Here is a 115,343-nt window from a genome sequence, read left to right as displayed (position 1 = left end):
TTGACACGTATTATGTCGGCTTCACCGGTTACGCCTCGAAGACTCCAACCCCCCATGCGTCAAACGGCGTCACGCCGTTCGGCTTTTCCATCACGACCCGGGGTTATGCGATCGTCTCCGAGGCCGGATCTGGTTCGGTTTCCTCATATGAGGTCGAGGGACAGCAAACATCTGACTTCCATCAGTGCAGCAATTCCCTTGGGCCAGAGCGCCCCTTGCTGGCTTGTCACCACGGGCGATGGACGTTTTGCCTACACGGCCAATGCCGGTAGCGGCTCGATCAGCAGTCTGCGGATCGCGGCGGACGGCACAGTACGCTTGCTCAATCCGACTGCAGGCACACTCAGCGCTCCCCTTGACATGGCGCTCAGTGGTCACAGCAAATTCCTCTACGTTCGTGAAGGTAACGGCGCTGTAAGTGGCTTTCGCGTGATGCCAGACGGAACACTCGAGCCACTTGGCTCAGTCACCGGCGTACCGCCGGGGGCACAAGGGATCGCGGCGCGCTAGACACATCTCCCCCGCGCTGGGAGATGTGCACGCGGGATCATGCTTTCGTATCCCTGTATCGGCAGCCTTCGCGCAAGAACGTTGCCGGTACCGCTGAGCACCCGCCGTCCACCTTGATCCGATTGAAATCGAGGCTCCCGGTCAAGCAGGTGTTAGGTGAGTCCAAACGGGCGACGGTGAGCGAGTCGAATCCCATCACTTTCTTCAAGGCTTCCTGGAGTCACATTGACTCCCGGCCCTCCCATGGCCGATCCGGCCGGTTGGCACGGGTCCGGCCAAGAGGCCGCTCTTGAGTGCCCAACCGACACTCGAACGCCATTGACCCGCTTTCGATCACGTTCATACGGGTAGCGACACGCTGCGTCTATCTGGCGGTCATCCTCCAGCCAGATCAGTACCATCCGATTCGGCGAGCGGCGCAACGCATCCTACACTTAAGTTCAACCGCGCAGGCTTGCACGTGGCGGCGCCACAAATTGGGCCGAACGCATATTGCGCTGATGGCCATCGATAGCGAGCATGGCGCGGTCGCGTTCGGCGGCGACCGAGGGATTCGTATCGTCTCCGGATATGTCTCAGATGCTAACCACCAAGGAGGCGGTTTATGAACAGTAAGTTAGCCAACCCGGCGCCGCTCGGGCTCGCTGGATTCGCATTCACCACATGGATGCTCAGCATGGTGAACGCCGGCTGGTTCGACAAGGATGCCTTGGGGCTCGTGCTGGCGCTAGCGTTCGCTTTCGGCGGCACGGCGCAGATGATCGCGGGCGTGCTCGAATTTCCACGCGGCAATACGCTAGGCACGGTGGCGTTCCTCAGTTACGGCTCCTTCTGGTGGTCCTTTGCGCTGTTTGTCGCGTTCCTGGGCACCAAGGTGCCTGAGGCCTTCATCGGCTGGTATCTGTTTGTGTGGGGGGTCTTCACGTTCTACATGTGGATCGGCTCGCTGCACACGAGTACGTCTGTGCAACTGGTGTTTCTCTCGCTGTGGGTCACTTTTCTGCTGTTGGCGATCGGCGCATGGACAGGTATGGGCGTTGCCACGCGGGCCGGCGGCTATGTAGGCTTGATTACCGCTCTACTGGCGTTCTATGCGTCGGCGGCGATGGTGATCAACGAAAGCTTCGGACACACCGTGCTTCCGACACACGACTGGGCACAAGCCCATCCGCGAGCGGCCTAGCCACTCGGCGCGGGTCGGCCGGCGTGCAGCAAGCGCGCCGGCCAGTCAGGCCTGCGGTGCTCCACGGAGACGGAGACCAAGTCTGAGTATCGAGTCTTTCCGGTATCAGCTAAGTGGGTCGAGAAATGTGGACCGACTGGACTCGTTACGAGGCGATGGATCGCCGTTCGATGAGGAACTCTGATGTTCGAACGAATACCCCCTGACAATTCGCGCTATCGGCGGGTGTGATCACTGGCCGGCTTTACGACGTCATAAACGTGTCAGGGCGTTGCTGCGATGGCGTCCCACGGCCGGCGCGGCACGCAAGCACTCCTTTTGGTCGCGGCGGCGCAACGTCCTACGCCTGCTGCAAAATCTCCATTGCACGAATCGTGTCACACAGCGCGTCCATTGCCAGGTAGGCAACGAACTGTGTGCCGATAGCGGCAGCCGAAACGCCGCGAAGGTTGATTCCCCCGGTAGCCAACTTTTGGGTCAACTCTGCAATGATGCCCGGCCGGTCGGGGCCCATCACCCGCACCGGGTGAAGACTCGGGAGGACGTTGAACCCCACCTGCGAGGCGGCACGAATTTCTCGGTCGTTCTGAAGCGGCGCGAGAAACACGACCGCCTTCCCGGGTGCTTCCGCAGTTCGACGGGAGATGATGAATTGCAGGTTCGCTCCGGCATCTCGCAGGACACTTAACACTTCGGCGAGACCGCCGGGCCTGTCCTCGATTGTGGCCGCCCATACATCGACACGTTCAACGAGCAGATCCATGGCGCCTCTCCCGTTTGATGAACCCCAATGAAAATTGAGTTCAGGGTTGAGCGACCGGCAAGTCAACGCTCGTCGTCGCGCTAACACCATTGGCCCTCGGGATGCAGCTCTTTGACAGGGAATACGTTGCTTGGCATTGCATCCGCCCTGGCCTTAAATTCGTTATGCAGCGCACGGACTGTCGCGCCTGGTGTCCAGACCCATGAGACAGGTCGAAAGACGCGCTGCCGCGGGTAGCGTGGGACACCTCGTGTCGCTGGGCACCTAGAAGCAAGGAGGAACTGTCATGTCACGAGACAAGTCATCGCGCCGCGCTTCCGCAGAGCAACAAGCGGCCGAGGTTTCCGAGGCGCAAATCGCCGTGCACTGGCCTGAAGAGGAATATTTCCCGCCGCCCGCCTCGTTCATCGCCCAAGCCAATCTGACAGACGCGGGAGTGTTCGCACGTTTCTCTCTCGACAAATTCCCCGAGTGCTTCAAGGAATTCGCGGACCTTCTCGACTGGTACAGGTACTGGGACACGATGTTCGACGCGAGCAATCCTCCGTTCTGGCGCTGGTTCGTCGGTGGCCGGATCAATGCCTGCTACAACTGCGTGGATCGTCACCTCGCCGCCTACCGGAACAAGGCCGCGATCCATTTCGTGCCAGAGCCCGAGGACGAGACGGTCCAGCATGTCACCTACCAGGAACTTTATGTCCGCGTAAGCGAGTTCGCGGCCATGCTACGCGACTTCTGCGGTCTAAAAGCCGGTGACCGGGTTACTCTCCATATGCCTATGGTGGCGGAGCTGCCCATCACGATGCTCGCCTGCGCCCGGCTCGGAGTGATTCACTCGCAGGTATTTAGCGGCTTCAGCGGCGCGGCCTGCGCCGACCGCATCCTGGATTCCGAGAGCCGTCTGCTGATTACGATGGACGCTTACTGGCGTGGCGGCAAGCTGATCGATCACAAGGAAAAAGCCGACACCGCGTTCGCCGAAGCTGCCGGGAAGGGTCATCAGGCCGAGAAGGTTCTGATCTGGCAGCGGTATCCGGGCAAGTATTCGAGTCCGACGCAGCTCGTGGAAGAACGCGATGTCATCGTCAACGACGCCCTCAAGGCGTTCCGCGGCAAACGTGTCGAGCCCGTGCAGATGCCCGCTGAGGCACCGCTATTCCTCATGTATTCGAGCGGTACCACGGGCCGCCCCAAGGGGTGCCAGCATTCCATTGGAGGCTACCTCGCCTACGTCGCCTGGACATCGAAATACATCCAGGACATCCACCCCGAGGACGTGTATTGGTGCATGGCCGACATCGGCTGGATTACCGGTCACTCCTACATTGTCTACGGCCCGCTCGCGCTCGCGGCCTCGTCGGTCGTGTACGAAGGCGTGCCCGTCTACCCCGATGCCGGGCGCCCTTGGCGAATTGCCGAAAACCTCGGCGTCAATATCTTCCACACGTCGCCGACTGCGATCCGCGCACTGCGGCGCAGCGGACCGGACGAACCCGCGAAGTACAGCTATCACTTCAAGCACATGACGACCGTGGGCGAACCCATCGAGCCCGAAGTCTGGAAGTGGTATCACCGGTCTGTCGGGAAGGGGGAGGCCGTCATCGTCGACACGTGGTGGCAAACTGAAACGGGCGGGTTCCTTTGCAGCACGGTGCCGGCGTTGCACAAGATGAAGCCCGGCAGTGCCGGTCCGGGAATACCTGGTATTCATCCGGTGATTTACGACGACGCCGGTAATGAACTTGCAAGCGGTTCCGGCAAGGCGGGCAACATCTGTATTCTCAATCCGTGGCCCGGCGCGTTTCAGACCATCTGGAGGGCCCCGGAGCGCTACGTGAAAACGTACTATGCCCGCTACTGCCGGGATCCCAAGAGCAAGGACTGGCGCGACTGGCCCTACATGGCGGGAGACGGTGCTGTCGACGCTGCGGACGGCTACTTCCGGATTCTCGGTCGCATCGACGACGTGATCAACGTCGCCGGCCATCGCCTCGGTACCAAAGAAATCGAGTCAGCCGCCCTGCTTGTCCCCGAAGTCGTCGAAGCGGCTGTCGTGCCGGTCGCCGACGAGATCAAGGGCAGAGTGCCCGAACTGTATGTTTCGTTAAAGCCCGGGGTGGAAGCTTCGGAGGAGCTTGCAAAGCGGGTCACAGACTCGGTGGTCGATCGGATCGGAGCCATCGCGAAGCCGCACCGGGTGGTCATTGTTCCGGACATGCCCAAGACCCGGTCGGGCAAGATCATGCGGCGCGTGCTCGCAGCACTTTCAAACCATCAAGACCCCGGAGACGTATCCACGCTGGCTAACCCGGAGGTCGTTGACAGTCTGCGGGAGCTCGTGAAGTAATGGGGGCTACGTCCATGATCATCACGCGGCGCGCGCGGCGGGCGGGCGGCCATCGGGCGCCGCAGCCTTCGTCACCCATGTGACTCGACTCATAGGGAAAACTGGCCGGTCACCGCGGCCATTATCGATTGGTCCTGCGCAAACTCCCGCGTCAATCCTTTTCCGCCACCCGCCCCGGCTGCACAGCCGGCATCCTGCGATAGATCGTGTTCCGCGAGACCCCGAGCGCACGCGCCGCGGCAGACACGTTTCCGCCGTGGCGCGCCAGCGTCATCGCAACCACAGAGGTGGCAACATCCTGCAGCCGAGCACCGTCGGGCAGCGACGCATCGCCAGCAGCAGGGGCATCCGCAGCCGAACCGGCCGAAATGGCTGAAGAGCTCGAAGCGGCCGACGCAGCAGAGCCCCCCTGTCCAACCTCGCCATCGCCGCAACCCGCGCCCCCCACATCATCCAAAAAATCATCCGGCAAATGCTCCCACCGAATCACCCCATCCTCCTCCACCATCGCCGCCGCAGTGCGCAGCAGATTAGCCAGTTGCCGACAGTTACCCCGCCACGCATGTCGCCCGAACACCGCCATCACATCAGCCGCAACGCTGAGCGCCTGCCGCCCCCCGCTTTCGACTGATTCCCACTGCAACATCTTTTGAACGACGACCGCGAGATCGCTCCGCTCACGCAACGCCGGCAACCGAACCGCAAGCCCGTTGATCCGATAGTAAAGATCCTCGCGAAACTGGTTCTGCGCGATCATCTCGCGCAAGTTGCGGTGGGTCGCGCAAATAATGGAGACATCGACAGGGACCGCCCGCGTCGCCCCAAGCGGCGTCACAACCCGCTCCTGCAAAACACGCAGCAACCGCACCTGCAACGAATACGGCATATCCCCGATCTCATCGAGAAACAGCGTGCCTCCATTCGCCTGCATCAGCTTGCCGATCGCCCCTTTACGCCGCGCGCCGGTAAACGCACCCTCTTCATACCCGAATAGCTCAGATTCGATCAGCGACTCCGGAATCGAAGCACAATTAACCGCAACGAACGGCCCATCACCTCGCGGCGAATCGTTATGAATCGCCTGCGCGAGCAACTCCTTGCCGGTACCGGTCTCGCCGGTGATCAGAATCGGAATATCCTTGCCGAGCACCTTGCGAACCTTCGCGATCAGTGCGGACACACGAGCATCGCCGGTATCGAGATCGCCGAGCCGCGACAGTCCCGCAGCCGGTTGACGCGCATTCGCACACACCGGTCGCGGTGCGACTGCACCCTGCACATCGACGGCTCCACGCCCCAGCCCAAACGACGCCCGCCTGAACTGCCCGCGCGCGCAAACCACCGCACCGTTGTGCAAATTCAGCATCAGATGCGGCGCGACGCCATGCGTCAAACGATCGATCAATTGCGCATACGAGATCTGAAATAGCGACGATAGCGTATGCGCGCGCAACGCAGCGAGCGACAAGCCCAACTGAAACTGCGCACTTCGATTCGCGGACAGAAAGCGCCCATCATCGGTAAACGCAATGATCCCTTCCATCAGCGTGCCGAGAAATTCCGGCCGGCCGTGGAAAGATACTTGCAGCACGTCGCGAAACGCAGTCGAGAACAGATGGTTTTCGATCATCTGCACCGACATCTTCGCGAGTGCCGTCGTGTGCTGGTGATAGCTGCGGTGGTCGCCCGTCACGTCGAGCACGCCGATCAGATCGCCGTACGGATCGAGAATCGGCACACTCGAACAGGTCAGGAAGCGGTTCGCCGCCAGATAGTGCTGGTCCCCATGAACGACCATCGCACACCTCTCGGCCAGCGAGGTACCGATCGCGTTGGTCCCCTGACGATCCTCGGCCCAGTTCGCGCCAGGCCGCAGCGCCACTTTTTCCGCGCGATGCAGAAAATCGTCGTCGCCGATCGAATGCAGGATCAACCCTTCGGCGTTGGTCAGCACGATCATGCTTTGCGTGTTGACGATCTGCTCGCGCAGCGTCTCCATGACCGGCATCGCATGCGCGCACAGCACCTGGTTCTGTTCGCGCTTCAGCGCGAGGCCCCTGTCGGACAGGATGTCGTAATCCGGCCGGATCGATGCGCGCAGGCCGAACGTCTCGGAGCGTTCGTGGGCTTTCTGGATCGCCGGTGCGGGCCAACCTTTGGAGCGGTTAGCCGCCGCCACGCCGAGCGGATGAACGTCGTCGCGCATTGTCTCCTCCTGAATGCGCCCGGGTCGTGCCGGACGCTTTGATGCGTGTCAACAGAATACTCCCTTTGCCAGTCCGCCCGACGCCTGCGGCAACCCCGCGCGGGCCCGCATCCTTGATCTGCGTCAGCGTCGGCCGAATCTGCGGCGTTTCTGAACACCCGCTGCCCGCGCAACTGTTCCGAAACGGAACACCTCCGCCATGCAGCTCACCGCAATCCCTGAAATAGCCCACTTCGATGCATTGGTACGGTTCGTGCTTGATGTGGTCCCGCGCAGTCACCCGATCACCATCACAAAACGGAGACAAGTGATGAATCCATTTGACCTGAAAGCCCTCGGCATCGACATCGAGTATCCCTATCGCCAGCGTTACGAAAACTACATCGGCGGCAAGTGGGTACCGCCGGTCGGCGGCGACTATTTCGACAACGTGTCGCCGATCAACGCGCAGCCGTTTTGTCGCGTGCCTCGCTCGAGCGCCGCCGATATCGACCTCGCCATCGACGCCGCGCACGCAGCGCGCCGCAAATGGGCGAAGACGTCGGTGACAGAGCGCGCGAACCAGTTGCTGGCGGTGGCCGAGCGCATGGAGAAGAACCTGAAGCTGCTAGCGGTCGCCGAGACGATCGACAACGGCAAGCCGCTGCGCGAAACGATGGCCGCGGACCTGCCGCTCGCCGTCGATCATTTCCGCTATTTCGCGGGCTGCATCCGCGCGCAGGAAGGCGGCATCTCGGAGATCGACGACAACACGGTCGCTTATCACTTTCACGAGCCGGCTGGGGTGGTCGGTCAGATCATCCCGTGGAATTTTCCGCTGCTGATGGCCGCATGGAAGCTCGCGCCCGCGCTCGCGGCCGGCTGCTGCGTCGTGATGAAGCCGGCCGAGCAGACGCCGGCTTCGATACTCGTGCTGATCGAACTGATCGGCGACCTGTTCCCCGCCGGGGTCATCAACATCGTCAACGGCTTCGGCAAGGAAGCGGGCGAAGCGCTCGCCACCAGCAAGCGCATCGCGAAGATCGCGTTCACCGGCTCGACGCCGGTCGGCAAGCGCATCCTGCACGCAGCCGCGGACAACCTGATCCCGTCGACGGTCGAACTCGGCGGCAAGAGCCCGAACATCTTCTTCGCCGACGTGCTCGATCGCGACGACGCGTTCCTCGACAAGGCGCTCGAAGGTCTCGCGATGTTCGCGCTGAATCAGGGCGAAGTGTGCACGTGCCCGTCGCGCGTGCTGGTTCAGGAGTCGATTTACGAGCGCTTCATCGAGAAGGCGATCGCCCGGGTGGAACGCATCAAGGCTGGCCATCCGCTGAACCTCGAAACGATGATCGGTGCGCAGGCATCGCAGCAGCAGCTCGACAAGATTCTGTCGTATATCGACATCGGCCGGGACGAAGGGGCGCAGTGCCTCGTCGGCGGCGAGCGCGCAACCCCTGGCGCCGGCCTCGGCGAGGGTTTCTACGTGAAGCCGACGATGCTGTTCGGCAACAACGATATGCGTGTGTTCCAGGAGGAGATCTTCGGGCCGGTCGCCTCGGTGATGACGTTCAAGGACGAACAGCAAGCGATCGAACTCGCGAACGACACGTACTATGGCCTGGGCGCGGGCGTGTGGACTCGCGACGGTACCCGCGCTTACAAGATGGGGACGCGAGATCGAGGCGGGACGCGTGTGGACCAACTGCTATCACCTGTATCCGGCGCATGCTGCCTTCGGTGGCTACAAGCAGTCGGGGATCGGGCGCGAAACACACAAGATGGCGTTGTCGAACTATCAGCAGACGAAGTGTCTGCTGGTCAGCTATCAGGCGGAGGCGCTGGGGTTCTTCTAAGCGAAGGGCGCGTCGTCTATGGACGGCGCGTGCCGAAGAATGTCACTGTGCAGCCGGCTGACAAACGCCCGCAGGAACGATTCCCGTAAGCCGTGATCTCGAACAGACCAGGCGCCGCCGCAGTGACGATCGCGGCGAGCGCGCTGTTGGCAGGTTCATCCGGGGCCTCGGCGCATGGGGGATGCTTCTTCTGGAAGCTGTGAGATCCCGTTCGCCCGACAAATCAAACAAATTGCCTACATAGGCTAAAAATTCATCCAATTCCGAATGCTCCTGGTTGCCCCGCTCCCGATACTGTCGTTCGCACATAACAGGGGATGACCGATGAAGAACGGCAACGGCCAGCCGATGATCCGGCTCGCAGACAAGACGACGCACGACGGCACGGTCATCGAGGCCGCGACAGACCTCATGCACATGGGCATCCCGGTTGCACTCGATGGACACGGCGTCGAGTGTCCGAAGTGTGGCGGTGTCTATCCGATCATCGCGACCGGCCAGCGAACCCACAATGGCAAGCGGGTCAGCCATGCCGGCGACAGGACGGGCTGCGGCGCGATCCTGATCGCTTCATGATCGCTTCCCGATTGCCACGAAACACCGAGCTCCTTGCACGCATGGTCGAACCCGCACAGGACCGCACGCTAGGTCTTTCCAGTGACGCACTACCCACGTGGGGCAATGAGCCTTTGCTGGCTCCGCTCCGCCTGCGCGGCACCGAATCCCTGGGCAAGCTCTATCGATACACGCTCGATGTGGCGACGATCGAAAGTCCGACGCTCGGATTGTGGCAAGCACAGGAACTGGTCGTACCCGACAACCTGATTGGCAAAGTCATCGACATTTCGATCGCGTTCGACGGGAACGGATTGTTCGGTCAACAGGAGTTGGAACCCGGTGACGTGGCACACGCGGGCGCGGGCCGCCGCATGATTTCGGGCCTCGTCACAGGCATGAAACAGACCGGCACCGACGACCGGCGCGCCCATTACCGCTTCGTCGTGCGGCCCTGGCTGTGGCTGGCCACGAAGAACCGCGAAAGCAGGATCTTTCAGGACGCGAGCGTGGTGGACATCACCGACCGGATACTCAAGGAGCGTTATCACTTTCCGGTCGTGATGGAGTTGGGCGCGACCGGTCTGTGCGAAGGCTACCCAAAGCGGGACCATGTCCGGCAGATGTGGGAATCCGATTTCGAATTCCTCACGCGGATCTGGAGAGAATGGGGAATCTACTATCTGTTCGACGGAATGACGCTGGTACTGTGCGATTCGCCCGGCTCGCACAAACAGCACGACAACGGCTACGACACTATCCGCTATCACGCGCCTGACAGCCGGCACGTCGACGAAGAACACATTCACAGGCTCGAGGTCTCGCGTCAGATCACGACGGGCAAGGTCAGTCTGATCGACTACGACTACACGCGCCCCGGCATGCACTTCGAGGGCGAGTATGAGAGCTTCAGCGAACGGGCCTTCGACAACATCGAGCAACACGGCTGGGGCGACTACTCGCAACCGCTCGCCGGCGAGATGGGATTGTCGGGTAGGCGAAACAACTTCCGCAATGAAGCTGAACACCTCGCGAACGTGCGCGTCGACGCAATGCGCTGCCACCGGCTACGTCTGAAGGGCCGAGGGAATCTGCGCGGCCTGACAACCGGGAAAACATTCTGGCTCGACAACCATCCGCAATGCGACATCAACGCCGAGTACCTGGCGGTATCGACCACACTCGACATTCGCAACGCGCCGCAGAACACACAGCCGTCCGGTAACGACACGAACGACGCGTTGCGCCGGTGCGTGACCAGCTTCGTGCTTCAGCCTGCCAATACATTCTTCAGAAACCGCCCGAAGAAAAAGCCGCGCTGCGCGGCGGAAACGGCGATCGTGGTTGGGCCCGAGCATCAGCCGATCTGGGTCGATGGATACGCGCGCGCCAAGGTGCGTTTCGTGTGGGACCGGCGTGGCCCGAAAAACGAGAGCGCCAGTTGCTGGGTGCGCGTGTCGTCGCCGTGGCAAGGCAATGGCTTCGGCGCGATCTATCCGCCGCGTGTCGGTCAGGAGGTCATGGTCAGCTACCACGAAGAGGACCCGGACAAGCCGTACGTATCGGGCCGGATGATCAATGGCTGGAACCAGCCGCCCTGGAAACTACCGGATAACCAGGCACTTTCAGGCGTCTTGAGCAGTGAGCTCAAAGGTGGCTGCGACGGCCAGACCAATCACGTCGTACTGGATGACACGCCGGGCCAACTCCAGGCACAACTCGCCAGCGATCACGCACGCTCGCGCCTCGTGCTGGGCTACAACACGCAGGTCGTGCGCGAGGCCGGCCGACAGCAGGCGCGCGGTGAAGGCTGGGAACTGGCCACCGACGCCTGGGGTGTCGCGCGCGCCAATAGAGGCATGCTGATCACCACGGAGGCGCGTCGCGGCGCGACCGCGCCGGCAAAGGATCTCGGCGAGACCGTGGCGCGCCTCACGCAGGCGCGCGATATCCACGAGAACCTCGCGGGTCTCGCGCGGCAGTATGAGGCACAGGAGCAACAGACCAGTCAAAGCGACGTATCGCGGGCCATCAAGGCGCAGAACGAGGGGATACGCGGCGTCGCGGCGCGTGCGGACCTTCCCTTCCCGCAACTGAGCGCACCCGACATGGTGCTGGCCAGCGCGGCGGGGGTCGGTCTCACCGCAGCGCAAAGCACGCACGTGGCGAGTATCGAACACATCGCGCTCACAGCGGGCGGACACGTCAGCATGGCGGCGGCGAAATCGCTGCTGGCGTCGGCAATCAACGGCGTGCGGGTGTTCACGCAGAATCTCGGCATCAGGCTCAAGGCCGCGTCAGGCAAGGTGCGAATCGACGCGCAGAGCGATGATGTCGAGGTCATCGCGCAGCGGGTCGTCAGCATCATCAGTAGAACCGATTCGATCCATCTGATGGCCAGCAAAGAGATCGTGCTCCATGCGGGAAGCACGAAGGTGGTCATCAATTCGGAAGGGTACAGGGTCTATACGGATGGAGAGCATCGGGTCCATGCGCGTGGTCATCAAACCGACAGGCCAGCGGCGCGGCCTGTCAGTGTGCCGGTCACGCCCGGAAAGCCGGGCAAGCTGGCCGCGCATCACGTTCTGATCGAACACGATACGGGCTTTGCACTGCCGAACCAGCCGTACCGGATCACGCTCGACGATGGTCAGGTGATTCAGGGCGTGACCAATGCGCTTGGAGAAACGAGTCTCGTCACGAGCAATCTTCTTGCATTCGCGACGGTTGAACTGTTCGCCGCGAGTGAACCGGACAAGGTTATTGCGGTGAGCAGAGGCGCGGTGATCAGGGAGACGAACGAGCCGTTTGCGGGCGCAGTGCCCAACGCCGAGAAGCGCACCGCCAGGGTCGCGGGAAAGGCCGTGGCCTCTCCCGATCAAAGCGCGACGACGGAAGACAAGCCGCCGGAATTCGTTTCATGCGATCCGATGAACTTCGGTCTGCGCTTTTATCACTTCATCAACGGTGCGACCGAGGCTGATGCGCCGGCCGGTATGTCGATGCGCAAGGATGTTGAATATCCGGTGACCAAGGCTTATACGGCTGCGATCAAGACGGCGTTGCAGGGAATCGATTGGGCCGGGGTGACGTGGCCGTTGACTTCCGATTCGATAAAGACCATTCAAAACGCGGTCACGCCGCAATTGGAAATCGCGCTTGGTGCCGGGCCCTTTGGATTGCCACGAGGCTATGCCGCTAGCCCCGAAAATAACGGTTGCATGCCACAGGTTGTGATTGTCAATCCACTGCGGGCAACGGAGTTTAACCTGCGACACGATGTCAGCGCCGCATTCATCGGGAAGTACTGGCTTATCGCCGTCAACGAGAGCGAGATCGCGCACATCGTCGAACTCAGAGACCAGCGGCCCTCGCTGGACAACCGTCTCAGCGCATTTGCCGACACGCTGTATCACGAGTGTCGCCACTGCCAGCAGTACTTCTGGATGTTTTCTTTGCTTCAGCACTTTCCAGACGACTATAGGGACCTGCCGAATATCCAGACGTTGTATCGGTCGACGATGCTGAGCGAAGCCTATGAAGTGGCTAGAAATTCGCCGCTACCCGACGATCATCGCGTTCACATCGGTCTGCACAGGATGCTTGTATTCCACTACTACTGGCTGATTTCCTACATGCAGGACAAACGGGGTTGGGAGTACGTCAGGCGAGATCTCCCGAGTGCTGAAAGGAAGGTATGTGAACTGCTGAACGTCTCTGCTGAAACAGCACAAAAAATGGCGCAATTCGAAACCGGCTATAGGAGCCAACTTCATGAAGAAGATGCCTACGCCTGCGCGGAAGTGGTTCAGGCCTACTGGCGCAATCCTGGTGATCCTCTCGTTCGCAATCCCGGTACATGCACGGCTCAGTACACCGACGCTCTCAGGACCGTCGGGGCCAGGAACTGAGATGAGACCGACTGTGACCGACGCCCAGCGCGACATGGCCTTCAGGATATTGACCACGGCAATGGCGATCCTGCGGGACGACCAGCCCTTCGATCCCGCACATACGATATTCGGCCGCATTCTTGCGGCTGATCCCCTGCGCGGTAAAGTTGGTGGTACCGAGTATTCCTTCGTGAATCCGGCTTTCCCGCGGACGGACATCATCGTATTTGTGATACCCGATCCGCTCGACCCCTCCGCCGACCGCACGAAAGTCAAGCGAGTCGCGACGCACTTCACGATCCGTTTCAATCCACTATTGACAGACATTAGCCGCTCGACGCTGGAAGATCTCCTCCATGTCGATATCGGCTACTGGGTCGACGGCAACGGCGAGCGGTGGCCCGGCAACGATATGGGAACGACGCCACCGCAGATTCGGCTGCATGGCTATCGTTATCGTGCTTCGAATCTGCCGACGAGCCGATTTCCGGTGGATGTCGAATTGGCTTTCGGCGACCCCGACCCGAACGATCCGGCGCCGGACGAACCCAAAACGCCGGTCCTGATGGACGTTCTCCTCAAGCGTGGCTATTCCGCATTGAAACGGCAACACCGTGATTAGAGCCCGTCTTGAACAGCAGGTGGCAAAGCGCCACGGCGCGCGGAAGTGGTTCAGGCCTACTGGCGCAATCCTGGTGATCCTCTCGTTCTCAACCCCGATACATGCACGGCTCAGTACGCCGACGCCCTCAGGACCGTCGGGGCCAGGAGCTGAGATGAGACCGACTGTGACCGATGCCCAGCGCGACATGGCCTTCAGGATATTGGCCACGGCGATGGCGATCCTGCGGGACGACCAGCCCTTCGATCCCGCGCATACGATATTCGGCAGCATTCTTGCGGCGCGACGAGATCGCGGCGTGGTAGGCGTTACGGAGTATTCCTTCGTGAATCCGGTGTTGCCGGACACGCAAATCATCGTAGTTGTGGTACCCGATCCGCTCGACCCCTCGGCCGACCGCACGAAAATCAAGCAGGTCGCGAGGCGCTTCACGATCCGCTTCAATCCACTATTGACGGACATCAACCGCTCGACGCTGGAAGATCTCCTCCAGGTCGATATCGGCTACTGGATCGACGGCAACGGCGAGCGGCGGCCCGGCAATGATATGGGAACCGTGCCTCCACAGATTCGTCTGCATCACTATCGCTATCGTGCTTCGAATCTGTCAACGAGCCGATTTCCGGTGGATGTCGAATTTGCTTTCGGCGACCCCGGCCCAAAGAATCCAGCTCCGGACGAACCCAAAACGCCGGTCCTGATGGACGTTCGCCTCAGTCGTGACTATTCCGCATTGAAACGGCAACACCGTGAATAGAGCCCGTCGTGAACAGCAGGTGGCAAAGCGCCGCATGTACAGAGACGACATCCGCATTTTCAGCTTTGCATGGACTCGCTTGCCACCACCCTGTTTCGCCCACTCGCCTTCGCGGCGTACAGTCGCTGGTCCGCGATCGCAATCAATCCCTCGAGGTCAAAGCAGTTATCCGAGACACTCTCCGCCACCCCGATCGATATCGTGAACCATATCTCACGGCCCGGCGCGGTGCGGGCTAATTGCGTCTCCTGAAGGACGCAGGCGTTGCGGGCGACGGCCTCGCGCACGCGCTCCGCAATTCGGGCCGCGTCGTCCGCGGTCGTATCGGGCAGCAGCACACAGAACTCCTCGCCACCCAGACGTGCCATCAGATCCCCCGGGCGCACGGCAATCCTGACCACGTTGGTCAGGTGCTTCAGGGCCTCGTCTCCGCCAGCGTGCCCCCAGTTGTCGTTGACCACCTTGAAATGGTCGACATCGATCATCAGCAGCGCGATGCGGCGCTCGTCGTTGCGCCGTGAAAGTGCGTCGAATTCCTCATTCAAACGGCGGCGGTTCGCGAGACCGGTCAGGGGGTCCGCGAGCGACAATTCCCGCAGCCGCCCGTTGAGTGCCATCTGCGTGGAAAGAAGCTGGTCGACGACAAAAAGAGTGGCCCAGAGAAGCAATGCCATCAGTATCCACACCCCGGCAAACAGCGCGCTGCTCAAGCGAACGACCGAGAAGAATACGGTCGCAGCGGATACGTAATCGGTCAATACGAGATCCGCCGTATCCAGCTTTCTGAAGAGCAGGAAGTCCTGTCCCGCACTCAACGTTCCGCTGGGTGTCCGAAACAACGTGGAAGCAGAGAGCGTGTTCCACTGCGCCGGCAGAGTCTTCAGCCAATTCTCATCATTGACCGAGAAAGTACTTCCGCTCGTTGCAATTGGCATCCCGCTCGGGTCTATCAGAGCGTGAGTTTCATCCGCTGTGGTGTTGTTCCACAGATAGTCCTGAACGATGCGTTGCGGGACCACAAAGAATATGAGGCCGCGAACCACGTCGTTACTCATCACCGCTGTCCCAAACAGCAGGCGAGGTCCTGCCGGGTTCTTGCGCCCGCGAACCGGATCGAACGTGACGTCATAGTCGAGCGGGTTCTGGTTGGCCAGCTGTAACAGGCGCGAGCTGCCGTACATTTGCAACAGCCGGACTACCTCGTCGTCGTCAATGGTTGGGTGAGCGACCACGATACCGGTCGGCGAGACATATACCGCGCGTTCGAGACCCGTGCCCATCTGGAATTGCACGGCAAACAGCCGGCTCATCATTTGGGCGAGCCGCAGGTCCTCGACAAATGTGGGCTCGTCACGGTGCAAACCAGGAGTCACCGCGAGCTGCTGTGTGCCGATACCCCGAATGGGGGCGTCGATATCGCGGACTTGAAGAGTCCAGACGCGCTCGTCCTGCGCCCGCAGTACCGCCTGGAGTGAGGCATCCGGTGTTCGATCGAGCTGTGCTGTCCGGTCCGCAAGGAGCCGCTCGGCACTCTCGCGAAGAAACTGCAAGTGCTGCCTGTTATTGCGGATCGCGACATCGAGAACCCTGGCCTGAATCTCGAGCTGATGCGAACGGTTATCGAGCTCCCGGGCACGCACGAGAAAATATTGGTGTACAGCAAGAATCAACGTGACAACGAATACCACGGCGAAACACAGGATCACGGTATGCCGCGGACGTGAACTGGCGCGGTCCCAAACCGTTTTCGCAGGCGTTTTAGAAGCGGACGGCAGGCGCATGCCGGCTCTCCGGTGATCCAGCTCCAGGTCCAGGTTCAAATACTATTCCTTCCCAACCCCCTCGACATAGCTATCAACCGCACTGCTCACCGTCGGATGAAAGCACGCATCGCCAATCAGATCGGTCAACTCGAAGCGTCTGAGCTTGTCGCGAACCGGATCCTTCATCTCTGCAAAGTGCAGCGCAATCCCGCGCTCGTCGAGCGTGCGCGTCAGTTCCCGCAGCATGTCGGCGGAGGTGACGTCCACGCTCGTCACCGGTTCGGCCGCCACCACCACACGCCGCACCGGTGCCGGCGATTCGGCGACGGCTTCCAGCAGGCGCTCCTGAAACTGCTCGGCATTCGCAAAGAACAGCGGTGCATCCCAGCGAAACAGCACGAGTCCGGGGATTCGCTGGGCATGCGGGTAGCGCTGCAAGTCGTGATAGCCGCGCAAACCTTCAACGCTTCCCAGCACCGCGTAGTGCGGTCGCCAGCCGTCCCACAGAAATTCGATGACCGCGATCACCACCGCGAAGCAGATGCCGGGAATCGCACCGAACACCGCGACGCCGGCAAAGCAGGCCATCGACAGCCAGAACTCCCATTGCTGGATGCGGAAAATCCGCTTCAGGTCCGTGATCTCGAACAGACCGATCGCCGCCGCGATGACGACCGCGGCGAGCGCACTGTTGGGCAGGTAGCGCATCAGATTGGGCGCGGCCATCAGCAGCGCCGCGACCGCCAGCGCGCCGACGACGCCCGTCAGTTGCGTCTTCGCACCCGCCGCCTCGGCGACCGGCGTGCGCGACGAACTGCTGCTGATCGGGAAGCCGTGGAACAGGCCGGCCGCAAGATTGGCCGCGCCGAGCCCGACCATCTCCTGATTGGGGTCGACGCGGCTGCGAAAACGTGCCGCGAACGTTCGCGACAGCACGCTGGTATCCGCGAACGAGATCAGCGCGACCGCGCAGCCGCCGAGCAGTATCTTGACCAGATCGGCATCGGTGACCCACGGCAGCGCAAAGGTCGGCAGGCCTTGAGGAATCTTGCCGAGCACTTTCACACCAATGCTATCGAGGTGCAATACGGTTACGCACAACGTCGCAACGATCACGGCGATCAGGATGCCCGGCAGCTTTTCGAAGCGCTTGAGAAACAGGATCAGCACGAGGCTTCCAGCGCCCACCGCGAAGCTATACCAGTTGGATTTGCCATCGGCGATGGCCTGCACGAGGCTCACGATGTCCCGCAATGGCCCGCGCTCTTCGATTGAGATGGCAAACAGTTTGGGCAGCTGACTGATCAGCACGGCGAGCGCAATGCCGTTCATATAGCCGTATCGAATGGGTTTCGACAACAATTCAGTGATGAATCCCAGCCGCAGCAAGCCCATCACGATACAGAACAGGCCGGACACGATCGCCATCATGCTGGCCACCGCAATCGCGCGCGACGGGTCGCCCGCAGCGATTTGCACCACGACCGCCAGAATCGGAGCGGCGAGCGCGGAGTCGGGACCGAGCACGAGAATCCGGCTCGGACCGAACAGCGCATACGCCAATAGCGGAACGATCGTCGCGTAGAGGCCGTACACGCCAGGGACGCCGGATGCCTCCGCGTAAGCGATCCCAACCGGCACCAGCATCGTGGTCAGCACCAGTCCCGCCGTCAGATCGTTCGGCAACCAGCTCAGCCGGTACGTCTTGAGCACCGTCAGTCCCGGCAGCCAGCGCATCCAGCGGCGCGCCCTGCTTACAGCAGTCTGTTCTTTGTGAGGAACTGGCCTGTCCGCTTCCATTTTTGGAATGTTCGTAGTCGAGGACGCCGCACCACGGTTTGTGGGCGGTACCGTCATTCGAAGGATAGTCCAGACATTCCGTCGGCGACAGGGATGAGGCCCACCGGCCGCGCATCAGGGCCGCTCGCGCCTCAGCAGCCACGCGACGCCCCCCGCCAGCGCCATCACTGCCGCGCCGTACACCGCATTGCGATGCCGATCGGTGAACATCTGCCAGCAGTACGCATGCGCTTCATCATCGAAGCGACCATGCGAAGCGTAGTGGCCCGGCACCGGCTCGTAGAGATTCGCGGGCGCATCGGCGGGCAACGGTTCATCGGTCAATTGCCCGTCGTAACCCGCCCGCGCGAGATAGCGGTCGAGCAGCGTCGGCGCGATCCGGTTCGCGAGGATCGCCTTGACCGTCGACCACCCGACCCACACCTGCCGCCGTCGATGGGTGGCCGCAAAGTAGATCGCCCGTGCCGCCACTTCCGGCTGAAACACCGGCGCCACCGGCCGCGCCCTGCGCCCCGTGCGATTGAGCGCCCAGTCGAATTGCGGCGTATTGACCGCGGGCAGATCGACCATCGTCAGATGGATATCGACTCCGTCGTGCAGCAACTCGGAACGCAACGAATCGGTGAAGCCGCGCACGGCAAACTTCGCGCCGCAATAGATCGCCTGCAACGGCACCGACCGGTACCCGAGCGCCGAGCCGACATTGACGATCGTCCCGTGCCCGCACGCGCGCATCACGGGGAGCGCCGCCAGCATGCCGTTGACCTGCCCCAGATAGGTCACCTGCGTGCCGCGTTCGACATCGCGCGCGCTGAGCGCCGACACCGGCGCAAACGCGGTCGCCATCGCGACGTTGACCCAGACGTCGATGCCGCCCCACTCGCGCTTCACGCGCTGCGCCGCGCGCTCGATCGCGTCGGCATCGGCGACATCGGCCGCAATGGCGAGTGCGCGCACGCCATAGGTCGCGGCGATCTCCTCGGCGGCACGAGCGAGCCGTCGCGGCTCGCGCGCGATGAGCCCAACGTCGTAGCCCTGCCGCGCAAATTCGGACGCGCTCGCGCGCCCCACGCCGGCACTTGCCCCTGTAATGACGACGACGCCCTTGCGCTCGACGTTGCCGCTGCGGGTCTCGGTTTGCACCGTCACAGCGTCGCTGGCCACTTTGAACACCTCCGAGGTTGCGCATCAAGTGAGGTGGTGAAGCAAAGCGCAGTCCCGACGATTCGAGCTGGGGATCTGCGAATTGCGCGCGAGTCCAGCGCACGCCCGGCCGCCGGGACGCCGGCCGCCGGAAGCCGGAACGCCGGCCGCCGGAAAAACAAATGGCCGCAGCGCGGGGCTGCGGCCATCAGGTAGCGGTTTCCGAGGCTTGCGCGCTTCAGCGCATGGCCGAAAACGCCGAACTCACGTCACGTTCATCGCCAACGCACTCTCGCGATAGTGCTGGCTCGCCTTGTCGGTATCGCCCAGCTGCTCGTGCAGACGCGCGAGCGCGCGATGCGAGCGGATCTTCAGCGTCTCGTTGTCGGCAAGCTTCAGCGCGCGTTCGAGGAACGACTGCGCCTTGCCCCACAACTGCTGATGCAGGCACAGGCGCCCCAGCGCGAACATCAGGTCCGCGTCTTCCGGCCGATCCTTCTGCCACGCCTCGGCCTTCTGGATCAGCGGCAACGCGTCGCCGCCGGCCGTGTCCGGATAGCGGCGCAACAGGCGCGCATCCCAGTTCTGCGCGAGCGCCTCCTCGACGATCTTGCGCGCCTCCTGCGGACGGTTCAGCGCGACCAGCAGTTCGGCGGCGGTGTCGGCGAGGCGCGGCGAATGACGCTCGGTCGCCGACAGCGAGTTCCACAGTTCGAGCAGCGCGTCCGCATTGTGGCGACGATCGCGCAGCAGATTTTCCGCCGCCAGTTGACGCAGCCGCACCGCGACCGCCGGATGGATCGCCTCGCGCTTCTCCAGCGTCTTCACGAGCTTCAGCACTTCGCCCCAGTTCTTGAGTTGCTGCTGCGCACGCAGCATGATTTGCTGCGCATGAATGCGCCGCGCGCCCTGCGATTGCATCTCGGTCAGCGCATTGAGCGCGCCGTCGGCGTCGCGGCCGTCGGCGCGCATGTCGGCGGTGGCCATCAGGCGCGCGTCCTGCCAGTCGGCTTCGTCGATCTGCGCGAGCCATTCGTCGCGCCGCGCGTACTCATGCATGCGATGCGCGGCGGTCGCCGCGATCAAACCGGCCGCGCCCTTGTTGTCGCCATTCGTGAGCGCGTCCTTGGCGGCCTTTTCCGCGCGCGAGAAACGCCCCGCGTACAGGTTGCCGATCGCATCGCGCAACGCCGCGTGCGCCTTCGCGACACGCGCGCGCGCGCGGTACGCGGCGACGCGCTGCGGCATGCGCCAGATATTGCGGATGATGCGCAACAGCGCATAGAGCAGGACGAACAGCACCACCAGCCCGACGACGAACAGGTTCAGCGACATGTCGACGCGGTACGGCGGATAGATCAGCAGCACTTGCCCAGCGTCGAAGCGCCCGCCCACCGCGAGCACGACCGCGACGGCGAACAGCGCCGCGAGCCACAGGAGTCCCCGGATCGCCATGATTAACCCCGGTTCCGGTATTGATTGACGGCCTGCAGGCTCGTATCGAGGTTCGGCAGCTCGACCGCGGCCGAATCGGCGTCCACCTGCTTGACCAGATCGATGACCGTCTGCGTGTCTTTCGACGACGCGTCGAAGTAGCGCGTCAACGCGGACTGCGCCGCCTGCAGGTCGGACTTCAGCGTGGTCTGGTTGCGCGACAGCAGCGCGAGACGCGCCGACAGCAGACGCAGCTTCAGGTTCTCGCGCACGAAGTAGCCTTGATCCGGCGTGACCAGCATCGCGTCGGCGTTGTCGATACGGCGCACCTGCACGAGACTCGTCAGCTGTTCGCCGATGCCGTGCGTGACCTCGTCGATCCACACTTCCCAGCGCGGCTTGCCGGTGGCCGCGGCCACCTTCGCGGTGTCGGCCCACGTGGCCGCATGCGGCGTGGCACGCGGAATCGGTGCTTCACCCGACAGCGGCAGGCCGTTCACGTGATCGATCGCGTTGTCGAGCTTGATCGCGAGGCCGGTCAGATCGGTGGACGGCGCGGCCTTCAGCTTGTCGATGTCCTGCGCGATCGCCTTGCGCACCGCGACCGCCTGCGGACTGTCCGACGCCGCGAGGCGCGTATCGGCGCTTTGCAACGCGAACAGCGCGAGCTGCGTATTGCCGGTCAGCTGCAACTGCTGGCTCGCCGCTGACAACATCTGCCCGACTTCGGCGAGCGTCCAGTCGTCGCGATTGCGCGCGAGATCCGCGTATTGCTGTTGCAGCGCCTGCTGCGCGGCCTGCGCATCGGCGAGCTTGCCTTCGAGCTGCGCGACCTGCGAGTCCGATTGATGCACGGTGGCGAGCGCCTGGTCGATCTTGATGCGCAGCTCGTTGGTCTGGGTGTCGTTGGCCTGCTGACGCTGCGCGAGTTCCTGCTCGGTGCGCACCAGCTTGCGGTTCATCGCGAAGCCGCCCACGCCCGCCGCGCACGCGATGACCACGATGACCAACCACAGCAGCGGTCCGCTCGTGCTGCGGCGCTTTTGCGCTTCGTACGGCGTGAAGGGTGGGTTCGGCGGCAAGGCGGCGCTTGCGGGCGGCTGAGGTGAGGCGTTCGTGGATGCGTTCGTTTCAGTCATGCGTGGTTGAGCCGGGTTGGACGATACCGGTTGGACGACGGGAGGCACGGCGGCCGCGGCAACGAGGGCTCGGACTATGCGCTCGTCGCCCGCGCCGGACACCGTAATCCTATCAAAACCCAATGCCCGCGCGGTCTGCGCGATGCGCGGATGCGGCGTGACGAGCGGCGCGTGTTTGAGCTGCTCGATCTCGCCGGCGGTCAGATGCTCGTGCGCGAGTTCGTGCAGATTGCGTACGCCTTCGGAGCTGGTCAGAAGCCATGCGTGCGGCGTGCCCGCGAGCAGTTCGTGCACGCGCGCCCATGCGCCGATCGACGGCTCCGGCACGATGCGCCGGTAAGCGGCCACCGCGTCGACTTCGGCGCCGGCTTCACGCAGGCGCTCGCTCAGCCATTCGCGGCCGCCGTCGCCGCGCACGATCAGCACGCGCTTGCCTTCGAGGCCCGCGGCACCGAGTTGCGCCTCGAGCGCGGCAAACAGGCTCTCGGAGTCGAAGCTCGTCGATTCGTCGTCGGCGCCCGCCGCGGGGCTGATCACGCGATGCTCGGGCGCGCTGACGCCGTGGCGCGCGAGCGCTTGCACGCTGCCCGGGCCGACCACGCCGATCGGCAGCGCATGCGGCCAGATATCGTTATGGCGCGCGAACGCGTGATCGACTGCGTTCGGCGACACGAACACGACGAGCGCGTAGCGTTCGAGCGACGCGAGCGCGGCGCACAACGGCGCGTCGTCGATGACGGGCGCGATGTCGATCAGCGGGAAGTCGAGCGACGCGAGTCCGGCTGCTTCGAGCTGTTCGACGAGTTCGCTCGACTGGCCGGCCGGCCGCGTGATCACGACCGTGAAGGGCGCCTTCTCGGGCGAGACGGCGGCCATCACTCGCTGGCCGCCGCGCTGGGCGCGGCCGCGGGACCGCTCGCCGTACTGAGCGCGCGGACGATGTCGAGGGCGCCCTGCTGCACGAGCGAGTGCGCCACTTCCTCGCCGAGCGCGAGCGCGCGCTCGACGGTGGGCGCCGGCGCCGACGCCTGCGCGCTCAGCACGCGCTGGCCGTCCGGCGTCGCGACGATGCCGCGCAGATGCAGCGCGCCATCGCCCCAGGTTGCGTAGGCCGCGAGCGGCACCTCGCAGCTGCCGCCGAGCGCGCGCGATACCATGCGCTCCGCTTCGACGGCCGCCGCCGTGTGCGGATGATGCAGCGGCGCGAGCCATGCGGCGAGGTCCGCGCGATCGGCGCGAATCTCGATGCCGAGCGCGCCCTGGCCCGCCGCGGGCAGACTGTCCTCGGGATCGAGCAGCGCGCGGATGCGATCGGCGAGACCCAGCCGCTTCAGCCCGGCCGCGGCCAGAATGATCGCCGCGTAATCGCCGCGATCGAGCTTGGCGAGTCGGGTATCGAGATTGCCGCGCAACGGCCGCACGTCGAGATGCGCATAGCGCATGCGCAGCATCGCCTCACGCCGCAGACTCGAGGTGCCGACCACGGCACCGGCCGGCAGCGCGGCGAGCGAGTCGTACTGATTGGATACGAACGCGTCGCGCGGGTCCTCGCGCTCCATGATGGTGGACAGCGCGAAACCGGCGGGCAACTCCATCGGCACGTCTTTCAGCGAATGCACCGCGAGGTCGGCGCGGCCATCGGCGAGCGCGGCTTCGAGCTCCTTCACGAAGAGCCCCTTGCCACCCACCTTCGACAGCGTGCGATCGAGCATCTGATCACCGCGTGTCGTCATTCCGAGGATTTTTACGTCACAAGATGGATATAATTTGTGCAGCGCACATCGCACATGCTCGGCTTGCCACATGGCAAGGCGGCTCTCTCGCGACGCAATCACAAGCGTGTGGGGTGGCGTGGAAAACGTCTCGGTGTTCATTAGCTTGCTGCTGGATGTCGGGATGGAATAACAATCAATGTTAGCACGCGCCCTCGTTCGCGCCCTTTGGTTCCAAGGCACGGCGAAGCGCCGTGCGCAAGCGGCATCGACGGAGGAGACGGGCTTCGCGCCATGCGCGAAGGCCCCCATTGCGCGTTGTCACGTACGGTCGTTCGCGCACTGCGCGGCGGCATGCGGGATGATGCAATGCGGCGAACATGCTGAGGCAATGTCTGCCGCGTGTTCGGTCCCAGCGCGGGCTGGCAGCCCGTGGCTCCTCTCTCCCTCGTCGGCGTCGCGCGATTCGGCAGCGCTCGTGTCGTTCCGCGTACGCGGTGCGGCACGCGCGGGCCCCGCTTCCAGTGGGTCGAGCAATCGCCGTGTACAGTCGCCGTTTCAAGTCTACGTTGCAGTTGCACTAGCAGTCCGTCTTGTAGTCCGTTGCGTAGTCCCTGTTGCACGCAGTTCACGTTGCACTTGCTGGTGGCAGTTCCGCAGTCGCAGTTCATCAATCAACAGACCCTGGCTTCCCCGAGGAAACTCATCGTGACGTCTTCCGGATCGGCGCGCCCCGCCCGCCGCAACACTGCCTCGCCCACCGCTCGCCCGGCCGACGCCGCGGCGCCTGACGCCCTGTCCGACGTTGCCGCGCACGCCATATCGTCGAGCGTTGGTCAACATGGCGACACGCGCGCCGACCAGCGCGCCAGGCGCCGCGCCCTCGCCGCTCGCGCCACCAAAGCCCCGAAGGCCGCGCAGACCTCGGTGCCCGTCAAGCAGGACAAGGCGCAAAAGGCGTCGAAAGCCGACAAGGCCAGCAAGGCTGAACAGGCCGCGACGTCGGCCACCGCGCGCAAGCCGGCCAAGGCCAAGGTCGATGGCGACGCAACACCCCCGCGCGCCGCGAAACCGTCGAAACCGAAGGACCTGCCGCCGGCTGAGTCCGCCGCCGCGACCACCGCGAAGAGCGGCGGCCGCACGCGCGAGGACAAGGACCACCCGCTGTTCCAGGACATCCGCTATCTCGGGCGTCTGCTCGGCGACGTGCTGCGCGAGCAGGAAGGCGAGGCGGTGTTCGACATCGTCGAGACGATCCGGCAGACGGCAGTGCGTTTCCGTCGCGAGGACGACAGCGCCGCCGCGCAGACTCTCGACAAGAAGCTGCGCACGCTGACGCCCGAGCAGACCGTCAGCGTCGTGCGCGCGTTCAGCTACTTTTCGCATCTCGCGAACATCGCCGAGGACCGTCACCGCAACCGCCGTCACCGAATTCACGCGCTCGCGGGCTCGGCCTCGCAGCCGGGCACGATCGCCCATGCGCTCGAGCGGCTCGCCGCGGCTGGTGCCGCCGCGACACCGGTGCTGCAGCGGTTTTTCGACGACGCGCTGATCATGCCGGTGCTGACCGCGCACCCGACCGAAGTGCAGCGCAAGAGCATTCTCGACGCGCAGCACGACATCGCGCGTCTGCTCGCCGAGCGCGACCAGCCGCTGACGAACCGCGAGCGCGCGCACAACGAAGCGATGCTGCGCGCGCGCGTCACGTCGCTGTGGCAAACGCGCATGCTGCGCGACTCGCGTCTGACGGTCGCCGACGAAATCGAAAACGCGCTGTCGTACTACCGCAGCACCTTCCTCGAAGAACTGCCGGCGCTGTACGCCGACATCGAGGAGGCGCTGAAGGAGCATGGCCTCGAAGCGCGCCTGCCGCCGTTCTTCCAGATGGGCAGCTGGATCGGCGGCGATCGCGACGGCAATCCGAACGTCACCGCCGAAACGCTCGAAAATGCGATCACGCGTCAGGCCGCGGTGATCTTCGAGCACTACCTGGAGCAGGTGCACAAGCTCGGCGAGGAGCTATCGATGTCGAATGTGCTGGTCGGCGCGAGCGATGCGCTGAATGAGCTCGCGGCCATCTCGCCCGACCATTCGCCGCATCGCACCGACGAGCCGTATCGTCGTGCGCTGATCGGCATCTACACGCGGCTCGCGGCAAGCGCGCGCGTGCGCCTCGGCGAAGGCAGCGTGCCGCTGCGCAGCGCCGGCCGCGGCGTCGCGCCGGTCCGCGCGATCCCCTACGACGACGCCGCCGACTTCGTGCGCGACCTCCACGTGCTGATGGATTCGCTCGCCGAGCATCACGGCGCGCCGCTCGCCGCGCCGCGTCTCGCGCCGCTCGCGCGCGCGGCCGAAGTGTTCGGCTTCCATCTCGCGAGCATCGATCTGCGGCAAAGCTCCGATATCCACGAAGCGGTGATCGCCGAGCTGCTCAAGCGCGCCGGTGTCGAGGACGATTACGCGGCGTTGCCGGAAGCCGACAAGCTGACCGTGCTGCTCGCCGAGCTCGCGCAGCCGCGCGCGCTGCGCGTGCCCTCCGCCGACTACTCCGAGCTCGTGAAAAGCGAACTCGCGGTGCTCGAGGAAGCGCGCATGACGCGCGAGAAGTTCGGCGCGCGCGCGGTGCGCAACTACATCATTTCGCACACGGAGACCGTTACCGATCTGGTCGAGGTGATGCTGCTGCAGAAGGAAACCGGCCTGTTGCGCGGACGCCTCGGCGACGAGCACGACCCCGCGCGCGCCGGCCTGATGGTGATCCCGCTGTTCGAGACGATCCCCGACCTGCGCAACGCGCCGCACATCATGCGCGATCTGATCGCGCTGCCGGGCATTAGCGCGCTGATCGAACATCAGGGCAACGAGCAGGAAGTGATGCTCGGCTACTCGGACAGCAACAAGGACGGCGGCTTCCTGACGTCGAACTGGGAGCTGTATCGCGCGGAGCTTGCGCTCGTGTCGCTGTTCAACGAACGCGGCGTGACGCTGCGTCTGTTCCATGGGCGCGGCGGCACCGTCGGGCGCGGCGGCGGCCCGACCTACCAGGCGATCCTGTCGCAGCCGCCGGGCACCGTCGACGGTCAGATCCGTTTGACCGAGCAGGGCGAAGTGATCGCGAGCAAGTTCGCAAATCCGGAAATCGGCCGGCGCAATCTGGAAACCGTCGTGGCCGCGACGCTCGAAGCGTCGCTGCTGCCGCACGACCACACGTTGGCCGAGTTGCCGGTGTACGAGGAAACGATGCAGCAGCTGTCCGATACGGCGATGGCCGCGTATCGCGCGCTCGTCTACGAAACGCCGGGCTTCAAGGAGTATTTCTTCGAGTCGACGCCGATCGCGGAGATCGCCGAGCTGAACATCGGCAGCCGCCCCGCGTCGCGCAAGCTGCAGGATCCGAAGCAACGCAAGATCGAGGATCTGCGCGCGATTCCGTGGGGCTTCTCGTGGGGTCAATGCCGGCTGCTGCTGACCGGCTGGTACGGCTTCGGCAGCGCGGTCGCCGAGCACCTCGACAGCGCGCCGTCCGACGCCGAACGCGCGCGCCGTCTCGCGCTGCTGCAGAAGATGCACAAGAGCTGGCCGTTCTTTTCGAACCTGATGTCGAACATGGACATGGTCATCGCGAAGACCGACCTCGCGGTCGCGTCGCGTTATGCCGCGCTCGTGACCGACAAGAAGCTGCGCAAGCATGTGTTCGAGCGCATCGTCGCCGAGTGGGAGCGCACGTCGAAGGTGTTGTCGGAGATCACCGGCAAGAGCGAGCGGCTCGCCGAGAATCCGCTGCTCGCGCGCTCGATCAAGAATCGCTTCCCGTACCTCGATCCGCTCAATCACCTGCAGGTCGAACTGCTCAAACGCTATCGCGCGGGCGACACGAATGCGCGCGTGCGGCGCGGCATTCATTTGAGCATCAACGGGATCGCGGCGGGGTTGCGCAATACCGGTTGAGGTTGCCGCATTGGCGGACAAAAAGCCGGGTGTGACCGACGCAGGTCACACCCGGCTTTTCTCATTGCGCGAATCCAGCCGCTACAATAGAGCCCGCCATGTACCAGTACAAGTTCGACAATTATTCTGGTATCTCTATTACCCCCTCCACGTTACCCCTCCACGCGCAGCCGATAGCATGACGACGCCGTCCTCCGCCGATCACCCGCCGCCGCTCGACGCCACCCCGGCCCGCGCGCTCGGCGACTTCATCCGCGCCCATCGCGAGCGGCTGTCGCCGCAGGCGGTCGGGCTGCCGCCGGGGCCGCGTCGCCGCACGCCCGGTCTGCGGCGCGAGGAAGTCGCGCAGCTGTGCGGCGTGAGTCCGACCTGGTACACGTGGATCGAGCAGGGCCGGCCAGTGTCCGCTTCCGCCGATGCGCTCGCGCGCATCGCGGTCGCGTTGCAGCTGTCGCGCGCCGAGCGCGCGTATCTGTTCGAGCTGGCCGCGCAACGCGATCCGGCCGAGCCCGACCCGGCCGCCGCCGATGCGCCCGCCACGCTGCTGCAAACCGTGCAGCTGATCGACACGCCCGCCTACGTGCTCGACCGGCAGTGGAATGCGCTTGCGTGGAACGAGCGCGCGGCCGATCTGTTCGTCGGCTGGCTCGATGGCGCGCACGACCGCAACCTGCTGCGCTACACGTTCACCGAGCCGGCCGCGCGCGCGTTGATCGTCGATTGGGAAACGCGCGCGCGGCGGCTCGCCGCCGAATTCCGCGCCGACTCGATCCGCCATCTCAACGATGCGCCCACACGTGGGCTGATCGATTCGCTGTCGGCCGCGAGCGACGAGTTCGCACGCTACTGGGCCTCCCAGGACGTCGGCGGGCGCGAAGGCGGCAGGCGCGAGTTCAACCATCCGCGCGACGGGCGCATCGTTTATGACCAGATCACGTTCAAGCCCGCGCATCGCGAGGATCTGAAGCTCGTGGTGCTGGTGCGCGAATAGGCCCGCGATGGGCGGCAGCGCTTTGGCCGCCCTCACCCGGTGTTAAAATCTTCGTCTTTCTTCGCTGCGGCGGCGCTCTTGCACGATTCGCGCACTCGCGTTGCCAGCCTCTTCACCGCTCGTTTTTACCGCCCAACACCATGACGTCCCAACTGCACAAAAAAGGCGAAGCCTGGTCGGCTCGCTTCTCGGAGCCGATGTCGGAACTCGTCAAACGCTACACGTCGTCGGTTTTCTTCGACAAGCGTCTGGCGTTCGTCGACATCGAAGGGTCGCTCGCGCACGCGTCGATGCTCGCCGCGCAGAAGATCATTTCCGCCGACGACCTCGCCGCGATCCAGCGCGGCATGGCGCAGATCAAAGGTGAAATCGAGCGCGGCGAGTTCGAATGGCAGCTCGATCTCGAAGACGTGCACCTGAACATCGAAGCGCGCCTGACCGCGCTGATCGGCGACGCCGGCAAGCGCCTGCACACCGGCCGCTCACGCAACGACCAGGTTGCGACCGACATTCGCCTGTGGCTGCGCGGCGAGATCGACCGCATCGGCGAGCTGCTCACCGAACTGCGCGTGGCGCTGCTCGAGATCGCGGAGAAGAACGCCGCGACCATCATGCCGGGCTTCACGCACCTGCAGGTCGCGCAGCCCGTCACGTTCGGCCACCATCTGCTCGCGTACGTCGAAATGTTCTCGCGCGACGCCGAGCGCATGATCGACTGCCGCAGGCGCGTGAACCGTCTGCCGCTCGGCGCGGCCGCGCTCGCCGGCACCAGCTATCCGATCGACCGTCACGCCGTGGCGAAGACGCTCGGCTTCGACGGCATCTGCGCGAACTCGCTCGACGCAGTCTCCGACCGCGACTTCGCGATCGAATTCACGGCCGCCTCCGCGCTCGTGATGACGCACGTGTCGCGCTTCTCCGAAGAACTGGTGCTGTGGATGAGCCCGCGCGTCGGCTTCATCGATCTGGCCGACCGTTTCTGCACCGGCTCGTCGATCATGCCGCAGAAGAAGAACCCGGACGTGCCCGAACTCGCGCGCGGCAAGACCGGCCGCGTGAACGGCCATCTGATGGCGCTGCTCACGCTGATGAAGGGCCAGCCGCTCGCGTACAACAAGGACAACCAGGAAGACAAGGAGCCGCTGTTCGACACCGTCGATACGGTCGCCGACACGCTGCGCATCTTCGCCGAAATGGTCGCCGGCATCACGGTCAAGCCGCAGGCGATGCGCGACGCCGCGCTGCAAGGCTTCTCGACCGCGACGGACCTCGCCGACTATCTCGTCAAGCGCGGCCTGCCGTTCCGCGACGCGCACGAAGCAGTCGCGCTCGCGGTGCGCGTGTGCGCCGATCGCGGCTGCGATCTCGCGGACCTGACGCTCGACGAAATGCGCGGCGAACTGCCGAACGTCGCGCATCTGATCGGCGACGACGTGTTCTCGTATCTGACGCTCGAGGGCTCGGTGGCGAGCCGCAATCATCCGGGCGGCACCGCGCCCGAGCAGGTGCTGGCCGCGGTGAAAGCGGCGCGTGCGATGTTGAAGTAATCGACGCCTGGGCAGCGCCGTGAGCCTAAGCTTGCGGCGTGGCTGGTTGAACCGGGATCGAAAAGGCGGACCCGCTTGGCGGGTTCGCCTTTTTTATTGCCGCGTGTGAATGGCGAATCGAAGGCAAAAGAAAGCCCGCCAGAAGCGGGCTGAAAAGACTTCCACCGATGCCTCAGCAAGAGGCCATCAGAGTGTAGGCGGGTTTCGCTCGCCGACCAATGCTCGCACATTTCCGGCCATTACAGCGGAAAGCAAAGCGCCTCAGCGGGGCACGCACGATGAGATCCGGCGGGCGAACGCCAATTGAATCCCGGCGCTTTTTGACTACCATTCAATCAGGTTCTCCTCGCGGTTCGTCGACGATGCTCTCTCGCACTTCTCCCCCTCCTGTTTCTCACCGTGTGGCTCTGCGCTCCTTCACGGCCGCTCGCATGCATCGGCTATCGCTCGCCGCGCTCGGTGTTGTCGCCGTGGCCGGTTGCACGATCACACCGCTGACGCCGCACGAAACCGTCAGCACACCGGTGGCCGCGATCAACAGCGCGACGCTCGATCAATATCGCGACGCGGTCGCACGACGGATCGTCGAGCGCAATCCGTCGTATGTGCTCCAGGGCAGGCCTCAGCCGATGCTGCGCTCGCTGGTGGTGGTGTCGTTCACGGTCGATCGTTATGGACACATCGTCGAGTCATCGGTGTATCGCACGAACGGTGACGACGAAGCCGAAAGCACCGCGCTCGCGACGCTGCGCCGCTCGGCGCCGCTGCCGCTACCGCCCGGCAAGCTGCTGAACGGCCGCGGCCAGCTCGAGCTATTCGAAGACTGGCTGTTCAACGACAACGGCAAATTCCAGCTGCGCGAACTCGCCTCGCCGCAAGCGGAAACGTACGACTGAGCGCGGTTGGCGCGTGCGCTGACACGCACCGCCCGCGCAGCCGCGCATGGGTCGGCCACGCGCGAGCTACTCGAGTCATCGCGCATAACTCATAAAGCCCCCTCGTTGCCGCGCAAACTTACGCCGCCATTGCTGCGCGACGAGCGCGCTCGCTATAATTTTCCGATTCCCCGCGCCGGAGCCTTCCGGCATGGCTCACGCCGTCCGCACACCCGCCGGCGCGGCGCATGAGCCGACTGCAGTGCCGCGCCGCCACCCCGCGTGCGGCGCCCAAACCTATACCTCAACGAGGATGCCGCCGTTGCGCGCCGCCTGTCTGCGAAACACGGCTCAGCGCGCCGCGGCCTCATACAATTGGAGACCCTGCATGTCCACTTCGCCGATTTCCGCCGCTCAGCCCGCAAGCGGGCAAAACAATACCGCGCGGATCATCTTCGCGAGCTTCATCGGCACCGCGATCGAGTTCTACGATTTCTATGTCTACGCGACCGCCGCGGCGCTCGTGATCGGACCGGTATTCTTCCCGCATGGCTCGGCCACCGCGCAGGCGCTGTCGGCGTTCGTCACGTTTGGCATCGCGTTCGTCGCGCGACCGATCGGCTCGTTCCTGTTCGGCCACTTCGGCGACCGCATCGGCCGCAAATCGACTCTGGTTGCGTCGCTGCTCGTGATGGGCCTGTCGACCACGCTGATCGGCTTCGTGCCGGGCTACGACGCGATCGGCAGCCTCGCGCCGATCCTGCTGTGCGTGCTGCGTTTCGGCCAGGGTATCGGCCTCGGCGGCGAATGGGGCGGCGCCGCGCTGCTCGCCACCGAAAACGCGCCGGCCGGCAAACGCGGCTGGTTCGGCATGTTCCCGCAGCTCGGGCCCTCGATCGGCTTTCTCGCGTCCAACGGCCTGTTCTTCGCGCTCGCAATGTCGCTCTCCGACGAGCAGTTCCGCAGCTGGGGCTGGCGCGTGCCGTTCATCGTCAGCTCGGTGCTCGTCGCGCTCGGCCTGTACGTGCGGCTGAAGATTGCCGAAACGCCCGCGTTCCAGGTAGCGATCGAGCGCAAGGAGCGCGTGCGCGTGCCGATCGCGACGCTGTTCTCGCAGCACTGGCGGCCGACCGTGCTCGGCGCGCTCGCGATGGTGGTCTGCTACACGCTGTTCTACAACGCAACGACGTTCTCGCTGTCGTACGGCGTCGGGTCGCTGCATATTCCGCGGCAGACGTTCCTCGGCCTGCTGTGCATCGCGGTCGTGTTCATGGCAATCGCGACGCCGCTGTCGGCCCGTGCGAGCGATCGCTTCGGGCGTAAGCCGGTGCTGATCGTCGGCATCATCGCGGCGATCCTGTCGGGCTTCACGATGGCACCGCTGCTCGGCAGCGGCGAGCCGTTGCTCGTGCTGCTGTTTCTCGTGATCCAGCTGTTCCTGATGGGCGTGACCTTCGCGCCGATGGGCGCGCTGCTGCCGGAACTGTTTCCGACCAACGTGCGCTATACGGGCGCCGGCGTCGCGTACAACCTCGGCGGGATTCTCGGCGCGTCGGTCGCACCGTATATCGCGCAGGTGCTCGCCGCGCACGGTGGCTTGGCGTGGGTCGGCGCGTACGTGTCGGTCGCCGCGGCCGTGAGCCTTGTCGGCGTGCTGTGCATGCGCGAGACGCGTGATGAGAGTTTGATGAAATGATGCAACGCGCATCGACGGAACAACGCTTTCGTCGATGCGCGTTTGCCGAGGTTCGATCGATGCTGCACCCGCGCAGTTTTTACGCGTCTGCGGCAGCATGCAGAGAGCATTATTTCCTCGCTGTTTCCGCGGCCCGGCCCGGGTAAAACCCCCGCCTTGCGCGTCCTTTTGACTTGCCTATACTCCCTGACATAACCCTATAAAAAACGGGGAGATCAGCATGAACGTCCATCTTCACAATGCCGATATCGTGACGATCATCGCGCTGGCCTTGCTCGGCTCGCTGCTGCTCGCGCTGCGCTTCCGTCCGACGACATGGAAATCCATCGTCGTCGAGGCGCTGGCCGCGAACGCCGCGGCCATTGCCGCGGTGGTCGCGTTCGAAATGCTGGTCGCCTGAGGCTGGTGCTCCGGGCCTGAGCACGGCGCGCGGCTTAGCGGTAGTAGTAGCCGTGACGGTAGTAGCCACCGCCGCCGTAGTAATAGCCCGGCGCCGGCGCGATAACGCAGCCGCCGAGTGCCGATGCGAGCAGCGTGCCGGCCACGAGAGTCAGGATCAAGCGTTTCATGTTGTTCTCCATCGAGTCAGATTGATTCGAGCGCAAACCCCGAATGACCCGATTGGACACGATGCGCGCCGCAGCGAACGTTGCCATTTGTAAGGGAACATCACCGAGCTGTTACAGGACCGGCGCGCTGGATCGGCGCGTTCGATCGACCGCCCCGCTGCCGCCAGATCGCGCCACCATGGCGGAAAACACCGCCTATACTCCGTTGAGCGCACTGTCGCGATAGCAGCCTTGCTGGCCGCGCCAGCGTCGCCGCAATCGAGCGGTTCAACGCGCGCCGTGCGAGCCTCCACGCACCGCGGCGTATCAGCTTGCCGCCCTGGCGTCCGCGCATCGGACGCTTCGGCGTCCAACGAAAAGCGACAGTTTTAACAGACGTGTAATCGATTCCTCTCCGCCCGCTGTTCCCCGACACGGGCGTTCTTTGAGGCGCGACGATGCAGTCCCCGCCAGCAAGGGTGGACTACGCATCGCGCCTCTTTTCTTTTGCGCAAACGATTGCGCGAGCGCGCGAACGAACTCAGGCGGCGGCTGATCCTTGCTGCATCGCGAGCACCGGCTCTGCCGCGTACACGTAGTCGATCGCTTCGAGCGCCGCGCTGATGGGCGGCACCGAGTCGCCGTCGCCGATCGAGGTCGAGCGATACGGCGCCTCGACGCCGCAATGCGATGGCGACGTCGCGACGAAGATCATCACGGTGCGCTTCTGCAGCGCATGCGCGAGGTGCACGAAACCCGTATCGGTACCGACCACGAGCGCGCACGCGCCGATCATCTGCGCAACTTCGGTCACACTCAATGGCGGCAGCACGGTCGCGCCTGGCACCTGCGCGGCGATCTGCCCGGCTTCGGCAAGCTCACCGTCCGAGCCCCACGGCAGCACCACACGGAAACCGCGCTCGCTCAACTCGCGTCCAAGCGCCGCCCAGTGCGTGAGCGGCCATTTCTTGTCGGCTTTCGAGGTGGCGTGAAAGAGCGCCGCGACAGGCGCGTCTTGCGTCGCGAACGGCTGCGGGGCGGTTTCGGGTAGCTGCAGGTCGTAGATGGGCGGTCCTTCCACTTCGTAGCCGAGCGCCTCGCTGGCGCTGATGCGCATGCCGTGCCACGCGCTGCCTTGCGGACGTGGGCCGAAACGCCCGGTGTAGGCGAACGCCGCGCCACGCTCGCCCAGATCCAGGGATTGATAGCCGATGCGCCGCGACGAGCGCGCGAGGAAGGCGATGATCGCGCTCTTGTAGACGCCGTGAATGTCGATGATGTAGTCGTAGCGATACGCGCGCAGCTCGGCGATGGATGCCCAGATCGCCTTCAGATCACTCCAGCGACGCGCCTTCTTGAAGCGGCGCAGCGGCGCGCACAGCACGCGATCGACGCCCCGGCTCCAATGCACGACTTGCGCGCATGCTTCGTCCGCCGCCCAATCCACCTGAACGCCAGGAAATGCGCGTTTGATGTCGGCGACGACTGGCAACGCCTGCACGATATCGCCTAGTGAAGTGACCTTGACAATAAGTATTCGCTTCATTGAGGGTCTGTTCGTTATTCGGAGTTGAAACTATTCTAGCTGACGTTTTTACCGATCCCGCCAAATGGCCGTTGCGCGCGGTCCGATTCTCAATACGGCACGTTACAGCAAAAAATATCCGCCTGATGATTCACTTCACTTCATTATTTCAAACATCTTTCACGTATTCTGGTCGGTCCCGCACGCTTTATACTTGGCCCTTTGCACGAATCTAATTCATGTCCCGGCCCTTCCCTTCCCGTTCGCCCGCTGTCATGCGTCGCGCAAAACGCCTGTGGCGGCAATACGGCATCTTCTGGCTCGGTGCAATCGCCGTCGGCCTGGTCGCGGTGCTGTATGCGCGTCTGATCGACTGGGGGTATGACGCGTTTCTCGATGTCCGGCAGCGATATGTGTGGGCGCCGCTCGTGATCACGCCCGCGGTTGCCGCACTCGCGGTCTGGCTCACGCGCAAGTTCTTTCGCGGCTCCGAGGGCAGCGGCATCCCGCAGGTCATCGCAACGCTGCACACGAAACAGCGCGGATACGGCACGCGGCTGCTGTCGCTGCGAATTCTGCTCGGCAAAATCGGCGTGTCGTTTCTCGCGATTCTCGGCGGCTTTACGATCGGCCGTGAAGGACCGACCGTGCAGGTCGGCGCCGCGCTGATGTTCAATCTGCGCCGATTCTATCCGCGCTCGAATGCGCAGATCGAACGGCAGCTCGCGTTGGCGGGCGCGGCGGCGGGTTTGTCGGCGGCGTTCAACACACCGCTCGCGGGCGTCGTATTCGCAATCGAGGAATTGACGCGCAGCTTCGAGGCGCGCACGAGTGGCGTGCTGATCACGGCGATCATCATTGCGGGTGTCGTCGCGCTGGGCCTGAACGGCAACTACACGTATTTCGGCACGATCCAGATCGGCGCGCATTTTCCTGATCTGCTCGCCGTCGCGGTGGTGCTCACCGCGATCGTCACGGGAATCGCAGGCGGTATCTTCGGCTGGCTGCTGCTCAATACCGCGCGCTGGATTCCGGAGCCGCTGCGTCAGTTGCACGGCGAGCGGCCGGTTGTGTTCGCCGCGCTGTGCGGCTTCGCGATCGCGGTGGTCGGCGTGATCTCGGGCGGCACGACGTTCGGCAGCGGCTATACGGAAGCGCGCGGCCTGCTCGAGGGACACGAGCAGTTGTCGGTGTTCTATCCGTTCCTGAAGATGATCGCGATGGTCGGCTCATACCTGCCGGGCATTCCGGGCGGCATCTTCGCGCCGTCGCTGTCCATCGGCGCGGGCTTCGGCAATCTGCTGCACATGGTGTTCGATTCGATGCAATTGCCGATGCTGATCGCGCTCGCGATGGTCGGCTATCTGGCCGCGGTCACGCAGTCGCCGATCACTTCGTTCGTGATCGTGATGGAGATGATCGACGGCCACGCGCTCGTGATTTCGCTGATGGCCACCGCGTTGATCGCGAGCCGAGTGTCCCGCCTGTTCGCGCCGCCGCTCTATGAGTCGCTCGCCGAGCGCTACGTGGCGCCGCTGCCGCAGCCCACGCCTGCGCCAGTGCCGGAAGTGCCCGAGGTCGAGGTGCCGGAAGCGGAAAGCGAGGACGGCGAGCCGAGCGCCGACGATGCCGCAGACGACATCACGACGGATACCGCCGACTCGCCGCGTCAGTAGATGTGCGAGGGCGACGCGAGGCTGACGTTGCGCGGGGTAACGGCACCGCTGGAGTGCAACGGTTCATTTCGACCGGGAAATGGCGAGCGCCGTGGAGATGCGAAGAGACGGCTTCAGACAGAAGCGAGAGGACGAGCCGAACGCCGCACCGCATCACGTCGCTGCGACGCGACGCCATGCGACGTCCTGCACATGATGCGAGATGGACCGCGGTCCATCCGAAGCTCAGGCCTGGGGTATTTCGATCTTGACTTCGAGCACTTCGAGATCGTCCTGACGCTCGAGACTCACCCGTATGTCGTCGTCGGAAATCTTCACGTACTTCGAGATCACGGCCACCAGTTCGCGTTGCAACGCAGGCAGATAATCGGCGGGCGCATGGCCGCCGGCGCGCTCGTGCGCGATGATCAACTGCAGGCGTTCCTTCGCTACCGACGCGGACTTCTTTTTCTCGCCCAGCAAAAACGAAAGAATCGACATGACGTGCGCTCCCCTTACTTGGTGCCGAAGAGGCGCTGCAGCAGCCCGGGCTTCTGGTAATCGACAAAGCGAAGCGATTTCTGCTCGCCGAGGAAACGCGACACGACGTCCTTATAGGCTTCGGCCACATCGGTGCCGTCCATATGCACGGCCGGCAGACCCTGGTTCGACGCGTGCAGCACCGCTTCCGATTCCGGAATCACGCCGATCAGATCGATGCGCAGAATTTCCTGGATGTCGGTCAACGACAGCATTTCGCCTTCGCTGACGCGCTTCGGGTTGTAGCGGGTGATCAGCAGGTGCTCCTTGATCGGCTCCTTGCTTTCGATCGCGCGCTTGGTCTTCGACGACAGGATGCCGAGAATGCGATCGGAGTCGCGCACCGACGACACTTCCGGGTTCGTCACGATCAGCGCTTCGTCGGCGAAGTGCATCGCAAGCAGCGCGCCCGACTCGATACCGGCCGGCGAATCGCAGACGATGTATTCGAAGTCCATCGCGATCAGATCGTTGATGACCTTCTCGACACCTTCCATCGTCAGCGCGTCTTTATCGCGCGTTTGCGAGGCCGGGAGGATGAACAGGTTCTCGCATTTCTTGTCTTTGATCAGCGCCTGATTCAGATTCGCTTCGCCTTGGATCACGTTGATCAGGTCGTACACGACGCGGCGCTCGCAGCCCATGATGAGGTCGAGGTTGCGCAGGCCGACGTCGAAGTCGATCACGGCGGTCTTGCTGCCGCGCAACGCGAGGGCCGACGCAAAGCTCGCGCTCGTGGTCGTCTTGCCCACGCCACCCTTGCCCGAAGTCACCACAATGATTTTTGCCATTACCCTTACCTTGTGTTCGTCAAATGCGTCAATTGGTGCGCGGCCCGCCTCGCCGTGAAACGCCGCGTGCCGCAATCGCTCGGAGCAGCGCGCGTTTCGCGGCGCTTTACGTGAGCCGCAGCGGTTCGATCATCAGTTTTTCTTCTTCGAGCCAGATCTGCACCGGCTTGCCGAGCACGTCGGCCGGCAGCGGGTTCTCGGTCGTTCGATAGATGCCCGCGATCGAGATCAGTTCCGGTTCGAGACACGTGCAGAAGATGCGCGCGTCGTGATTGCCCTGCACGCCGGCCAATGCCCGGCCGCGCAGCGGCGCGTAAATGTGGATGTTGCCTTCCGCGATCACCTCGGCGCCGTAGCTGACCAGACCGAGCACGACCAGATCGCCTTTTGCGTAAATACGCTGACCCGAGCGCAGCGGCTTGTCGACCACCATCGTTTGCGGCGACGTGGCAAGACGCACCGGCTCGGCGGCGGGCGTGGGTTCGACGGCGGCGGCAGCGGCGGTGCCCGTGGCCGCGCTGGCGGTTGCGGATGCAGAGCTGGCGGACGCGCTCGTGCCCGCGCTTGCCTCGGTGCCTGCTGCCGCGTTTGCCGCGCTCGCCGTGCTGTCCTCATCGGCCTGCTTCGCCGGCGCGCCGCGGCGATCGCGCGCTTCGAGCAACGGCAATCCCGACTCCGTCGCCCACTGTTGCTCCGCATTCGCGACCACGCCGACCGGACGCATGCGCACGCTGTCGAGCAGTTGCGCGATGTCGGCGAGCGGCACGCGTTCGTTGCCGGCGAGACGCCGCACGTCGATCGCGACGACGTCGTTAGCGAAGAATTCGGGGGTCGCCTCGAAGCGTCGCGTCAGCTCGGCACGCATCGCATCGAGGTCGGTCGTTTTGACCACGAACATCAGCGTGTCGACAGAGCCGCTGCGCAGTTCGAAAAAGGGCGATTTCTTGGGCGACATAGCGTTCGGCGAAAAATTTTGCGTATTTTACAGGCGTACAAGCGCGCGGCCACTATTTTTCCCGGGAGAATCGGTGCTCGCGCGCGCAAGCGCAACGCGTGTCGTCGATGCGATCGACGCGCGACGGTGCGAAAGAAACGCTGGCGGGAAAAAGACCGTGATGAAGGGACGGCGAAGACGAGCGGCGCACGCGACGCGCCGCTTGGGCGATCACTGCTGTAACACCTGCGAAGTAGTCGGCACGTGCCGCACCAGCAGACTTTCGACCTGCTCGGGTGCGCGCTCGACGCGCCGGTGCTCGCCGGTCGGGCCAAAGCCCAGCGCTTCGTAAAAGCGCATCGCGTTGCGGTTCGCGTCGGCGACCCACGCGTAGATTTCCGTGGCGCCCGCATTCGCGAGCCAGCTGCTCGCGGTATCGACGAGCAGCTCGCCGCCGCGCAGATGGCGCACGGCCGGCGCCACCCACAACTCGCAGACGAACGCGCGCCGCGCCGCGGTGTCGTCGAAATGCGCCTCGATCAGCCCGGCCGGATGACCCTCGGTATAGAGCAGGAATGCACCGACGGACTGCGAAACCGCGTGATTCGCCGCGGTCGCGTCGAAACTGGCGGCATCGGCCGACAACGCGTCCTCGAGCGTCGCGCCGAAGGCGTACGGCGCCTCCCGCAGCGAGGCCGTGCGGAGTTCGCGAAAAACGGCGCCCTGATCAGCAGTGATGCGGCGAACGGTCAATGACGGACTCATGCAGACGAAACCCCTGGAAACCCTAACGCGTAGCTTTAACCGAACCGGCCGGCGAGTCAAATTTATTATTGACCAGAATATGCGGTCCCGCTCACGGCGCGTCGTAGTCGCCCGTGCCGTCCGGCCACGGCGTCAGCAGTTCATAGCCGTCGTCGGTCACGGCGACCATGTGCTCCCATTGCGCCGACAGCGAGCGGTCCTTCGTGATCACGGTCCAGCCGTCGCGCTGTACCGACGTGCCGGCGCGGCCCGCGTTGATCATCGGCTCGATCGTGAAGACCATGCCCGGCTTCAGGCGCACCCCCTGCCCCGGCTGCCCATAGTGCAGCACCTGCGGGTCCTCGTGATAGACCTTGCCGATGCCGTGCCCGCAGTAGTCGCGCACGATCGAGAAGCCCTCGCGCTGCGCGACCTTCTGGATCGCGTGGCCGACGTCGCCGAGCGTCGCGCCCGGCTTCACCTCGCGGATGCCGGCCACCATCGCCTCGTAGGTCGTGTCGATCAGCGCACGCGCGACCGTGCTCGACTGGCCGACGCAGTACATGCGGCTCGTGTCGCCGAAATAGCCGTCCTTGATGATCGCGACGTCGATGTTGAGGATGTCGCCGTCCTTCAGGATCTCGTTGCGATTCGGGATGCCGTGACACACGACATGGTTGACCGACGTGCAGACGGTCTTCGGAAAGCCCAGATAGCCGACGTTGGCCGGAATCGCTTTCTGCGTGTGGACGATGTAGTCGTTGCACAGCGCGTCGAGGTCGTCGGTGCAGACGCCTGCCTTGACGTGCTCGCCGATCATTGCCAGCACATCGGCCGCGAGGCGGCCCGCAATGCGCAGCTTCGCGATATCGTCGGGAGTCTTGTAGGTAATGGCCATGAATTCAGTCGATGTGAGTCGCGGGTCAAGCGCGAGATGACCCGCCGCGCCCGAAAGCCCGGCGGCCCGCAACCGCCGCTCGATTGGGCGATTTCGGGCAATTGTACAGAGGATCGCGGATGGACCCCGCGCAAATCGGCTGAAGCGGTGCGCGGGAGGAGGCGGTCGCGCTAGCGGAGCTATGCCGTGGCGCGCGCCCGAATCACAATGACGGGCTTTTGCTCGGCCAGCTTGCGGGCCTGCTCGTTCAGATGGACTGGCGGCAAAGGGACTCGAACGATCATCGAGCCGGACATCGTGATCGTTCAGTTTCCCGAACTAAAATTCGGGCGTCCCGTCATGCCGCCCGCTGCGTTCCGCCCTTCGCCATATCGTACGGATCACGCTGATTGCGGGCGTACTGCTTCGGCGCCATTGCCGACCAGCGCCGGAACGCGCGAATGAATGCCTTCTCCGACGCAGCGGTGCACTATGCGTCGGTCGTCGCGCTCGGCGAGACGGCCTCCGCGATGAAGCAGCTGACCGCGACCGTGCAGCTCGATGCGAGCAATGCCGAACAGGCGAGCGAACTCGCGCGCGGCGCGTCCAGCGGTCGAAGCCGCGCGTGCCGGCGACGAGGGTCGCGGCTTCGCGGTCGTCGCCGGCGAGGTGCGCAGCCTCGCGCGAGATTGGCGCGCTGATCGCCGATTCGACGTCAAGCGTCGAACGCGGCGCGGGACTCGTCGAAGACGCGGGCGGCACGATGCAGCAGATCGAAGCGGCGATCGCGCGCGTGACCAGCATCGTCGGTGACATTGCGCAGGCGTCGCGTGAGCAGAGCGATGGGATTCAGCAGGTGGGCATCGCGATCACGCAGATGGACGAGGTCACGCAGCAGAATGCGGCGCTCGTCGAGGAAAGCGCGGCGGCCGCCGTGTCGCTCGCGGAACAGGCGCGGGCGTGGAGGGAGATGATGGAAGGGTTTCGGGTGGGATGAGACGCCCGTCCCCCGGCCTCGATACGCTGAAGGCAAGGGTTGGGCGCCGCTGTCAGGCCCGGCGACGTGCTGCCCTTGACACCGGGCAGCATCGACCACAGACGTGCGTGCCTGCTTACGTCGATATCCGCGGCTTAGTTGTCGGGATGGGCCGCCGTGAAGCTTTGGAACGCACTGTACGACGGATTCAACGGCGAGCCGTTCATCATGATGCCGAAGCCCTGGTCGCCGCTGTCGAGCACGTAATACATGACGCTCTGGATATTGTGCGTCTTGCGGTTCTGATAGAACTCGCCGAGCTTCGTCGTGATGTAGTTCCCACGATAGGTCTCGTTTTGCTCCGGTCCGGTGTTCCACTCGGTGATGATGAACGGCACGCCATACCGGGCCTTGCAATAGATCGGCAGATCGAAGCCAGGTTGGGCGCCGTCCGCACCGAGGGAGAACACATCGCCATACACCTCGTAGTTGTGCCACGTGGTGATGTCCCAGCGCACGGTCGGGTGACCGCCGCTGCCATCCGGCTGATCACCGTCCCACAGCGCGTCCGCCGCGCCGACATCGTTCACGCAGAAATTGATGCCGCACTTCGCGTTCGACTGAACCGCTTTCACGCCGTCGATCATCCCGCGCATCACGCCGCGCATCACCGGCCAGTTCGTGTTGTTGAAGTCCGCTGCCTTCGTGCCCGCAGCGTTGAAGTCGAGCACGGTGGCGTTCGTGCGCGTCAACTCGTTGCCGCATTCGTAAATGGTCACGCCATACGGTTTCAGTGCGTTCGCGACCGACTGCGCTACCGCGTAACCCTGGCTGTAAGCGGCATTCTCGCCAGCCAGCAGGTTGCCGTTGGAGTCGTAGACGCCCTGGTCGATCAGCACGACCAACGTCATGCCCGCCGCCTGGAAAGCCTGTGCGAGCCCGATCGCCGCGTTCAGCTGGTTCGAACTGTTGGTGACGCCGACGCGATAGCTCGTGCAGCCCATGGCCTTCAGGATCGAGACGATCTGCTGGGGCGTGTACGTGTAGTCGAAGTGACCGTTCATGCCATAGAACATGCCGGCCTGCGGTGTGATCGCGATGCGCGGATCGTTGCAATGCAGCCAACTGTTGGGGACGTCCGCAATGACGTAGAACTCGCCACCCGTGCCGCAATGCCAGATCTTGCCGCCGTAGAACAGCACGAGCGACACGTTGTACGTATCGCCGACCGTCGCGCCGTTGCGGTAGATGACGCCGTTGGAGAGCGTCCACGTCGCGCCGAACTGGTCGATGATGTACGGCGCGGAAGGCAGTGAGGTGCCATCGGGCGACATGTTCGAGACACTCGCCTTCGCGACCGGCGACGTATTGTCCGCGGTGCTGGAGGTAGCGGACGCACCCGAAGCTGCCGCGGCGCCGGAAGCACCGGTCGCAGCGGCTGCCTTGCCACTCGCGTTCGATGACCCACTGCCCCCACCACACGCGGTCAAAAGATAACTTGCGCTCAGGGCCGTCAGGCCCCCAATGAATTGACGTCGTTTTATCATCGCGGAGTAATTCCAAATGTCGGGAAAATTCCCGATAAAAAGACCAAAAGGTGGATTCGCTGTGATTCGATGGACAATCAATAAGGATTCGATGCAAATGAATTTGCAGGCCTTAAAGACTATTGTCCCGAAGTGCTTTGAACGCACGTCTGTGTTGTCCGATTGAACCGAGGCGCGCGAAGGTGCTCCTCGCGGTGGTTCAGATTGACAGGGCTGGGTGCGCGTTGGTTCGCAAACGTTTGCGCTGCAAACCTTTGCGGTGCAAACCTTTTACTGATTAATTGCCGAAGCTTTCATTTTCAGGAAAATTCTTCCTGTAAAAGCTTCTGACGGCGTAAATCGTACCCTGAACGAATGACCGAGCCCAACCAAAAATCGTATTTATTTGTAAAAAAGGGCAGATCTTGCGGAGATCTGTGGGGTCGGCGAAGATTCGCACTTTCAGAAGTCGATCGGGGGGCGGGTCGCCCGCAAATTTTCTGACTTCGACCCCTTATAGCGTGCAATAGCCACGCCCCGAATATGTCCGCTCTATGAATTAGGGGACGGTGCAGCACGGATGACTTAAGATATTTGTATGGAAATGAGATGAAAAAGGCCACGAACAACGAATGGCTTATGTAAAAAATTGAAACAAAGGATTTCGCCAAAATAGAAATGATGCTTGAACAATTTCGAATTGCCTTGGCAAAGCCATTCGAGAACTCAAAGCAAAAACCCCTTGATCTCGGTGAAATCAAGGGGTTTCAGAATTTGGCGGAAAGGGTGGGATTCGAACCCACGGTACGGGGAAACCGTACGCCTGATTTCGAGTCAGGTACATTCGACCACTCTGCCACCTTTCCGGGTATTCCAACTCGCTACTGCATCGTCGGATCCAAGCGGGCCGTTGCTTGGGAGAAAAAGATTATAGAACAGCTCGAATTAGTTTTCCAAGCCCCCTCGTCCAAAAAATTTCTAAAAAATTTTCGCGGGACCTCGATGCCGTTCGCGGCATCCATCGTCAGACACGCGACGACACCGCGCCTGCGCGCGCATCGGCGACGCTCAGGCCGCCGGCACTTGCAGCCGCTCGACGCCGCCGAGGTAAGGCCGCAGTGCCGTGGGCACCGTCACCGAGCCATCGGCGTTCTGGAAGTTCTCGAGCACCGCGACGAGCGTGCGGCCCACCGCGAGACCCGAGCCGTTGAGCGTATGCACGAGCTCCGGCTTGCCCTGCGCGTTGCGGAAGCGTGCCTGCATGCGTCGCGCCTGGAACGACTCGGTATTCGAGCAACTCGAAATCTCACGATAGGTGTTCTGCGCGGGCAGCCACACTTCCAGGTCGTAGGTCTTCGCTGCGGAAAAGCCCATGTCGCCGGTGCACAGCGTGATCACGCGATACGGCAGTTCGAGCTTTTGCAGAATCGCCTCCGCATGGCCGACCATCTGCTCGAGCGCGTCGTACGATGCGCCTGGCGCTACGACCTGCACCATCTCGACCTTGTCGAACTGATGCTGGCGGATCATGCCGCGCGTGTCGCGGCCATACGAGCCCGCTTCCGAGCGGAAGCACGGCGAGTGCGCGGTCAGCCTGATCGGCAGCGCGTCCGCTTCGACGATGCTCTCACGCACCGTGTTCGTCAGCGAAATTTCCGAGGTCGAGATCAGGTACTGCGTGACCGTGTGTTCACCGCCGCCCTTTTCGACGCGGAACATATCGTCCGCGAACTTCGGCAGCTGGCCCGTGCCGTACAGGATGTCGGGATTGACGATGTACGGCGTGTAGATCTCGGTATAGCCGTGCTGCTGCGTGTGCGTGTCGATCATGAACTGTGCGAGCGCGCGATGCAGCCGCGCAATCTGGCCGCGCAGCATCGTGAAGCGCGCGCCCGACAGCTTCGCGCCGGTCTCGAAGTCGAGGCCGAGCGGCGTGCCGACGTCAACGTGATCCTTGACCTCGAAGTCGAACTGGCGCGGCGTGCCCCAGCGGCGCACTTCGACGTTGCCGGCTTCGTCGTTGCCGACCGGCACGCTTTCGTGCGCGAGATTCGGCACGTCGAGCAGCAGATCGGACAGACGCTTCTGGATGTCTTCGAGCTTGACCGCCGACGCCTTCATCTCGTCGCCGATGCCGCCGACTTCGGCCATCACCGCCGACGTGTCTTCGCCGCGTCCTTTCATCGCGCCGATCTGCTTCGACAGGCGGTTGCGGCGCGCCTGCAGTTCTTCGGTACGGGTCTGGGTATCGCGGCGTTCCGCTTCGAGCGCGGTGAAGGCCGCGACGTCGAGGGTATAGCCGCGGTCGGCGAGGCGCTTTGCGACGCCGTCGAGGTCTTTGCGCAGCAACTGGATGTCGAGCATGGGATGGGACGGATGTTCGTTGTATGAAAACGCGATTTTAACGCACCGGCAAAGGTGAAACGCCTCAAGCCTTCTTCGGCTTGTTCTCGGCGCGCCACCGCGCATCGAGCTCGCCAAGGCGCGCGAGCTTCTCGCCGATCTTGCCTTCGAGACCACGCGGTGTCGGCTCGTACCAATGCGGCTCGCGCATGCCGTCAGGCAGATAGGTTTCGCCGGCCGCGTACGCATCGGGTTCGTCGTGCGCGTAGCGGTAGTCGTGGCCGTAGCCGAGTTCCTTCATCAGCTTCGTCGGCGCGTTGCGCAGATGCACCGGCACCGCGCGCGACTGGTCCTTGCCGACGAAGCGCCGCGCCTCGTTGTACGCGTTGTACCCGGCATTCGATTTCGGCGCGACCGCCAGATAGATGATCGCCTGCGCAAGCGCGAGCTCACCTTCGGGCGAACCGAGACGCTCGTAGGTTTCGGCGGCGTCGAGCGTGATGCGCGCGGCGCGCGGGTCCGCGAGGCCGATGTCTTCCCACGCCATGCGCACGATGCGACGCGCGAGATAGCGCGGGTCCGCGCCGCCGTCGAGCATGCGGCAGAACCAGTACAGCGCGCCGTCCGGGTTGCTGCCGCGCACGGATTTATGCAGCGCGCTGATCTGGTCGTAGAAGGCGTCGCCGCCCTTGTCGAAGCGGCGCAGATTCTCCGCGAGCGCGCTGCCCAATAACGCGCCGTCGATTTCGGTGGTCTTCTGCCGGGCGGCCGCGCGCGCGACGATCTCGAGGTTGTTCAGCAGCTTGCGGCCGTCGCCGTCGGCGGATCCGATCAGCGCGGCGCGCGCTTCGTCGGTGAACGTGAGGCCGCCGAGATCCTTCTGCGCGCGCTCGAGCAGCTCGCGCTGCTCGTCGTCCGTCAGGCTCTTCAGCACGTAGACGGCGGCGCGCGACAGCAACGCGCTATTGACCTCGAACGACGGATTCTCGGTCGTCGCGCCGACGAACACGAACAGGCCCGACTCGACGTGCGGCAAGAACGCGTCTTGCTGGCTCTTGTTGAAGCGATGCACTTCGTCGACGAACACCAGCGTCTGATGGCCGTTCGCGCGATGGATCTGCGCGGTCTCGACCGCCTCGCGGATATCCTTCACGCCCGACAGCACCGCCGACAACGCGATGAACTGCGCGTGAAACGCATCGGCCATCAGCCGCGCGAGCGTGGTCTTGCCGACGCCCGGCGGGCCCCACAGGATCATCGAATGGGCCTCGCCCGATTCGAACGCGACCCTGAGCGGCTTGTTCGGACCGAGCAGATGCGACTGGCCGATCACTTCGTCGATATTGCGTGGCCGCAGGCGTTCGGCAAGCGGAACATTGGCACGGGTTTCTTCAAACATGACGTTTTGTGGATAATCTCGGCTTTCCGGGGCACGCACCGCTTCGGAGCAGCGCCTCGCGGGACAGGCGCAAAGCCCGCGTCCGGCCGGAAATACAGGCACGAAGGCGGGCAACGTCCTGCATTATGACAGTGACGGCGGCCAGGCGATGGCCGACCCGGGGCGCCGGCAACGCAAAGAATCACAGCACCACCAACAGGAACGAACATCAGATGGCTCAAGATTCCGTCGCCGGCGACGCCGGCTCCACCTACGCGCCGCTCACGCCGGTGCCCGACGCGCGCCGCGCGTTTCGCACCGGCGACGCGTTCGCGCTGTGGTTCTCGCTCGGCATCGGCCTGCTCGTCGCCCAGGCGGGCGCGCTGCTGGTGCCGGGGCTGTCGCTGCCGCACGCGCTCGTCGCGATCGTGCTCGGCAGCGTGATCGGCGTCGTGCTGCTCGCGCTCGTGGGCGTGATCGGCACCGACACCGGGCTCGCGGCGATGTCGTCGCTGCGTCCGACGCTCGGCGTGCGCGGCGCGTCGGTGCCGGCCGTGCTGAACATGGTGCAACTGGTCGGCTGGGGCTCGTTCGAGGTGATCGTGATGCGCGATTCCGCCGATGCGCTCGCGAAACAGGCGTTCGGCCTGTCGATGCCGCTCGTGTGGACCGTGATCTTCGGCGTGCTCGCGACGCTGCTCGCGATCAGCGGCCCGCTGTCGTTCGTGCGGCGCTTTCTGCGCAAGTGGGGGATCTGGCTGCTGCTCGCGGGCGCCGCGTGGCTCACGTGGAACCTGCTCGCGCGCCACAATCTCGCGGACCTGATGGGTCGTCCCGGCGCCGGCGAGATGTCGTTCGGCGGCGCGGTCGACCTCGTGGTCGCGATGCCGCTGTCATGGCTCCCGCTGATCGCCGACTACACGCGCTTCGGCCGCCGCGCCGGCGAGACGTTCCGCGGCACGCTATACGGCTATGGCATCGCGAACATCTGGTTCTATGCGCTCGGCGCGGTCTACGGGCTCGCTGCCGGCGGCGGCGATGCATTGCTGACCGGCGCGCTCGCGCAAGCGGGCGGCGGGTTTGCGCTGCTGCTGATTCTGATCGACGAAATCGACAATGCGTTCGCCGACATCCACTCGGCCGCGGTGTCGACCGGCACGTTCTGGACGCGCGCGAGCGTGCCGTTGCTGTCGGCCGCGTTCGGTGCGCTGTGCACGCTGATCGCGCTGCTCGTGCCGATGGCGAAGTACCAGAACTTCCTGCTGCTGATCGGCTCGGTATTCGCGCCGCTGTTCGGCGTCGTGCTGATGGATCACTTCATCGTGCGCAAGCGTCGCGTCGACGCCGCGGTGCTCGCCGATGTGCGCGGCCGCTACGGCTTCTCGGGCGGCTGGCACCTGAGCGCGTTCGTCGCTTGGGCGATCGGCATCGCCTCGTACCAGGTGATCAATCAATGGCTACCGAACGTCGGCGCGACGCTGCCGTCGCTTGCGATCGGCGCGGTGTGCTATTACGCGTTCGTATCGGCGCGCAAGACCGCGTATGCGTGAGCGCGTCACCCTCAGCGCGTTGCATTAGACGCAGGTGTCACAAAATAAAAAAGACCTGCAATCCAAATGCAGGTCTTTTTTTGTGACCGTCGAATGGCCAATCACAGTGCGCGCCGCGGGCTATTTTTTCGCCGCTTTGCGCCGACGCGATTCGGCCTTGCGACACAGATCCGTGAGCAGCCAACGGGCGACGGTCTCCGGCCGATTCGGCGCATACGAGGCGAATTTGCTCTCGTTCGCGAAATAGACGACGACGGTGCCCGTCATTACGCGATACGTTCCGGCATAGTTTACGCCGTCCAGTTCCACGCTTAGCGCGTGGGTGGTTTCATATTCCGCGAAAGTCAAAATAAAAGCGATATCTCGAAACGAGACAGTATCGCTACGATTTTTCGGAAGTCAAAGAAATATGCAATTGGTTGCATATTAAATTCTCAGCGGCGGTAATTGTTGCGTTCTCCGCTTGAAAACCCAAATAACGGGCTGCCGGATACGTTAGATAACCTGCTGCCTTACTGCCGTTCAAGCCGAACCGTCGGCGTATCGGCGAAACGCTCAAGCGCGCGATTGCCTTCCCGATGGGCTTCGGCCTCATCGATAAAGGTTTTTTCACTATATGCAACGACCTTGAAACCACTTCCGGCCGAGCGCGGAACCGTTATTCCCCAATGCCACCCCCCCTCCTGCTGGAACACATGGAGGGACGGGGATAAGCGTGAATCGTGTGAAGAAGACAATCTCATGACATGCCTCGTCTTTCCAGACATCCAAAGCGACAACAACCTTCGATCAGTTTAGGCGTTATTTTGTTGCGTTGCAGCAAAAAATTGTTAGAGATTACGAACCCAGTCCTGGGAAAATGATCGGACGCGCCAACTCCAGCCGATGAGCAATGCCGGTCTTTCCAGTCTCGCACTAAATCATTACGTCTGCCGGTACGACGATTTAACGTTCGTCGCGGCGCCGGGCGCGCATCCCTAAGCAATCCACGCACCGCGCGAAATAAAAAGCCGCGCTCGACAAGCGCGGCTTCGCCGGCGTTTGCAAAGGCGCCAGTGTCGGCGCCTACCGCGCGGTTTATCCGTTGATCACATCCGCGCCCTTCGGCACCGTGAACTTGAATGCATCGGGCGGCAGTTGCGGATTTTTCTGGATGTTCGAGAACGTGAGCAGCGTCACGTTACCGAACACGTCGTGCAATTCCATCGCTTCGAGATTGCCGTCCTTGAAGCCGATGCCGACGCGCTCGAACTGCGTGTCCTTCGCCTTCGGCGTCAGTTCGAGCCAGTCGATGCCGGCCTTCACGCCCGCGTCGCGCAGCGAGAAGTTCTTGTCCAGATCGTTGCTGCCGAACAGGATCGCCGCCGGGCTTGCGCCGAGCGCGTTGCCGAGCGGGCGCACCGTCACCTGGTTCAGATCCTTGTCGTAGACGTAGAACTTGTCGCCGTCCGCCTGCAGCAATTGCGAGTAGGGCTTCTCGTATTGCCAGATGAACTTGCCGGGCCGCGCGAACATGAACGTGCCGCTCGACGTGGTCGGCTTGGCCGGGTTCGCGGTGGACAGCGCGCCGCTCGCGCCCTGCGCCTTGCTCGGCGCGCGCACTTCCTGCTGCACGAAGGCGCCGCGCGCCGAATGGACCTGCGCGATGAATGCCTTCAGTTGCTCGGTGCCGCTCGCGAACGCGTGCGAGGCGACGAGCAGCGACGCACCGATCGCGACACTGCCGACGGCGCGCGCGATCTTGCGCATGCCGCGGGACACGCGCTCGCCGAGGCGCCCCGCTCGACGCTGTCGGGCATCCTGCTGCGCGATTGCTTGCATAGGTTTTTCTCCCTTGAATGAATTCGGTGATGGGCTGCGCCGGCTCGATGCACTCGCTGAACACAGAGTGACTGGCCCGGCGTCGAGCCGCAATGGCGCACCGGACGGTGCACGCGGCGTCGCTCGCGATGGCCGCAATGGCTCGTTGCGGCTATTCCGCCTCGCGCGCCGGCGCCAGGATCTCGCGATTGCCGTTCGACGACATCGCCGACACCACGCCCGAATTCTCCATCTGTTCGAGGAGACGCGCCGCCCGGTTGTAGCCGATGCGCAGGTGCCGCTGCACGAGTGAAATCGACGCTCGGCGATTCTTCAGCACGACGTCGACCGCCTGATCGTATAACGGGTCCGACTCGCCTTCGGTGGACGCGGTTCCCGCCGAGCCTTCGTCGCCCTCGCCGCTCACGCCGCCTTCGAGAATGCCCTCGATATAGTTCGGCTCGCCCTGCTCCTTGAGCTTGTCGACGACGCGATGCACTTCATCATCCGACACGAACGCGCCGTGCACGCGCACCGGCAAACCGCTGCCTGGCGGCAGATAGAGCATGTCGCCCATGCCGAGCAGCGACTCGGCGCCCTGCTGGTCGAGAATCGTGCGCGAGTCGATCTTCGACGACACCTGGAACGCCATACGGGTCGGCACGTTGGCCTTGATCAGGCCGGTGATCACGTCGACCGACGGACGCTGCGTAGCGAGAATCAGATGGATGCCGGCCGCGCGCGCCTTCTGCGCGATCCGCGCGATCAGCTCTTCGACCTTCTTGCCGACGACCATCATCAGGTCGGCCAGTTCGTCGATGACGATCACGATGTTCGGCAAACGCGTCAGCGGTTCCGGATCGTCCGGCGTCAGGCTGAACGGATTCGGCAGCTTCTCTTCGCGCTTGGTCGCTTCGTCGATCTTGTTGTTGTAGCCGGCGAGGTTACGCACGCCGACCTTGCTCATCAGCTTGTAGCGGCGCTCCATTTCGGCGACCGCCCAGTTCAGCGCGTGGCCCGCCTGGCGCATGTCGGTGACGACCGGACACAGCAGATGCGGGATGCCTTCGTAGACGCTCATTTCGAGCATCTTCGGATCGATCAGGATCATGCGCACCTGCTCGGCGCTCGCCTTGTACAGCAGCGACAGGATCATCCCGTTGATACCCACAGACTTGCCCGAACCAGTCGTGCCGGCGACGAGCAAATGCGGCATCTTCGCGAGATCCGCGCACACGGGCTTGCCGCCGATGTCCTTGCCGAGACCCATCGTGAGCGGCGACGCGGCATCCGCATACACGGCCGAGCCGAGAATTTCGGACAGGCTCACGGTCTGACGGCGCTGGTTCGGCAGCTCCAACGCCATGTAGTTCTTGCCCGGAATCGTTTCGACGACGCGAATCGACACGAGCGACAGCGAGCGCGCGAGATCCTTCGCGAGATTAACGATCTGACTGCCCTTCACGCCCGTGGCCGGCTCGATTTCATAGCGCGTGACGACGGGCCCCGGATACGCGGCGACCACGCTCACGTCGACACCGAAGTCCTTCAGCTTCTTCTCGATCAGGCGCGACGTGAATTCGAGCGTGTCCGCGGAAATGGTTTCCTGCGCGGCTGGCGCGGGGTCGAGCAGCGCGATGGGCGGCAGCGTGGAGTCGCCGGGCAGATCGGTAAAGAGCGGCACCTGGCGTTCCTTCTCGACACGCTCCGACTTCGCCGGCGTGGCGAGCGGCGGCACGATCACCACGGGCTCGTGCTCCTCGATGCGCACGCGGCCCTTCTCGACCTTGCCTTCGCGCTTCACGGCGGCCGCTTCGCCGAGCTTGCGATCGAGCCCGGCCTCGCGGCGCAGCTTCGCGAACGTCACCGCGGAAATGATCGATTCGCCGACCTTCTCCGCGACCGACAGCCACGAAAAACGGAAGTACAGCGACAGCCCGATCCCGAGACCGAGCAGCAGCGCGAGCGTGCCACCGGTGAAGCCGAGCGCATGCGAGATGCCGCGCGCGACAGCCTCGCCGATCACGCCGCCAGGCGCGCGCGGCAACTGCACCTTCAGCGACCACATGCGCAGCGCCTCGAGGCCGTTGCACGACAGCAGCACGAGCATGAACGCGAACGCGTCCGCGAGCCAGCTGACGCCGCGCGGCGCGTCGTCGTCCTGCGGCTCTTCGTTGCGGGTGATGCGCTTGTAGTTCGCGGAGATGTGGCGGCCGAGCAGCACGATCCACCAGTAGGCGGACAGACCGAACAGCAGCAGCAGGATGTCGGAAGTCCACGCGCCGACGCGGCCCGCCCAGTTCGAGATATGGTCGACCTGCGCGGCATGGGTCCAGCTCGGGTCGTGCCTGCTGTAGCTGACGAGCGACATCAGCAGGAACACGCCGAGGGCCACCTGCAGAATCCAGCGGATTTCGGTGAAGAGGCGCGACATGCGGTGCGGCAATGCCTGCGCGCTCGCGGTATAGGGAGCTTTTGCCATTGATCCTGTTGCCTGGGGTAGCCGGTTCAGGCTGAAACTGCCGCCGGGAACGCGGCCCGAGCCTCGCCGCGCACGGCTTCGGGCCCGATCCCGGCTAACGGAAACTTCGATCCGGGCTATTGTAAACGCTGTGTCCCGCGCGAGGCTGTAAATGACGGTAACCTGGCTGTTTGACCACAGACGCATGCGCGAGGCGCGCTGAATTCGCCGTATCGCGCCGCGGGCTCGCCCCGAGCGCCCACGCCGCCACACTATCGCGGCGATCAGAAAGCTTGATGGCGCAGCGGCACGCCCCGCCCTTTATAATGCCCGACTGATACCCATCTACAGTTTCAGCTCAAAAACGCACGGCTACGCAGCGGCGAGCCGCGCGCCGTACAAGGATTCGATCATGCCCGCAACTGCAACGAAACACGCCAAGGTTCTGATTCTCGGTTCCGGTCCCGCCGGCTACACGGCGGCGGTTTACGCGGCGCGCGCCAACCTCGCGCCGGTGCTCGTCACCGGCATCGCGCAAGGCGGCCAGCTGATGACCACGACCGACGTCGAAAACTGGCCCGCCGACGCCAACGGCGTGCAAGGCCCGGAACTGATGGCGCGCTTCCTCGAGCACGCCGAGCGCTTCAATACCGAGATCATCTTCGACCACATCCACACGGCGAAGCTCGATGAGAAGCCGATTCGCCTGATCGGCGATTCGGGCGAATACACGTGCGATTCGCTGATCATCTCGACGGGCGCATCGGCGCAGTATCTCGGCCTGCCGTCGGAAGAGGCGTTCATGGGCAAGGGCGTGTCGGCCTGCGCGACCTGCGACGGCTTCTTCTACAAGCAGCAGCACGTCGCCGTGATCGGCGGCGGCAATACGGCCGTCGAAGAGGCGCTCTACCTCGCCGGCATCGCGAAGAAGGTGACCGTGATCCATCGCCGCGACAAGTTCCGCGCCGAGCCGATCCTGATCGACCGTCTGCTCGCGAAGGAGAAGGAAGGCGTCGTCGAGATCAAGTGGAACCATGTGCTCGAAGAAGTAACCGGCGACAACTCCGGCGTGACCGGCCTGCGCATCAAGCACACGCAGAGTGGCGAGACCACTGACATCGCGCTGCAGGGCCTGTTCGTCGCGATCGGCCACAAGCCGAACACGGACATCTTCGCAGGCCAGCTCGAGATGAAGAACGGCTACATCATCACGAAGGGCGGCCTGAACGGTTTCGCGACCGCGACCAGCGTGCCGGGCGTGTTCGCCGCGGGCGACGTGCAGGACCACATCTATCGCCAGGCGATCACCAGCGCGGGCACCGGCTGTATGGCCGCGCTCGACGCGCAGCGCTATCTCGAGACCATCAACGAGATGGCCGGCGAGCACGCGATGAGCGCGGAAGCGGACCGCTGATCCGCGCCGCGCTGCCGTATGTCGAGACGAAGTCCCGACAAACGGGCGCGACAGTAAAATGACGGTGGCGCAGCGCTGCTGTCATTGGCTCACGAAGGCCGCGGCTGAAATGCCGGCGGCCTTTGTCGTTTTTGCCGCCTTGTCAATGTGCGTCGAGCGCGTTGGCAGCACCACCGACCGACCTTTCCGCCTGTATTGCCGACATGCCGAAGAATCAGCCCCATCCGAACGAACCGAAACGCCCGCAAGCCGCCACGCGTCCCGCGCCCGCAATTGCTGCGCCCGCCGTCGCACCGAAGCTCGATCGCGCATCGGGGCTCGCCGGACTCGGTGCGTTGCGTGAAGCGTTGAAGGGCGAAGCCGAGCGGCGCGAGCGCGAACAGGCGGCGACGCGAGCGGCGCAGCGCGAAGCGGCCGCCGACGCCGATCTGTTCCGCCGTGAGATCGGCGAAGTCGCGCCGCTCGCGATTCCGCCGCGCGCGACGCTCACGCGCAATCCCCCGCCGCCGCTGCCGGTGCAGACGCTGCTCGACGAGGAGGCGGTGCTGCACGAAGCGATCTCCGACGAATTCGACCCCGAAGTGCTGCTCGAAACCGACGAAACGCTGTCGTATTGCCGCCCCGGCTTGAGCCGCGACGTAGTGCGCAAGCTGCGGCGCGGCGACTGGATCGTGCAGGCGCAGATCGACCTGCACGGCATGCGGCGCGAAGAGGCGCGCGAGGCGCTCGCGGAATTCATCCGCGAATCGGCCAAACGCGGCCTGCGCTGCCTGCGCGTGATTCACGGCAAGGGTCTGGGGTCGATCGGCAAGGAGCCGGTGCTGAAGGGCAAAGTGCGCGCATGGCTCGTGCAGAAATCCGAAGTGATCGCGTTCTGTCAGGCGCGCCCGCATGACGGCGGCGCCGGCGCGGTGGTCGTGCTGTTGCAGCCGGGGTCGTTGCCGCCGCATGGGGCGAGCGCGAAGGTCTGAGGTCGATTTTTTCGGCCGTCGTTCGTCGTGGGGTAAACGGCCAGCCTGGCCGTCGCGCGGTGTGGCTCTCGTCGTCACCGCGTACTCGTGCTGTGCAACCGTCAAAGGTGATCGCGATGCCCCTGCAGCTTTATGCCCATCCGTTCTCGTCCTACTGCCAGAAGGCCCTGACCGCGCTGTACGAAAACGGTACGCCGTTCGAGATGCGCGTGCTCGCGCATGACGACCCGAAGGTCATGGCCGAATTGGCCGCGCTGTGGCCGATCAGGCGCTTCCCGGTGCTCGTCGACGGCGGGCGCACGGTGGTCGAGGCGAGCATCATCATCGAATATCTGGGCCTGCATTATCCGGGGCCTGTCACGCTGTTGCCCGCCGATCCGCGCGTGGCGCTCGAGGTGCGCACGATGGACCGCTTCTTCGACAACTACATTTCGACTCCACAGCAAAAAGTCGTGTTCGATAGCCTGCGTCCCGAAGCCGAGCGCGACCGGCGTGGCGTCGCCGATGCGCGCGCGCTGCTCGACACTTCGTACGCATGGCTCGACCGTCACATGGCCGAGCGCGAATGGGCCGCCGGCGACAGCTTCAGCCTCGCCGACTGCGGCGCCGCACCGTTCCTGTTCTACGCCGACTGGACGCACCCGATCGACCCCGCGTTCGCGCACGTGCGCGCGTACCGGCAGCGGCTGCTCGCGCGGCCCTCGTTCGCACGCGCGGTCGACGAGGCGCGGCCCTATCGGCCGCTATTTCCGCTGGGCGCGCCGGAGCGGGATTGAGCCACGAGCGGCGGTGGCAGTTGCGCGCGAACGAGACGCGGCAGACAACCAGTTTTGCTGGCTGTAGACTTCCTGTCGTGTCGCAAACCTGCCCCGCCCTTCTTCTGGCTCACCACCCACAAGGCACACCATGGACCGTTTCGAAGCGATGGAGATCTTCACGCGCGTGGTCGAAGCGAACAGCTTCACCAAGGTTTCGGAATCGCTCGATCTGCCGCGCGCGAAGGTCAGCCGCACGATCCAGGCGCTCGAGGAACACGTCGGCGTGCGGCTCCTGAACCGCTCGACGCGCCAGGTCAGCGTGACCGAAGACGGCGCATCGTTCTACGAGCGCTGCGTGCGCATTCTCGCCGACGTCGCCGATGCCGAGTCGTCGCTGTCGAGCAAGCGCGAGAATCCGGCCGGGACGATCCGCGTCGACACCTCCGGCACGCTGGCGCGCTCGCTGCTGCTGCCCGCGCTCGACGACTTCTACGCGCTATACCCCGCGATCGACGTGCGCCTCGGTCTCGCGGACCGCAACATCGATCTGATCCAGGACGGCGTCGATTGCGTGATCCGCATGGGCACGCTCGACGAGTCGAGCCTCGTTGCGAAGCGCATCGGGCTTGCGCGCATCGTCACGTGCGCATCGCCCGCGTATCTGCGCAAGTTCGGCACGCCGACCACACTGGCGGAGCTCGGCGAGCATCGCGCGGTCAACTACGTGTCCGCGCGCAGCGGCAGGACCTTCCCGTTCGAATACGAAGTTGACGGCGAAATCGAGCGCGTCGCGATGGATAGCACGCTCGCCGTCAACGACGGCTCGGTGTACATCACGGCGGGTGTGTTGGGCCACGGCATCATCCAGCCGTCGCGCTTCATGGTCGCCGAGCTGATCGAGCAAGGCGCGCTCACGGAGATTCTCGGCAACTACACGAGCCCCGGTACACCGCTGTCGATTCTGTATGCGCATCGCCGCAATCTGAGTTCGCGGCTGCGCGCGTTTATCGATTGGGCCAGCGAGCTCGCGCGCAACAATCCCGACTTGCGTTTGCCCGAGGCCGCGTAACGGCTGCAAAAGAACAGAAGCCCCATGCGCAATTCAACGCATGGGACTTTTCTGTAGCGACGGATTCAGCGCTTAGGCGACGACTTACGCAATCCGCTCTTCATTCGCCGGATCGAACAACACCGCCTTCGACGTATCGAACAGCAGCGTCGCATTCTTATCCGGTTGCGGGTTCGACGCCGGGTGCACGCGGCTCACCACGCGCTTGCCGTTGATCTGCGCGAACACCAGCGTGTCCGGACCGGTCGGCTCGATCACGTCGACCTTCACTTCGACCGGCTGCAGCTTCGAGTCGTCGCCGTGCGCGCCGCGCGCATCGGTGATGCGTTCCGGACGCAGGCCGAGAATCACGTTGTTGCCGACGTGCGAGCGCACCTTCGCCGAATCGAACGGCAGCACCAGCACCTTGCGCGCGACGCCCGTATCGAGTTCGATGCCGACGCCCGAGCCCTGCTCGACCAGCTTGCCTTCGATGAAGTTCATCGGCGGTGCGCCGATGAAGCCCGCGACGAACAGGTTCGACGGCGAGTCGTAGATTTCCTGCGGCGCGCCGAACTGCTGAACGATGCCGTCCTTCATCACCGCGATGCGGTCGCCGAGCGTCATCGCTTCGATCTGGTCGTGCGTCACGTAGACGATCGTCGTGCCGAGGCGTTGATGCAGCAGCTTGATTTCCGAGCGCATCTCGATGCGCAGCTTCGCGTCGAGGTTCGACAGCGGCTCGTCGAACAGGAACATCACCGGATCGCGCGCGAGCGCGCGGCCCATCGCGACGCGCTGACGCTGGCCTCCCGACAGCTGACCCGGCTTGCGATCCAGCAGATGCTTGATCTGCAGCGTGTTCGACACACGCTCGACAATCTGCGTCTGCTCCCGCTTCGGCACCTTGCGGATGTTCAGGCCGAACGAGATGTTCTCGCGCACCGTCATCGACGGGTACAGCGCGTATGACTGGAACACCATCGCGATGTCGCGATCTTTCGGCGACAGGTTGTTGACCGTCTTGCCGTCGATCTGGATCTCGCCCTTGGTCACGGTTTCGAGACCGGCAATCATGTTGAGCAGCGTCGACTTACCGCAGCCCGAGCCGCCGACCAGAATCAGGAACTGGCCGTCCTCGATGTCGATGTCGACACCCTTCAGAACCGGCACCCCGTTCGGGTAGGTCTTGTACACGTCACGGATGGAAAGGCTTGCCATGCTGTGAATCCTCTAGTCTCTGGTACTGCTTGAAAACGTCTTGTCAGGCGACGACGGCACGCGTTCGGTGAAACGCCGTCGCTCCAGGGTGATTTAGCCCTTCACCGCGCCCGCGGTCAGGCCGCGCACGAAGTAACGTCCGGCGATGATGTAGACGAGCAGCGTGGGCAGCGCCGCGATGATCGCGCCGGCCATGTCCACGTTGTATTCCTTCACGCCGGTCGAGGTGTTGACGAGGTTGTTCAGCGCCACGGTGATCGGCATCGAATCGACGCCGGAAAACACGATACCGAACAGGAAGTCGTTCCAGATCTGCGTGAATTGCCAGATCAGGCACACCATGAAGATCGGCAGCGACACCGGCAGCAGGATCTTCGTGAAGATCGTGAAGAAACCCGCACCGTCGATCCGCGCGGCCTTCACGAGTTCAGCCGGCACGCTCACGTAGAAGTTGCGGAAGAACATCGTCGTGAACGCGATACCGTAGATCACGTGCACGAGCACGAGGCCGCTCACCGTGTTCGCGAGGCCGAGGATGCCTTCGAGGCGCGCCATCGGCAGCAGGATCGCCTGGAACGGAATGAAGCAGCCGACCAGCAGCATCGTGAAGATCGGATCGGCGCCGCGGAACCGCCAGTGCGTGAGCACGTAGCCGTTGAACGCGCCGATGATCGACGAGATCAGCACGGCCGGAATCACCATGCGCACCGAGTTCATGAAGAACGGCTGCATGCCGTCGCAACGCACCCCCGTACACGCGCCGCTCCACGCCTTGAGCCACGGCGCGAAGGTCCAGCTCGTCGGCGGCGTCAGCAGGTTGCCGGTGCGCAACTGGTCGATGTCCTTGAACGACGTCGACAGCATCACGTACAGCGGGAACAGGAAGTACAGCGCGAACAGAACCAGGGCCGCGTAAATGACGGCACGGCTAATCGTCATCTTAGGCTGCATTGCGGGTGCTCCTCGATTCCAGATACATCAGCGGCACGAGCACCGCCACTACGGTAGCGAGCATCATGATCGACGATGCCGCGCCGACGCCGAGCTGCCCACGGTTGAACGAAAACGTGTACATGAAGATGGCCGGCAGCGACGACGACGTGCCCGGACCGCCGGCGGTCAGCGCGACGACCAGGTCGAACGTCTTGATGGTGATGTGGCAAAGGATCAGCAGCACGGAGAAGAACACCGGCCGCATGCTCGGAATCACGATCTTGCGGTAGATGGTCGGCAGGTTCGCGCCGTCCATCTGCGCGGCCTTGAAGATCTCGCTGTCGACGCCGCGCAAGCCGGCGAGGAACAGCGCCATCACGAAGCCGGTGGACTGCCAGACCGCCGCGATCACGATACAGAAGATCGCCCTGTCCGGGTCGCCGAGCCAGTTGAACGAGAAGCTCGTCCAGCCCCAGTCGTGAAACACCTTCTCGATGCCGATGCTCGGCGTCAGAATCCATTGCCACGCGGTGCCGGTCACGATGAACGACAGCGCCATCGGATACAGGAACACGGCGCGCAGCGCGCCTTCGTTGCGGATCTGCTGATCGAGCAGGATCGCGAGCAACAGACCCAGACCGATGCAGATACCGATGAACGGAACGCCGAACCAGCCGAGGTTCGCGGCCGAAGTCCAGAACACGTCGTTCTGGAACAGTTCGCGATAGCGGTCGAGACCCGCGAACTCCCAACGAGGCATCAGCCGCGAAGTAGACAGCGACAGATAGCCGGTGATTGCGATAAAGCCATACACGAAGATCAGGCTGATCACGACGCTGGGTGCGAGCACCAGCTTCGGAATATAGCGATCGGCAAGGGCCGCCATGGGCGACGTGCGGCGGGTGACGGTGGCCGTTTTCCCGTTCCCGCTGATGGAAGCAGTCACTACTCGACTCCTGCTGAAACTGTACCGCCGGGATGCCCATGCGCGCATGGCGCGGAACCGCGACGGTCTGGGTGTGACTCCATGAAACCAGGGTGAGCCGGGTGGCGCCGGACTGCGCTGCGAACGAAAGCAGCGAGGTCCGATCCCCCACGGCCCGAAGGGCGCGCCCGGTGCTTCGGATGCAAGCCGCCGGGCGCAACGCTTCGTACTTACGCTTACTTGGTCTTCGCTGCCTTCGCGAGAGCCTGAACCGCGGTCTTCGAATCTTCCTGCGAGTTCATGAACTTCGTGACGACGTCGGAGATCGCGCCTGCCGCGGCATCCGGCTGAGCCATGCCGTGAGCGAGCGACGGCACATAACCGCCGGCCTTGATCGCGATCTGCTCATCCGCGTACGACTTCTTCGCGCAGTCGTCGAACTTGTCCATCGGCACGCCGAGACGCACCGGGATCGAGCCCTTGTACAGGCTGAACTGCTCCTGGAACGCCGGCGACATGATCGTCTTCGCGAGCGCGAGCTGGCCCGGCGTCGCGGCCTTCTGGCCCTTCTGCTGGAAGAACACGAACGAGTCGACGTTGAACGTGTAGGCCTTCTCCGTGCCCGGCACCACGGCGCAGACGTAGTCCGTGCCCGACTTCTTGCCGGCGTTGGTGAATTCGCCCTTCGCCCAGTCGCCCATGAACTGCATGCCGGCCTTGCCGTTGATGACCATGGCCGTCGCGAGGTTCCAGTCACGGCCCGTGCGACCCGCGTCGAAGTAGCCCTGGATCTTGCGGACCGTGTCGAACACGCCGACCATCTTGTCCGAGGTCAGCGTCTTCTCGTCGAGGTCGACGAGCGCCTTCTTGTAGAAGTCCGCGCCCTGCGACAGCACGACGTCTTCCCACAGCGTCAGGTCCTGCCAAGGCTGGCCGCCCATCGCGATCGGCTGGATGCCCGCGGCCTTCATCTTGTCGGCCACCGCGAAGAACTCAGGCCACGTGGTCGGCACCTTGCCGCCGGCCTTGTCCAGCGCAGCCTTGTTGATGTACAGCCAGTTCACGCGGTGCACCGAGAAGGGAGCGGCGACGTAGTGGCCGTCCGCGCGAATGATCTTGTCGATTTCCGGCGGCAGGTTCTTCTTCCAGTCGCCCGCGACCGAGTCGATTGGCACCAGCACGCCCTGCGAAGCCCATTCCTGGATCAGCGGACCCTTGATCTGCGCGGCGCTCGGTGCGTTGCCCGAGATCACCTGCGTCTTCAGTGCCGTCATGGCAGCCGCGCCAGCGCCGCCCGCGACCGCGAAGTCCTTCCACGTGTAGCCCTGCTTCGTCATGTCGTCCTTGAGGACGCCGACGGCCTTGGATTCGCCGCCCGAAGTCCACCAGTGCAGCACTTCGATCGACTCGGCGGCCTGCACGGCCGACACGCCACACATCAGACCCGCAGCGCACAGAGCGCCCATGATCGCGCGAAATTTCATTGCTTATCTCCTCCAGACACCTGAACAAAAAAACGAATGGCCCCTGATGTCGCCAGGGTGCTGTGGTTGGTTCAAACAGGCAAAACACTGGGCGATCGAGCACGGTCGGGCGCATGCGCGAGGGCATGTGCCGGCGGACCGATGTCCGGCCGCTGGACGCTCAAGAGGTGAGTGGTTCGGAATGCAACTGACTGTCTCCTCTTTTGATTTTTGCCTGCCCGCATCGCGCTGCAGACTCGAGGTACCTCATACGCCGACTCGACGCCAGCCTGACGTCGGCTGCGGGCAACGACCCCGCAAGCCCGTCGACTTCCCGGCTTTCCGTAAGGTCCGCCGGCACCCTGCTGGCGCGTACCGGAAGGCGTTGTCCCATTGTCCGTTAGCGTGCCGGGGACGCCCGCCGAGTCGCAAAAAGCGTGCATTCCGTCAGTACAGCGCACGCTTTTTTCATCGAATTAACGCTACCTCTTGATTTGGATTGTAGTTAAACTACAATTCAGTGTCAAAAAATATTTTATCGGACTACGGTCGCTCTTCCGGGGCGCTGCGCGTGCAGTGTCCGATCAGCGCGGCGACCCTTCAGGACATCGACGGAGACTCATGCATACCGACGCAAGCTTCACCTTCGTTCTCTTCGGCGGAACCGGCGATCTGTCGATGCGCAAGATCCTGCCCGCGCTGTTCGAGGCGCACCGCGCGGGCGGCATGCTCGCCGACAGCGGCAAGATCGTCGCGCTCGCGCGGCACGTCGAGGATCGCGGCGAGTATCTGCAGTGGGTCGACGGGCACGTCAAGCCGCATGTGTCGAAGAACGGCCTCGACGAAGCCGCGTGGACGAGCTTCCTCGCGCGCATCGAGTTCGTGAAGATCGATCTCGGCAATCCGGATGACTTCGCGCAACTGCGCGACGCGATCCAGGAGATGCCCGGCATCCGCGTGTTCTATCTGGCAACGGGTCCGTCGCTGTTCGTGCCGATCTGCCATGCGCTCGCCGCGGTGGGCCTGAACCACAATGCGCGCATCGTGCTCGAGAAGCCGCTCGGCTACGACCTGAAGTCGTCGAACGCAATCAATGATGCGGTCGGCGAAATCTTCGCGGAAGAACAGATCTACCGGATCGACCATTACCTTGGCAAGGAGCCGGTGCAGAACCTGCTCGCGCTGCGCTTCGGCAATGCGCTGTTCGAGCCGCTGTGGCGCCGCGAGTGGGTCGAAAGCATCCAGATCACGATCGCCGAGGAACTCGGCGTCGAAGCGCGCGGCGACTTCTACGACAATACCGGCGCGCTGCGCGACATGGTGCAGAACCACCTGTTGCAGTTGCTGTCGATCGTCGCGATGGAGCCGCCCCACTCGATGGATTCCGACTCGGTGCGCGACGAAAAGCTGCGCGTGCTGCGCGCGCTCAAACCGGTCGAGCCGCAGGAAATCGGCAAGGTCGCGGTGCGCGGCCAGTATCATTCGGGCGTGATCCGTGGCAACACGGTCCCGGCCTACGCGACCGAGCATGGCGTGAAGCCCGATAGCTCGACCGAGACCTTCGTCGCGCTGAAGGTCGAGATCGAGAACTGGCGCTGGGCCGGCGTGCCGTTTTTCCTGCGCACGGGCAAGCGGCTCGCCGATCGCGTCGCCGAGATCGTCGTGAATTTCCGTGCGGTGCCGCATTCGGCACTTGGCGCATCGGCGCTGCGCGCGGGCGCGAACCGCCTCGTGATCCGTCTGCAGCCGAACGAGACGATTCGTCTGTACTGTCTCGCGAAGCAGCCCGGCGAGGGTATGAACCTCGCGAGCGTATACCTCGATCTCGCGTTCGACCGGTTCTTCCGCGAAGGCCAGATGGAGGCCTATCAGCGGCTGCTGCTCGACGTGATCCACGGGCGCCTCGCGCTGTTCGTGCGGCGCGACGAACAGGAAGCCGCATGGCGCTGGGTCGAGCCGATCCTGAACGAGTGGAAGGCCTCGACCAAGCCGCCCAAGCCGTACGCGGCGGGCACGTGGGGACCGGCCGCGGCGAGCGCGATGCTCGCCCAGCACGGCACCTGCTGGCTCGAGGAAGAGAATTGAGTTTGATGAATTGATGGACGGCGCCGCGCGCGATGAACACCTCGGCGCGCGGCGCCGGCAACACCACCGACGAACTGAACGGAGTCGCGCCGGTATCGCGTCATGCGTTTGCAGGCCACCCGCCTTGCAGGCATCGTGCGAGAGCAGTCAGGCTGATTCCGCAGACCTAACAAGAAAGCAGCACGGAGGAGAAGTGATCGAGCTTCACGCTTTCGACGACCAGCGCGCCCAATCCGACGCGCTGGCGAAAGCGGTGGGCGACGCGTTACATGCGTCGCTTGCCGCACACGCGGCCGGCACCGGCACGTCAACCCCGCTCGCGCGCCCGGCCATGCTGGCCGTGTCCGGCGGCAGCAGCCCGCGTCCGTTCCTGCAAACGTTGTCGACGCAGACGTTCGAGTGGCCCCGCATCGCGATCACGCTGGTCGACGACCGCTGGGTGCCGGAGACCGATAGCGCGAGCAACGCGCAGCTCGCGCGCGCCACGTTGCTGCAGAACGCGGCGCAACACGCGACCTTCTGGCCGCTCGTCGACACCACCCAGGATCTGCATTCGCACGTCGCCGCGCTGAACGCGGACGCGCGCTTTGCCATGGCGCCCGACGTCGCGGTGCTGGGCATGGGCGAAGACGGCCACACCGCGTCGATCTTCGCCGACGCGCCCGAATGGGATCACGCGATCAACACGACCGAGCGTTTCGTCGCCGTGCATCCGGGCGCGGCGCCGCACGCGCGCGTGAGCTGGTCGCTGTCCGCGCTGAAGGACGTGAAGCATCTGTTTCTGCTGATCGCAGGGCCGCGCAAGATGGACGTGCTCAACGCCGCGTCCGCCGCGCTACAAAAAAATGCCATCTCGCAGCTGGCAAACGACAAGGGAGTGAGACTCGATGTCTACTGGTGTGCAAACTAAAGCTGTGCCGGGCGCGGTCCAGCACGCCGATGGACCGAGGCTCCTTGCCGACATCGGCGGGTACCAATGCGCGTTTCGCGCTCGAGACGGGCCCCGGCGAAATCGGCTCGGTGCAGATCTATCCTTGCGCCGACTACCCGAGTGTCGCCGACGTCATCAAGAAGTATCTGAAGGACACGAAGATCGGCCGCGTCAATCACGCGGCGATCGCGATTGCGAACCCGGTCGACGGCGACCAGGTCAGCATGACCAATCACGACTGGACCTTTTCGATCGAAGCGACGCGCCGCGCGCTCGGCTTCGACACGCTGCTCGTCGTCAACGACTTCACCGCGCTCGCGATGGCGCTGCCCGGCCTCACCGATGCTCAGCGCGTGCAGGTGGGCGGTGGCCAGCGCCGGCCGAACAGCGTGATCGGCCTGCTCGGCCCCGGCACCGGCATGGGCGTGTCGGGCCTGATTCCCGCCGACGACCGCTGGATCGCGCTCGGCAGCGAAGGCGGCCACGCCACCTTCGCGCCCGCCGACGAGCGTGAAGATATCGTGCTGCAGTACGCGCGCAAGAAGTGGTCGCACGTGTCGTTCGAACGCGTGGCCGCGGGGCCCGGCATCGAGGTGATCTATCGCGCGCTCGCGGGCCGCGACAAGAAGCGCGTGCCGGCCAGCGTCAATACCGCCGATGTGGTCAAGCGCGCGCTCGAAGGCGAGCCGCTCGCGGCCGAATCGGTCGACGTGTTCTGCGGCATTCTCGGCACCTTCGCCGGCAATATCGCGGTGACGCTCGGCGCGCTCGGCGGCATCTATATCGGCGGCGGCGTCGTGCCACGCCTCGGCGAGTTCTTCGCGCGTTCATCGTTCCGCCAGCGCTTCGAGGCGAAGGGCCGCTTCGAGGCGTATCTGCAGAGCGTGCCGACCTATGTGATTACCGCCGAATACCCGGCGTTCCTCGGCGTATCGGCGATTCTGGCGGAGCAGCTGTCGAACCGCGCGGGCGGCAGCTCGTCGGCGGTGTTCGAGCGGATTCGCCAGATGCGCGACGCGCTGACGCCGGCCGAGCGCCGCGTCGCCGAACTCGCGCTGAACCACCCGCGTTCGATCATCAACGATCCGATCGTCGACATCGCGCGCAAGGCCGACGTCAGTCAGCCGACCGTGATCCGCTTCTGCCGCTCGCTCGGCTGCCAGGGGCTGTCGGACTTCAAGCTCAAGCTCGCGACCGGTTTGACCGGCACGATTCCGGTCAGCCACAGCCAGGTGCATCTCGGCGACACCGCGACCGACTTCGGCGCGAAGGTGCTCGACAACACCGTGTCCGCGATTCTGCAATTGCGCGAGCATCTGAACTTCGAGCACGTGGAACGCGCCATCGACCTGCTGAACGGCGCGCGGCGCATCGAGTTCTACGGACTCGGCAATTCGAACATCGTCGCGCAGGACGCGCACTACAAGTTCTTCCGCTTCGGCATTCCGACCATCGCGTACGGTGACCTGTACATGCAGGCGGCCTCGGCCGCGCTGCTCGGCAAGGGCGACGTGATCGTCGCGGTGTCGAAGTCGGGGCGCGCGCCCGAGCTGCTGCGCGTGCTCGACGTCGCGATGCAGGCCGGCGCGCAGGTGATCGCGATCACGTCGAGCAACACCCCGCTCGCGAAGCGTGCGACGGTCGCGCTGGAAACCGATCACATCGAGATTCGCGAGTCGCAACTGTCGATGATCTCGCGCATCCTGCACCTCGTGATGATCGACATTCTCGCGGTCGGTGTGGCGATTCGGCGCGCGGTGCCGAGCGACGACGTCGCCGAGACGGTCGAGAAAGCGCGCGAAGGCGCCGACGACGACGCGACGGCCGTGCTCGACTGGCTCAGTCACGGCGCTGCTTCGTCGGCGCGCGACTGAGCCTCCGTTCTCGGCTGTCCCGATCCGCTTGCGGTGAACGAACCCGCGGCGTGTGCATCGTCTTCGATGCGCCCGCCGCGGGTTTTCCTGTTTGGGGACGCGAAAAGCGACCGATAATAGGCGCTCTATCTCCTGGCCGAACCGCTTTGCCATGATCATCCGCCCGCATCTCCACTGGTTTCACATGCTGCTCGCGTGGCGCGGCTCGGTGCTGCCGCAGTTGCTGCCGCGGCTCCTGCTGATCTTCTTCATCTCGATCATTGCGCTCGCCGCACACGATCATCTGCTGCCCGTCAGCCTGAACCTGAACTCGATCGCGCCGTTCTCGCTGGTCGGCATTGCGCTCGCGGTGTTTCTCGGCTTTCGCAACAACGCGAGCTACGACCGCTGGTGGGAGGCGCGCAAGCTGTGGGGGCAGTTGCTCAATGAGTCGCGCTCGCTGACGCGCGAGGCGCTGACGCTGCCGTCGCGCGAGTTGCCCAAAGAAGAAGCCGCCGCGTTTCTGGCGATGCTGAGCGCGCTCCCGCATGCGCTGCGTCATCAGTTGCGCAAGACCGAACCGCGCGACGACCTTGCCGCGCGGCTGCCCCGCGCACTGTTTGAACGTGTGATTGGATCGCGCTACAAGCCAGCCGCGCTGTTGCTGTGCCTCGGCGAATGGGTGCAGCGCGCGGCACGCGCGGGGGCGCTCGATCCGATGGCGGTGCTCGCGTTCGATCGCAATCTGAGCGGGCTGTCGGATGTGATCGGCGGGTGCGAGCGCATCGCGTCGACGCCACTGCCGTTCGCGTATTCGGTGATGATCCACCGCACCGTGTACTTCTTCTGCGCGTCGCTGCCATTCGGACTCATCAATAGCATCGGCATTTTCACGCCGGTGTTCGCGGTGTTCGTCGCGTACACGTTCATGGCGCACGAAGCGATCGCGTCGCAGCTCGAAGAACCGTTTGGCACCGACGACAATGACCTCGCGCTCAACACGATGTCCGCGATGATCGAGGATGCGATGCGCGATATGCTCGGCGAGCCGGCGCTCGCGCCGCCGCAGCCGCGCGAAGACCGTTATCAATGGGATTGAATGCGCGGTGGGCCGCGCCGGTCGGCGACCGTCAGTGGTTGCCGGCCGTTTCGGAGAGCCGTTTGATCGTCGCGACGCGCGCGCCGATGATGTCGATACGCCCGTGCTCGTCGACGAGCCGCGTCGACGCCGTCAGATACGCGCTCCACGCGCGTTGCGCGTGCACGAGCGTCGGCCGCGATTGCGCCGGCATCTTCGATTCGAGCACACGATAGTAGCGCTTCAGATCGAACATCGCGTGTTCGCAACGCGCGTCGGCGTTGCAGGCGCGCGGCCGGCGCGGCGCCGGACCGTTCGAATCGGCGAGCGCGCTGCGCAGCGCGAGCGCGCGGTCGCGCACCGGCTGCAGCTGCATGTCGGCTTCGGAAAGCACGTACATCGAACCCTGGGTCGTGGCAAAGACCGCGGCAAGCAACTGCTTCTCGGCATCGCGCGACGCGAGCCAGCTCGACTGGCTCCTTTCCCACAGCCTGCGCCGCGCGGGTGGCAGCTTCGCGAGCAACTGCTGGTACGCGTTGTCGACCGCGACCTTCCAGCCGATGCGCGCAGCGTCCATGCACTGCACCTGCCCCATCGTCGTCGACATGTCGGCGCGCGCGAGACACGCGCGCATCGACGCGTCGATCGGATCGGCGGCGGCCACCTCGGCATGCGCCGGCGGACTCGCGATGCCGCCGAACACCACCGTGCCGGCCGCCAGCGCGAAGGCCAGCACGCCGGCCCCGCGCCGCCAGCGGCCGATCGCTGCCAGGCCCGGCAGAAACGTCACCCACCCCATCGTCAGATGCGCACGCAATCGACGAAGTATTCGATGCGCCCGTTGACCATTTCGCCGACGAGCCCGTGGATATCCGTATGGAAGCCCGGGAAGCGCTCGTTGAACTCGCGCGCGAAACGCAGATAGTTGACGATGGTCCTGTTGAAACGCTCGCCCGGAATCAGCAGCGGAATGCCCGGCGGATACGGCGTCAACAGGATCGACGTAACACGGCCTTCGAGCTCGTCGATCGGTACCCGATCGATCTCGCGGTGCGCGAGCTTCGCGAACGCGTCGGAGGGCTTCATCGCCGGCTCCATGCTCGACAGGTACATCTCGGTCGTCAGACGCGCGATGTCGTTCGCGCGATACACGCTGTGGATCTGCTGGCACAGGTCGCGCAGGCCGACACGCTCGTACATCGGATGATGCTGCACGAACTCGGGCAGCACACGCCACAGCGGCTGGTTGTTGTCGTAGTCGTCCTTGAACTGCTGCAGCTCGGTCACCATCGAGTTCCAGCGGCCCTTCGTGATGCCGATCGTAAACATGATGAAGAACGAGTACAGGCCCGTCTTCTCGACGATGATGCCGTGCTCGGCCAGGTACTTCGTGACGATCGCGGCCGGAATACCGGTTTCGCCAAAGCCGCCGTCCATGTCGAGACCCGGCGTGACGATCGTCGCCTTGATCGGGTCGAGCATGTTGAAGCCTTCGGCGAGAGGGCCAAAGCCGTGCCACGCGTCGTTGGGGCGCAGCATCCAGTCGTCGCGCGAGCCGATGCCTTCCTCGGCGAACTGGTCCGGGCCCCACACCTTGAAGAACCAGTCGTCGCCGTATTCGGTGTCGACCTTGGTCATCGCGCGGCGGAAGTCGAGCGCTTCAGCGATCGACTCCTCGACGAGCGCGGTGCCGCCCGGCGCTTCCATCATCGCCGCGGCCACGTCGCACGACGCGATGATCGCGTACTGCGGGCTCGTCGACGTATGCATCAGATACGCCTCGTTGAAGCGATGCTTGTCGAAGCGGCTGTTCTTCGAATCCTGCACGACGATCTGCGACGCCTGCGAGATGCCGGCGAGCAGCTTGTGCGTGGAGTGCGTCGCGTACACCATCGCGCCGATGCGCGGACGGCCCGCGCCGATGGCGTGCATGTCCTGATAGAACTCGTGGAATTCGGCGTGCGGCAGCCACGCTTCGTCGAAGTGCAGCGTGTCGAGCCATTCGCCCAACATCTCCTTGATCATCTCGACGTTGTAGATCACGCCGTCGTAGGTGCTTTGCGTGATCGTCAAAATGCGCGGCTTGAGGTTCGGGTTCTTCGCGAGCGCTTCGCGCGCGAACGGGTTCGCCTCGATCTTCTTGCGGATGTTCTCCGGTTCGAACTCGCTGCGCGGAATCGGGCCGATGATGCCGAAGTTGTTGCGGGTCGGCGTCAGGAACACGGGAATCGCGCCGGTCATCGTGATCGCGTGCAGGATCGACTTGTGGCAGTTGCGGTCGACCAGCACGATGTCGCCCGGCGCCACCGTGCCGTGCCAGACGATCTTGTTCGAGGTGGAGGTGCCGTTGGTCACGAAGAACACGTGGTCGGCGCTGAAGATGCGCGCGGCGTTGCGCTCCGAGGCCGCGACCGGACCGGTATGGTCGAGCAGCTGGCCCAGTTCGTCGACCGCGTTGCAGACGTCGGCGCGCAGCATGTTCTCGCCGAAGAACTGGTGGAACATCTGGCCGAGCGGGCTCTTCAGGAACGCGACGCCGCCCGAGTGCCCCGGGCAGTGCCACGAGTACGAACCTTCTTCCGCGTACTGCACCAGTTCCTTGAAGAACGGCGGCGCCAGCGAGTCGAGATACACCTTCGCCTCACGGATGATATGGCGCGCGACGAACTCCGGCGTGTCCTCGAACATATGGATGAAGCCGTGCAGCTCGCGCAGGATGTCGTTCGGCAGATGGCGCGAAGTGCGCGTTTCGCCGTACAGGAAGATCGGAATATCGGCGTTGCGGCGGCGCACTTCGGTCACGAACGCGCGCAGCGCGACGATCGCGGCGGCAAGCTCGGGCGTCTCGCCTTCGACGACCACGTTATCGACGTACGGCAGCAGCTCGTCGTCGTCGATCGACAGGATGAAGCACGACGCGCGGCTCGACTGCTGCGCGAACGAGGTCAGATCGCCGTAGCTCGTCAACCCGAGCACTTCCGCGCCTTCTTTCTCGATGGCTTCGGCCAAAGCCCGGATGCCGGAACCCGAGATGTTCTCGGAGCGGAAATCTTCGTCGATGATGACGACGGGGAAACGGAACTTCATGGGCGATTCTCCAAAAAGAAAAACGACCGCTGCGTTACGTAAAAAGCGCAGCGGTCACCCGAATAACTGGTGGGTCAAGACGCTGCCGACGTCACGTTTTCGGCAACGTGACGCCGTGCTGACCTTGATACTTGCCGCCGCGATCCGCGTACGACGTTTCACAAATCTCGTCGCTTTCGAAAAACAGCACCTGGGCGACGCCTTCGTTCGCGTAAATTTTCGCAGGCAAAGGTGTCGTATTCGAGAATTCGAGCGTGACGTGGCCTTCCCATTCCGGCTCGAACGGCGTCACGTTGACGATGATCCCGCAGCGCGCGTAGGTCGATTTGCCGAGGCACACGGTCAGCACGCTGCGCGGAATACGGAAATACTCGACCGTGCGCGCGAGCGCGAACGAGTTCGGCGGGATGATGCAGACGTCGCCCTTGAAATCGACAAACGACTTCTCGTCGAAGTTCTTCGGATCGACGATCGTCGAGTTGATGTTGGTGAAGATCTTGAATTCGTCGGCGCAGCGGATGTCGTAGCCGTAGCTCGAGGTGCCGTAGCTGACAATCTTCCGGCCGTCTTCGGAGACGCGAACCTGATCGGGCGCAAACGGCTCGATCATCTTGTGCGACTCGGCCATGCGCCGGATCCACTTGTCAGATTTGATGGTCATAGGTGAGAGCTGCTCGACGTGAATATCAGGTGTGACGAAAGATAGATGAAAACGGCCGGCGGCGGCGCCCAGCCGGCAAAGGCCGCTTATTTTACGCGATCACGGAGACGCTGCCGCAGATGGCGCGAGGCGCGCCCGATGAAGGGGGTCCGCCGACTGGCACGACGCCGTTGCGGGACGGGCGCGGCGAAAGCGCGCTCGCGCTTCACTGCTGGCGAATCACGCCGCAGGCGATCGCCGCGCCCGCGCCATGCTGAGGGTAAGCGTAGGGATCGGTCGCATCGCGGTGGAGCAGTACCGCGCGCTGCAGCACCGAGCGGATACCGTCGAGCGACACGTCCGGCGCGACGATGAAGCCGGTGGCCACGCCGTTCGCGTCCGCATGGATGTTGCCGAGATCGCCCTCGACGCGCGCGCCGGCCTTGAGCCGTTCGGCCGCCGGCGAAAACACCGGACCGGCGCTGGAGCCGTCGGCGGCGTTGCAGTCGCCGCGCTCGTGCACCTGCAGCGCGTGGTCGCTATTGGGCGGCAAGCCCGTGAGATTGTAGGTGACCTGGACGCCGTCCGAGCGCTCGATAAAGGTCACGAGACCGTGCGCCTGATTGCCCACGGTGGGCAGCAGTTGCGCGTCGGCGCGCTTTTCCTGTGGTCTCAGGAATACGCCACAGCCGCTCAACAGCACACAGCCGGCAGTCAGGACGATGAACGCATGTACCGCGTGCCCGTCGATTCGTTTTCCCATGCGATCCTCTTGTCGGCCTGGCGGCGGCCCCTGCGGCCGCCGAGCCGAACTCGTGAAGTCGACATGATACCGCGAGAGTTCGTGAAAATAGGGATCGAGATCACCCCTAATCCCTCGCCCGAACGGCCGCTCAGGTGTTCTGCACGACGATGTTCGGAAACTTCGAGCTCATGTCGCGCGCGCGTTCGGCGATATGCACCGCGACCTTGCGCGCGATCGAGCGATAGAGTTCCGCAATGCGCCCGTTCGGGTCCGCGACGACCGTGGGACGGCCCGAGTCGGCCTGCTCGCGGATCGTGATGTCGAGCGGCAGGCTGCCGAGCACGTCGACGCCATACTCCTTGCCCATGCGCTCGCCGCCGCCGGCGCCGAAGATGTGCTCCTCGTGCCCGCAATTCGAACAGATGTGCAGGCCCATGTTCTCGACGATGCCGAGAATCGGGATGCCGACCTTCTCGAACATCTTGAGGCCCTTCTTCGCGTCGAGCAGCGCAATGTCCTGCGGCGTCGTGACGATCACGGCGCCCGTAACCGGCACGCGCTGCGCGAGCGTCAGCTGGATGTCGCCGGTGCCCGGCGGCATGTCGACGATCAGATAGTCGAGTTCGTGCCAGTTGGTCTGGCGCAGCAGCTGTTCGAGCGCCGAGGTCGCCATCGGGCCGCGCCACACCATCGGGTTGTCCGCCTCGATCAGGAAACCTATCGAGCTGGCCTGCACGCCGTGGCCGGTCATCGGGTTCATCGATTTGTCGTCGGGCGATTCGGGACGACCCTCGATGCCGAGCATGGTGGGCAGCGACGGGCCGTAGATGTCGGCGTCGAGAATGCCGACCGCCGCGCCCTCGCTCGCGAGCGCGAGCGCGAGATTCACGGCGGTCGTGCTCTTGCCGACGCCGCCCTTGCCCGAGGCAACCGCGACGATGTTCTTCACGCCGGGCAGCAGTTTCACGCCGCGCTGCACGGTGTGTGCGGCAATCTGTTGCGAAACCTCGACGCGCACGTTCGCGACGCCGGGCACCGCGCGCAACGCGTCGGCGAAGCGCTGGCGGATCGCCTCGAACTGGCTTTTCGCCGGGTAGCCGAGCATCACCTGAAGGCTGACCGCGTCGCCCTCCACAACCACGTTGCGGATGCTCTTCGCGGCCGCGTACGGCGCGCCCGTGTTGGGGTCAGTGACGGCCGCGACGGCGGCGTCGACCAAAGCCCGATCGATACTCATTGAAACTCCGTGGGGAAGAGGTGCGGCGCGGCGAGATGGACCGATCGGGCCACGCGGCGGAATTTGCAAGAAATTGTTATGCGGCATTGCGAAAATCGAACGTGCCGGGCACCCTTCGGGGCACGCGGGACGCCGTAGGGTCGCATCACCGTGTGTTTCAGGCACTATTGTAGTGTCTGACGGCACACGGTGCCCTAAGACCCTTCTTCGCTGTAGGACCGCGCGAAGCAAGGCGCAGGAATCGTTCCCGAACTTTCTGGGTGGTCGGTGCATTGCCGTAATGTTCGCTGCATAGACTGACCGCTACCGCTAGCTCATTCGCACTCGAAAGGAAACCAAAATGAATGCAAGAATCATGACTCGCGTGGCCGTATTCGCCGTGGCCGGCTCGCTGGTGGCAGGCTGCGCAACCCAACAGGGCACCAATACAGCAGTCGGCACCGGCGTGGGCGCTGGTGCCGGCGCGGCGATCGGCGCGATCTTCGGCGGCGGCAAGGGCGCGGCGATCGGCGCGGCCACGGGCGCCGCGGTGGGCGGCGTCACCGGCTACAACTGGGACAACATCCGCAACCGCATGTCGGGCGCGACCAAGGGCACCGGCACGCAGATCACCGAGCAACCTGACGGCTCGCTCAAGCTGAACATCCCGAGTTCGGTCACGTTCGACACCAGCAGCTACGCGATCAAGCCGTCGTTCGCACCGGTGCTCGACCAGCTCGCACAGACGCTGCAGCAGAATCCGGAAGTCGTCGCGTCGGTCGTCGGCCATACGGACAGCACCGGCTCGCTGCAATACAACGAGACGCTGTCGGTCAATCGCGCGCAGAGCGTGACCGGCTATCTGGCGCAACGCGGCATCGCGCCGCAGCGCCTGTCGGCCACCGGCATGGGCCCGAACCAGCCGATCGCCGACAACAACACCGAAGCCGGCCGTGCGGCCAACCGTCGCGTCGAGATCTATCTGCGCGCCACGGCCCAGCACGCGACCCAATAAGGGCAAGTCTCAAGGAGAAGGCGCCGCCGGGCCGGCCGGGCTTCGGCCGCACGCGCCCGGCTTGCGGGCCGGACGAGCCGCCGGACCGGTTTGTCGACGGATCGAAAAAATTTCGAACTCTGCGGAAAATCCGCGGTCTGTCTTTACGGTACGTGTCTGGCGAAGCCATCACGTCACCATTCTCCTCTTGTCGTTGTTGCTCCGGGGTTTACCGACCCCGGTTTTTTTTGCCCGCGCGGTTTTGCACCCCGCTTCGCCAGGCATCGTTCCTGGCGGTCCCCCACCGCAGCGCCCACCCCCATCCCCCTCTGTTCCGCGCGTCCAGCCCGCCGCGCCCGGTCCGCGTGCGGCGTGCGCCCTGCTAAAATCACCGTTTCGTCCCACCGCAGGCACCCCCGATCCTTATGTCAGCACCCGCCACCGACCTCCCAGCAGGCGCGCCGCCCGGCCGCCGTCAGATTCTCGTCACGTCGGCCCTTCCTTATGCGAACGGGCAGATTCATATCGGCCATCTGGTCGAATATATCCAGACGGACATCTGGGTCCGGGCGCTGCGAATGCACGGCCACGAGGTCTACTACGTCGGCGCAGACGACACGCACGGCACGCCGGTGATGCTGCGCGCGGAACAGGAAGGTCTGACGCCGAAACAGCTGATCGATCGCGTCTGGCTGGAACACAAGCGCGACTTCGACAGCTTCGGCATTTCGTTCGACAACTACTACTCGACGGACTCCGACGAAAACCGCGTGCTCAGCGAAAACGTCTACCTCGCGCTGAAGGAAGCGGGGCTGATCGACGCGCGCGAGATCGAACAGGCGTACGACCCGGTCAAGGAAATGTTCCTGCCGGACCGCTTCATCAAGGGCGAGTGCCCCAAATGCGGCGCCAAAGACCAATACGGCGACAGCTGCGAGGTCTGCGGCTCGACCTACCAGCCCACCGAGCTCGTCAATCCGTACTCGGTCGTCTCGGGCGCGACGCCGATTCGCAAGACCTCGACGCACTACTTCTTCCGCCTGTCCGATCCGCGCTGCGAGAACTTCCTGCGCGCCTGGGTCGGCGGCCTCGCGCAGCCGGAAGCGACCAACAAGATGCGCGAATGGCTCGGCGACGCCGGCGAAGCCAAGCTCGCCGACTGGGACATCTCGCGCGACGCGCCGTACTTCGGCTTCGAGATTCCGGGCGCGCCCGGTAAGTATTTCTACGTGTGGCTCGACGCGCCGGTCGGCTACTACGCGAGCTTCAGGAACCTCGCCGAAAAACGCGGCCTCGACTTCGACGCGTGGGTCCGCAAGGGCTCGACGGCCGAGCAGTACCACTTCATCGGCAAGGACATCCTGTATTTCCACACGCTGTTCTGGCCCGCGATGCTCGAGTTCTCGGGCCATCGCACGCCGACCAACGTGTTCGCGCACGGCTTTTTGACGGTCGACGGCGCGAAGATGTCGAAGTCGCGCGGCACCTTCATCACCGCGCAAAGCGTGATCGACACCGGCCTGAATCCGGAATGGCTGCGCTACTACTTCGCGGCCAAGCTGAACAGCACGATGGAAGACCTCGACCTGAATCTCGACGACTTCCAGGCGCGCGTGAACAGCGATCTGGTCGGCAAATACGTGAACATCGCGAGCCGCGCGGCCGGCTTCCTGATCAAGCGCTTCGACGGCCGCGTGCAGGACAGCGCGATGCATCATCCGCTGCTCGGCACGCTGCGCGCGGCGCTGCCGCAGATCGCCGCGCACTACGAGGCGCGCGAGTACAGCCGCGCGCTGCGTCAGACCATGGAGCTCGCCGACTCGGTCAACGCCTACGTCGATACCGCCAAGCCTTGGGATCAGGCGAAAGACCCAGCCAATGCGGTCGCGCTGCACGAGACCTGCAGCGTCAGCATCGAGGCGTTCCGTCTGCTGTCGCTGGCCCTGAAGCCGGTGCTGCCGAAGCTCGCCGAAGCGGTCGAGGCTTTCCTCGGCATCGAGCCGCTCGTGTGGGCCGACGCCACCGTGCCGCTCAGCTCGGCGCGCCCGATCAACGCGTACAAGCATCTGATGACGCGCGTCGATCCGAAGCAGATCGAGGCGCTGCTCGCGGCCAATCGCGACTCGCTGCAGGCCACGCCGGAAGCGGCGCCGGCCGACGCGAAGGCCAAGGCGAAGGCCCACGCCAAGGCCGTCGCCGCGAAGGAAGAAGAGGCCGGCATCATCACGATCGACGACTTCGCGAAGGTCGATCTGCGCATCGCGAAGATCGTCGACTGCAAGGCGGTGGAAGGCTCGGACAAGCTGCTGCAACTGACGCTCGACGTCGGCGAAGAGAAGACCCGCAACGTGTTCTCGGGCATCAAGTCCGCGTATCAGCCGGAGCAGCTGATCGGCAAGCTGACCGTGATGGTCGCGAACCTGGCGCCGCGCAAGATGAAGTTCGGCATGTCCGAGGGCATGGTGCTGGCGGCATCGGCGGCGGACGAGAAGGCCGAACCGGGCCTCTACGTGCTCGAGCCGCATAGCGGCGCGAAGCCCGGCATGCGCGTGAAGTAACGCGCGGCGCCTTCGGGCGCCTCGCCCCACCTCGCCGCAGGCAGGTATGACGAAAACGGCACGCTTCCAGGCGTGCCGTTTTTTTATGTTGCCCGCATCACCACGAGATCCGGTCGAAGCGCCGCGTGTACAGCACGTCGGCGCCATAGAACGTGCCGCCATACACGACCAGCGACCAGTATCGCGTCAGATTGATCGTCGCCTTGATCGCATTGCTCGCCGACTGCAACCCCTGCTCGTAGCCGATCACGAGCCGCTCGTTGATCGCCTTCGACACCATCACGACTTGCGGATCGGTCAGGCCGACGTCGCTGCGGCCGATCGAAAACTCGTCGAGCCCGACGGTCTGCGCGATCCGCTGACCCGTCGCGCTGCCGAGCAGCGCGAGCGCGGTCGTCATCGTGCTCTGCTGGCCGAGGTTGTTGCCCTGGTCGGTGCCGTGGCCGAACAGCAGCCACGACAGTTTTTCGTTGTCCGGCACGCTTGGCTCCGACACGAGCCGCGCGACCGGCGCCTGCAGCGTGCCCGTTACCTGTACGCCGGCCTCGACCTGCTGGTTGCGGCGCATCGCGAGAATGTTGATGCCCGGATTCGTGACCGGCCCGTTGAACGTGAAGAAGCCGTTCTCGATCGCGAGCTTGCGGCCGAATTCGGTGTAGGTCGAACCCGGCGTGACGCGCACGTTGCCGACCGCGCGCAGCGGCGTATTCGGCGCGCTCGTCGCGTTGATCGTGCCGGCGAGGCCGAGATCGGCGCCCTTCCCACGGAAGCGGAAGTCGTTGCCGAGGCCGATCTCGATGTTCGCGCGTGGCGCGAACGGGCTCGCCGGCGGCTGGCCGCCTTCGCTCGGAGGCGGCCGGCCGCCCGAGCGCGTGCCGTCCGGGCGGATGATCACGACGTCGTCGCCGAGGCTCGGCGCGGCCTGCTCGGGCAGATCGAACCGCGCGCTGTCGACCACGAACTTGCCGTCGATCACGGGGCCGCGCTCCACGCCGCCGTTCGAGATGTTCGCACTGCCCGACAGCGACAGATGGCGGTCCGGCGACGCGAACACATCGAGCTTGTCCGCGACGATGCTCGCGGTCATGTCGGGCTCCGGGCTGTCGAGACGCACGTGCCCAGTCGCGCGCAGCGTGCCGCTCGCGCCGTGGAACTCGACCTGCTGGAAGTCCACCATGTTCTGCGACAGCGCGATGCGCACGACCCCATCCTTCAGTTGCACGCCCTGGCTCACGACCGTCGCGGACAGACCGTCGCCGGTCAGCGAGCCGGTCACGTTCGGTTTCGCGACCGTGCCGCCGAGCGCGAGCTTCAGCGCGAGATGGCCGTCGAGCAGATAGCCGGGGCCGAGCAGGCCGCCCGTCGTGCGCCCAGCGACGGCACGTTCGCGTTCACGTTGCCCGACAGCGCGCTTTGCGGATCGACGCTCAACATGCCGTCGCGCAGCACGAGCGGCGTGTGCGCGTCGGCATCGATCACGCCGACGCGGCTCGCCTGCGCATGCACGGTCGCATTGAGCCGGTTGCCGCCGGTGAATTCGGCGCGCGCGCGGATGTCGCCAATGCCCATCGACGAGAGCCCGCGGCCGATCTCGACCGTGACGTCGCCGCTGCGCCGCCGCAGCTCGATGTGGCCGCTCGCCGTCGCGCCGAGCGAGAAGTCCCAGTCGCCGTCGAACACGAGGTCGGTGCGCACGGCGGGCGGCTCGCCGGTGATCTGGTGACGCAGCTCCTGCAAGTGCGCGAGCGACACGTCGGTCAGGCTGCCGGCCGACTGGACGCGGCCGTGATCGAACGCGAATGACTTCAGGGTCAGCACCGAGCCTTCGATCGTCAGGCGCGTCGCGCCGAGCGTGAGGTGCCCCGGCCCGGCGCTGAGCGCGAGCGGCGATTCGAGATTGAGCGCCGGCGTGCCGCGATTTTGCAGACGCGTGACGGTGCCGTCCCAGCGCGAGCCGTCGCGCGTGTCGGTCAGCTTGCCGTTGGCGGCGAGCGTCAGATCGAGCGGTCGGTCCTGCAGCTTGCCGGTCGCGGCGGCTTCAAGCGTGTGGTTCGCGCGTGTGCCGGACAGGCGGGCGGTCAGCGTGGCGAGGTCGACACCGCCCGCGTTGACATTGCGCGCGTCGGTCGTGAACGCGAGCGCGCCGTTCGCGCCGTCGCGCAACTCGGCGTGGCCTTCCGCATGGCCGACGCGGTTGCTCGCGAACACGACGCTGTCGGCCTTGTAATTCAGCGTGACGTTCGGATGCGCGAACGAGCCGGTAACGTCGCCGTCCGCGGCGACCGCGCCCGCGAGGCCGAAGCCGAGCCGATCGAGCTGCGGCGCGTCGATGCCGAAGCGCAGCCGGTCGCCGGCCGCGCCGAAGCTGCCTTGCAGATTCACCCGGTTGCCCGCCACCGAAAGATTCGCGTGGCTCGGCAGGATTCGCGAGCCGGCCAGCTGGATCATGCCGCCGCCCGTGAGCGGCAGGTCGTTGTAGACGCTCGGACCGAGCGTGAATTCGGCGCGCGTCGTGAAGACCGGCGCGAGCACACCTGCTGCCGTGACCGTGGCGTTCACGCGCGCCTCGATCCTGCGCGCTGGCGGACCTGCATGCGCGGCTGCGCGTGGCGCAGGGCCCGCGCGATGCGCGGGCGGTGGCGTCCTGCGCTCGAGCACTTCGGTCTGCGCCGCGGCCTGCGCGGTGTTCTTCGCGATGGCGGCGGCCTGATCGCCGGGCGCCGTGCTCTTCGCGCCGGCGGTGCTGCCCACGAGCGCCGCGGCTTGCGCTTGCCGCTCGCGTTGCGCGCCGTTCGCGGCGGACGCGCCGGATGTCGTGACAGGCGTGCGGGCGGGCATCTGCGAGGTCAGCGACAGCGGATCGAAATCGGTCAGTTGCGCCTTCAGGTTGTAGGTCGAGTTCTCATCGTGCTTCAGCGCGCCCGATAGATCGATGCGGCCACGGCCCGACGTGACGCGCACGTCGTTGAAGCTGATGCGTGCGGGGTCGAACGTAATCTTGCCCTGGACGCGCAGCGCGGCGGCGGGGTCGGCGAGATCGAGCGTCAGGGTCTGGATGTCGTCGTTCAGGCGGATGCCGATCGGGCCGGACAGCTGCGTCGGCCGCACGGTCGCCTGCAGCGCGTTCAGGTCGAGCCGCGCGACGCTCAGATCGAGCCGGCCGTGCCGGCCGCTCAGCGCACCGCCGCCGGTGAGCGTCGCGTTGCGCACGAGCCGCACGTTCAGGTTCGAGATGCTCTGCGTGTGGGCGTCGAGGCGCACGTCGGCGTTCGCATCGATCAGCGGCAGCAGTTTCTGGTCGATTGCGCCGGGTTTCGCGTTGACGATCGAGACATGGCCGGCGACGGCGAAACCCGCCGCCGGTTTGGCCGGCGCGTGGTGGCCGCCGAAGATATGGTGCGGATGGCTGGCGGCCGACGGTTTCGCCGCGCTGGCTGTGCCAGGGGCGCTCGCCGCGCCCTGCTCGACCGGCTGCAGCTGCGCGCGCACCGCCAGATCGGCCAGCGGCGCACCCGGCGCGAAAGCCTGCGGATTCACATGATCGAAGCTCAGCGTCGCGCGCTGCAACGGCACCGCGGCGAACGGCGCCGCTTCGACCCGCGCGTGGCCGGCGAGCTTCATGCCGCTCGCATCGAGCTCGGCGACGAGCTGCTCGAGCGTGCCGCTCAGGTGGCCGGCCACCTGCACCGCTTCATCGTTGACCTTGCCCGCATAACCGACTTCGCCGGTGAGCGGAAACGGCCGCACGCCATCGAGTTTCGCCGCTGCCGTCAGCGCGCCGAACGGCGTATCGAGCCGATCGATCGCGGCCTCGTGATGACGCCCGTCGCTGCGCCCATGAAACGCGAAGCTGGACAGCTCCGTCGTCGACGCGCCCTCGTGCAGCAGCAGCCGCTCGACCTGCACGTCGCGGATCTCCAGCTGCATCGGTAGCTGCAGATCCTGCGGCAAGCTCAGCGGCTCGCTGGTGCTCGCCGACGACGGGCCGACGCGCGCCTCGATCGTGCCGACGTGCAGGTAGTCGATCGTGAACCGCCACGGCTCGCGCGCGAGCGCCCAGCTGCCCGCGATGCGGTCGATCTCGATGTCGGTGCCGCTGCCGTCGAGGCTGCGCCAGCGCACGTCGCGCAGTTGCACGCCGCGCGCGAGCGTGCCGCCGTCGAGCGTGCCGGCGAGCCGGCCGCCGAGCAGCTTCACGGCCGCGTGCCACGCGTACGCCGTGCCGCGCTCGGTCGTCAGCGCTCCGTACAGCAGACCGACCGCGAGTGCGGCGAGCAGTACCAGCATGACCACCGTGCCCGCGACCGACTTCAGCAGCAGTCGGCCCCAGCGCCGCTTCGGCGGCGGCGTGTCGGGCGGCTGCTGCCCATCCGGCGGTCCTGGCGGCATGGCGCCGGGCGGCTGCGCGGGGGGCGGGGCGGTGACGTCGGTGGTCATGCGTGAATACGGTGGCAAATAAGGTAGTGGGTTGTCGTCAAAACGTCAGAACGCGATGCCGAGCGTGATATACGGCCGCACCCGGTTATCGCGGATCCCGTAAGCGACATCGAGATTGACCGGGCCGACCGGGCTGCGCCAGCGCGCGCCGACGCCGGCGCCCGGATAGAAAACTTTTTCGCCCCAGGTGTCGGTCGCGGTGCCGATGTCGAAGAACACGGCCGCGCCCCAGTTGTGCGAGAACCAGTGCTGGTATTCGGCCGCGCTCGTCAGCAGGTACTTGGTCGGCAGGATCGAGCCGGCGACGTTGTTACCGATGCTCTGGAAGCCGTAGCCGCGCACCGAGTTCGAGCCGCCCGCGCGGAACAGCAGCGACGCCGGAATGCCGCTCGAGCTGCCGCTCGTGAATACGCCGCCGAGTTCGGCGCGGATCAGCACGATGTCGTCGACGCCGATCGGGAAATACTGCTGGCCGCGCGCGTAGCCGCGGATGAACGACTGGTCGGCGAGCAGACCTTTCACCGCGAAGCCCGCCTCGACGTGGATCAGGTTGCCGCGGCGCGGGAACAGCGGGTCGTCGGTGTCGCGCCGCGTCCACGACCACCCCGGCACCAGCGCGTGCGCGCGGGTCGGCGGCGCCGCGTTCTGGTCGAGCTGATCGTCGTAGAACAGCAGCGAATAGCTGTAGTCGAGGAACTGCGACGTGCGCGAGCGCTGCACGCCGCCGCGGATGCTGTAGATGCGCGTATCGGAGACGTCGGTGGTCGTGTACGACGCGAGCACGCTATTGGTCCACCCGTGCTGGCCCGGCGGCATCGACAGCTGGATCTGCCCGTATTGCTGCGTCTTGTCGGCGCGGCCCTCGACGGTGAACGGCCACGCCGCGCCGAACGTGTTCAGATACGTGTAGCCGCCCTGCACGAGCGGGCCGTTGTCGGTCGAATAGCCGACGCCGCCGCGGAAGCTGTGATACGGAAACTCCGACACCTTCACGTGCACCGGCGTGTCGAGCGGCTTGGCGGGGTCGTTGTCGAGGTCGATCGCGACGCTCGCGAAGTACGGCGTGTTCTGCAGTTGGCGCTGCAGTTCGGCGACAGTGCGCGTGTCGTAGATCTCGCCCGGCGAGATCGGATTGACGTTGTGGACGATGCGCTCCGGATAGCGCTTCGTGCCCTGCACGTCGAGCTGGCCCATCGTGAAGGTCGGCCCGCTGTCGTAGATCACCGACAGCTTCGCCGTGTGCGTGCGCGGATCGATCAGCGCCTCCGAGTGGTAGATCTTCGCGGCGAGGTAGCGGCGCGATTGCAGCTCGCGCAGCGACGCGTTCTTCGCGTCGTCCCAGGCGCCCTGCGAGAACGGCTGGCCCTCGTGCAGCGAGAACGCGAAGCGCGTCGCGTTTTCGCGCGATGGGTCTTCGGTCAGCACCGCGCCGCGAAACGACAGATCGACCGACGTGACCTTGGTCTGCGGGCCCGGCTGCACGCGCACGGTGACCTGCCGCAGGTTGTCGACGGTGCGCACGTCGGTGCTGACGAGCGGCGAGAAATAGCCCTGCGTCGCGGCGAGATCGCGCACCTGCTGTGGCGTCGCGGTGATCAGGAACGAGAACTGGTCGTCGGTGACGTCGGGCCGCTTCGCGAAACGCGAGATATCGAGGTGCTGTTCGAGCAGCCGGCGCAGCGCGCGCGGCTCGGCGACCACCTCGACCTTGTAGCTCGGTGCCTTGCTCGCCGCGTGAGCCTTGCCCGCGGCGAGCAGCAACATCAGGAGGCCGAGGCCGATGGCGAGCGACGCACGCAGCCAGCACCGCGCGAGCGCCTCGCGCTCACGCGCGCGCCCTCGCGCCTGGCCGGTCTCGCCGCGCAACGCACGCGGCATGTCGATCGTACCTCCCGCCAAACAGGACCTCCGGCCTCAATGAGTGAATTCTCGCGCCCGGCCGCGCATGCGATCGAGGCATGCTATTTGACCACAACGCGACCCCGATCGGCCTGTCTCGTGCCCCTGGCGGAGCTCCGCGCTTCATCTCAAAAATGGGCGGCCCGCGGCGATTTTCGACCGCCCGCGACGCATGCGGTAAAATCGCGGACGACGGCGCCCTCCCCGCGGCACCGCGCAGCGGCCAGCCCGAGAGCCGCCACCCTACCCACCACGGACGTCGAGCCATGTATCAATCGGACATCACCCAGTTCCTGAACCAGCTCAAGCAACAGAAGCCCAATCTGGAGGCCGAGCAACGCAAAGGCCGCGCACTGCTGTGGGACAAACAGCCGATCGATCTGGAAGAGCGCGCCGAGCAGAAAACTTCGCGCGTGGAGCAGACGCCTTACTCGTACTACCAGAACTTCTAAGCTCCCCAGTCACGCCGACGATGAGTCACGCTGACGAGGTGCATGGTCCGCTTCACGGTCCGATACACGGCCCGGTTCACGGCCCAGCGCCGGCACCGTCCGACACCGCGCTTTCCACGCCCGCCACCGATTCGACGCCCGACACGGTCGACGGCGTCGCGTTCGCGCGTCTGTACGGCGAGCCGCTGTTCAAGCTGCCGAACGACCTGTACATCCCTCCGGACGCGCTCGAGGTATTCCTCGAGACCTTCGAGGGGCCGCTCGACCTGCTGCTGTACCTGATCCGCAAGCAGAACTTCAACGTGCTCGACATCCCGATGGCGGATGTCACCGTGCAATATCTCGGCTACGTCGAGCAACTGCGCAAGACCAATCTCGAACTCGCGTCCGAGTATCTGCTGATGGCCGCGATGCTGATCGAAATCAAGTCGCGCATGCTGCTGCCGGTCAAGAAGGCCGACACCGGCGAGGAAGCCGAAGACCCGCGCGCCGAACTGGTGCGCCGCCTGCTCGAATACGAGCAGATGAAGCTCGCCGCGCAACGCATCGACCAGTTGCCGCAGCTTGGGCGCGATTTCCTGCGCGCCGAGGTCTACATCGAGCAGAGTGTCGCCCCGCGCTTCCCGGACGTGAACAGCGACGACCTGCGCGCCGCGTGGGCCGACGTGATCAAGCGCGCGAAGCTGGTCCAGCATCACAAGATTTCGCGCGAGGAGTTGTCGGTGCGCGAGCACATGAGCCTGATCCTGCGGCAGTTGCAGAATGCGCGCTTCATCGAGTTTTCCGATCTGTTCGACACGAGCCGCGGCGTGCCGGTCGTCATCGTGAATTTCATCGCCGTGCTCGAGCTGTGCCGTGAATCGCTCGTCGAAATCACCCAGGCGGAGCCGTTCGCGCCGATTTACGTGCGGCTGGCGTATCTACCGGCCTGAGCGCTGAATGACGGCCGCCTGACGGCCGGACCGCGGCCGGACCGTGGGCCGGACCGCGGCCGGACCGTGGAAATCTCGCTACGAACACCGTCGCAGCGATGCCTGGCGGGCCTCAGCTGGGAGTGCGCGGCAAGCGCGCCGCGCCCCGCTCGGAAGTGCCGCCGCGTTTCGGTGCGTCCGCTGCCCAAATCCACTACAATCCGCGCTCCGAACCCCTCATTTGCCGGTGAGGCGATGACCCGCGCGATTCCGCCAGGTGTCGCGCCAACCGGATCGCGCGCCGCGCGAGCCTATCCCTGTCCGATCATGAAAGTCATCAGCTCGATCCATGAATTGCGCGACCAGTTGCGCGGCCAGAATCGCACGGCCTTCGTGCCGACGATGGGCAACCTGCACGAGGGCCATCTGTCGCTGATGCGCCTCGCGCGCCAGCACGGCGACCCGGTCGTGGCGAGCATCTTCGTCAACCGCCTGCAGTTCGGCCCGAACGAGGATTTCGACAAATATCCGCGCACGCTCGAAGCCGACATCGAGAAGCTGCAAAAGGAAGGGGTCTACGTGCTGTTCGCGCCGACCGAAAGGGACATGTATCCGGAGCCGCAGGAATACCGCGTGCATCCGCCGCACGATCTCGGCGACATCCTCGAGGGCGAATTCCGCCCCGGTTTCTTCCACGGTGTGTGCACGGTCGTGATGAAGCTGATGTCGTGCGTGCAGCCGCGCGTCGCGGTGTTCGGCAAGAAGGATTACCAGCAGCTGATGATCGTGCGCCAGATGTGCCACCAGTTCGCGCTGCCGACCGACATCGTCGCCGCCGAAACCGTGCGCGACACCGACGGCCTCGCGCTCAGCTCGCGCAACCGGTTCCTTTCGGCCGCCGAACGCGCCGAGGCGCCGATGCTGGCCGCCGAACTCAATCGGGTGCGCGACGCGGTGCTCGCGGGCGAGCGCGACTTCGCGAAACTCGAAGAGTCGGCCAAAGCGACGCTCGCGACGCGCGGCTGGAATCCCGATTACATCGCGATTTGCAAGCGCTCGAACCTGATCGCGCCCGGCGCGCAGGACGCCAGCGCACCGCTCGTGGTGCTGGCCGCCGCGAAGCTCGGCGCGACCCGGCTCATCGACAATCTCGAAATCTGACGCCGCAACCGCCCGCGCGAACACAGTTACACTGCGCAGTCACACAGGATTGGATTGATCATGCAACGCAATATGCTGAAGTCGAAGATTCACCGCGTCGCGGTCACGCACTGCGAGCTCCACTACGAGGGCTCGTGCGCGATCGACGAAGATCTGCTCGAAGCGGCGAACATCGTCGAAAACGAGCGTATCGACATCTGGAACATCAACAACGGCGAGCGCTTCTCGACGTACGCGATCAAGGGCGAGCGCGGCAGCGGCATGATTTCGCTGAACGGCTCGGCCGCGCGTCGCGCGCAGCTCGGCGATCTGGTCATCATCGCGGCGTTCGCGGTGGTCGACGAGGCGGAGCTGAAGGCGGGCTGGAAGCCGGACCTCGTGTTCGTCGATGAAAACAACAAGATCAAGGGCAGCCGCGACCACGTGCCCACGCAGGCCTGGAGCTGAGCGAAGCTCAGCTTGACGCTTGACTGATGGCGGGCAGCCCCCGCCTCAGCCCTTCTTCCCCGCGCCGTTCGTCCACTCGACGATCGGCTGCCACTGCTCCAGATCCTTCTCCACACGGCTTTTCGCGACGTCCCACAGCGTCAGGCCGTGCGCCGCGAGCTGCACGTAGTTCTGCGTGTCGCGCAGAAAACCGAGCACCGGCAGCTTCAATCCCTCGACGAAGCGATGCAGCTGCTCGGCCGAGCGCGTGCGCGCATCGACGCGCATGCCGACCACGCCGACCTCGATCGCGCCCTTCCTGACCGCCTTTTCCTTCGCCAGCCGCTCGAGAAATTCCTGGGTCGCGAGAATATCGAACAGCGACGGCTGCAACGGCACGATCACCTTGTCGGCGAGATCGAGCGCGATGTTCAGGCGATTGCCGTGCAGGCCGGCCGGCGTGTCGACGACCGCGTGCTCGAGGCCTTTCGGCGGCTTGGCCGGCGTGTCGGGATTGACCTCCCAGGTTTCGATGTTCGGCAGCGTGGCGGGCCGTAATTCGAGCCACGCATGCGCGGAGTGCTGCTTGTCGAGGTCGGCCAGCGCGACCCATTCGCCCGCCGCGGCGAAATAGCCGGCCAGATTGGTCGATAGCGTGCTCTTGCCCACGCCGCCCTTCGGATTCGCCACCACGATCACCGACATGAAATCTCCCGGAAAGAAGGCTGGACACCGCCAGCCGGTTTGCCGCGCTATTGCTCCGTCCCCGCCGATCCGCTGTGACCGGCGCCGGCGGGCTCCACGATCGCTGCCGTTCGAAGTTCGGTTTCCAGGGACGCCCACCGGTCCAGCCGTTGATAATATCGACAAATTCAGCGCGGCCGAAGCCCCCGCATCGCGAATCGGCCGCTCCAACCCGCCGTTTTTTTCGACAAGGACCTGAATCTCATGAGCAAACTGCGCCCGGAATACACCGTCGAACGCCTGCTGGAGCGCCAGAAGGGCACGCTGCCGGACCTGCTGGGCCTGCGCGTGCTGACCGTGGACCAGGGCACACTGGTCGCCGAACTGACCGTGCGCGAGGCGCTGCTCGCGCCGAACGGCTTCCTGCACGCGGCCACGGTGATCGGCCTCGCCGACACCGCGTGCGGCTACGCGTGCATCGCGCATCTGCCCGAAAACTCGCGCAACTTCACGACGATCGAGCTGAAGAGCAACTTCCTCGGCACCGCGACGCAGGGCACGATCCGCGCGGTCGCCAAGGGTGTGCACCTTGGGCGCAGCACGCAGGTCTGGGACGCGACGGTCACCGGTCCGGATGGTAAGACCATCGCGCTGTTTCGTTGCACGCAGATGGTGTTGTACTGAGCGAACCGCGCGAGCAGCAATTGCGTTCAAGCCGATAAAAAAGACCGGCGCAAAGCGTCACCCCAGCGCCGCGAACAGCCTGCGCATATCGACGTGCCCGGCCAGCGTATCGGCCAGCCGCTCCAGCGACGCCTCGCGCAACGCCGGATAGTCGAGCGCTTCGGCATCGCTCAAACCCGCCCATGCGAGCAGCGCCGCGCACGCGGCCGGCGTGTCGAACAGCCCATGCACGTAGGTCGTGAGAATCTGGCCATCGGCGGACATCGCGCCATCGGGACGGCCAAAGTCCGCGCCGCCCTCGCGCGGGCCAGCGTGGTCGAGTCGCAGCGCCGGCGTGTCCAATGCCGGCCCGCGCGTCTCGCCCATATGAATCTCGTAGCCGGCGACGTCCGGCGTGCCGGGCAGCGCCAGGTGCCCGGTCACATTCTTCAGTGTCTTGTCGCGCGTGAGCGCCGTCGCATAGTCGAGCCAGCCGAAGCCCGCGAAGGTGCCCGGCGCGCCCTCGACGCCATGCGGATCGGCGATCTCGCGGCCCAGCATCTGCATGCCGCCGCAAATGCCGATCACGCGGCCGCCGTAGCGCAGATGCCGCGCGAGCACGTCGTCCCAGCCCTGTGCGCGCAGAAACGCGAGGTCGTCCGGCACGTTCTTCGAGCCCGGCAGGATGATCAGATCGGCGGCCGGCGGCGGCGTACCCGCGCGCACATAGTGAAAATCGACCTGCGGATGCGCGCGCAACGCGTCGAAGTCGGTGTGATTGCTGATGTGCGGCAGCACCGGCACGACCACGCGCAGCAGACGGCGCGAATCAACGCTCGCCGCCGCGCGCAGTTCGGGCGGCAGCATGTCCTCGGCGTCGAGCGTCAGGCCATGCAGATACGGCACGACACCGAGCACCGGCTTGCCGGTCTTCGCTTCCAGCCAGTCGAGCCCGGGCTTCAGCAGACCGATGTCGCCGCGAAAGCGGTTGATGATGAAGCCGCGCACGCGCGCCTGCTCGCTGTCGGACAGACACGCGAGCGTGCCGGTCAGGTGCGCGAACACGCCGCCGCGATCGATGTCGGCGACCAGCACGACCGGGCAGTCGACCGCCTCCGCGAAACCCATGTTCGCGATGTCGCGCTCGCGCAGATTGATCTCGGCCGGACTGCCCGCGCCTTCGACGAAAATCGTGTCGTACGACGCGCGCAGCCGCGCATACGACTCCAGCACCGCCTCGAACGCGACTGGCTTGTAGTCGTGATACGCGCGCGCGTCGAGATTGATGCGCGCCTTGCCGTGGATGATCACCTGAGCGCCGCGATCGCTGGTCGGCTTCAGCAGCACCGGGTTCAGATCGGTGTGCGCGTCGATGCCCGCGGCGAGCGCCTGCAATGCCTGCGCGCGGCCGATCTCGCCGCCATCGACGGTCACCGCGCTGTTCAACGCCATGTTCTGCGGCTTGAACGGCGCGACCCGCGCACCCGCGCGGCGCGCGAGGCGGCACAGTCCCGCAACCAGCGTGCTCTTGCCCGCGTCGGACGTGGTGCCCTGGATCATCAGCGTGCCGCGCGGCACGGGCAGGGTGTCGGGAGGAATGGTCATTCGGGTCACGGCGGTGCAGGTGGAAGATGGACAGTGGCGTTGCAATGCAATCGAGCGGCATTATCCCATCGCGCCGGTACAATCATAGGATGACTCCCCGCGACCTCACCTTCGTCCTCGGCGGCGCCCGCTCGGGCAAGAGCGCGCATGCCGAGCGGCTCGCCAGCGACAGCGCCCTCCCCGTCACCTACATCGCCACCGCCCGCGTCACCGACGACGCCGAATTCAACGCGCGCATTGCGCATCATCGCGAGCGGCGGCCCGCGCATTGGGGGCTCGTCGAAGCGGACGACGACCTCGCCGGCGCGCTCGCGCAACACGACGCGCCGGGCCGGTGTCTGCTGATCGACTGCCTGACGCTGTGGCTCGCAAACCTGCTATGTCCCGCCGACGGCGCGGCGGCGCCGCTGTCGCACTACTACGAGCAGGCCGCCGCGTTCGAAGCGGCGCTCGCCGGCGCGCGCGGCAAGATCATCGTCGTCAGCAACGAGATCGGCCTCGGCGTCGTGCCGCTCGGCGAAGCCACGCGTCTTTACGTCGACGAACTCGGGCGCTTGAATCAGCGCATCGCCGCGTTGAGCAGCGTGGCCACGCTGATGGTCGCGGGACTGCCGCTCGCGCTGAAAAGCGCGAGCCGCGTGTGATGCCGCCGCTGACCATGCCGCTGGTCGCGACGCTCGCGGTCGCGGGCGTCGCCGTCGATCGCTGGTTCGGCGAGCCGAGCCGCCGGCATCCGCTGATCGGGTTCGGCAACTGGGCGGCGCGTATCGAGGTGCGCTTCAATCACGACCGGCGTCTGCGGCTCAAGGGCCTGCTCGCATGGGCGCTCGCGGTTCTGCCGCCGGTGTTGATCGCGTGGTGGCTCGTCGCCGTGCTGCCGTTGTTCGCGGCCTGCGCGCTGCATGTCGCGCTGCTGTGGTTCGCGCTCGGCGCGCGCAGCCTGCGCGATCACATCGCGCCGATCGCGCGGGCGCTCGGCCAACGCGATCTGGCCACGGCACGTGAGTTGACCGCACGGATCGTCTCGCGCGACACCGCGCAGTCGAACGAGGCCGCGCTCGCGCGCGCCGCGATCGAATCGGCGCTCGAAAACGGCAACGACGCGATCTTCGGCGCGCTGTTCTGGTTCGCGCTCGCGGGTGGGCCTGGCGCGCTCGGCTTTCGCCTCGCCAATACGCTCGACGCGATGTGGGGTTATCGTACGCCGCGCTATCTGCGCTTCGGCTGGGCCGCCGCGCGCATCGACGACGTGCTGAACTGGATTCCCGCGCGGCTGACTGCCACGAGCTACGCGCTGCTCGGCGACACGCTGACCGCCTGGCGCTGTTGGCGCGAGCAGGCGCCGCGCTGGGACAGCCCGAACGCGGGCCCGGTGATGGCCGCCGGCGCCGGCAGCCTGAACGTGCTGATCGGCGGGCCGGCCGTGTATCACGGCACGCTCGAGCACCGGCCGACGCTGGGCTTCGGGCGTCCCGCCGAGGCGCGTCATGTGGGCGCCGCGTTGATGCTGGTCGAACGCACGGTGATTCTCTGGCTGGCCGTGCTGATCGTGCTGGCGTTGTTGAGCGTGCCGTTTCATGGCTGAGCGGAACGACGCGCGTAGCGATGGGATGAGCGCATGACCGACTGGACGCAACCGCGCGAGCACGCCGCAAGCGGCCCGATCGCGCACGGCGGCAACCTGCACGAAGCGGCGGCGCGCTACGGCATTGCGTACGCGCAGTGGCTCGATCTGTCGACGGGCATCAATCCGCACGGCTATCCGGTGCCGCCGCTGCCCGCCGACGCGTGGCGCCGTTTGCCCGACGAAGGCGACGGCTTCGCCGAGCGGGCCGCGCGCTACTACGACGCGCCCGATGCCGCGCACGTGCTGCCCGTCGCCGGCAGCCAGGCGGCGATTCACGCGCTGCCCGCGTTGCTGTCGCCCGCGACGGTCGGCATCGCGCCGCTGACCTACGGCGAGTACGCGCCCGCGTTCGCGCGCGCCGGACACGCGGTCGCGCCGCTCGACGTGCATCGCGACACGCTGCCCGCCGCGCTCACGCACGTCGCGATCGTCAACCCCGACAATCCGACCGCCACGCATATCGATGCCGCCAGGCTGCTGCACTGGCACGCGCAGCTGCGCGAACGCGGCGGCACGCTGCTCGTCGACGAAGCGTTTGCCGATACGCTGCCGGCCGCGCGGGTCGCGTCGCTGGCGGCGCATACGCACCGGGACGGGCTCGTCGTGTTGCGCTCGCCCGGCAAGTTCTTCGGGCTCGCGGGTGTGCGCGCCGGCTTCGTGCTGGGCGCGCCCACATTGCTCGTCGCGTTGCGCGACAGGCTGGGGGCGTGGACCGTCAGCGGTCCCGCGCGTCATGCGGTGAGCGCCGCGTTCGACGATGCCGCGTGGCAAACGCGGATGCGTGAGCGGCTCATCGGCGACAGCGCGCGGCTTGCCGGGCTGTTGCATGCGCACGGTTTCGCGACACGCGGCACGCCGCTTTTCGCATGGACCGACGATGCGCGCGCCGCCGCGTTGCATGAAGCGCTCGCGCGGCGCGGCGTGTGGACGCGTCTTTTTCCGCCATCGCTTCGGGTGCCATCGGCCAGCGTGCGCTTCGGGCTGCCGGGCGACGAAGCCGAATGGACCCGCTTCGAGCAACAGTTGCAACAGGCGGTTGACTCGATCGATACCGCGCGGTCGAGTTAGCGCAGTGACCTTCGCACCCAAGCCGCTCAACGCTTCGTGATCCGCCCTCGTCCGATGATCCGCTTTGCTCGTTCCATCCGCTTTGCCCTGCCCGCGGCGCATGGCTTCATCCATTGGTTCGGCGCCGCAGCGCTCGCGCTGACCGCACTGAGCGCGCACGCCGCGATCACCGTCACCGACGACAGCGGCGCGACCGTCACGCTCGCCGCGCCCGCGCAGCGCGTGATCAGCCTCGCCCCGCACGTGACCGAATTGCTGTACGCCGCGGGCGGCGGCGCGAAGATGGTCGGCGCCGTGTCCTACAGCGACTATCCGCCCGAAGCGAAGCAACTCCCGCGCGTCGGCGACAACAAGGCGCTCGACCTCGAACGCATCGTCGCGCTGAAACCGGACCTGATCGTCGTGTGGCGGCACGGCAACGCGCAGCGCCAGCTCGAACGCTTGCGCGAGCTACACGTGCCGCTCTTTTTCAGCGAGCCGCGCCGTCTCGACGATATCGCCGTGTCGCTGACCAGGCTCGGCCGGCTGCTCGGCACATCGGCGAGCGCGGATGCGGCGGCGGCCGCCTTCCGCGACGACATCGCCCGTCTGCGCGCGCGGTATGCGAACCGCCCGGCCGTCAGCGTCTTCTATCAGGTATGGGACCGGCCGCTGATGACGCTCAACGGCGAGCACATGATCAGCGACGTGATCACGCTATGCGGCGGCCGCAATGTGTTCGCGGACCTGCAGCCGCTCGTGCCGACCGTGTCGATCGAAGCGGTGCTCGCGGCGAATCCGCAGGCGATCGTCACCGCCGCACCCGGCGCGACGCGGCCCGACACGATGCTGCCGCAACTCGACACATGGCGCGCATGGCCGGGTCTCGCGGCCGTCGCGAACAACAACCTGTTTGCGATCGACGGCGATCTGATCAATCGCCCCGCGCCGCGCATCGCGCAAGGCGCGCGGCAACTGTGCGAGGACCTCGAACTGGCGCGCTCGCGCAGCAAGCAGCCTGCGCCATGACGGCGCCGCGTGTGGCGAGAAAAAAGGATCGGTTTTCCGGATGACCAAGCGGGTCACGCATTCCATCGCACGAGCGACCACTGCAGCGTCTCGTCGTTACGTCGCAACCAGACGATCCCGGTCATATCTAGCGACCACTGCAGGCAATGCGCGAGCGGCACCTCCAGCACCCACGACGCGATCGCGCGCATCACGCCCGCGTGCGTGACCACGTATGCGGGCGACAGCTCGCGCGTCAGCGCGAACGCATCGAACCACGCTCGCACACGCGCGACGAATTGCGCGACGCTCTCGCCGCCGTGCGCGCGCGCATGTTCGAAATTGGCGGCCCAGTCGTCGAGCAGCGCGCGATCGATCGTATCCCAGCGCTGCGCTTCCCACTCGCCGAAATCCATTTCCTTCAGGCGCTCGTCGTGGCTGACCACGCAGCCGAAGTCGTTCGCGATCTCGGTCGCTAGCGCGGCGCAGCGCGTAAGCGGACTCGTGATCAGCACACGCGGCGCCGGCACCTGCAAGCTCGCGAGCTTCACCGCCAACGCATTGGACGTGACCTCGGCGCTTTCCGCCAACGCGACATCGCTATGGCCGTAACAAACCCCCGCCTCGAGCGCGACAGCGGGATGTCGAATCAGGACGATATCCATGCAAGCCCCACCAGGTAGATGCTCAATTCGAAGATCTGCTGCGCGAAGCCGAGGCAGTCGCCGGTATAGCCGCCGATGCGTCTGACGAAATAACGGCCCATCGCGAAGCGCAGCGCGAACAGCACAGCACACGTGAGCGCGGCGAAACGCCAGTCCGGCATGCCGGGGCCGTTCGGCCACAGCAGCCACGGCAGCCCGAACAGCGCGGAGCACAACAGCGCCGGCCTGCTCAAACGCTGCGCGACCGGCTTGGCTTTGCCGGCCGCGCGCACATAGTCGAGCGTGGCCAGGTAACTGATCGCGCACGCGCGGCTCGCGCCATGCGCCGCAAGCATCAGGCTTGCGGCGCGCAGCGGTGGCAATGCCGCGAGCGTTTGCCACTTGATCGCCAGAGCGATCACGAGCGCGATGGCGCCGAAAACACCGATGCGCGAGTCGTGCATGATGCGCAGCGCATCGTCGCGCGTATAGGCGCCACCGAACGCATCGATGCAGTCGGCGAGACCGTCCTCGTGAAATGCGCCCGTGACCACGAGCGACGCGGCCATCGACAGCAGCACCGCGACACTCGCCGGAAACACGCGCAGCGCGGCCAGATAGACGAGCGCGCTGAAGCCGCCGACCAACACGCCGACGAGCGGAAAATAGCGCGCCGCGGCGTTCAGATAATGCGGCTCGAAACCGACCCAGCGCGGCACGGGCACGCGCGTGAAGTAACCGAGCGCCGTGAAGAAATAGCGCAGTTCCGCGAGCGGGTTCATGAACGTGGCGAGTGCAGGTTCACGGCGCTGCGGGCCGAGCTTCGCGTTATCGCGAAGCGCGTGCTCGCGCGCTTCACGGTTCGCGATCGGCGACGCCCGCCGAATCGAAGCTGGCCATCTCGTTGACGAAGGCCACCGCCGCGCGCAGCAACGGCACCGCGAGCGCGGCGCCCGTGCCTTCGCCGAGCCGCATGTCGAGCGACAGCAGCGGCTGTGCGCCGAAATGATCGAGCATGCGCCGATGCCCGGCCTCGTTCGACGCATGCGCGAACACGCAGTACTCGCGTACGTCGGGCGAGAACGCATCGGCGACCAGCAGCGCGGACGTCGCGATGAAGCCATCGACGAGGATGGTCATGCGCGCCTCCGCGGCCGCCAGATACGCGCCCGCCATCATCGCGATTTCGAAGCCGCCGAAGGTCGCGAGCACGTCGAGCGGCGCGCGTGCATCCGCATGGCGCGCGAGCGCCGCCGCGAGCACGTTGCGCTTCTTCGCGAGTCCGGCATTGTCGAGACCCGTGCCGCGGCCGACGCAGTCGTCGATCGGCACGCCGCACAGGCGGCTCATCAGACACGCGGCCGCCGACGTGTTCGCGATGCCCATCTCGCCGAAGCCGATCACGTTCGTGCCGAGCGCCGCGTGATGACGCACGCGCGCGGCGCCCGCCTGCATCGCGGCGAGCGCTTCGGCGTGCGTCATCGCGGCTTCGTGTGCGAAGTTGCGCGTGCCGGGCCCGACCGGAATGTCGACGAGTCGGTCCGTGGACGGCAGCGGCGTCGCGATGCCCGCGTTGACCACTTCGAGTTCGAGACCCGCGACGTGACTGAGCGCGTTGATCGCCGCGCCGCCCGCGATGAAGTTCGCGACCATCTGCGCGGTCACCGCTTGCGGATAGGGGCTCACGCCTTCGGCGGCGATGCCGTGGTCGCCCGCGAAAACGATCATCGCGGGACGCTGCACGGTGGGACGCGTACTATGCTGGATCAGGCCCATCTGGCGCGCGAGCGTTTCGAGCCGGCCGAGGCTGCCGGGCGGTTTGGTGCGCGTATCGATGATCCGCTGCAGCTCGGCGCGTAGCGTCTGATCGAGCGGCGCGACTTCGGGCAAACCGGCTGGGTGTGGGATGCGAGTCATAGGTGTGATCGAAACAAGGGATAGGAATAAATATCAGCCTGACTGTGCGTCATGGCCGGCAGGCGATTCGTGACGCGCGCGCGGCGCGGGTATCAGCGCCTCGTGCTCGCCGTCGCGAATCAGAATCAGCGGATAGCCGAACGCGCGGCTCGTCAACGCGGGCGTCAGCACGTCGCGCACTGGGCCCGCATACGCGCCGCCCGCGCCGTCGAGCAGCAACGCGTGCGTCGCGAAGCGGCGCGCGAGGTTCAGGTCGTGGCACGAGAACAGCACACTACGGCGCGGTTCGCGCGTCCATGCGACGAGCGCTTCGAGACAGTCGACCTGATGATGCAGGTCGAGATGCGACAACGGTTCGTCGAGCAGCAACAGCGGCGCGTCCTGGCACAGCACCGCCGCGAGGGCAACGCGCTGACGCTCGCCGCCCGACAGCGACAGCACGTCGCGCGCCGCAAAGTCCGCAAGGCCGAGCCGTTCGAGCGCCGCCCGCGCGGCCGCGCGATCCTCGTCGCGCTCCCAGCCCCAGCCGCCCAGATGCGGGAAGCGGTTCAGCAGCACGATGTCGAGCACGCTTGCGTTGAACGCATCGGCCGCGCTTTGCGGCATCAGCGCGCGGCGCCGTGCGAGCGGCAGCGGCTGCCAGTCGGCCACGCGCACGCCATCGAGTTCGACATGGCCCGCCGCCGGATGCAACAGCCCCGCCAGCGTCGATAGCAAGGTGGTCTTGCCCGCGCCGTTCGGCCCGGCGATGCACCAGATTTCGCCCGCATGGAACGTGTGCGTGAACGCGTCGAGCAAGGTGCGCGCGCCGGCGCGCAACGTCAGGCGCTGCGTGCTCAGCATCGAACAGGTGGAGCTGGGTTTGGCTCGTATCATCGGCGGCGTTTGAGCAGCATCCACAGGAACACCGGTACGCCGACCAGCGACGTGATCACGCCGACCGGCAATTGCGCGGGCGCGATCACGGTCCGCGCGATCAGATCCGCGCCCATCACCGCGACACCGCCGCCGAGCGCGGCCGCCGGCAGCAGCATGCGCTGATCGTTGCCGAACGCGAGCCGCAGCATGTGCGGCACGACGAGACCGACGAAGCCGATCGTGCCCGCGGTCGTCACCGCCGCGGCCGCCGCCAGCGACGCGACCAGGTACACACGCAAACGCAGCGGCATCACGGCGACGCCCAACGCCTGGGCGGCCGCGTCGCCGCGCAGCAACACGTTCAGACGCGGCGCGGCCGGCACGATCGCAAGCAACACGAGCGCGAGCGCCATCAGCGCGGTCCACGGCAGCGCGCCGCCGTTCAGGTCGCCGGTGAGCCAGAACAGCATGCCGCGCAGACGGCTGTCGGGCGCGAGATTGAGCAGCAGCGTGATCAGCGCGCCCCACCCGGCCGCGATCACCGCGCCGGTCAATAGCAAACGGGGCGACGTGTCCTGCGGCTCGCCGCGCCATAGCTCGCGACGCGCGAGGCCGAGCACCAGCAGGATCGACACGAACGCACCCGCGAACGCGCTCGCATCGACGAGCCACCATGCGCCGCCCGCGATCATCGCAACGAGCGCGAACGTCGCCGCGCCGCCCGACACGCCGAGCACGTACGGCTCGGCCAGCGGATTGCGCAGCAGCACCTGCAGCAGCGCGCCGGCGAGCGCGAGCAACGCGCCGCACGCGAAGCCCGCGAGCGCGCGCGGCAAACGCAACGTACGCACGATTTCGCCGGCGAGATCGTTGCTGCCCGTGCCGCCGAACGTGTGCGTCGGCACGAGCGCCGCAAGCACGCGCGACGGCGCGAGCGGCACGCTGCCGAGCACCAGCGACGCGCCGAGCACCGCCACGGCGGCGAGCGCGAGCCCGAGCCAGATCGCGGCCGCGCGTTTCGCGTTCATCGGGCGCGGCGTCGCCATCGCGGCGCACAGCGAAGCGGACGCGCGACTCATCCGCGTGCGCTCACGCATGCGGCCACTCCGGCGCGCGCGTCACTGCTGCTGCCAGCCGAGCGTGAGATACGCACCGCGTCGCGGCGAGTTATACGAGTAGGCCGTTTCATAATCCTTGTTGAACAGATTGTCGATTTGCGCGCTGACGTACCACGCTTTGGTGACGTTGTAGCGCGCCGACAGATTCACGATGCCATAACCGCCGAGGTTGCCGGTGCTATCGGTACGCGGACCGCTGACGATCCACTCGCCGCCAACCCGCCATCCACCGATGCTGCGATTCACCGCGAACGACCCGAACCGACGCGCGCGCCGCACGAGGTCGGTACCGTTGTCGAGATCGACCGGGTTCTGCAGCGTCACCGATGCGCGCACGTCGGTCTTGCCGACATGACCGCTCCACGATCCCTCGAGTCCCTGCACCTTCGCACGGCCGACGTTCTCCGCGAGGTAGATGCCGGGGATCGTCTGCACGTAGTCGATCAGATTCGTATAGCGCGTCTGGAATGCGTTCAGACGCATCACGCCGAGCGCATCGGTCGCGTACTGCAAACCGGCTTCGACCGAATGACTGCGCTCGGGCTGGATCGACGGGTTGCCGCTGATCGGATAGTACAGATCGTCGAAGCTCGGCGCGCGGAACGCATCCGAATAGCTTGCGGTTACCTTCCAGCGCGACGTGATGTCGAATCCGTAGCCGAGATAGTAACTGTTCGCTCCACCGAAATCGGAGTACTGGTCGCGTCGCACGTTGGCCTGAATCTGGTTGCGGCCGAAGCGCGCGCTGTAGCCCGCGAAGACCGAATCGACGTGACGGTCGGGCGCGGCGAACGTGTCGGAGTCGAGCGTCTGGTCGAGATGCTCGTAGCCGAATTGCAGCTTCTGGTTCGCGGCGAGCGCGAAATCGTTCTGCCACGTGTACTGGCGATTGTCGGTATCGAAGCGGCCGTTGTAGATGCCATTGGTGTTCGACACGCTGCGGTCGTCGCCCTCGGCGAGCGTGACGTGGGTGGTCCACCAGTCGGTCAGCTTGCCGTTCGCGAATACCGACACCTGACGCACCTTGCTATAGAGATTGTTCAGATCGGTGGGCTCGCCGTACGCATTGTCGTAGCTGTTGTCGTTGTTCGACTGGAAGTAGCTGACGCCCGCGTCCCACCTGTCGGTGAACTTGTGACGCAGCGACGCGCTGATGCTCTCGTTCAGATTGCCGTTTGCGTTCGGATTCGCGTTCGGCGCCTCGAGCGGATTGAGCGACGAAAAGCCGTCGTCCTTCGTGCGCGCGAGCGAGATGTTGATGGTCGTGCGGCCGTCCTGATCGAGCGCGCCGTTCACGCCGGCCGTTTGCGTCTGCGTGCGATAGCTGCCGTAGCCGACCGAAAAATTGAAACGCGGCGGATGATCGCCGCCGTCTTTCGTGAACACCTGCACGACGCCGCCGATCGCGCCCGAGCCATACAACGCCGACACGTTGCCGTTCACCACTTCGACGTGATCGACCTGATCGAGCGGAATTTGTGCGAGTTGAGCTGAGCCGAGGCTCACCGAATCGACGCGCACGCCGTCGATCAGCAGCAGCGATTGCGTCGACGATGCGCCGCGCAGAAAGAGGCTCGTGGTCGACCCGGGGCCACCCGTGCGCGAGATCTGCGCGCCTGGCGCGAGTTGCAACAGGCCGGGCAGATCGGTCGCGGTCGTGTCGGCGATGTCCTGCTGATCGAACTGCGTAGTCTGCGGGATCGCATCGCGCAACGCTTGCGGTCCGCGTTGCGCGGTCACGACGATCGGCGACAGCAGGTTGCCCGACGCATCGGTGGAGGCGGCATTGGCAGCGATTGCAGCGTTTGCGGCGGTAGCATCCGTGGCGGACGATGAAGACGAATACGGCGTCGCAGACGCGGACGCGGGCTCGGCGCTTTGCGCATGCACGACGAGCGGCAGGTTCGCGAACGCGAGCAGCGTTGCGCGGGCGATGGGGGACAGCATGGGATGACATTCCTGTGGATAGCGTGCGCGGCCTGCTTCCCCGCAGGCCGACGCGTCACGAGGCGCCCCCTTGTTTAGCGTTTTCGCGGGGGGACGTCCCTCTTTTCTGGCCGGTATCCGGGCTACGACACATCGATCCCGCCTTCCCACGCGTGACGCGCAGTGGCACACTCGCACGTTGAACTTCCAACCTTGCGATCAGGACCGACCTGCATGAGCACATCACATGCGGTCGCTTACCGTTGCGGGGGCAGCGCAGGTTCGCGCATCCGGTTTTGGCACCGCGCGCGTCCTGCTTCCCGTTTAACTGCGCGCGCCGAGAAGCGCGCGCGGGCACCAGAGTGCGGGAAGTTTACGAGCGGCCTCGCGGGGCGTCAAGAAAGGTCAACCGGAGCGCAATCGGTTCTGTTGAATGCAGGTTATTGTCCGATGGATTACCGGTTTTTTACCTTATGGTCGACGACCCACGACGACACGCAACGAACCTGCACGTAGCGATGCTGTTACGTCTCGAAACGAGACAATTGTCGGAACCTGTAATATTCCGCGCTAAAATGCGATGTCTTTAGAGGACGCAGCACATGCTCACCGAACTCGAATCACTCTCCCAGAACATCGGCAAGCTGATTGCGATCAGCCAGCGCCACAACGAAGCGCGGCTCGCGCTCGAAGAGCAGCTCGCGCAAACGCGTGCCGAAGTGCAAGCCACGCATGCGGAACTCGCGCAATTGCGCGAAGAGCGCGACGCACTGCAGGCGGAACGCGACGCGCTGTCCGCCAAGATCGACGACGCTCAGGTGCGCCTGAATGCGATTCTCGAAAAATTGCCGCGCGCACGCGCGAGCAGCGAACCGGATAACCAGCTCGATCTGCTCGAGTCCGCCCAGCCCGGACACGAGGAAGCGGAAAGCGACGTGAGCCGACACGGAGAAAGCGCATGACCACCAAGCAGATCGAAGTATCGATTCTCGAAGTACCCTATCGTCTCGCCTGCTCGCCGGAAACGGAAGGCGCGCTGCTCGAGGCGGTCGCGCGCGTCGACGCCGAGATGAAGAAAATCCGCAGCGGCAGCAACGTGCGCGGCACCGATCGCATCGCGGTGATGGCTGCGCTGTCGCTGGCATCGGAACTGCTTAAGCTGCAAAGCAGCGTGCGACACGGAGAAGCATTTCCCGCTGAAGAAATCCGGCGTACAATGCAGCAAATGAACGAACAGCTAGGTACTGTGATCGAGCAGTACAGCTTGCAGTAAGCAGTAGTGGGCCGGTTTCGAATCGGTCACGTGTTGAACGGTTTGGGTTGTAGCTTCATCGGTTTAGCTTCCCTGCCTGGTTCGCCAAGGTCATACATTCCTTGAACCAATGCCATGTGCACGGTTGCGGAAATTTGTAGCACGGGTGTGCGCGTCACTCAGTCTGATGTACCCGAAGTGTTGCTAACTGCGACCAATTCTGAACCCTCGGTTCAGGATGCCGGCCTAGCGGCTAAGGCGGGGACCTTATCTGGAACGGCATCGGACTTCGGTTCGATGCCGTTTTTCTTTGGCCGTCGTTTTTTCGTTTGAGCGCCTTTTTCAGGGGCTTTTCCGTACGCGCCTGCTGTTGTTGCGCTTCGTTCAATCTCACACGCTCACTCCGATTCATGCGCTACTGGCTGATGAAGTCCGAACCGGACGAAGCAAGCATCGACGACCTCGCCAACGCACCTCATCGCACCTTGCCGTGGACCGGCGTACGCAACTATCAGGCGCGCAACTTCATGCGCGACATGATGCAGGTCGGCGACGGCGTGCTCTTCTATCATTCGAGCTGTCCGGAGCCCGGCATCGCGGGCATCGCGGAGGTCTCGTCGACCGCGTATCCGGACCCTACGCAGTTCGATAAAAAGAGCTCGTACTACGACGCGAAATCGTCGCCGGAAACGCCGCGCTGGATGCTCGTCGACGTCGTGTTCAGGAAGAAAATCGGGCTGATTCCGCTTGCCGCGCTGCGCGAGCATGCCGAATTGCAGGACATGCGCGTGCTCGCCAAAGGCAACCGCCTGTCGATCACGCCGGTGACCGAAGCCGAATGGCGCTTCATCACTAAACAGCTGGTTTAAGGGCGAACGCGCGACGCGGCACCTGTCGTGATCGCATCCAGGTCATCGTTTCCGATGCGGCGGCGAAGCACTAATTGGGGAACCAAGCGTCGGTAAAACGCGCCTAATCGGTCGACGAAAGCGTGAACTCGAACCGGCCGCTCGACGGCAAGCCGATGCATTCGCCAGCGCATCCGTCAAACCGCGCGCCACCACCCGGCGCTCGCGTCGAACGTGCACAACCTGTTCAAACAAGGATTCCAGTCATGACGACAAAAACCGCACGGTCCCTCGCACTTGCGCTCGCCTTGGGCGCGCCTGTGGCACTTGCACTGAACCCTGCGCCCGCTCGAGCGCAGACCATGATGCCGCAGCCTTCGGGCGTGCTGTCGCTGAATGCGCAGGCGAGCGCGGAAGTCCCGCAGGACGAAGTCGAAATCACGCTGTTTTACGAGCAGGAAGCGAGCGAGCCGTCGTCGCTGACGTCGACGCTGAACGAACGCGCCGACGCGGCATTGCAGAAAGCGCGCGGCGTCAGCGGCGTGACCGCGCGCTCGGGCGCGTTCTCGATCTTCCCGTCGACGGACCGCGACGGACGCATCACGACGTGGCGCGGCCGCACGGAAGTCGTGCTCGAATCGCGCGACTTCGCCGCGGCATCGAAGCTCGCCGGACAGATGGCATCGATCATGCAGGTTGGCAACGTGCGTTTCTCGCTGTCGCCGCAAGCGCAGCGCGCGGCCGAACAGCGGCTCAGCGGCGAGGCGATCAAATCGTTTCGCGAGCAGGCCGCGGCGTCCTCGCAGGCGTTCGGCTTTAGCGGCTATTCGATCCGCGAGGTCAACGTGAATCACAGCGGCGTGATGCCGCGTCCGATGATGATGATGAGCGCACGCGCGATGGGCGCCGACGCGAAGAGCGCGCCGCTGTCGCTCGAAGGCGGCACGTCGACGGTGACGGTCAACGTGTCGGGGTCGGTGCAGATGAAGTGACGCGCAAGCGCAAGCCCAAACAGAAAACGCCACGGCATCCATCGATGCCGTGGCGTTTTTTCATGCAACACTCGCTACGCTAGCCGAGCGCCGCTCAGTTCGCGCCAACCGCCTGCGCCGGCTCGCGACGCCCACGGCGATACGCCCACACCATCAGGCCGATGCCCGCGAGAATCATGGGCAGCGACAGCCATTGACCCATCGACAGCCCCATCGCGAGCAGGCCGAGGAAATCGTCCGGCTCGCGCGCGAATTCGACCGTGAAGCGCGCCAGGCCGTAGCCGATCAGGAACATCGCGGAAATCGCGCCGAGCGGCTTCGGTTTGCGCGAGAAAAAGATCAGCACGAAGAACAGCGCCACGCCTTCGAGCGCGATCTCGTACAGCTCCGACGGATGTCGCGGCAGCATGTGATATTGCGTGAACACTTCGTTCAGATGCCATTGCGCGGCCAGTTGCGGATGCGCGGCGAGCCATGTGGCGTCGTCAGGCGCGGCGCCGGGAAACAGCATCGCCCACGGCGCCGACGGATCGGTCACGCGGCCCCACAGCTCGCCGTTGATGAAGTTGCCGAGGCGCCCCGCCGCGAGGCCCGTGGGCACCATCGGCGCGACGAAGTCGGTGACTTGCAGCCACGAGCGCTTGCGCTGATAAGCGAACAGCATCATCGCGAGCGTCACGCCGAGAAAGCCGCCGTGAAACGACATGCCGCCTTCCCACACCTTGAAGATGTCGAGCGGATGCGCGAAATAAAAGCTCGCCTTGTAGAACAGCACATAGCCGAGCCGGCCGCCGAGGATCGTACCTAGCACGCCGTAGAACAGCATGTCGTCGATATCCTTCGCGGTCCAGCCTTGCGCGGCGACGTACGGCAGCCGCAGCCGCAACCGGGCAACGACGATCGCCGCGACGAATGCGACGAGGTACATCAAGCCATACCAGCGCACGGCGAGCGGCCCCAGATGGATGGCGACAGGGTCGAAATTGGGGTGAATGAGCATCGTGTAGTTATGGGCAGTTCAGGTTCGAAAGCAGTTTTTACAGGGAATCAGAAGCGGGATCTAGACACGCGACGCGACGCTCGCCGCATGCGCGCGCACGATGTCGATGAAGCCCGCCAGCACCGGGCTGACCTCGTCGCTGCGCCAGACGAGGCCCGTCTCGATCGCGGGCACCGACTCGGACAGCGGCCGGTACACGACGCCCGTGCGCCGCAGGTTACGCAACGATTGCGGCACCAGCGCGACGCCCATGCCGGCCGACACGAGACTCACGATGGTCTGCATCTGGATCGCCTCCTGGCCGATCCGTGGCGCGAGGCCCGCAACGCCGTAGCAATCCATAATGATGTCATAAAAGCCTGGCGCGAGACGCCTTGGGAAGATCACGAGCGGCGCGTCGGCGACATCGCGCAGGCTGACGGGCATCTCGAGCCATTCGGCGGCGGGGTCTTCGGCGGCGCTGCCCTTGCCGTTTGCGTTCACGCTGCCCCGCAAGCCTTGCGCCATCTCCGTCGACATCGCGATCACGAGCGGCTCGCGCGCGATCGGCAGCCACGACAGCTGCGCCGCATGCCGCGACGGCAGCGGCGCGATCACCAGACCCGCGTCGATACGCCCGGCCACCAGTTCCTCGACCTGCACGTCGCTGGTCGCCTCGGTCAGTTCGAGCCGCACGCGCGGATGCCGCGCGCCGAAATCGCGCAACAGCAGCGGCAGCAGGCCGTAATCCGCAGTCGACACGAACGCCAGCGACAGCACGCCCGCCTCGCCGCGCGCGAGGCTCTGCGCGAGCGGCCTGAGCCCTTCCGCGGCCGCGAGCAGCCGCTGCACCTCCGGCAACAGATCGGCGCCGACCGCCGTCAACTCGACCGAGCGCTTGGTGCGCGCGAACAGCTCGACGCCGAGCGTCTCCTCGAGCGCGCGGATCGCCTGCGACAGCGGCGGCTGCGTCATCGACAGACGCGCGGCCGCGCGCCCGAAGTGCTTTTCCTCGGCGACGGTGACGAAATAGCGCAACTGGCGCAGGTCGGGGATCGTCGGCAGCATGATTGATATATTTTACGACCTGAACAACCGCGAATAATACACACGACGCGTGTCACGCAAAACCGCCGGTTTACACGGTCTGACGGAACTACACTGAACGGATGCGCGCGCGCACGCCGCCGCGCGCTTTCATCAGAACAGCCAGACTGGAGCTCTCCATGGCCTACAACCGTCGTTCGAAGAACATCACGCAAGGCATCGCGCGTTCACCGAATCGCTCGATGTACTACGCGCTCGGCTACCAGAAGGAGGATTTCGACAAACCGATGATCGGCGTCGCCAACGGCCACTCGACGATTACGCCGTGCAACGCCGGCCTGCAGCGTCTCGCCGACGCGGCCGTCACCGCGATCAGGCGCGCCGACGCGAACCCGCAGACCTTCGGCACGCCGACGATCTCGGACGGCATGTCGATGGGCACCGAGGGCATGAAGTACTCGCTCGTGTCGCGCGAGGTGATCGCCGATTGCATCGAGACCTGCGTGCAAGGGCAATGGATGGACGGCGTGGTCGTGATCGGCGGCTGCGACAAGAACATGCCGGGCGGCATGATCGGCCTCGCGCGCATGAACGTGCCGGGCATCTACGTGTACGGCGGCACGATCCGGCCGGGCAACTGGAAAGGCACCGATCTGACGATCGTGTCGTCGTTCGAGGCGGTCGGCGAATTCACGGCGGGCCGCATGTCGCAGGAGGATTTCGAGGGCATCGAGAAAAATGCGTGTCCGTCGACCGGTTCGTGCGGCGGCATGTACACGGCCAATACGATGAGCTCGTCGTTCGAGGCGCTCGGCATGTCGCTCATGTATTCGTCGACGATGGCGAATCCCGACCAGGAGAAGGTCGACTCGGCCGCCGAATCGGCGCGTGTGCTCGTCGAAGCCGTCAAGAAGGATCTGAAGCCGCGCGACATCATCACGAAGCAGTCGATCGAAAACGCGGTTGCCTTGATCATGGCGACCGGCGGCTCGACCAACGCGGTGCTGCACTACCTGGCGATCGCGCACGCGGCCGAGATCGAATGGACGATCGAGGACTTCGAGCGCATGCGCAAAAAAGTGCCGGTGATCTGCAACCTGAAGCCGTCGGGCCAGTACGTCGCCACCGATCTGCACAAGGCGGGCGGCATTCCGCAGGTGCTGAAGATCCTGCTCGACGCCGGGCTTGTGCACGGCGATTGCATGACGATCACCGGCAAAACGATCGCCGAGGAGTTGAAGGACGTACCAGCCAGGCCGCGCAGCGATCAGCAGGTGATCTTCCCGATCGACAAGGCGCTCTACGCCGAAGGCCATCTCGCGATCCTGAAGGGCAATCTGGCCGAAGACGGCGCGGTCGCCAAGATCACCGGGCTCAAGAACCCGGTCATCACGGGCCCGGCGCGCGTGTTCGACGACGAGCAGAGCGCGCTCGAAGCGATCCTCGCCGACAAGATCGTCGCCGGCGACGTCGTCGTGCTGCGCTATCTTGGCCCGAAGGGCGGCCCCGGCATGCCGGAAATGCTCGCGCCGACCTCGGCGATCATCGGCAAGGGGCTCGGCGAATCGGTCGGGCTCATCACCGACGGCCGCTTCTCGGGCGGCACCTGGGGCATGGTGGTTGGGCACGTCGCGCCGGAGGCGTTCGTCGGCGGCACGATCGCGCTCGTGCACGAAGGCGATTCGATCACGATCGACGCGCACCAGTTGCTGCTGCAACTGAACATCGACGATGCCGAGCTGCAGCGCCGCAGCGCCGCATGGCAGGCGCCGAAGCCGCGCTACACACGCGGCGTGATGGCCAAGTATTTCGCGCTCGCGCAGCCGGCGAATCGAGGGGCGGTGACGGGGTAATGACCGCGGCCGGCGCGGCCCGCCCCGACAGGGATAACCCGCCGCCACGTTACGCGAAAACGCAAGGGGCGCACGAAAATCCGTGCGCCCCTTTGCTCTTATAATGCGTGCACCACGAGCCGGGCATCTGCACTGGCGGAGACCATAATGAAATCGATGTCGTACGCAGCCGTGGCAGCCACTGTTGCGCTCGCCGCCGCATTGAGCGCCGCCAGTCCCGCAGCCCGTGCCGAAACAGCCGGGCTCGCGCTCGCCCAGCAGAAGAACTGCATGAGCTGCCACTCGGTCACTCGCCCGTTCATGGGGCCGGCGCTGCACGACGTTGCAGCCCGCTATGCGGGCCGTAACGACGCCGCCTCCTATCTGAAGCGCAAGATCCTCGATGGCGGCACCGGCGTATGGGGAACCGTGCCGATGCCCGCCAACACGCAACTGACGCCCGATCAGGCGGCCACGCTGGCGGCTTGGGTGCTGACGCTCAAATAACGGCGCTCTCAGGTCACCGCGGCGTCAACGCGAGCGCCGCGCGATTTCTTCTTCCACCGCTTCACGTACCCAATCAGTCATCTCGGCTTCGAGCGTCTGCGCGACCTCGCGCGTGATCTGACTCACGAGCAGACTCGTGTGCTGCTGCACTGCATCACGGCAGCGCGCCTCGATGATGCCGCGCCCCTCGCCCGTCAGAAAACCCTGGAAGCGTCCGTGCAAACGTGCGGCGAGCGCGTCGGCATCGAGCGTGGGCTGAGCGGGAGCGGCTTCATGCGCGCCTTCATGGTCGATATCCGGCGGCACGGTCGCGCCGGCTTCGAGCGGTATGAAGGGCTCGGTACGATCGAACACGCCGGGCGACACCTCCACGTCCTCACGCAAGTCGTCATGCCCATGTCGCACATGAATGCCGTGATGCGGCCGTGCGTGTTTTCTCGGGTGCGTGTGATCAGCCACGTGCGGCTGATGAAGCTCGGTCTGCGCGAGAGGCTCATGCTCCGCCGCATGCGGGGCTTCTCGCGTCGGCATCGGCTCCGGCACGAGCACGGGCTCCGGCGAACTCAGTTGCTCGGGCGTGGGCACCGGTTGGGGCGCTAGTACCGGCTCGGGCGCCAGCGTCGGGTCGGCTCGATGCGCGGGCGCTGGCACGAACGCGGGCTCCGTGCGGGAAGCGGGCTCGGGCACCGCCGCCGGTTGCGCGACGGCTGGGCTTGCGGGCTCGGCGCCCGGCTGGGATGCAGGCGCGGCGGCATCGGTCGACGACGCCTCGCGCGTCTCGCGCGCGCGGCCCGGCACGAGGACCTCGTTCAGGACCGGAATCGAATTGTCGTGGGGATCGGACACGTGCGCTCTCCGTGTTTGAGTCCAAGCCAGGGCAGGCGGTCCGCATGCCGCGTTCCTCGCGGCCATGACGCGCAGCGCAACGAACTAGCCGCCCTGCTTGTAGTTGTTCAAAGCATAGCCGCGATCGCGATAGAAGCGATAGCGCTCGCGGCCCGCAGCGAGTTCCTCGTGTGCGTTACCGACCACTTCGAGCAATCTATCGAAGCGCGCGAACTGCGCCGGCACCGTTGCGCCCAGATTGAGCAGCACCTGATGATGCGGCACGTCGTCGAGATTCGTGGCCAGCACGACGGGCGTGTCGGCGGAAAGCGGCGTGCCCGCCATGCAGTGCGGCACGAAGTCGAGCGGCGAGAAGGTCCACAGCATTTCGTCGAAGGCGCGCAGGCGCGCGGGCTCGGCCAGCACGACGAGCGGCTGGCCCGCCAGATACGCCTTGCGCACGAGGCGACACGCGTACAGCAGCGAATCGCCGACGTTCGAGTGAAAGTCGATTCTCGTCATCGGCCGCTCCGCCCCGCTTGCCGCGCGCCGTGCGCGCGCTTACCGCACTGCGTCATTGGCCGGCGCGGTCGATCAGGAACTGCCCGAGCAGCGGCACCGGACGGCCCGTCGCGCCCTTCGCGGTGCCGCTCTTCCACGCGGTGCCGGCGATGTCGAGATGCGCCCACGGGTACGAATCCGTGAAACGCGACAGGAAGCACGCGGCCGTCACGCTGCCCGCCGGACGCCCGCCGATATTCGCGACGTCCGCGAAGTTCGACTTCAGCTGGTCCTGGTACTCGTCGTCGAGCGGCAGGCGCCATGCCGGGTCGGCCGCTTCACGCGACGCGTCGAGCAGTTCGCCCGCGAGCGCGTCGTCCTTCGAGAACAGGCCGCTGTTGTGATGGCCGAGCGCGATGATGCAGGCGCCCGTCAGCGTCGCGATGTCGATGACCGCGGCCGGCTTGAAGCGCTCCGCGTAGGTGAGCGCGTCGCACAGAATCAGGCGGCCCTCGGCGTCGGTGTTCAGCACCTCGATCGTGAGGCCCTTCATGCTGGTGACGATGTCGCCCGGCTTCGTGGCCGTGCCCGACGGCATGTTCTCGACGGCTGGAATGATGCCGACCACGTTGATCTTCAGGCCCATCTCGGCGACCGCGCGCAGCGTGCCGAGCACCGAGCCCGCGCCGCACATGTCGTATTTCATCTCGTCCATGCCCTCGCCCGGCTTCAGCGAGATGCCGCCCGTGTCGAACGTGACGCCCTTGCCGACCAGCACGACCGGCGCGGCCTTCGCGGCGGCGCCCTGGTACTGCAGCACGATGAACTGCGCCGGCTCGACCGCGCCCGCGGTGACCGACAGGAACGAGCCCATCTTCAGCGCTTCACACTGTTTCTCGCCGAGCACCTCGACCTTCAGCTTCCAGTCTTTCGCGAGCTTCTTCGCGGTGTTCGCCAGATAGGTCGGCGTGCAGACGTTGCTCGGCAGATTGCCGAGCTCGCGCGTCAGGTCCATGCCGTTGGCGAGCGCGGCGCCCTGCCTGGCGGCGAGCTTGGCGGCCTTCTCGTCACTGGTGTTGACGCTGAACACGATGCGCTTCAACGCGCGCGGCGTATTGTCCGGCTTGCTCTTCAGTTGCGTGAAGCGGTAGGTCAGCTCGCGCAGCGCGAGGATCGCGGCGCGCACACACCAGTCGGCCGTGCGTTCGAGCACCGGCAGTTGCGCGAGCGTGAACGTGACCTGCACGATCTTCGTGCCGAGCAGCGCGCGCCATGCGGCGCGGACCGCCTCGCCGTAGGCTTTCTGACTGAAAGCGTCCTGTTTGCCGAGCCCGACGAGCAGCACGCGCGACGCGCCGATGCCCGACACCTCGTGCAGGAACAGCGTGGTACCCGCCTTGCCGTCCATGTCGCCTGCCTTGATGACGCGCGTGAGCAGGCCCTTGGTGGCCGTGTCGATCTCCAGCGCGGCGCCCGACAGCGTTTGCGACTCGAACACACCGATCACGATGCAATCGGATTTCCCGGTCAGGAAACCGTTCGTCGAGCCTTTGGTCCAATCACAGGCTTTTATGCTAAAGTCCATCGCGCTTGTCCTCGGATAAAATCTGGGCTTAGGATGAAAGCCGCAATTATCCGCTATTTTTTCCCGCGGCGGCTGCACCGGAGGCGTGACGGGAACGAACACCCCCGCGTCGCCGTGAGCGCCCCCTCTCGTCATCAACAATGATCTTTGAACGCTCCCTCCAGCGCGAGCTCGCGTACACGGCTGGCGCCGTGTTCATGGTTCTCCTCACGCTCGTGCTGACGACGATGATGATCCGCATCGTCGGCTTCGCGGCCTCGGGCGAGGTCGACCCGCGCGACGTGCTGGTCCTGATCGGCCTCACCGTGATCGGCTATCTGGCCATCATGCTCGTCGCGACGCTGTTCGTGTCGATCCTGTTCGTGCTCACGCGCTGGTACAAGGACTCCGAGATGGTCGTGTGGCTGTCCTCGGGCGTCAGTCTCACGCAATTCATCAAGCCGATCGGCATTTTCGCCACGCCGATCATCATCCTGATCATGTTCTTCGTGTTCGTCGGCTGGCCGTGGTCGAACCAGCAGAGCAAGCTGATCCGCGCGCGCTTCCAGCAGCGCGACGAAGTCTCACTGCTCGCGCCGGGGCAGTTCCGCGAATCGCCGACCACGCATCGCGTGTTCTTCATCGAGAAGATGTCGCCCGACCAGGGGCATGTGGAAAACGTGTTCGTGACGAGCACCGAGGGCGGCAAGGTCAACGTCGTGGTGTCGAAGAACGGCCACATCGAGACGCACAAGAACGGCGACCGCTTCGTCGTGCTGGAAAACGGCCGCCGCTACGACGGCGAACCGGGCCGCCCCGATTTCCGCATCATGGAGTTCGAGCGCTACGGCGTGAAGATCCAGAGCCAGCCGGTCGTCAATACGCCGACCACCACCGGCTTGCCGACGCTCACGCTGCTGCGCAATCCCACTAAAGAGAACCTCGCCGAATTCGCGTGGCGCGCGGGTCTTCCGTTGATCGCGATCAACCTGATGCTGCTCGCCATTCCGCTCGCGCACCAGAACCCGCGGCGCAGCCGCACGATCAACCTCGTGATGGCCGTGTTGATCTACCTCACTTATTCGAATCTGCTGAACGTCGTGCAGGCGTGGATCGAGCAGGGCAAGATGTCGTTCGGCGTCGGGCTCGTGATCCTGCACGTGATCGTGCTCGGGATCGTCGCGTTCATCTTCTGGATGCGGGTGCGCAACCGGCCGCTATTTACGCGCGCCATGTTCAGCCGTTCGCAGGGAGCCTGAGCGATGCGCATTTATGAAAGGTATTTCGCGCGTCAGATCTATCTCACGTTCGTGTTCATCCTGTTTGCATTTTCAGGTCTGTTCTTCTTCTTCGACCTGATCAACGAACTGAACTCGGTCGGCCACGGCAACTACAAGTTTCAGTACGCGGTGCTGCGCGTCGCGCTGCAAACGCCGTCGCGTTTCTACGAAATCATTCCGGTCGCGGCGCTGATCAGCGCGATCTACGTGTTCGCGCAGATGGCGGCGAACTCCGAATACACGATCTTCCGCGTATCAGGCCTCGCGACGAATCAGGCGCTGCGCTCGCTGCTGAAGATCGGCATTCCGCTCGTGATCGTCACCTATCTGATCGGCGAAGTGGTCGGCCCGTATACGGATCAGCTCTCCGAGCGCGTGCGGCTCGAGGCGCTCGGCTCGTCGGTGTCGAGCAACTTCCAGTCGGGCGTGTGGGTCAAGGACACGCTGACCGAGCGCGCCGACGGCGAGCAGGTCACGCGCTTCGTCAACGTCGGCGAGCTGAAGCCCGACGCGACGATCAGCAACGTGCGCATCTACGAGTTCGATTCGAAGTTCCGCCTCTCGAACATTCGCATCGCGCAGAGCGGCCGCTATCAGCCGCCGGGCCACTGGCTGCTGACCGGCGTGACCGATACGCAACTGCTCGACGTGGCCCCCGCTCCGGGTACGCCGGCAGATGCGCTCAATCCGGTCTATCGCGCGAAACAGGTCACGCTGCCCGAGTATTCGCTGCGCTCGGAGCTGACGCCGCAGATCCTGTCGGTGCTGCTGGTGTCGCCGGACCGGATGTCGATGTTCAATCTGTTCCGCTATATCCAGCATCTGACCGAGAACCATCAGGACACGCAGCGCTATGAAATCGCGCTGTGGCGCAAGGTGCTGTATCCGTTCGCGGTGTTCGTGATGCTGGTGCTGTCGCTGCCGTTCGCGTATCTGCATACGCGCGCGGGCGTGGTCGGTGTGAAGGTGTTCGGCGGCATCATGCTCGGCATGAGCTTCCAGCTGTTCAACACGCTGTTCTCGCATATCGGCACGCTCAATACGTGGCCCGCGCCGTTGACCGCGGCGACACCTGGGCTCGTCTACCTGGTGCTGGGGCTCGTCGGCTTGAAGTGGGTCGACCGGCACTAACGCCAGTGCGTTGAGGGGCATCGTCAGGGAGCTGATGCGATGGCTATGCACGGACTGATTCTGTTTGGCCACGGCGCGCGCGATGCGCGCTGGCGCGAGCCGTTCGAGCGGCTCGCCGACAAGCTGCGCGCCGCGCGCGCGGCGACGGGCGAAGCTCCTGCGGTTACGCTCGCCTTTCTCGAACTGATGGAACCCGACCTGCCGACGGCCGTCGCGCAACTCGTCACGCAAGGCTGCGATGCGATCACCGTGGTGCCGGTGTTCTTCGGGCAAGGCGGTCATGTCCGCAAGGATTTGCCCGCGATCGTCGATCATTGCCGCGCCGCGCATCCCGGTGTCGAGATTCGCTGCGCGGTGGCAGTCGGCGAGGATGATTCGGTGCTGGATGCGCTCGCGCAGTATTGCTTGCGGCAGCTCTGATTTTTTCGTTCTGGTTGCTCAGATTCGCCGCTCTCGGGTCGGCCCTGCCGAGGATATTCAGGCCGCGACCAGCATCCCGTTCGACGCGCGCTTCGCCTCGGTCTGCCGCGCCGCGAACGCCTCGCCGATCATCAACAGACTCGGCTGCGACGCATCGACCCAGCGCTGCGCTTCGCCGGCCGCAAGATCTTCCAACGTCAGCGTCAGCATGCGTTCGCGCGGCGTGCTGCACGCCTCGACGATCGCCACGGGCGTCGTCGCGGGCTTGCCAGCATCGATCAGTTGCTGCGCGATTTCGACGCCGCTGTCGCGGCCCATGTAGAACACCAGCGAATCGGCGTTCACCTGCTCGCGGATCTCATCGGAACCTGGCGCGCGGCTGAACGTCGCGAGCGCGACGCTGCGCGACACGCCGCGCAGCGTCAGCGAACGCTTCAGCGTGGCCGCGCTCGCCAGCGCGGCGGTGATGCCCGGCACGACTTCATACTCGATGCCCGCGGCTTCGAGCGCGCGCATCTCTTCGTCGGCGCGGCCGAACAGCATCGGATCGCCGCCCTTCAAACGCACGACCACGTCGTGCTCCAAAGCCGCATCGACGATCTGCTTGTTGATGAACTGTTGGGCCGTCGATAGCTGGCCGCAGCGCTTGCCGACCGCAATGCGCTTCGCGCGCGCGGGCGCGTAGTCGAGCATCGCCGGCTCGACCAGCGCGTCGTGCAGCACGACGTCGGCAGCGCCGAGCAGCCGCGCGCCGCGCACCGTAATCAGGTCCGCGGCACCGGGTCCCGCGCCGATCAGATAAACCTTACCCATTGACATCAACCTGTTCGTTGGAGCGTACGCGGCGGCGCGTTGCGTCGCCTGCTAGTCTTGCCGTGCTCAGGCGGAAAACGCGCGGATCATGCCGGCGGCGACCGTGTGGTTCGTCGCCTCGTCGATCAGCACGAACGCGCCGGTGCCCTGATGCGAGTCGTACGCGTCGCACACGAGCGGCTTCTGCAAGGTCAGCGCGACACGACCGATGTCGTTCATCGCCAGTTCCTTGCGATCGGTCGCCTGCGACAGCGTATGCACGTCGAGCACTTCCCTGATCGCGCCGATCTTCGCGAACACCGTGCTGGTGGTCTGCTTCAGCAGATACTTGCGCTGCGTCGACAGCGGCGCGTCGTCGAACCAGCAGAGGTCCGCTTCGAGCTTCTTCGCCGGCTCTGGCGCCGCTTCGCGCAGCACGAAGGTGTCGCCGCGCGACACGTCGACGTCTTCCGCGAGACGGATCGTCACCGTCTGACCGGCGAACGCACGGTCCACCTGCGCGGTGCCGCCGACCACCGGCGCGATGATCTCGGCCACGGTCGCTTCGCGATTGGCCGGCAACACGACGATCGTGTCGCCGAGCGTCACTTCGCCCGATTCGACCCGGCCCATGTAGCCGCGGAAATCGTCGGCCTGGCTGCCGTCCTGGCGCGCGACCCACTGCACTGGAAAGCGCAGCGCCTCGCCGTTCGCGGTTTCGACCGGCAGCGCTTCGAGCACGTCGAGTAGCGGCTCGCCCGCGTACCACGGCATGCGCTCGCTCGCCGTGACGATGTTGTCGCCCTTCAGCGCCGACACCGGCACGAAGCGCACGTCCTGCAGACCGAAGTGACGCGCGAGCTCGACGTAGGCGTCGCGGATCTCGTTGAAGCGCGCTTCGCTGTAGTCGACGAGGTCCATCTTGTTGATCGCGACGATCACGTGCTGCAGACCGAGCAGCTTGACGATCGCGCTATGACGCTTGGTTTGCGGCAGCAGTTGCGCGACGCCGTTTTCGAACGTCACGCGCGTCGCGTCGACGAGAATGATCGCCGCATGCGCGGTCGACGCGCCCGTCACCATGTTGCGCGTGTACTGCTCATGGCCCGGCGTATCGGCGATGATGAACTTACGCTTGGCGGTGGCGAAGTAGCGGTAGGCGACGTCGATCGTGATGCCCTGCTCGCGCTCGGCTTCGAGGCCGTCGGTCAACAGCGACAGATCGATTTCATCGCCGACGGTGCGCTTGTTCTTCGCGCGCGACAGCGCCGAGAGCTGGTCGCTCAATACCGCCTTGCTGTCGTACAGCAGGCGGCCGATCAGCGTGCTCTTGCCGTCGTCGACGCTGCCCGCGGTGATGAAACGCAGCACGCCGAGGTCTTCTGGTTGATGAATACTGCTCATGGTTGCTTTGCCTTCGTCGTGTGCTTAGAAATAACCCTGCTTCTTGCGCTGCTCCATCGCCGCTTCCGACACCTGGTCGTCCATCCGCGTCGCGCCGCGTTCCGTGATTTCGGTGACGGCCGTCTCGGCGATGATCTTCTCGATGACGTCCGCGTCGCTTTCGACCGGGCACGTGCAGCTGATGTCGCCGACCGTGCGGAAACGCACGAGCGCCTGTTCGCTCGTCTCACCTTCGCGCATCGGCGTGAGCGGCGTAACCGGCACGAGCAGGCCGTTGCGGCGCACGATCTCGCGCTGGTGCGCATAGTAGATGGACGGCAGTTCGAGCTGTTCACGCGCGATGTACTGCCACACGTCGAGCTCGGTCCAGTTCGAGATCGGGAACACGCGCATGTGTTCGCCGTTGTGCAGACGCGCGTTGTACAGGCTCCACAGTTCCGGGCGCTGCGCCTTCGGGTCCCACTGGCCGAATTCGTCACGGAACGAGAAGATGCGCTCTTTCGCGCGGGCCTTTTCCTCGTCGCGGCGCGCGCCGCCGATCATCGCGGTGTAACCGTACTGCTCGATGGTTTCGAGCAGCGTCACCGCCTGCGCGGCATTGCGCGAATCCGTTTCGCGACGCAGACGCACGGTGCCGCGCTTAATCGAATCTTCAACATGGCCGACCACCAGTTCCGCGCCGATCTGTTGCGCGCGACGATCGCGGAAGTCGATCACTTCGTCGTAGTTGTGGCCCGTGTCGATATGCACGAGCGGGAACGGTAGCTGCGTTTTGCGGTTCGCACCGAGGCCGAACGCCTTCAGTGCGAGCGCGAGCACCACGACGGAATCCTTGCCGCCCGAAAACAGCAGCGCCGGCTTGCTGCATTCGGCGACCAGTTCTCGCAGGATGTGAATCGACTCGGCTTCGAGCCAATCGAGGTGATCCATCCGGTTGACCGTGTTGGCGAGCGGAGCGTTGACAGTGGAATCGAGCGTGGTGCTCATAGCGGGTCCTTCGTTGGTTCGCCCGGCAAGCGCTGCTCGCACGGGCGAAAATATTCAGATCGGTTTCGGCGTAGTGCGCCGCAAGCTCGGTACGCGGCGCTCAGGCCGACGCGTTTTCGTTGCGCTCGACCGCAATCGGAGTAATCGCCGTGATATGCAAGCCGCATTCCTTCGTATCGCGCGACTCCCACCACCAGCGCCCCGCCCGGCTGTCTTCGCCGGGGCGGATCGCACGCGTACACGGCTCGCAGCCGATGCTCGGATAACCGCGCGCATGCAGCGGATTGACCGGCACGTCGAACGCACTAA

Annotated in this window: 91 protein-coding genes, 1 tRNA gene, 1 other RNA gene, 4 pseudogenes and 1 riboswitch (2 of these 98 cut by a window edge); of the genes and pseudogenes, 46 read left to right on the top strand and 51 right to left on the bottom strand. The window is 65.0% G+C overall.

What is annotated here, in order from left to right; all coding sequences use genetic code 11:
- Both OKW40_RS20960 and OKW40_RS20955 read left to right on the top strand, forming a co-directional pair.
- On the top strand, window positions 1-272 hold the end of the coding sequence (locus OKW40_RS20960; RefSeq protein ID WP_429491326.1) for a hypothetical protein. 607 nt of this gene lie to the left of the window's left edge; 272 of the gene's 879 nt are visible here — the last part of the coding sequence; its start codon lies beyond the left edge, outside the window; it ends in the stop codon at window positions 270-272.
- A gap of 842 nt (window positions 273-1,114) precedes the next feature.
- Complete coding sequence (locus OKW40_RS20955) at window positions 1,115-1,693, top strand: acetate uptake transporter (RefSeq protein ID WP_184059554.1); 579 nt, start codon at window positions 1,115-1,117, stop codon at window positions 1,691-1,693.
- A 340-nt stretch (window positions 1,694-2,033) separates the two neighbouring features.
- Here OKW40_RS20955 and OKW40_RS20950 read toward each other — a convergent pair whose 3' ends face one another.
- Window positions 2,034-2,456 (bottom strand): ACT domain-containing protein, encoded by a 423-nt coding sequence (locus OKW40_RS20950; RefSeq protein WP_429491324.1) that lies wholly within the window; start codon window positions 2,454-2,456, stop codon window positions 2,034-2,036.
- A gap of 286 nt (window positions 2,457-2,742) precedes the next feature.
- Between OKW40_RS20950 and acs the strand changes: the two genes are divergently transcribed.
- Complete coding sequence (gene acs, locus OKW40_RS20945; RefSeq protein WP_429356791.1) at window positions 2,743-4,803, top strand: acetate--CoA ligase; 2,061 nt, start codon at window positions 2,743-2,745, stop codon at window positions 4,801-4,803.
- A 151-nt stretch (window positions 4,804-4,954) separates the two neighbouring features.
- Here acs and OKW40_RS20940 read toward each other — a convergent pair whose 3' ends face one another.
- Window positions 4,955-7,009, bottom strand: coding sequence for a sigma-54-dependent Fis family transcriptional regulator (locus OKW40_RS20940; RefSeq protein ID WP_429491322.1), 2,055 nt, complete (start codon window positions 7,007-7,009; stop codon window positions 4,955-4,957).
- A 310-nt stretch (window positions 7,010-7,319) separates the two neighbouring features.
- On the opposite strand from OKW40_RS20940, the pseudogene OKW40_RS20935 reads away from it, so the two are divergent.
- From OKW40_RS20935 to OKW40_RS20915, 5 genes and pseudogenes are all read left to right on the top strand, one after another.
- Window positions 7,320-8,847 (top strand): annotated as a pseudogene (locus tag OKW40_RS20935) (aldehyde dehydrogenase family protein).
- A 324-nt stretch (window positions 8,848-9,171) separates the two neighbouring features.
- Window positions 9,172-9,423 carry a PAAR domain-containing protein gene (locus tag OKW40_RS20930; protein WP_429335929.1) on the top strand — a complete coding sequence of 84 codons (252 nt, stop codon included), beginning with the start codon at window positions 9,172-9,174 and terminating at the stop codon, window positions 9,421-9,423.
- A gap of 41 nt (window positions 9,424-9,464) precedes the next feature.
- A complete protein-coding gene (locus OKW40_RS20925; protein ID WP_429491321.1) occupies window positions 9,465-13,313 on the top strand; it encodes a type VI secretion system Vgr family protein in 3,849 nt (1,282 codons plus the stop codon).
- Window position 13,314: 1 nt separating this feature from the next.
- Window positions 13,315-13,917 (top strand): hypothetical protein, encoded by a 603-nt coding sequence (locus tag OKW40_RS20920; RefSeq protein ID WP_429491319.1) that lies wholly within the window; start codon window positions 13,315-13,317, stop codon window positions 13,915-13,917.
- Between the two features lie 154 nt (window positions 13,918-14,071).
- Window positions 14,072-14,674 carry a hypothetical protein gene (locus OKW40_RS20915; RefSeq protein WP_429491318.1) on the top strand — a complete coding sequence of 201 codons (603 nt, stop codon included), beginning with the start codon at window positions 14,072-14,074 and terminating at the stop codon, window positions 14,672-14,674.
- 59 nt (window positions 14,675-14,733) lie between these two features.
- Here OKW40_RS20915 and OKW40_RS20910 read toward each other — a convergent pair whose 3' ends face one another.
- From OKW40_RS20910 to hemC, 6 genes are all read right to left on the bottom strand, one after another.
- Window positions 14,734-16,494: a diguanylate cyclase gene (locus OKW40_RS20910; protein ID WP_429491316.1), complete on the bottom strand. Its 1,761-nt coding sequence runs from the start codon at window positions 16,492-16,494 to the stop codon at window positions 14,734-14,736.
- Between the two features lie 3 nt (window positions 16,495-16,497).
- Window positions 16,498-18,237: a SulP family inorganic anion transporter gene (locus tag OKW40_RS20905; protein WP_429356782.1), complete on the bottom strand. Its 1,740-nt coding sequence runs from the start codon at window positions 18,235-18,237 to the stop codon at window positions 16,498-16,500.
- A 114-nt stretch (window positions 18,238-18,351) separates the two neighbouring features.
- Window positions 18,352-19,401 carry an SDR family oxidoreductase gene (locus OKW40_RS20900; protein WP_429491313.1) on the bottom strand — a complete coding sequence of 350 codons (1,050 nt, stop codon included), beginning with the start codon at window positions 19,399-19,401 and terminating at the stop codon, window positions 18,352-18,354.
- Window positions 19,402-19,644: 243 nt separating this feature from the next.
- Window positions 19,645-20,835: a heme biosynthesis HemY N-terminal domain-containing protein gene (locus tag OKW40_RS20895; protein ID WP_184059569.1), complete on the bottom strand. Its 1,191-nt coding sequence runs from the start codon at window positions 20,833-20,835 to the stop codon at window positions 19,645-19,647.
- Window positions 20,836-20,837: 2 nt separating this feature from the next.
- Entirely contained in the window at window positions 20,838-22,829 is a 1,992-nt protein-coding gene (gene hemDX, locus OKW40_RS20890; protein WP_429491311.1) for a fused uroporphyrinogen-III synthase HemD/membrane protein HemX, read from the bottom strand.
- Complete coding sequence (hemC, locus tag OKW40_RS20885) at window positions 22,829-23,827, bottom strand: hydroxymethylbilane synthase (RefSeq protein ID WP_429491309.1); 999 nt, start codon at window positions 23,825-23,827, stop codon at window positions 22,829-22,831. Before hemC ends, hemDX begins: the two co-directional genes overlap by 1 nt.
- Before the next feature lie 546 nt (window positions 23,828-24,373).
- Here hemC and ppc point away from each other — a divergent pair.
- From ppc to OKW40_RS20855, 6 genes are all read left to right on the top strand, one after another.
- Window positions 24,374-27,613 (top strand): phosphoenolpyruvate carboxylase, encoded by a 3,240-nt coding sequence (gene ppc / locus OKW40_RS20880; RefSeq protein ID WP_429491307.1) that lies wholly within the window; start codon window positions 24,374-24,376, stop codon window positions 27,611-27,613.
- Between the two features lie 178 nt (window positions 27,614-27,791).
- Window positions 27,792-28,604: a helix-turn-helix transcriptional regulator gene (locus OKW40_RS20875; RefSeq protein ID WP_429407085.1), complete on the top strand. Its 813-nt coding sequence runs from the start codon at window positions 27,792-27,794 to the stop codon at window positions 28,602-28,604.
- A 140-nt stretch (window positions 28,605-28,744) separates the two neighbouring features.
- On the top strand, window positions 28,745-30,151 hold the full coding sequence (gene argH / locus OKW40_RS20870) for an argininosuccinate lyase (protein WP_184059581.1): 1,407 nt from the start codon (window positions 28,745-28,747) through the stop codon (window positions 30,149-30,151).
- Window positions 30,152-30,513: 362 nt separating this feature from the next.
- Window positions 30,514-31,047 (top strand): TonB C-terminal domain-containing protein, encoded by a 534-nt coding sequence (locus OKW40_RS20865; protein ID WP_184021206.1) that lies wholly within the window; start codon window positions 30,514-30,516, stop codon window positions 31,045-31,047.
- Between the two features lie 367 nt (window positions 31,048-31,414).
- Window positions 31,415-32,722 (top strand): MFS transporter, encoded by a 1,308-nt coding sequence (locus OKW40_RS20860; RefSeq protein WP_184059583.1) that lies wholly within the window; start codon window positions 31,415-31,417, stop codon window positions 32,720-32,722.
- A 220-nt stretch (window positions 32,723-32,942) separates the two neighbouring features.
- A complete protein-coding gene (locus tag OKW40_RS20855) occupies window positions 32,943-33,122 on the top strand; it encodes a hypothetical protein (RefSeq protein ID WP_018419748.1) in 180 nt (59 codons plus the stop codon).
- A gap of 34 nt (window positions 33,123-33,156) precedes the next feature.
- Here the strand turns inward: OKW40_RS20855 and OKW40_RS20850 are convergent, their stop codons facing one another.
- Complete coding sequence (locus tag OKW40_RS20850; protein ID WP_429491305.1) at window positions 33,157-33,291, bottom strand: hypothetical protein; 135 nt, start codon at window positions 33,289-33,291, stop codon at window positions 33,157-33,159.
- 520 nt (window positions 33,292-33,811) lie between these two features.
- Entirely contained in the window at window positions 33,812-34,816 is a 1,005-nt protein-coding gene (waaC, locus tag OKW40_RS20845; RefSeq protein WP_429491303.1) for a lipopolysaccharide heptosyltransferase I, read from the bottom strand.
- Window positions 34,817-35,034: 218 nt separating this feature from the next.
- On the opposite strand from waaC, the gene OKW40_RS20840 reads away from it, so the two are divergent.
- The gene (locus OKW40_RS20840; RefSeq protein WP_429491301.1) at window positions 35,035-36,471 is read left to right on the top strand and encodes a chloride channel protein; all 1,437 of its coding nucleotides are present in this window, start codon (window positions 35,035-35,037) and stop codon (window positions 36,469-36,471) included.
- A 225-nt stretch (window positions 36,472-36,696) separates the two neighbouring features.
- On the opposite strand, the gene minE is transcribed toward OKW40_RS20840, so the two are convergent.
- From minE to map, 5 genes are all read right to left on the bottom strand, one after another.
- Window positions 36,697-36,951: a cell division topological specificity factor MinE gene (gene minE, locus OKW40_RS20835; RefSeq protein WP_008922443.1), complete on the bottom strand. Its 255-nt coding sequence runs from the start codon at window positions 36,949-36,951 to the stop codon at window positions 36,697-36,699.
- 14 nt (window positions 36,952-36,965) lie between these two features.
- Window positions 36,966-37,781 carry a septum site-determining protein MinD gene (gene minD / locus OKW40_RS20830; RefSeq protein WP_184021197.1) on the bottom strand — a complete coding sequence of 272 codons (816 nt, stop codon included), beginning with the start codon at window positions 37,779-37,781 and terminating at the stop codon, window positions 36,966-36,968.
- Window positions 37,782-37,887: 106 nt separating this feature from the next.
- On the bottom strand, window positions 37,888-38,736 hold the full coding sequence (gene minC, locus OKW40_RS20825; RefSeq protein WP_184045634.1) for a septum site-determining protein MinC: 849 nt from the start codon (window positions 38,734-38,736) through the stop codon (window positions 37,888-37,890).
- Window positions 38,737-38,946: 210 nt separating this feature from the next.
- Window positions 38,947-39,480 (bottom strand): GNAT family N-acetyltransferase, encoded by a 534-nt coding sequence (locus OKW40_RS20820; protein ID WP_090803490.1) that lies wholly within the window; start codon window positions 39,478-39,480, stop codon window positions 38,947-38,949.
- Between the two features lie 91 nt (window positions 39,481-39,571).
- Window positions 39,572-40,357 carry a type I methionyl aminopeptidase gene (gene map / locus OKW40_RS20815; RefSeq protein ID WP_184059590.1) on the bottom strand — a complete coding sequence of 262 codons (786 nt, stop codon included), beginning with the start codon at window positions 40,355-40,357 and terminating at the stop codon, window positions 39,572-39,574.
- A gap of 485 nt (window positions 40,358-40,842) precedes the next feature.
- Between map and OKW40_RS20810 the strand changes: the two are divergent.
- Window positions 40,843-41,333, top strand: a pseudogene (locus OKW40_RS20810) (methyl-accepting chemotaxis protein); the annotation flags it as partial.
- A 134-nt stretch (window positions 41,334-41,467) separates the two neighbouring features.
- Here the strand turns inward: OKW40_RS20810 and OKW40_RS20805 are convergent.
- From OKW40_RS20805 to OKW40_RS20790, 4 genes are all read right to left on the bottom strand, one after another.
- On the bottom strand, window positions 41,468-42,859 hold the full coding sequence (locus tag OKW40_RS20805) for a hypothetical protein (RefSeq protein WP_184059593.1): 1,392 nt from the start codon (window positions 42,857-42,859) through the stop codon (window positions 41,468-41,470).
- A gap of 754 nt (window positions 42,860-43,613) precedes the next feature.
- Window positions 43,614-43,704: transfer RNA gene (locus OKW40_RS20800), tRNA-Ser, on the bottom strand.
- A gap of 202 nt (window positions 43,705-43,906) precedes the next feature.
- Window positions 43,907-45,202, bottom strand: coding sequence for a serine--tRNA ligase (gene serS / locus OKW40_RS20795; protein ID WP_429491298.1), 1,296 nt, complete (start codon window positions 45,200-45,202; stop codon window positions 43,907-43,909).
- 64 nt (window positions 45,203-45,266) lie between these two features.
- Window positions 45,267-46,580: a replication-associated recombination protein A gene (locus OKW40_RS20790; RefSeq protein WP_184059596.1), complete on the bottom strand. Its 1,314-nt coding sequence runs from the start codon at window positions 46,578-46,580 to the stop codon at window positions 45,267-45,269.
- Window positions 46,581-46,792: 212 nt separating this feature from the next.
- On the opposite strand from OKW40_RS20790, the gene cytX reads away from it, so the two are divergent.
- On the top strand, window positions 46,793-48,109 hold the full coding sequence (gene cytX, locus OKW40_RS20785; RefSeq protein ID WP_429491296.1) for a putative hydroxymethylpyrimidine transporter CytX: 1,317 nt from the start codon (window positions 46,793-46,795) through the stop codon (window positions 48,107-48,109).
- Between the two features lie 120 nt (window positions 48,110-48,229).
- Here cytX and OKW40_RS20780 read toward each other — a convergent pair whose 3' ends face one another.
- The 4 genes from OKW40_RS20780 to OKW40_RS20765 form a co-directional block, all read right to left on the bottom strand.
- Window positions 48,230-48,418, bottom strand: coding sequence for a hypothetical protein (locus OKW40_RS20780; RefSeq protein ID WP_429491294.1), 189 nt, complete (start codon window positions 48,416-48,418; stop codon window positions 48,230-48,232).
- A gap of 203 nt (window positions 48,419-48,621) precedes the next feature.
- Entirely contained in the window at window positions 48,622-48,852 is a 231-nt protein-coding gene (locus OKW40_RS20775; protein ID WP_184059600.1) for a hypothetical protein, read from the bottom strand.
- A gap of 334 nt (window positions 48,853-49,186) precedes the next feature.
- On the bottom strand, window positions 49,187-49,930 hold the full coding sequence (lolA, locus tag OKW40_RS20770; protein ID WP_090803478.1) for an outer membrane lipoprotein chaperone LolA: 744 nt from the start codon (window positions 49,928-49,930) through the stop codon (window positions 49,187-49,189).
- 151 nt (window positions 49,931-50,081) lie between these two features.
- Window positions 50,082-52,391: a DNA translocase FtsK gene (locus OKW40_RS20765; RefSeq protein ID WP_429491292.1), complete on the bottom strand. Its 2,310-nt coding sequence runs from the start codon at window positions 52,389-52,391 to the stop codon at window positions 50,082-50,084.
- 391 nt (window positions 52,392-52,782) lie between these two features.
- On the opposite strand from OKW40_RS20765, the gene trxB reads away from it, so the two are divergent.
- From trxB to OKW40_RS20745, 4 genes are all read left to right on the top strand, one after another.
- The gene (trxB, locus tag OKW40_RS20760) at window positions 52,783-53,784 is read left to right on the top strand and encodes a thioredoxin-disulfide reductase (protein WP_090803474.1); all 1,002 of its coding nucleotides are present in this window, start codon (window positions 52,783-52,785) and stop codon (window positions 53,782-53,784) included.
- 203 nt (window positions 53,785-53,987) lie between these two features.
- A complete protein-coding gene (locus tag OKW40_RS20755) occupies window positions 53,988-54,755 on the top strand; it encodes a Smr/MutS family protein (protein WP_429492011.1) in 768 nt (255 codons plus the stop codon).
- Window positions 54,756-54,871: 116 nt separating this feature from the next.
- Window positions 54,872-55,531 (top strand): glutathione S-transferase family protein, encoded by a 660-nt coding sequence (locus OKW40_RS20750; RefSeq protein ID WP_184059602.1) that lies wholly within the window; start codon window positions 54,872-54,874, stop codon window positions 55,529-55,531.
- 130 nt (window positions 55,532-55,661) lie between these two features.
- Window positions 55,662-56,582: a LysR family transcriptional regulator gene (locus OKW40_RS20745; protein ID WP_429491290.1), complete on the top strand. Its 921-nt coding sequence runs from the start codon at window positions 55,662-55,664 to the stop codon at window positions 56,580-56,582.
- Between the two features lie 84 nt (window positions 56,583-56,666).
- Here OKW40_RS20745 and OKW40_RS20740 read toward each other — a convergent pair whose 3' ends face one another.
- The 4 genes from OKW40_RS20740 to OKW40_RS20725 form a co-directional block, all read right to left on the bottom strand.
- Entirely contained in the window at window positions 56,667-57,782 is a 1,116-nt protein-coding gene (locus tag OKW40_RS20740; RefSeq protein ID WP_184059606.1) for an ABC transporter ATP-binding protein, read from the bottom strand.
- A gap of 93 nt (window positions 57,783-57,875) precedes the next feature.
- The gene (locus tag OKW40_RS20735; protein ID WP_184059608.1) at window positions 57,876-58,733 is read right to left on the bottom strand and encodes a carbohydrate ABC transporter permease; all 858 of its coding nucleotides are present in this window, start codon (window positions 58,731-58,733) and stop codon (window positions 57,876-57,878) included.
- Window positions 58,723-59,661 carry a carbohydrate ABC transporter permease gene (locus OKW40_RS20730; RefSeq protein ID WP_429491287.1) on the bottom strand — a complete coding sequence of 313 codons (939 nt, stop codon included), beginning with the start codon at window positions 59,659-59,661 and terminating at the stop codon, window positions 58,723-58,725. Before OKW40_RS20730 ends, OKW40_RS20735 begins: the two co-directional genes overlap by 11 nt.
- A gap of 215 nt (window positions 59,662-59,876) precedes the next feature.
- Window positions 59,877-61,124 (bottom strand): ABC transporter substrate-binding protein, encoded by a 1,248-nt coding sequence (locus OKW40_RS20725; RefSeq protein WP_184059612.1) that lies wholly within the window; start codon window positions 61,122-61,124, stop codon window positions 59,877-59,879.
- Window positions 61,125-61,724: 600 nt separating this feature from the next.
- Between OKW40_RS20725 and zwf the strand changes: the two genes are divergently transcribed.
- The 4 genes and pseudogenes from zwf to OKW40_RS20705 all read left to right on the top strand — a co-directional run bounded on the left by zwf (window position 61,725) and on the right by OKW40_RS20705 (window position 67,071).
- Complete coding sequence (gene zwf / locus OKW40_RS20720; protein ID WP_184059614.1) at window positions 61,725-63,188, top strand: glucose-6-phosphate dehydrogenase; 1,464 nt, start codon at window positions 61,725-61,727, stop codon at window positions 63,186-63,188.
- 193 nt (window positions 63,189-63,381) lie between these two features.
- Complete coding sequence (gene pgl / locus OKW40_RS20715) at window positions 63,382-64,098, top strand: 6-phosphogluconolactonase (RefSeq protein ID WP_429491285.1); 717 nt, start codon at window positions 63,382-63,384, stop codon at window positions 64,096-64,098.
- Window positions 64,076-65,993, top strand: a pseudogene (locus tag OKW40_RS20710) (bifunctional transcriptional regulator/glucokinase). The gene pgl and the pseudogene OKW40_RS20710 overlap by 23 nt, the downstream one beginning before the upstream one ends.
- 151 nt (window positions 65,994-66,144) lie before the next feature.
- Window positions 66,145-67,071, top strand: a complete 927-nt coding sequence (locus tag OKW40_RS20705) for a bestrophin family protein (protein ID WP_429491283.1) — start codon at window positions 66,145-66,147, stop codon at window positions 67,069-67,071.
- A 31-nt stretch (window positions 67,072-67,102) separates the two neighbouring features.
- Here OKW40_RS20705 and OKW40_RS20700 read toward each other — a convergent pair whose 3' ends face one another.
- The 5 genes from OKW40_RS20700 to apbC all read right to left on the bottom strand — a co-directional run bounded on the left by OKW40_RS20700 (window position 67,103) and on the right by apbC (window position 72,759).
- Window positions 67,103-67,849: a lysozyme inhibitor LprI family protein gene (locus tag OKW40_RS20700; protein ID WP_429491282.1), complete on the bottom strand. Its 747-nt coding sequence runs from the start codon at window positions 67,847-67,849 to the stop codon at window positions 67,103-67,105.
- Window positions 67,850-67,851: 2 nt separating this feature from the next.
- Window positions 67,852-70,137 carry an arginine/lysine/ornithine decarboxylase gene (locus tag OKW40_RS20695; protein ID WP_018419715.1) on the bottom strand — a complete coding sequence of 762 codons (2,286 nt, stop codon included), beginning with the start codon at window positions 70,135-70,137 and terminating at the stop codon, window positions 67,852-67,854.
- Window positions 70,138-70,228: 91 nt separating this feature from the next.
- A complete protein-coding gene (dcd, locus tag OKW40_RS20690; protein ID WP_008924193.1) occupies window positions 70,229-70,798 on the bottom strand; it encodes a dCTP deaminase in 570 nt (189 codons plus the stop codon).
- A gap of 205 nt (window positions 70,799-71,003) precedes the next feature.
- Window positions 71,004-71,540 carry a superoxide dismutase family protein gene (locus tag OKW40_RS20685; RefSeq protein ID WP_090803451.1) on the bottom strand — a complete coding sequence of 179 codons (537 nt, stop codon included), beginning with the start codon at window positions 71,538-71,540 and terminating at the stop codon, window positions 71,004-71,006.
- A 130-nt stretch (window positions 71,541-71,670) separates the two neighbouring features.
- On the bottom strand, window positions 71,671-72,759 hold the full coding sequence (gene apbC / locus OKW40_RS20680; protein WP_429491280.1) for an iron-sulfur cluster carrier protein ApbC: 1,089 nt from the start codon (window positions 72,757-72,759) through the stop codon (window positions 71,671-71,673).
- Window positions 72,760-73,099: 340 nt separating this feature from the next.
- Between apbC and OKW40_RS20675 the strand changes: the two genes are divergently transcribed.
- Together OKW40_RS20675 and metG are read left to right on the top strand one after the other, a co-directional pair.
- Complete coding sequence (locus tag OKW40_RS20675; protein ID WP_184059624.1) at window positions 73,100-73,753, top strand: OmpA family protein; 654 nt, start codon at window positions 73,100-73,102, stop codon at window positions 73,751-73,753.
- Window positions 73,754-74,157: 404 nt separating this feature from the next.
- Window positions 74,158-76,290: a methionine--tRNA ligase gene (metG, locus tag OKW40_RS20670; protein ID WP_429335912.1), complete on the top strand. Its 2,133-nt coding sequence runs from the start codon at window positions 74,158-74,160 to the stop codon at window positions 76,288-76,290.
- A 97-nt stretch (window positions 76,291-76,387) separates the two neighbouring features.
- Here the strand turns inward: metG and OKW40_RS20665 are convergent.
- Together OKW40_RS20665 and OKW40_RS20660 are read right to left on the bottom strand one after the other, a co-directional pair.
- Window positions 76,388-80,727, bottom strand: a pseudogene (locus OKW40_RS20665) (translocation/assembly module TamB domain-containing protein).
- Between the two features lie 45 nt (window positions 80,728-80,772).
- Window positions 80,773-82,626 (bottom strand): autotransporter assembly complex protein TamA, encoded by a 1,854-nt coding sequence (locus OKW40_RS20660; RefSeq protein ID WP_429491278.1) that lies wholly within the window; start codon window positions 82,624-82,626, stop codon window positions 80,773-80,775.
- Between the two features lie 266 nt (window positions 82,627-82,892).
- Here OKW40_RS20660 and OKW40_RS20655 point away from each other — a divergent pair, with 266 nt between their 5' ends.
- The 4 genes from OKW40_RS20655 to panD all read left to right on the top strand — a co-directional run bounded on the left by OKW40_RS20655 (window position 82,893) and on the right by panD (window position 85,597).
- On the top strand, window positions 82,893-83,078 hold the full coding sequence (locus OKW40_RS20655; protein WP_090803441.1) for a DUF3460 family protein: 186 nt from the start codon (window positions 82,893-82,895) through the stop codon (window positions 83,076-83,078).
- A 20-nt stretch (window positions 83,079-83,098) separates the two neighbouring features.
- The gene (locus OKW40_RS20650; protein ID WP_221311919.1) at window positions 83,099-84,010 is read left to right on the top strand and encodes a segregation and condensation protein A; all 912 of its coding nucleotides are present in this window, start codon (window positions 83,099-83,101) and stop codon (window positions 84,008-84,010) included.
- A gap of 306 nt (window positions 84,011-84,316) precedes the next feature.
- Entirely contained in the window at window positions 84,317-85,150 is an 834-nt protein-coding gene (panC, locus tag OKW40_RS20645; protein WP_429491276.1) for a pantoate--beta-alanine ligase, read from the top strand.
- Between the two features lie 60 nt (window positions 85,151-85,210).
- Window positions 85,211-85,597, top strand: coding sequence for an aspartate 1-decarboxylase (gene panD, locus OKW40_RS20640; RefSeq protein WP_018431692.1), 387 nt, complete (start codon window positions 85,211-85,213; stop codon window positions 85,595-85,597).
- A 45-nt stretch (window positions 85,598-85,642) separates the two neighbouring features.
- On the opposite strand, the gene OKW40_RS20635 is transcribed toward panD, so the two are convergent.
- Entirely contained in the window at window positions 85,643-86,281 is a 639-nt protein-coding gene (locus OKW40_RS20635) for a ParA family protein (protein WP_184059634.1), read from the bottom strand.
- 243 nt (window positions 86,282-86,524) lie between these two features.
- Here OKW40_RS20635 and OKW40_RS20630 point away from each other — a divergent pair, with 243 nt between their 5' ends.
- Window positions 86,525-86,944: a PaaI family thioesterase gene (locus OKW40_RS20630; protein WP_090803438.1), complete on the top strand. Its 420-nt coding sequence runs from the start codon at window positions 86,525-86,527 to the stop codon at window positions 86,942-86,944.
- A 57-nt stretch (window positions 86,945-87,001) separates the two neighbouring features.
- Here the strand turns inward: OKW40_RS20630 and OKW40_RS20625 are convergent, their stop codons facing one another.
- Window positions 87,002-88,528, bottom strand: coding sequence for a cobyric acid synthase (locus tag OKW40_RS20625; protein ID WP_429491274.1), 1,527 nt, complete (start codon window positions 88,526-88,528; stop codon window positions 87,002-87,004).
- An 89-nt stretch (window positions 88,529-88,617) separates the two neighbouring features.
- Between OKW40_RS20625 and cobU the strand changes: the two genes are divergently transcribed.
- From cobU to OKW40_RS20605, 4 genes are read left to right on the top strand one after another with little or no spacing between them, the layout of a single operon-like run.
- On the top strand, window positions 88,618-89,172 hold the full coding sequence (gene cobU, locus OKW40_RS20620) for a bifunctional adenosylcobinamide kinase/adenosylcobinamide-phosphate guanylyltransferase (protein WP_429491272.1): 555 nt from the start codon (window positions 88,618-88,620) through the stop codon (window positions 89,170-89,172).
- Window positions 89,172-90,113, top strand: coding sequence for an adenosylcobinamide-phosphate synthase CbiB (gene cbiB / locus OKW40_RS20615; protein ID WP_429491270.1), 942 nt, complete (start codon window positions 89,172-89,174; stop codon window positions 90,111-90,113). Before cobU ends, cbiB begins: the two co-directional genes overlap by 1 nt.
- Before the next feature lie 33 nt (window positions 90,114-90,146).
- Window positions 90,147-91,223 (top strand): threonine-phosphate decarboxylase CobD, encoded by a 1,077-nt coding sequence (gene cobD / locus OKW40_RS20610; protein ID WP_429491269.1) that lies wholly within the window; start codon window positions 90,147-90,149, stop codon window positions 91,221-91,223.
- Window positions 91,224-91,277: 54 nt separating this feature from the next.
- Window positions 91,278-92,231, top strand: coding sequence for a cobalamin-binding protein (locus OKW40_RS20605; RefSeq protein WP_429491267.1), 954 nt, complete (start codon window positions 91,278-91,280; stop codon window positions 92,229-92,231).
- A gap of 53 nt (window positions 92,232-92,284) precedes the next feature.
- On the opposite strand, the gene cobC is transcribed toward OKW40_RS20605, so the two are convergent.
- The 6 genes from cobC to OKW40_RS20575 all read right to left on the bottom strand — a co-directional run bounded on the left by cobC (window position 92,285) and on the right by OKW40_RS20575 (window position 98,694).
- Window positions 92,285-92,875, bottom strand: coding sequence for an alpha-ribazole phosphatase (gene cobC / locus OKW40_RS20600; RefSeq protein WP_090803430.1), 591 nt, complete (start codon window positions 92,873-92,875; stop codon window positions 92,285-92,287).
- Window positions 92,860-93,636, bottom strand: a complete 777-nt coding sequence (locus OKW40_RS20595; protein WP_429357166.1) for an adenosylcobinamide-GDP ribazoletransferase — start codon at window positions 93,634-93,636, stop codon at window positions 92,860-92,862. The genes cobC and OKW40_RS20595 overlap by 16 nt, the downstream gene beginning before the upstream one ends.
- Before the next feature lie 73 nt (window positions 93,637-93,709).
- Window positions 93,710-94,771, bottom strand: a complete 1,062-nt coding sequence (cobT, locus tag OKW40_RS20590; RefSeq protein ID WP_429491265.1) for a nicotinate-nucleotide--dimethylbenzimidazole phosphoribosyltransferase — start codon at window positions 94,769-94,771, stop codon at window positions 93,710-93,712.
- Between the two features lie 33 nt (window positions 94,772-94,804).
- Window positions 94,805-95,614 carry an ABC transporter ATP-binding protein gene (locus OKW40_RS20585; RefSeq protein WP_410451339.1) on the bottom strand — a complete coding sequence of 270 codons (810 nt, stop codon included), beginning with the start codon at window positions 95,612-95,614 and terminating at the stop codon, window positions 94,805-94,807.
- Window positions 95,615-95,643: 29 nt separating this feature from the next.
- Window positions 95,644-96,708 carry a FecCD family ABC transporter permease gene (locus OKW40_RS20580; protein WP_429492009.1) on the bottom strand — a complete coding sequence of 355 codons (1,065 nt, stop codon included), beginning with the start codon at window positions 96,706-96,708 and terminating at the stop codon, window positions 95,644-95,646.
- Window positions 96,709-96,747: 39 nt separating this feature from the next.
- Window positions 96,748-98,694, bottom strand: coding sequence for a TonB-dependent receptor domain-containing protein (locus OKW40_RS20575; protein WP_429491263.1), 1,947 nt, complete (start codon window positions 98,692-98,694; stop codon window positions 96,748-96,750).
- Window positions 98,695-98,785: 91 nt separating this feature from the next.
- A riboswitch (cobalamin riboswitch) is annotated at window positions 98,786-99,050 on the bottom strand.
- A gap of 225 nt (window positions 99,051-99,275) precedes the next feature.
- Here OKW40_RS20575 and OKW40_RS20570 point away from each other — a divergent pair.
- From OKW40_RS20570 to OKW40_RS20550, 5 genes are all read left to right on the top strand, one after another.
- Window positions 99,276-99,635, top strand: a complete 360-nt coding sequence (locus OKW40_RS20570; RefSeq protein ID WP_090803421.1) for an ATPase — start codon at window positions 99,276-99,278, stop codon at window positions 99,633-99,635.
- On the top strand, window positions 99,632-99,946 hold the full coding sequence (locus OKW40_RS20565; protein WP_018419691.1) for a cell division protein ZapA: 315 nt from the start codon (window positions 99,632-99,634) through the stop codon (window positions 99,944-99,946). The genes OKW40_RS20570 and OKW40_RS20565 overlap by 4 nt, the downstream gene beginning before the upstream one ends.
- A 66-nt stretch (window positions 99,947-100,012) precedes the next feature.
- Window positions 100,013-100,194, top strand: a non-coding RNA gene (gene ssrS, locus OKW40_RS20560) — 6S RNA.
- A gap of 141 nt (window positions 100,195-100,335) precedes the next feature.
- Window positions 100,336-100,794 carry an EVE domain-containing protein gene (locus OKW40_RS20555; protein ID WP_429491261.1) on the top strand — a complete coding sequence of 153 codons (459 nt, stop codon included), beginning with the start codon at window positions 100,336-100,338 and terminating at the stop codon, window positions 100,792-100,794.
- Between the two features lie 245 nt (window positions 100,795-101,039).
- Window positions 101,040-101,765, top strand: a complete 726-nt coding sequence (locus OKW40_RS20550; protein WP_187611784.1) for an SIMPL domain-containing protein — start codon at window positions 101,040-101,042, stop codon at window positions 101,763-101,765.
- Between the two features lie 94 nt (window positions 101,766-101,859).
- On the opposite strand, the gene lgt is transcribed toward OKW40_RS20550, so the two are convergent.
- Window positions 101,860-102,765, bottom strand: a complete 906-nt coding sequence (lgt, locus tag OKW40_RS20545) for a prolipoprotein diacylglyceryl transferase (RefSeq protein ID WP_429491259.1) — start codon at window positions 102,763-102,765, stop codon at window positions 101,860-101,862.
- 60 nt (window positions 102,766-102,825) lie between these two features.
- Complete coding sequence (locus OKW40_RS20540) at window positions 102,826-103,812, bottom strand: LysR family transcriptional regulator (RefSeq protein WP_429491257.1); 987 nt, start codon at window positions 103,810-103,812, stop codon at window positions 102,826-102,828.
- A gap of 158 nt (window positions 103,813-103,970) precedes the next feature.
- On the opposite strand from OKW40_RS20540, the gene ilvD reads away from it, so the two are divergent.
- Entirely contained in the window at window positions 103,971-105,644 is a 1,674-nt protein-coding gene (ilvD, locus tag OKW40_RS20535; protein WP_429491255.1) for a dihydroxy-acid dehydratase, read from the top strand.
- 147 nt (window positions 105,645-105,791) lie between these two features.
- A complete protein-coding gene (locus OKW40_RS20530) occupies window positions 105,792-106,130 on the top strand; it encodes a c-type cytochrome (RefSeq protein ID WP_184021035.1) in 339 nt (112 codons plus the stop codon).
- 24 nt (window positions 106,131-106,154) lie between these two features.
- Here OKW40_RS20530 and OKW40_RS20525 read toward each other — a convergent pair whose 3' ends face one another.
- The 3 genes from OKW40_RS20525 to OKW40_RS20515 form a co-directional block, all read right to left on the bottom strand.
- Window positions 106,155-106,976, bottom strand: coding sequence for a DUF2486 family protein (locus tag OKW40_RS20525; protein WP_429491254.1), 822 nt, complete (start codon window positions 106,974-106,976; stop codon window positions 106,155-106,157).
- Window positions 106,977-107,060: 84 nt separating this feature from the next.
- Window positions 107,061-107,477, bottom strand: coding sequence for a DNA polymerase III subunit chi (locus OKW40_RS20520; protein ID WP_429491252.1), 417 nt, complete (start codon window positions 107,475-107,477; stop codon window positions 107,061-107,063).
- A gap of 52 nt (window positions 107,478-107,529) precedes the next feature.
- Entirely contained in the window at window positions 107,530-109,041 is a 1,512-nt protein-coding gene (locus OKW40_RS20515) for a leucyl aminopeptidase (RefSeq protein ID WP_429491250.1), read from the bottom strand.
- 140 nt (window positions 109,042-109,181) lie between these two features.
- Between OKW40_RS20515 and lptF the strand changes: the two genes are divergently transcribed.
- Genes lptF through OKW40_RS20500 form a run of 3 tightly spaced genes read left to right on the top strand, consistent with a single transcriptional unit; the run spans window position 109,182 to window position 111,851 of the window.
- Window positions 109,182-110,279 (top strand): LPS export ABC transporter permease LptF, encoded by a 1,098-nt coding sequence (gene lptF / locus OKW40_RS20510; protein WP_184059661.1) that lies wholly within the window; start codon window positions 109,182-109,184, stop codon window positions 110,277-110,279.
- Between the two features lie 3 nt (window positions 110,280-110,282).
- A complete protein-coding gene (gene lptG / locus OKW40_RS20505; protein WP_018419679.1) occupies window positions 110,283-111,431 on the top strand; it encodes an LPS export ABC transporter permease LptG in 1,149 nt (382 codons plus the stop codon).
- A 39-nt stretch (window positions 111,432-111,470) separates the two neighbouring features.
- Window positions 111,471-111,851, top strand: a complete 381-nt coding sequence (locus OKW40_RS20500) for a sirohydrochlorin chelatase (RefSeq protein WP_018419678.1) — start codon at window positions 111,471-111,473, stop codon at window positions 111,849-111,851.
- Window positions 111,852-111,908: 57 nt separating this feature from the next.
- Here OKW40_RS20500 and cobA read toward each other — a convergent pair whose 3' ends face one another.
- From cobA to OKW40_RS20480, 4 genes are all read right to left on the bottom strand, one after another.
- Complete coding sequence (gene cobA, locus OKW40_RS20495; RefSeq protein WP_184059800.1) at window positions 111,909-112,664, bottom strand: uroporphyrinogen-III C-methyltransferase; 756 nt, start codon at window positions 112,662-112,664, stop codon at window positions 111,909-111,911.
- A 66-nt stretch (window positions 112,665-112,730) separates the two neighbouring features.
- Window positions 112,731-114,047, bottom strand: a complete 1,317-nt coding sequence (locus tag OKW40_RS20490; RefSeq protein WP_429491248.1) for a sulfate adenylyltransferase subunit 1 — start codon at window positions 114,045-114,047, stop codon at window positions 112,731-112,733.
- Window positions 114,048-114,071: 24 nt separating this feature from the next.
- Window positions 114,072-115,034, bottom strand: coding sequence for a sulfate adenylyltransferase subunit CysD (gene cysD / locus OKW40_RS20485; protein ID WP_090803401.1), 963 nt, complete (start codon window positions 115,032-115,034; stop codon window positions 114,072-114,074).
- Window positions 115,035-115,134: 100 nt separating this feature from the next.
- A protein-coding gene (locus tag OKW40_RS20480) for a phosphoadenylyl-sulfate reductase (RefSeq protein WP_184059665.1) crosses the window boundary here: on the bottom strand, window positions 115,135-115,343 show its end. Its footprint extends 538 nt past the window's final position; 209 of the gene's 747 nt are visible here — the last part of the coding sequence; its start codon lies off the right edge, out of view — the gene reads right to left on this strand; its stop codon occupies window positions 115,135-115,137.

The organism is Paraburkholderia sp. RAU6.4a, assembly GCF_050435625.1.
In the GTDB taxonomy this organism is placed as follows: domain Bacteria; phylum Pseudomonadota; class Gammaproteobacteria; order Burkholderiales; family Burkholderiaceae; genus Paraburkholderia; species Paraburkholderia tuberum.
This window is presented reverse-complemented; position numbering and strand designations above follow the sequence as displayed.

Excerpts from the sequence above, each read along its gene's own strand:
- OKW40_RS20955 (WP_184059554.1), top strand. The coding sequence starts at position 1,115 with ATGAACAGTAAGTTAGCCAACCCGGCGCCGCTCGGGCTCGCTGGATTC.
- OKW40_RS20700 (WP_429491282.1), bottom strand. The coding sequence starts at position 67,849 with ATGGGGTGGGTGACGTTTCTGCCGGGCCTGGCAGCGATCGGCCGCTGG.
- OKW40_RS20860 (WP_184059583.1), top strand. The coding sequence starts at position 31,415 with ATGTCCACTTCGCCGATTTCCGCCGCTCAGCCCGCAAGCGGGCAAAAC.
- cobU (WP_429491272.1), top strand. The coding sequence starts at position 88,618 with ATGACTCCCCGCGACCTCACCTTCGTCCTCGGCGGCGCCCGCTCGGGC.
- dcd (WP_008924193.1), bottom strand. The coding sequence starts at position 70,798 with ATGACCATCAAATCTGACAAGTGGATCCGGCGCATGGCCGAGTCGCAC.
- OKW40_RS20650 (WP_221311919.1), top strand. The coding sequence starts at position 83,099 with ATGAGTCACGCTGACGAGGTGCATGGTCCGCTTCACGGTCCGATACAC.
- serS (WP_429491298.1), bottom strand. The coding sequence starts at position 45,202 with ATGCTCGACATCCAGTTGCTGCGCAAAGACCTCGACGGCGTCGCAAAG.
- cobT (WP_429491265.1), bottom strand. The coding sequence starts at position 94,771 with ATGACTCGCATCCCACACCCAGCCGGTTTGCCCGAAGTCGCGCCGCTC.
- OKW40_RS20500 (WP_018419678.1), top strand. The coding sequence starts at position 111,471 with ATGGCTATGCACGGACTGATTCTGTTTGGCCACGGCGCGCGCGATGCG.
- map (WP_184059590.1), bottom strand. The coding sequence starts at position 40,357 with ATGGCCATTACCTACAAGACTCCCGACGATATCGCGAAGCTGCGCATT.
- OKW40_RS20490 (WP_429491248.1), bottom strand. The coding sequence starts at position 114,047 with ATGAGCAGTATTCATCAACCAGAAGACCTCGGCGTGCTGCGTTTCATC.
- hemC (WP_429491309.1), bottom strand. The coding sequence starts at position 23,827 with ATGAACACCGAGACGTTTTCCACGCCACCCCACACGCTTGTGATTGCG.
- OKW40_RS20855 (WP_018419748.1), top strand. The coding sequence starts at position 32,943 with ATGAACGTCCATCTTCACAATGCCGATATCGTGACGATCATCGCGCTG.
- acs (WP_429356791.1), top strand. The coding sequence starts at position 2,743 with ATGTCACGAGACAAGTCATCGCGCCGCGCTTCCGCAGAGCAACAAGCG.
- cbiB (WP_429491270.1), top strand. The coding sequence starts at position 89,172 with ATGCCGCCGCTGACCATGCCGCTGGTCGCGACGCTCGCGGTCGCGGGC.
- OKW40_RS20555 (WP_429491261.1), top strand. The coding sequence starts at position 100,336 with ATGCGCTACTGGCTGATGAAGTCCGAACCGGACGAAGCAAGCATCGAC.
- OKW40_RS20850 (WP_429491305.1), bottom strand. The coding sequence starts at position 33,291 with ATGAAACGCTTGATCCTGACTCTCGTGGCCGGCACGCTGCTCGCATCG.
- OKW40_RS20570 (WP_090803421.1), top strand. The coding sequence starts at position 99,276 with ATGCTCACCGAACTCGAATCACTCTCCCAGAACATCGGCAAGCTGATT.
- cytX (WP_429491296.1), top strand. The coding sequence starts at position 46,793 with ATGGCTCAAGATTCCGTCGCCGGCGACGCCGGCTCCACCTACGCGCCG.
- OKW40_RS20915 (WP_429491318.1), top strand. The coding sequence starts at position 14,072 with ATGAGACCGACTGTGACCGATGCCCAGCGCGACATGGCCTTCAGGATA.
- OKW40_RS20585 (WP_410451339.1), bottom strand. The coding sequence starts at position 95,614 with ATGCTGAGCACGCAGCGCCTGACGTTGCGCGCCGGCGCGCGCACCTTG.
- OKW40_RS20725 (WP_184059612.1), bottom strand. The coding sequence starts at position 61,124 with ATGAAATTTCGCGCGATCATGGGCGCTCTGTGCGCTGCGGGTCTGATG.
- OKW40_RS20740 (WP_184059606.1), bottom strand. The coding sequence starts at position 57,782 with ATGGCAAGCCTTTCCATCCGTGACGTGTACAAGACCTACCCGAACGGG.
- OKW40_RS20750 (WP_184059602.1), top strand. The coding sequence starts at position 54,872 with ATGCCCCTGCAGCTTTATGCCCATCCGTTCTCGTCCTACTGCCAGAAG.
- OKW40_RS20820 (WP_090803490.1), bottom strand. The coding sequence starts at position 39,480 with ATGAGTCCGTCATTGACCGTTCGCCGCATCACTGCTGATCAGGGCGCC.
- OKW40_RS20515 (WP_429491250.1), bottom strand. The coding sequence starts at position 109,041 with ATGGACTTTAGCATAAAAGCCTGTGATTGGACCAAAGGCTCGACGAAC.
- OKW40_RS20895 (WP_184059569.1), bottom strand. The coding sequence starts at position 20,835 with ATGGCGATCCGGGGACTCCTGTGGCTCGCGGCGCTGTTCGCCGTCGCG.
- panC (WP_429491276.1), top strand. The coding sequence starts at position 84,317 with ATGAAAGTCATCAGCTCGATCCATGAATTGCGCGACCAGTTGCGCGGC.
- lolA (WP_090803478.1), bottom strand. The coding sequence starts at position 49,930 with ATGCAAGCAATCGCGCAGCAGGATGCCCGACAGCGTCGAGCGGGGCGC.
- OKW40_RS20735 (WP_184059608.1), bottom strand. The coding sequence starts at position 58,733 with ATGCAGCCTAAGATGACGATTAGCCGTGCCGTCATTTACGCGGCCCTG.
- cysD (WP_090803401.1), bottom strand. The coding sequence starts at position 115,034 with ATGAGCACCACGCTCGATTCCACTGTCAACGCTCCGCTCGCCAACACG.
- OKW40_RS20685 (WP_090803451.1), bottom strand. The coding sequence starts at position 71,540 with ATGGGAAAACGAATCGACGGGCACGCGGTACATGCGTTCATCGTCCTG.
- ilvD (WP_429491255.1), top strand. The coding sequence starts at position 103,971 with ATGGCCTACAACCGTCGTTCGAAGAACATCACGCAAGGCATCGCGCGT.
- waaC (WP_429491303.1), bottom strand. The coding sequence starts at position 34,816 with ATGAAGCGAATACTTATTGTCAAGGTCACTTCACTAGGCGATATCGTG.
- OKW40_RS20865 (WP_184021206.1), top strand. The coding sequence starts at position 30,514 with ATGCTCTCTCGCACTTCTCCCCCTCCTGTTTCTCACCGTGTGGCTCTG.
- OKW40_RS20605 (WP_429491267.1), top strand. The coding sequence starts at position 91,278 with ATGATCCGCTTTGCTCGTTCCATCCGCTTTGCCCTGCCCGCGGCGCAT.
- minC (WP_184045634.1), bottom strand. The coding sequence starts at position 38,736 with ATGTCGCCCAAGAAATCGCCCTTTTTCGAACTGCGCAGCGGCTCTGTC.
- metG (WP_429335912.1), top strand. The coding sequence starts at position 74,158 with ATGTCAGCACCCGCCACCGACCTCCCAGCAGGCGCGCCGCCCGGCCGC.
- OKW40_RS20625 (WP_429491274.1), bottom strand. The coding sequence starts at position 88,528 with ATGACCATTCCTCCCGACACCCTGCCCGTGCCGCGCGGCACGCTGATG.
- OKW40_RS20705 (WP_429491283.1), top strand. The coding sequence starts at position 66,145 with ATGATCATCCGCCCGCATCTCCACTGGTTTCACATGCTGCTCGCGTGG.
- OKW40_RS20925 (WP_429491321.1), top strand. The coding sequence starts at position 9,465 with ATGGTCGAACCCGCACAGGACCGCACGCTAGGTCTTTCCAGTGACGCA.
- lptF (WP_184059661.1), top strand. The coding sequence starts at position 109,182 with ATGATCTTTGAACGCTCCCTCCAGCGCGAGCTCGCGTACACGGCTGGC.
- OKW40_RS20550 (WP_187611784.1), top strand. The coding sequence starts at position 101,040 with ATGACGACAAAAACCGCACGGTCCCTCGCACTTGCGCTCGCCTTGGGC.
- OKW40_RS20530 (WP_184021035.1), top strand. The coding sequence starts at position 105,792 with ATGAAATCGATGTCGTACGCAGCCGTGGCAGCCACTGTTGCGCTCGCC.
- OKW40_RS20875 (WP_429407085.1), top strand. The coding sequence starts at position 27,792 with ATGACGACGCCGTCCTCCGCCGATCACCCGCCGCCGCTCGACGCCACC.
- OKW40_RS20635 (WP_184059634.1), bottom strand. The coding sequence starts at position 86,281 with ATGTCGGTGATCGTGGTGGCGAATCCGAAGGGCGGCGTGGGCAAGAGC.
- OKW40_RS20755 (WP_429492011.1), top strand. The coding sequence starts at position 53,988 with ATGCCGAAGAATCAGCCCCATCCGAACGAACCGAAACGCCCGCAAGCC.
- OKW40_RS20675 (WP_184059624.1), top strand. The coding sequence starts at position 73,100 with ATGAATGCAAGAATCATGACTCGCGTGGCCGTATTCGCCGTGGCCGGC.
- OKW40_RS20595 (WP_429357166.1), bottom strand. The coding sequence starts at position 93,636 with ATGAACCCGCTCGCGGAACTGCGCTATTTCTTCACGGCGCTCGGTTAC.
- OKW40_RS20790 (WP_184059596.1), bottom strand. The coding sequence starts at position 46,580 with ATGTTTGAAGAAACCCGTGCCAATGTTCCGCTTGCCGAACGCCTGCGG.
- panD (WP_018431692.1), top strand. The coding sequence starts at position 85,211 with ATGCAACGCAATATGCTGAAGTCGAAGATTCACCGCGTCGCGGTCACG.
- hemDX (WP_429491311.1), bottom strand. The coding sequence starts at position 22,829 with ATGGCCGCCGTCTCGCCCGAGAAGGCGCCCTTCACGGTCGTGATCACG.
- OKW40_RS20905 (WP_429356782.1), bottom strand. The coding sequence starts at position 18,237 with ATGGAAGCGGACAGGCCAGTTCCTCACAAAGAACAGACTGCTGTAAGC.
- OKW40_RS20630 (WP_090803438.1), top strand. The coding sequence starts at position 86,525 with ATGAGCAAACTGCGCCCGGAATACACCGTCGAACGCCTGCTGGAGCGC.
- OKW40_RS20805 (WP_184059593.1), bottom strand. The coding sequence starts at position 42,859 with ATGATAAAACGACGTCAATTCATTGGGGGCCTGACGGCCCTGAGCGCA.
- trxB (WP_090803474.1), top strand. The coding sequence starts at position 52,783 with ATGCCCGCAACTGCAACGAAACACGCCAAGGTTCTGATTCTCGGTTCC.
- cobA (WP_184059800.1), bottom strand. The coding sequence starts at position 112,664 with ATGGGTAAGGTTTATCTGATCGGCGCGGGACCCGGTGCCGCGGACCTG.
- OKW40_RS20775 (WP_184059600.1), bottom strand. The coding sequence starts at position 48,852 with ATGAGATTGTCTTCTTCACACGATTCACGCTTATCCCCGTCCCTCCAT.
- minE (WP_008922443.1), bottom strand. The coding sequence starts at position 36,951 with ATGTCGATTCTTTCGTTTTTGCTGGGCGAGAAAAAGAAGTCCGCGTCG.
- OKW40_RS20695 (WP_018419715.1), bottom strand. The coding sequence starts at position 70,137 with ATGAAGTTCCGTTTCCCCGTCGTCATCATCGACGAAGATTTCCGCTCC.
- OKW40_RS20655 (WP_090803441.1), top strand. The coding sequence starts at position 82,893 with ATGTATCAATCGGACATCACCCAGTTCCTGAACCAGCTCAAGCAACAG.
- OKW40_RS20565 (WP_018419691.1), top strand. The coding sequence starts at position 99,632 with ATGACCACCAAGCAGATCGAAGTATCGATTCTCGAAGTACCCTATCGT.
- minD (WP_184021197.1), bottom strand. The coding sequence starts at position 37,781 with ATGGCAAAAATCATTGTGGTGACTTCGGGCAAGGGTGGCGTGGGCAAG.
- OKW40_RS20540 (WP_429491257.1), bottom strand. The coding sequence starts at position 103,812 with ATGCTGCCGACGATCCCCGACCTGCGCCAGTTGCGCTATTTCGTCACC.
- lptG (WP_018419679.1), top strand. The coding sequence starts at position 110,283 with ATGCGCATTTATGAAAGGTATTTCGCGCGTCAGATCTATCTCACGTTC.
- zwf (WP_184059614.1), top strand. The coding sequence starts at position 61,725 with ATGCATACCGACGCAAGCTTCACCTTCGTTCTCTTCGGCGGAACCGGC.
- OKW40_RS20940 (WP_429491322.1), bottom strand. The coding sequence starts at position 7,009 with ATGCGCGACGACGTTCATCCGCTCGGCGTGGCGGCGGCTAACCGCTCC.
- OKW40_RS20520 (WP_429491252.1), bottom strand. The coding sequence starts at position 107,477 with ATGACGAGAATCGACTTTCACTCGAACGTCGGCGATTCGCTGCTGTAC.
- argH (WP_184059581.1), top strand. The coding sequence starts at position 28,745 with ATGACGTCCCAACTGCACAAAAAAGGCGAAGCCTGGTCGGCTCGCTTC.
- OKW40_RS20765 (WP_429491292.1), bottom strand. The coding sequence starts at position 52,391 with ATGGCAAAAGCTCCCTATACCGCGAGCGCGCAGGCATTGCCGCACCGC.
- OKW40_RS20920 (WP_429491319.1), top strand. The coding sequence starts at position 13,315 with ATGAGACCGACTGTGACCGACGCCCAGCGCGACATGGCCTTCAGGATA.
- OKW40_RS20580 (WP_429492009.1), bottom strand. The coding sequence starts at position 96,708 with ATGAGTCGCGCGTCCGCTTCGCTGTGCGCCGCGATGGCGACGCCGCGC.
- OKW40_RS20745 (WP_429491290.1), top strand. The coding sequence starts at position 55,662 with ATGGACCGTTTCGAAGCGATGGAGATCTTCACGCGCGTGGTCGAAGCG.
- OKW40_RS20575 (WP_429491263.1), bottom strand. The coding sequence starts at position 98,694 with ATGCTGTCCCCCATCGCCCGCGCAACGCTGCTCGCGTTCGCGAACCTG.
- OKW40_RS20840 (WP_429491301.1), top strand. The coding sequence starts at position 35,035 with ATGTCCCGGCCCTTCCCTTCCCGTTCGCCCGCTGTCATGCGTCGCGCA.
- OKW40_RS20950 (WP_429491324.1), bottom strand. The coding sequence starts at position 2,456 with ATGGATCTGCTCGTTGAACGTGTCGATGTATGGGCGGCCACAATCGAG.
- OKW40_RS20930 (WP_429335929.1), top strand. The coding sequence starts at position 9,172 with ATGAAGAACGGCAACGGCCAGCCGATGATCCGGCTCGCAGACAAGACG.
- lgt (WP_429491259.1), bottom strand. The coding sequence starts at position 102,765 with ATGCTCATTCACCCCAATTTCGACCCTGTCGCCATCCATCTGGGGCCG.
- cobC (WP_090803430.1), bottom strand. The coding sequence starts at position 92,875 with ATGGATATCGTCCTGATTCGACATCCCGCTGTCGCGCTCGAGGCGGGG.
- cobD (WP_429491269.1), top strand. The coding sequence starts at position 90,147 with ATGACCGACTGGACGCAACCGCGCGAGCACGCCGCAAGCGGCCCGATC.
- apbC (WP_429491280.1), bottom strand. The coding sequence starts at position 72,759 with ATGAGTATCGATCGGGCTTTGGTCGACGCCGCCGTCGCGGCCGTCACT.